Source organism: Stenotrophomonas sp. SMYL86 (assembly GCF_036320025.1).
Taxonomy (GTDB): domain Bacteria; phylum Pseudomonadota; class Gammaproteobacteria; order Xanthomonadales; family Xanthomonadaceae; genus Stenotrophomonas; species Stenotrophomonas maltophilia_A.
Genome location: NZ_JAWIRU010000004.1, coordinates 30,486 through 138,937 on the forward strand (window position 1 = coordinate 30,486; position 108,452 = coordinate 138,937).

119 protein-coding genes, 8 tRNA genes, 3 pseudogenes and 1 riboswitch (1 of these 131 only partly in view) are annotated in these 108,452 nt (G+C 65.3%); of the genes and pseudogenes, 32 read left to right on the top strand and 98 right to left on the bottom strand.

Translation table 11 applies throughout. From position 1 onward, the window contains the following. Positions 1-100 precede the first annotated feature (100 nt). The 34 genes from V3B64_RS06285 to V3B64_RS06450 form a co-directional block, all read right to left on the bottom strand. Positions 101-562, bottom strand: coding sequence for a GNAT family N-acetyltransferase (locus V3B64_RS06285; protein ID WP_329913819.1), 462 nt, complete (start codon positions 560-562; stop codon positions 101-103). Positions 563-722: 160 nt separating this feature from the next. Next, positions 723-2,345 carry an FMN-binding glutamate synthase family protein gene (locus V3B64_RS06290; protein WP_329913820.1) on the bottom strand — a complete coding sequence of 541 codons (1,623 nt, stop codon included), beginning with the start codon at positions 2,343-2,345 and terminating at the stop codon, positions 723-725. A gap of 55 nt (positions 2,346-2,400) precedes the next feature. Beyond that, complete coding sequence (locus V3B64_RS06295; protein WP_329913821.1) at positions 2,401-3,687, bottom strand: nucleotide sugar dehydrogenase; 1,287 nt, start codon at positions 3,685-3,687, stop codon at positions 2,401-2,403. Positions 3,688-3,829: 142 nt separating this feature from the next. After that, positions 3,830-4,264 carry a BLUF domain-containing protein gene (locus V3B64_RS06300; RefSeq protein WP_032128935.1) on the bottom strand — a complete coding sequence of 145 codons (435 nt, stop codon included), beginning with the start codon at positions 4,262-4,264 and terminating at the stop codon, positions 3,830-3,832. A 671-nt stretch (positions 4,265-4,935) separates the two neighbouring features. Then, positions 4,936-5,178: a DUF2274 domain-containing protein gene (locus V3B64_RS06305; protein WP_073665898.1), complete on the bottom strand. Its 243-nt coding sequence runs from the start codon at positions 5,176-5,178 to the stop codon at positions 4,936-4,938. Beyond that, a complete protein-coding gene (locus V3B64_RS06310) occupies positions 5,175-6,434 on the bottom strand; it encodes a TrbI/VirB10 family protein (protein WP_073665899.1) in 1,260 nt (419 codons plus the stop codon). The genes V3B64_RS06305 and V3B64_RS06310 overlap by 4 nt, the downstream gene beginning before the upstream one ends. A gap of 1 nt (position 6,435) precedes the next feature. After that, the gene (trbG, locus tag V3B64_RS06315) at positions 6,436-7,437 is read right to left on the bottom strand and encodes a P-type conjugative transfer protein TrbG (protein WP_073665900.1); all 1,002 of its coding nucleotides are present in this window, start codon (positions 7,435-7,437) and stop codon (positions 6,436-6,438) included. Continuing rightward, complete coding sequence (trbF, locus tag V3B64_RS06320) at positions 7,434-8,138, bottom strand: conjugal transfer protein TrbF (RefSeq protein ID WP_073665901.1); 705 nt, start codon at positions 8,136-8,138, stop codon at positions 7,434-7,436. The genes trbG and trbF overlap by 4 nt, the downstream gene beginning before the upstream one ends. Before the next feature lie 12 nt (positions 8,139-8,150). Further along, the gene (trbL, locus tag V3B64_RS06325) at positions 8,151-9,551 is read right to left on the bottom strand and encodes a P-type conjugative transfer protein TrbL (RefSeq protein WP_073665902.1); all 1,401 of its coding nucleotides are present in this window, start codon (positions 9,549-9,551) and stop codon (positions 8,151-8,153) included. After that, positions 9,548-9,880 carry a hypothetical protein gene (locus tag V3B64_RS06330; protein ID WP_073665903.1) on the bottom strand — a complete coding sequence of 111 codons (333 nt, stop codon included), beginning with the start codon at positions 9,878-9,880 and terminating at the stop codon, positions 9,548-9,550. The genes trbL and V3B64_RS06330 overlap by 4 nt, the downstream gene beginning before the upstream one ends. 12 nt (positions 9,881-9,892) lie before the next feature. Beyond that, positions 9,893-10,618, bottom strand: a complete 726-nt coding sequence (trbJ, locus tag V3B64_RS06335; protein ID WP_073665904.1) for a P-type conjugative transfer protein TrbJ — start codon at positions 10,616-10,618, stop codon at positions 9,893-9,895. After that, positions 10,615-13,068 carry a conjugal transfer protein TrbE gene (gene trbE / locus V3B64_RS06340; RefSeq protein ID WP_073665905.1) on the bottom strand — a complete coding sequence of 818 codons (2,454 nt, stop codon included), beginning with the start codon at positions 13,066-13,068 and terminating at the stop codon, positions 10,615-10,617. Before trbE ends, trbJ begins: the two co-directional genes overlap by 4 nt. A 9-nt stretch (positions 13,069-13,077) precedes the next feature. Beyond that, complete coding sequence (locus tag V3B64_RS06345) at positions 13,078-13,350, bottom strand: VirB3 family type IV secretion system protein (protein WP_043108268.1); 273 nt, start codon at positions 13,348-13,350, stop codon at positions 13,078-13,080. Beyond that, positions 13,347-13,730: a TrbC/VirB2 family protein gene (locus V3B64_RS06350; RefSeq protein ID WP_003291753.1), complete on the bottom strand. Its 384-nt coding sequence runs from the start codon at positions 13,728-13,730 to the stop codon at positions 13,347-13,349. The genes V3B64_RS06345 and V3B64_RS06350 overlap by 4 nt, the downstream gene beginning before the upstream one ends. After that, positions 13,727-14,791, bottom strand: coding sequence for a P-type conjugative transfer ATPase TrbB (gene trbB, locus V3B64_RS06355; RefSeq protein ID WP_073665917.1), 1,065 nt, complete (start codon positions 14,789-14,791; stop codon positions 13,727-13,729). Before trbB ends, V3B64_RS06350 begins: the two co-directional genes overlap by 4 nt. Before the next feature lie 8 nt (positions 14,792-14,799). Further along, positions 14,800-15,264: a ribbon-helix-helix protein, CopG family gene (locus V3B64_RS06360; RefSeq protein WP_073665906.1), complete on the bottom strand. Its 465-nt coding sequence runs from the start codon at positions 15,262-15,264 to the stop codon at positions 14,800-14,802. Continuing rightward, positions 15,261-17,258, bottom strand: coding sequence for a conjugal transfer protein TraG (locus V3B64_RS06365; protein ID WP_033946874.1), 1,998 nt, complete (start codon positions 17,256-17,258; stop codon positions 15,261-15,263). The genes V3B64_RS06360 and V3B64_RS06365 overlap by 4 nt, the downstream gene beginning before the upstream one ends. 228 nt (positions 17,259-17,486) lie before the next feature. After that, positions 17,487-17,750, bottom strand: a complete 264-nt coding sequence (locus V3B64_RS06370; protein WP_033946873.1) for an EexN family lipoprotein — start codon at positions 17,748-17,750, stop codon at positions 17,487-17,489. After that, positions 17,747-18,691 (bottom strand): LysR substrate-binding domain-containing protein, encoded by a 945-nt coding sequence (locus V3B64_RS06375; protein ID WP_033946871.1) that lies wholly within the window; start codon positions 18,689-18,691, stop codon positions 17,747-17,749. The genes V3B64_RS06370 and V3B64_RS06375 overlap by 4 nt, the downstream gene beginning before the upstream one ends. A gap of 6 nt (positions 18,692-18,697) precedes the next feature. After that, positions 18,698-19,372 carry an aquaporin gene (locus V3B64_RS06380; protein WP_033946870.1) on the bottom strand — a complete coding sequence of 225 codons (675 nt, stop codon included), beginning with the start codon at positions 19,370-19,372 and terminating at the stop codon, positions 18,698-18,700. Between the two features lie 150 nt (positions 19,373-19,522). Continuing rightward, positions 19,523-20,608 (bottom strand): methyltransferase domain-containing protein, encoded by a 1,086-nt coding sequence (locus V3B64_RS06385; RefSeq protein ID WP_033946869.1) that lies wholly within the window; start codon positions 20,606-20,608, stop codon positions 19,523-19,525. A gap of 33 nt (positions 20,609-20,641) precedes the next feature. Next, positions 20,642-20,824, bottom strand: coding sequence for a hypothetical protein (locus V3B64_RS06390; protein WP_033946867.1), 183 nt, complete (start codon positions 20,822-20,824; stop codon positions 20,642-20,644). A gap of 96 nt (positions 20,825-20,920) precedes the next feature. Then, positions 20,921-21,118, bottom strand: coding sequence for a hypothetical protein (locus V3B64_RS06395; protein WP_033946866.1), 198 nt, complete (start codon positions 21,116-21,118; stop codon positions 20,921-20,923). Between the two features lie 12 nt (positions 21,119-21,130). After that, positions 21,131-22,024, bottom strand: coding sequence for a permease (locus V3B64_RS06400; RefSeq protein ID WP_069955515.1), 894 nt, complete (start codon positions 22,022-22,024; stop codon positions 21,131-21,133). Positions 22,025-22,081: 57 nt separating this feature from the next. Next, complete coding sequence (locus V3B64_RS06405) at positions 22,082-22,414, bottom strand: helix-turn-helix transcriptional regulator (RefSeq protein WP_196643640.1); 333 nt, start codon at positions 22,412-22,414, stop codon at positions 22,082-22,084. A 198-nt stretch (positions 22,415-22,612) separates the two neighbouring features. Continuing rightward, the gene (locus V3B64_RS06410; protein ID WP_073665907.1) at positions 22,613-24,595 is read right to left on the bottom strand and encodes a relaxase/mobilization nuclease and DUF3363 domain-containing protein; all 1,983 of its coding nucleotides are present in this window, start codon (positions 24,593-24,595) and stop codon (positions 22,613-22,615) included. Positions 24,596-25,043: 448 nt separating this feature from the next. After that, positions 25,044-25,631 carry a S26 family signal peptidase gene (locus tag V3B64_RS06415; protein WP_073665908.1) on the bottom strand — a complete coding sequence of 196 codons (588 nt, stop codon included), beginning with the start codon at positions 25,629-25,631 and terminating at the stop codon, positions 25,044-25,046. Then, the gene (locus V3B64_RS06420; RefSeq protein WP_073665909.1) at positions 25,628-26,161 is read right to left on the bottom strand and encodes a DUF2840 domain-containing protein; all 534 of its coding nucleotides are present in this window, start codon (positions 26,159-26,161) and stop codon (positions 25,628-25,630) included. The genes V3B64_RS06415 and V3B64_RS06420 overlap by 4 nt, the downstream gene beginning before the upstream one ends. Then, a complete protein-coding gene (locus V3B64_RS06425) occupies positions 26,158-26,430 on the bottom strand; it encodes a hypothetical protein (protein ID WP_003107114.1) in 273 nt (90 codons plus the stop codon). The genes V3B64_RS06420 and V3B64_RS06425 overlap by 4 nt, the downstream gene beginning before the upstream one ends. After that, a complete protein-coding gene (parA, locus tag V3B64_RS06430) occupies positions 26,427-27,065 on the bottom strand; it encodes a ParA family partition ATPase (RefSeq protein ID WP_073665910.1) in 639 nt (212 codons plus the stop codon). Before parA ends, V3B64_RS06425 begins: the two co-directional genes overlap by 4 nt. 253 nt (positions 27,066-27,318) lie before the next feature. Continuing rightward, a complete protein-coding gene (locus V3B64_RS06435) occupies positions 27,319-28,176 on the bottom strand; it encodes a replication initiator protein A (RefSeq protein ID WP_073665912.1) in 858 nt (285 codons plus the stop codon). Between the two features lie 26 nt (positions 28,177-28,202). Continuing rightward, positions 28,203-28,484 carry a helix-turn-helix domain-containing protein gene (locus V3B64_RS06440; RefSeq protein WP_003107109.1) on the bottom strand — a complete coding sequence of 94 codons (282 nt, stop codon included), beginning with the start codon at positions 28,482-28,484 and terminating at the stop codon, positions 28,203-28,205. A gap of 84 nt (positions 28,485-28,568) precedes the next feature. Continuing rightward, on the bottom strand, positions 28,569-29,339 hold the full coding sequence (locus V3B64_RS06445) for a DUF2285 domain-containing protein (protein ID WP_021249534.1): 771 nt from the start codon (positions 29,337-29,339) through the stop codon (positions 28,569-28,571). 308 nt (positions 29,340-29,647) lie between these two features. After that, positions 29,648-29,998 (bottom strand): DUF2958 domain-containing protein, encoded by a 351-nt coding sequence (locus V3B64_RS06450; RefSeq protein ID WP_031346926.1) that lies wholly within the window; start codon positions 29,996-29,998, stop codon positions 29,648-29,650. 240 nt (positions 29,999-30,238) lie between these two features. Here V3B64_RS06450 and V3B64_RS06455 point away from each other — a divergent pair, with 240 nt between their 5' ends. Next, positions 30,239-30,544: a helix-turn-helix transcriptional regulator gene (locus tag V3B64_RS06455; protein ID WP_023127565.1), complete on the top strand. Its 306-nt coding sequence runs from the start codon at positions 30,239-30,241 to the stop codon at positions 30,542-30,544. A gap of 63 nt (positions 30,545-30,607) precedes the next feature. Here V3B64_RS06455 and V3B64_RS06460 read toward each other — a convergent pair whose 3' ends face one another. Further along, a complete protein-coding gene (locus V3B64_RS06460; protein ID WP_021249531.1) occupies positions 30,608-30,922 on the bottom strand; it encodes a DUF736 domain-containing protein in 315 nt (104 codons plus the stop codon). A gap of 816 nt (positions 30,923-31,738) precedes the next feature. Between V3B64_RS06460 and V3B64_RS06465 the strand changes: the two genes are divergently transcribed. Continuing rightward, positions 31,739-32,257 carry an N-acetyltransferase gene (locus V3B64_RS06465; RefSeq protein ID WP_073665913.1) on the top strand — a complete coding sequence of 173 codons (519 nt, stop codon included), beginning with the start codon at positions 31,739-31,741 and terminating at the stop codon, positions 32,255-32,257. Positions 32,258-32,451: 194 nt separating this feature from the next. On the opposite strand, the gene V3B64_RS06470 is transcribed toward V3B64_RS06465, so the two are convergent. From V3B64_RS06470 to radC, 4 genes are all read right to left on the bottom strand, one after another. After that, positions 32,452-34,503, bottom strand: a complete 2,052-nt coding sequence (locus tag V3B64_RS06470) for a ParB/RepB/Spo0J family partition protein (protein ID WP_073665914.1) — start codon at positions 34,501-34,503, stop codon at positions 32,452-32,454. An 80-nt stretch (positions 34,504-34,583) separates the two neighbouring features. Beyond that, complete coding sequence (locus V3B64_RS06475) at positions 34,584-35,408, bottom strand: DUF932 domain-containing protein (RefSeq protein ID WP_073665915.1); 825 nt, start codon at positions 35,406-35,408, stop codon at positions 34,584-34,586. 775 nt (positions 35,409-36,183) lie between these two features. Further along, the gene (locus tag V3B64_RS06480) at positions 36,184-36,576 is read right to left on the bottom strand and encodes a hypothetical protein (protein ID WP_003296366.1); all 393 of its coding nucleotides are present in this window, start codon (positions 36,574-36,576) and stop codon (positions 36,184-36,186) included. A gap of 277 nt (positions 36,577-36,853) precedes the next feature. Continuing rightward, a complete protein-coding gene (gene radC, locus V3B64_RS06485) occupies positions 36,854-37,363 on the bottom strand; it encodes a DNA repair protein RadC (RefSeq protein WP_024162205.1) in 510 nt (169 codons plus the stop codon). Positions 37,364-37,778: 415 nt separating this feature from the next. Between radC and V3B64_RS06490 the strand changes: the two genes are divergently transcribed. From V3B64_RS06490 to arsN2, 6 genes and pseudogenes are all read left to right on the top strand, one after another. Continuing rightward, complete coding sequence (locus V3B64_RS06490) at positions 37,779-38,108, top strand: helix-turn-helix domain-containing protein (RefSeq protein ID WP_043567001.1); 330 nt, start codon at positions 37,779-37,781, stop codon at positions 38,106-38,108. 11 nt (positions 38,109-38,119) lie between these two features. Beyond that, positions 38,120-38,584: an ArsI/CadI family heavy metal resistance metalloenzyme gene (locus tag V3B64_RS06495; RefSeq protein ID WP_073665938.1), complete on the top strand. Its 465-nt coding sequence runs from the start codon at positions 38,120-38,122 to the stop codon at positions 38,582-38,584. A 12-nt stretch (positions 38,585-38,596) separates the two neighbouring features. Then, complete coding sequence (locus tag V3B64_RS06500) at positions 38,597-39,094, top strand: arsenate reductase ArsC (RefSeq protein ID WP_073665939.1); 498 nt, start codon at positions 38,597-38,599, stop codon at positions 39,092-39,094. A 10-nt stretch (positions 39,095-39,104) separates the two neighbouring features. Next, a complete protein-coding gene (gene arsB, locus V3B64_RS06505; protein ID WP_043567054.1) occupies positions 39,105-40,199 on the top strand; it encodes an ACR3 family arsenite efflux transporter in 1,095 nt (364 codons plus the stop codon). After that, a pseudogene (arsC, locus tag V3B64_RS06510) lies at positions 40,196-40,603 on the top strand (arsenate reductase (glutaredoxin)); the annotation flags it as partial. The gene arsB and the pseudogene arsC, both read left to right, overlap by 4 nt. Positions 40,604-40,633: 30 nt before the next feature. Further along, positions 40,634-41,026, top strand: a pseudogene (gene arsN2 / locus V3B64_RS06515) (arsenic resistance N-acetyltransferase ArsN2); the annotation flags it as partial. Here arsN2 and V3B64_RS06520 read toward each other — a convergent pair. Further along, positions 40,949-41,269, bottom strand: a complete 321-nt coding sequence (locus tag V3B64_RS06520) for a DUF1016 N-terminal domain-containing protein (protein WP_254814198.1) — start codon at positions 41,267-41,269, stop codon at positions 40,949-40,951. The pseudogene arsN2 and the gene V3B64_RS06520 overlap by 78 nt on opposite strands. A gap of 105 nt (positions 41,270-41,374) precedes the next feature. After that, a pseudogene (locus tag V3B64_RS06525) lies at positions 41,375-41,616 on the bottom strand (tyrosine-type recombinase/integrase); the annotation flags it as partial. A 426-nt stretch (positions 41,617-42,042) separates the two neighbouring features. On the opposite strand from V3B64_RS06525, the gene V3B64_RS06530 reads away from it, so the two are divergent. The 3 genes from V3B64_RS06530 to V3B64_RS06540 are packed head-to-tail and all read left to right on the top strand — an operon-like array spanning position 42,043 to position 44,307. Continuing rightward, positions 42,043-43,185 (top strand): toll/interleukin-1 receptor domain-containing protein, encoded by a 1,143-nt coding sequence (locus tag V3B64_RS06530; protein ID WP_015912904.1) that lies wholly within the window; start codon positions 42,043-42,045, stop codon positions 43,183-43,185. 2 nt (positions 43,186-43,187) lie between these two features. Next, positions 43,188-43,769: a hypothetical protein gene (locus V3B64_RS06535; protein ID WP_073665941.1), complete on the top strand. Its 582-nt coding sequence runs from the start codon at positions 43,188-43,190 to the stop codon at positions 43,767-43,769. Between the two features lie 52 nt (positions 43,770-43,821). Then, on the top strand, positions 43,822-44,307 hold the full coding sequence (locus tag V3B64_RS06540; RefSeq protein WP_073665942.1) for a TIR domain-containing protein: 486 nt from the start codon (positions 43,822-43,824) through the stop codon (positions 44,305-44,307). Positions 44,308-44,323: 16 nt separating this feature from the next. Here the strand turns inward: V3B64_RS06540 and V3B64_RS06545 are convergent, their stop codons facing one another. The 9 genes from V3B64_RS06545 to V3B64_RS06585 form a co-directional block, all read right to left on the bottom strand. Further along, complete coding sequence (locus V3B64_RS06545) at positions 44,324-44,986, bottom strand: uracil-DNA glycosylase (protein WP_073665943.1); 663 nt, start codon at positions 44,984-44,986, stop codon at positions 44,324-44,326. Continuing rightward, the gene (locus tag V3B64_RS06550; protein WP_015912900.1) at positions 44,983-46,119 is read right to left on the bottom strand and encodes a nucleoside triphosphate pyrophosphohydrolase family protein; all 1,137 of its coding nucleotides are present in this window, start codon (positions 46,117-46,119) and stop codon (positions 44,983-44,985) included. The genes V3B64_RS06545 and V3B64_RS06550 overlap by 4 nt, the downstream gene beginning before the upstream one ends. 3 nt (positions 46,120-46,122) lie before the next feature. Then, entirely contained in the window at positions 46,123-46,749 is a 627-nt protein-coding gene (locus V3B64_RS06555; protein WP_015912899.1) for a hypothetical protein, read from the bottom strand. Continuing rightward, entirely contained in the window at positions 46,749-47,216 is a 468-nt protein-coding gene (locus V3B64_RS06560; protein ID WP_043567025.1) for a TIR domain-containing protein, read from the bottom strand. Before V3B64_RS06560 ends, V3B64_RS06555 begins: the two co-directional genes overlap by 1 nt. An 86-nt stretch (positions 47,217-47,302) precedes the next feature. Further along, positions 47,303-47,605 (bottom strand): DNA-binding transcriptional regulator, encoded by a 303-nt coding sequence (locus V3B64_RS06565; protein ID WP_043567027.1) that lies wholly within the window; start codon positions 47,603-47,605, stop codon positions 47,303-47,305. Further along, on the bottom strand, positions 47,589-47,972 hold the full coding sequence (locus V3B64_RS06570) for a type II toxin-antitoxin system RelE/ParE family toxin (protein ID WP_043567059.1): 384 nt from the start codon (positions 47,970-47,972) through the stop codon (positions 47,589-47,591). The genes V3B64_RS06565 and V3B64_RS06570 overlap by 17 nt, the downstream gene beginning before the upstream one ends. Before the next feature lie 139 nt (positions 47,973-48,111). Continuing rightward, a complete protein-coding gene (locus V3B64_RS06575) occupies positions 48,112-49,314 on the bottom strand; it encodes a site-specific integrase (RefSeq protein WP_073665944.1) in 1,203 nt (400 codons plus the stop codon). Positions 49,315-49,568: 254 nt separating this feature from the next. Continuing rightward, positions 49,569-50,978, bottom strand: coding sequence for an oxygen-independent coproporphyrinogen III oxidase (gene hemN / locus V3B64_RS06580; RefSeq protein WP_329913824.1), 1,410 nt, complete (start codon positions 50,976-50,978; stop codon positions 49,569-49,571). A gap of 44 nt (positions 50,979-51,022) precedes the next feature. Further along, complete coding sequence (locus tag V3B64_RS06585; RefSeq protein ID WP_032128934.1) at positions 51,023-51,463, bottom strand: group III truncated hemoglobin; 441 nt, start codon at positions 51,461-51,463, stop codon at positions 51,023-51,025. A 179-nt stretch (positions 51,464-51,642) separates the two neighbouring features. Here V3B64_RS06585 and V3B64_RS06590 point away from each other — a divergent pair, with 179 nt between their 5' ends. Both V3B64_RS06590 and V3B64_RS06595 read left to right on the top strand, forming a co-directional pair. Further along, entirely contained in the window at positions 51,643-51,930 is a 288-nt protein-coding gene (locus tag V3B64_RS06590) for a hypothetical protein (RefSeq protein ID WP_010486039.1), read from the top strand. Beyond that, the gene (locus tag V3B64_RS06595; RefSeq protein ID WP_329913825.1) at positions 51,927-52,976 is read left to right on the top strand and encodes a 4Fe-4S dicluster domain-containing protein; all 1,050 of its coding nucleotides are present in this window, start codon (positions 51,927-51,929) and stop codon (positions 52,974-52,976) included. The genes V3B64_RS06590 and V3B64_RS06595 overlap by 4 nt, the downstream gene beginning before the upstream one ends. A gap of 1 nt (position 52,977) precedes the next feature. Here V3B64_RS06595 and V3B64_RS06600 read toward each other — a convergent pair whose 3' ends face one another. Together V3B64_RS06600 and V3B64_RS06605 are read right to left on the bottom strand one after the other, a co-directional pair. After that, on the bottom strand, positions 52,978-53,214 hold the full coding sequence (locus V3B64_RS06600) for a hypothetical protein (protein WP_032128931.1): 237 nt from the start codon (positions 53,212-53,214) through the stop codon (positions 52,978-52,980). A 353-nt stretch (positions 53,215-53,567) separates the two neighbouring features. Next, positions 53,568-53,777 carry a hypothetical protein gene (locus V3B64_RS06605; protein WP_032128930.1) on the bottom strand — a complete coding sequence of 70 codons (210 nt, stop codon included), beginning with the start codon at positions 53,775-53,777 and terminating at the stop codon, positions 53,568-53,570. Between the two features lie 111 nt (positions 53,778-53,888). Here V3B64_RS06605 and V3B64_RS06610 point away from each other — a divergent pair, with 111 nt between their 5' ends. After that, the gene (locus V3B64_RS06610; protein WP_010486043.1) at positions 53,889-54,290 is read left to right on the top strand and encodes a transcriptional regulator; all 402 of its coding nucleotides are present in this window, start codon (positions 53,889-53,891) and stop codon (positions 54,288-54,290) included. 22 nt (positions 54,291-54,312) lie between these two features. Next, positions 54,313-54,376, top strand: a riboswitch (Fluoride riboswitch). An 82-nt stretch (positions 54,377-54,458) separates the two neighbouring features. Continuing rightward, entirely contained in the window at positions 54,459-54,851 is a 393-nt protein-coding gene (gene crcB, locus V3B64_RS06615) for a fluoride efflux transporter CrcB (protein WP_032128929.1), read from the top strand. A gap of 3 nt (positions 54,852-54,854) precedes the next feature. On the opposite strand, the gene V3B64_RS06620 is transcribed toward crcB, so the two are convergent. Together V3B64_RS06620 and V3B64_RS06625 are read right to left on the bottom strand one after the other, a co-directional pair. Next, the gene (locus V3B64_RS06620) at positions 54,855-55,688 is read right to left on the bottom strand and encodes an AraC family transcriptional regulator (protein ID WP_032128928.1); all 834 of its coding nucleotides are present in this window, start codon (positions 55,686-55,688) and stop codon (positions 54,855-54,857) included. Between the two features lie 96 nt (positions 55,689-55,784). Beyond that, a complete protein-coding gene (locus V3B64_RS06625) occupies positions 55,785-56,297 on the bottom strand; it encodes an ATP-binding protein (RefSeq protein ID WP_329913826.1) in 513 nt (170 codons plus the stop codon). Positions 56,298-56,558: 261 nt separating this feature from the next. On the opposite strand from V3B64_RS06625, the gene V3B64_RS06630 reads away from it, so the two are divergent. The 3 genes from V3B64_RS06630 to V3B64_RS06640 all read left to right on the top strand — a co-directional run bounded on the left by V3B64_RS06630 (position 56,559) and on the right by V3B64_RS06640 (position 58,807). Then, positions 56,559-57,635, top strand: a complete 1,077-nt coding sequence (locus V3B64_RS06630) for a hypothetical protein (RefSeq protein WP_329913827.1) — start codon at positions 56,559-56,561, stop codon at positions 57,633-57,635. An 88-nt stretch (positions 57,636-57,723) separates the two neighbouring features. Continuing rightward, on the top strand, positions 57,724-57,924 hold the full coding sequence (locus V3B64_RS06635; RefSeq protein ID WP_032128925.1) for a hypothetical protein: 201 nt from the start codon (positions 57,724-57,726) through the stop codon (positions 57,922-57,924). A 118-nt stretch (positions 57,925-58,042) separates the two neighbouring features. After that, the gene (locus tag V3B64_RS06640) at positions 58,043-58,807 is read left to right on the top strand and encodes a thioesterase family protein (RefSeq protein WP_329913828.1); all 765 of its coding nucleotides are present in this window, start codon (positions 58,043-58,045) and stop codon (positions 58,805-58,807) included. A 15-nt stretch (positions 58,808-58,822) separates the two neighbouring features. Here V3B64_RS06640 and V3B64_RS06645 read toward each other — a convergent pair whose 3' ends face one another. Beyond that, complete coding sequence (locus V3B64_RS06645; RefSeq protein ID WP_032128923.1) at positions 58,823-59,092, bottom strand: hypothetical protein; 270 nt, start codon at positions 59,090-59,092, stop codon at positions 58,823-58,825. 123 nt (positions 59,093-59,215) lie between these two features. Beyond that, a complete protein-coding gene (locus tag V3B64_RS06650; protein ID WP_049399948.1) occupies positions 59,216-59,920 on the bottom strand; it encodes a winged helix-turn-helix domain-containing protein in 705 nt (234 codons plus the stop codon). A 105-nt stretch (positions 59,921-60,025) separates the two neighbouring features. On the opposite strand from V3B64_RS06650, the gene V3B64_RS06655 reads away from it, so the two are divergent. Beyond that, positions 60,026-60,667: a flavin reductase gene (locus V3B64_RS06655; RefSeq protein WP_329913829.1), complete on the top strand. Its 642-nt coding sequence runs from the start codon at positions 60,026-60,028 to the stop codon at positions 60,665-60,667. A gap of 10 nt (positions 60,668-60,677) precedes the next feature. On the opposite strand, the gene V3B64_RS06660 is transcribed toward V3B64_RS06655, so the two are convergent. Beyond that, positions 60,678-61,199, bottom strand: a complete 522-nt coding sequence (locus V3B64_RS06660; protein ID WP_329913830.1) for a GNAT family N-acetyltransferase — start codon at positions 61,197-61,199, stop codon at positions 60,678-60,680. Between the two features lie 107 nt (positions 61,200-61,306). On the opposite strand from V3B64_RS06660, the gene V3B64_RS06665 reads away from it, so the two are divergent. Continuing rightward, entirely contained in the window at positions 61,307-61,711 is a 405-nt protein-coding gene (locus V3B64_RS06665; protein WP_032128919.1) for an NUDIX domain-containing protein, read from the top strand. 77 nt (positions 61,712-61,788) lie between these two features. On the opposite strand, the gene V3B64_RS06670 is transcribed toward V3B64_RS06665, so the two are convergent. The 3 genes from V3B64_RS06670 to V3B64_RS06680 form a co-directional block, all read right to left on the bottom strand. Further along, positions 61,789-61,862: transfer RNA gene (locus tag V3B64_RS06670), tRNA-Cys, on the bottom strand. Positions 61,863-61,928: 66 nt separating this feature from the next. Continuing rightward, positions 61,929-62,004, bottom strand: a tRNA-Gly gene (locus V3B64_RS06675). Between the two features lie 142 nt (positions 62,005-62,146). Further along, a tRNA-Gly gene (locus V3B64_RS06680) sits at positions 62,147-62,222 on the bottom strand. Between the two features lie 130 nt (positions 62,223-62,352). On the opposite strand from V3B64_RS06680, the gene V3B64_RS06685 reads away from it, so the two are divergent. Together V3B64_RS06685 and V3B64_RS06690 are read left to right on the top strand one after the other, a co-directional pair. Beyond that, positions 62,353-62,754, top strand: a complete 402-nt coding sequence (locus tag V3B64_RS06685) for a hypothetical protein (protein WP_049399945.1) — start codon at positions 62,353-62,355, stop codon at positions 62,752-62,754. Then, positions 62,747-63,196, top strand: a complete 450-nt coding sequence (locus V3B64_RS06690) for a hypothetical protein (protein WP_329913831.1) — start codon at positions 62,747-62,749, stop codon at positions 63,194-63,196. Before V3B64_RS06685 ends, V3B64_RS06690 begins: the two co-directional genes overlap by 8 nt. 2 nt (positions 63,197-63,198) lie before the next feature. On the opposite strand, the gene V3B64_RS06695 is transcribed toward V3B64_RS06690, so the two are convergent. From V3B64_RS06695 to V3B64_RS06710, 4 genes are read right to left on the bottom strand one after another with little or no spacing between them, the layout of a single operon-like run. After that, positions 63,199-64,113, bottom strand: a complete 915-nt coding sequence (locus V3B64_RS06695) for an HlyD family efflux transporter periplasmic adaptor subunit (RefSeq protein WP_329913832.1) — start codon at positions 64,111-64,113, stop codon at positions 63,199-63,201. Then, positions 64,110-64,838: an ABC transporter ATP-binding protein gene (locus V3B64_RS06700; protein ID WP_004152366.1), complete on the bottom strand. Its 729-nt coding sequence runs from the start codon at positions 64,836-64,838 to the stop codon at positions 64,110-64,112. The genes V3B64_RS06695 and V3B64_RS06700 overlap by 4 nt, the downstream gene beginning before the upstream one ends. 10 nt (positions 64,839-64,848) lie before the next feature. Continuing rightward, complete coding sequence (locus V3B64_RS06705) at positions 64,849-65,988, bottom strand: ABC transporter permease (RefSeq protein WP_329913833.1); 1,140 nt, start codon at positions 65,986-65,988, stop codon at positions 64,849-64,851. Then, positions 65,985-67,448: an efflux transporter outer membrane subunit gene (locus V3B64_RS06710; protein ID WP_329913834.1), complete on the bottom strand. Its 1,464-nt coding sequence runs from the start codon at positions 67,446-67,448 to the stop codon at positions 65,985-65,987. Before V3B64_RS06710 ends, V3B64_RS06705 begins: the two co-directional genes overlap by 4 nt. Before the next feature lie 190 nt (positions 67,449-67,638). Between V3B64_RS06710 and V3B64_RS06715 the strand changes: the two genes are divergently transcribed. Next, the gene (locus V3B64_RS06715) at positions 67,639-67,986 is read left to right on the top strand and encodes a hypothetical protein (protein ID WP_329913835.1); all 348 of its coding nucleotides are present in this window, start codon (positions 67,639-67,641) and stop codon (positions 67,984-67,986) included. Positions 67,987-68,053: 67 nt separating this feature from the next. Here the strand turns inward: V3B64_RS06715 and V3B64_RS06720 are convergent. The 15 genes from V3B64_RS06720 to V3B64_RS06790 form a co-directional block, all read right to left on the bottom strand. Further along, positions 68,054-68,129, bottom strand: a tRNA-Gly gene (locus V3B64_RS06720). Positions 68,130-68,244: 115 nt separating this feature from the next. Next, positions 68,245-69,351, bottom strand: a complete 1,107-nt coding sequence (locus V3B64_RS06725) for an NAD(P)/FAD-dependent oxidoreductase (protein WP_329913836.1) — start codon at positions 69,349-69,351, stop codon at positions 68,245-68,247. 137 nt (positions 69,352-69,488) lie between these two features. Continuing rightward, positions 69,489-69,564 (bottom strand) — tRNA-Gly (locus V3B64_RS06730). 236 nt (positions 69,565-69,800) lie between these two features. Continuing rightward, positions 69,801-70,427: a CDP-diacylglycerol--glycerol-3-phosphate 3-phosphatidyltransferase gene (gene pgsA, locus V3B64_RS06735; protein WP_012510614.1), complete on the bottom strand. Its 627-nt coding sequence runs from the start codon at positions 70,425-70,427 to the stop codon at positions 69,801-69,803. A gap of 18 nt (positions 70,428-70,445) precedes the next feature. Further along, entirely contained in the window at positions 70,446-72,290 is a 1,845-nt protein-coding gene (gene uvrC, locus V3B64_RS06740; RefSeq protein ID WP_329913837.1) for an excinuclease ABC subunit UvrC, read from the bottom strand. After that, positions 72,287-73,699 carry a hypothetical protein gene (locus V3B64_RS06745; protein ID WP_182267553.1) on the bottom strand — a complete coding sequence of 471 codons (1,413 nt, stop codon included), beginning with the start codon at positions 73,697-73,699 and terminating at the stop codon, positions 72,287-72,289. The genes uvrC and V3B64_RS06745 overlap by 4 nt, the downstream gene beginning before the upstream one ends. Then, positions 73,696-74,184, bottom strand: coding sequence for a low molecular weight protein-tyrosine-phosphatase (locus V3B64_RS06750; RefSeq protein WP_032128907.1), 489 nt, complete (start codon positions 74,182-74,184; stop codon positions 73,696-73,698). The genes V3B64_RS06745 and V3B64_RS06750 overlap by 4 nt, the downstream gene beginning before the upstream one ends. Next, entirely contained in the window at positions 74,181-74,954 is a 774-nt protein-coding gene (gene kdsB, locus V3B64_RS06755; RefSeq protein WP_329810173.1) for a 3-deoxy-manno-octulosonate cytidylyltransferase, read from the bottom strand. The genes V3B64_RS06750 and kdsB overlap by 4 nt, the downstream gene beginning before the upstream one ends. 74 nt (positions 74,955-75,028) lie before the next feature. After that, a complete protein-coding gene (lpxK, locus tag V3B64_RS06760) occupies positions 75,029-76,048 on the bottom strand; it encodes a tetraacyldisaccharide 4'-kinase (RefSeq protein ID WP_285302845.1) in 1,020 nt (339 codons plus the stop codon). After that, entirely contained in the window at positions 76,048-77,796 is a 1,749-nt protein-coding gene (msbA, locus tag V3B64_RS06765) for a lipid A export permease/ATP-binding protein MsbA (protein ID WP_032128904.1), read from the bottom strand. Before msbA ends, lpxK begins: the two co-directional genes overlap by 1 nt. Then, positions 77,793-78,215 carry a biopolymer transporter ExbD gene (locus V3B64_RS06770; RefSeq protein ID WP_032128903.1) on the bottom strand — a complete coding sequence of 141 codons (423 nt, stop codon included), beginning with the start codon at positions 78,213-78,215 and terminating at the stop codon, positions 77,793-77,795. Before V3B64_RS06770 ends, msbA begins: the two co-directional genes overlap by 4 nt. Before the next feature lie 3 nt (positions 78,216-78,218). Beyond that, positions 78,219-78,881, bottom strand: a complete 663-nt coding sequence (locus tag V3B64_RS06775; RefSeq protein ID WP_019337175.1) for a MotA/TolQ/ExbB proton channel family protein — start codon at positions 78,879-78,881, stop codon at positions 78,219-78,221. Between the two features lie 3 nt (positions 78,882-78,884). After that, positions 78,885-81,284: a DNA internalization-related competence protein ComEC/Rec2 gene (locus tag V3B64_RS06780; RefSeq protein ID WP_329913838.1), complete on the bottom strand. Its 2,400-nt coding sequence runs from the start codon at positions 81,282-81,284 to the stop codon at positions 78,885-78,887. Between the two features lie 59 nt (positions 81,285-81,343). Continuing rightward, the gene (locus tag V3B64_RS06785) at positions 81,344-82,696 is read right to left on the bottom strand and encodes a HAMP domain-containing sensor histidine kinase (protein WP_049399928.1); all 1,353 of its coding nucleotides are present in this window, start codon (positions 82,694-82,696) and stop codon (positions 81,344-81,346) included. 1 nt (position 82,697) lies between these two features. Further along, complete coding sequence (locus tag V3B64_RS06790) at positions 82,698-83,369, bottom strand: response regulator transcription factor (RefSeq protein ID WP_329913839.1); 672 nt, start codon at positions 83,367-83,369, stop codon at positions 82,698-82,700. Between the two features lie 145 nt (positions 83,370-83,514). Between V3B64_RS06790 and V3B64_RS06795 the strand changes: the two genes are divergently transcribed. Continuing rightward, on the top strand, positions 83,515-84,282 hold the full coding sequence (locus tag V3B64_RS06795) for a MipA/OmpV family protein (RefSeq protein WP_329913840.1): 768 nt from the start codon (positions 83,515-83,517) through the stop codon (positions 84,280-84,282). A 30-nt stretch (positions 84,283-84,312) separates the two neighbouring features. Beyond that, entirely contained in the window at positions 84,313-84,597 is a 285-nt protein-coding gene (locus tag V3B64_RS06800) for a hypothetical protein (protein WP_032128898.1), read from the top strand. Between the two features lie 44 nt (positions 84,598-84,641). On the opposite strand, the gene V3B64_RS06805 is transcribed toward V3B64_RS06800, so the two are convergent. Further along, complete coding sequence (locus tag V3B64_RS06805) at positions 84,642-84,782, bottom strand: hypothetical protein (protein ID WP_165929929.1); 141 nt, start codon at positions 84,780-84,782, stop codon at positions 84,642-84,644. Between the two features lie 182 nt (positions 84,783-84,964). On the opposite strand from V3B64_RS06805, the gene V3B64_RS06810 reads away from it, so the two are divergent. Continuing rightward, positions 84,965-85,297, top strand: a complete 333-nt coding sequence (locus V3B64_RS06810; RefSeq protein WP_125893534.1) for a hypothetical protein — start codon at positions 84,965-84,967, stop codon at positions 85,295-85,297. Positions 85,298-85,395: 98 nt separating this feature from the next. Here V3B64_RS06810 and V3B64_RS06815 read toward each other — a convergent pair. The 3 genes from V3B64_RS06815 to uvrB all read right to left on the bottom strand — a co-directional run bounded on the left by V3B64_RS06815 (position 85,396) and on the right by uvrB (position 87,775). Further along, positions 85,396-85,470, bottom strand: a tRNA-Val gene (locus V3B64_RS06815). A 98-nt stretch (positions 85,471-85,568) separates the two neighbouring features. Then, positions 85,569-85,643 (bottom strand) — tRNA-Val (locus V3B64_RS06820). Positions 85,644-85,750: 107 nt separating this feature from the next. Then, positions 85,751-87,775 carry an excinuclease ABC subunit UvrB gene (gene uvrB, locus V3B64_RS06825; RefSeq protein WP_329913841.1) on the bottom strand — a complete coding sequence of 675 codons (2,025 nt, stop codon included), beginning with the start codon at positions 87,773-87,775 and terminating at the stop codon, positions 85,751-85,753. A 128-nt stretch (positions 87,776-87,903) separates the two neighbouring features. Here uvrB and V3B64_RS06830 point away from each other — a divergent pair, with 128 nt between their 5' ends. Beyond that, positions 87,904-88,428 (top strand): GspH/FimT family pseudopilin, encoded by a 525-nt coding sequence (locus V3B64_RS06830; protein WP_329913842.1) that lies wholly within the window; start codon positions 87,904-87,906, stop codon positions 88,426-88,428. Positions 88,429-88,488: 60 nt separating this feature from the next. Here V3B64_RS06830 and V3B64_RS06835 read toward each other — a convergent pair. The 11 genes from V3B64_RS06835 to grxD all read right to left on the bottom strand — a co-directional run bounded on the left by V3B64_RS06835 (position 88,489) and on the right by grxD (position 102,684). Next, positions 88,489-88,565 (bottom strand) — tRNA-Asn (locus V3B64_RS06835). Positions 88,566-88,633: 68 nt separating this feature from the next. Next, positions 88,634-89,047 carry a type IV pilin protein gene (locus tag V3B64_RS06840; protein ID WP_197617153.1) on the bottom strand — a complete coding sequence of 138 codons (414 nt, stop codon included), beginning with the start codon at positions 89,045-89,047 and terminating at the stop codon, positions 88,634-88,636. Positions 89,048-89,070: 23 nt separating this feature from the next. Beyond that, positions 89,071-93,645: a PilC/PilY family type IV pilus protein gene (locus tag V3B64_RS06845; RefSeq protein WP_329913843.1), complete on the bottom strand. Its 4,575-nt coding sequence runs from the start codon at positions 93,643-93,645 to the stop codon at positions 89,071-89,073. Beyond that, complete coding sequence (locus V3B64_RS06850; RefSeq protein ID WP_197617149.1) at positions 93,642-94,130, bottom strand: PilX N-terminal domain-containing pilus assembly protein; 489 nt, start codon at positions 94,128-94,130, stop codon at positions 93,642-93,644. The genes V3B64_RS06845 and V3B64_RS06850 overlap by 4 nt, the downstream gene beginning before the upstream one ends. Before the next feature lie 7 nt (positions 94,131-94,137). After that, on the bottom strand, positions 94,138-95,325 hold the full coding sequence (locus V3B64_RS06855; protein ID WP_236494410.1) for a PilW family protein: 1,188 nt from the start codon (positions 95,323-95,325) through the stop codon (positions 94,138-94,140). Next, positions 95,325-95,792, bottom strand: a complete 468-nt coding sequence (gene pilV / locus V3B64_RS06860) for a type IV pilus modification protein PilV (RefSeq protein ID WP_197617147.1) — start codon at positions 95,790-95,792, stop codon at positions 95,325-95,327. Before pilV ends, V3B64_RS06855 begins: the two co-directional genes overlap by 1 nt. Beyond that, entirely contained in the window at positions 95,789-96,307 is a 519-nt protein-coding gene (locus tag V3B64_RS06865; protein ID WP_197617145.1) for a Tfp pilus assembly protein FimT/FimU, read from the bottom strand. The genes pilV and V3B64_RS06865 overlap by 4 nt, the downstream gene beginning before the upstream one ends. A 161-nt stretch (positions 96,308-96,468) precedes the next feature. Beyond that, positions 96,469-97,857, bottom strand: coding sequence for a nucleotide 5'-monophosphate nucleosidase PpnN (gene ppnN / locus V3B64_RS06870; RefSeq protein ID WP_010486098.1), 1,389 nt, complete (start codon positions 97,855-97,857; stop codon positions 96,469-96,471). A gap of 252 nt (positions 97,858-98,109) precedes the next feature. After that, positions 98,110-101,358, bottom strand: coding sequence for a TonB-dependent receptor (locus V3B64_RS06875; protein ID WP_329913844.1), 3,249 nt, complete (start codon positions 101,356-101,358; stop codon positions 98,110-98,112). 232 nt (positions 101,359-101,590) lie between these two features. After that, positions 101,591-102,367: an SDR family NAD(P)-dependent oxidoreductase gene (locus V3B64_RS06880; RefSeq protein WP_049399918.1), complete on the bottom strand. Its 777-nt coding sequence runs from the start codon at positions 102,365-102,367 to the stop codon at positions 101,591-101,593. Further along, positions 102,364-102,684 (bottom strand): Grx4 family monothiol glutaredoxin, encoded by a 321-nt coding sequence (gene grxD / locus V3B64_RS06885; RefSeq protein WP_005408852.1) that lies wholly within the window; start codon positions 102,682-102,684, stop codon positions 102,364-102,366. The genes V3B64_RS06880 and grxD overlap by 4 nt, the downstream gene beginning before the upstream one ends. A gap of 120 nt (positions 102,685-102,804) precedes the next feature. Between grxD and V3B64_RS06890 the strand changes: the two genes are divergently transcribed. Beyond that, positions 102,805-103,383 (top strand): superoxide dismutase, encoded by a 579-nt coding sequence (locus V3B64_RS06890; protein WP_121503800.1) that lies wholly within the window; start codon positions 102,805-102,807, stop codon positions 103,381-103,383. Between the two features lie 114 nt (positions 103,384-103,497). Here the strand turns inward: V3B64_RS06890 and V3B64_RS06895 are convergent, their stop codons facing one another. The 3 genes from V3B64_RS06895 to purE form a co-directional block, all read right to left on the bottom strand. After that, positions 103,498-103,839 carry a carboxymuconolactone decarboxylase family protein gene (locus V3B64_RS06895; protein ID WP_004152082.1) on the bottom strand — a complete coding sequence of 114 codons (342 nt, stop codon included), beginning with the start codon at positions 103,837-103,839 and terminating at the stop codon, positions 103,498-103,500. Positions 103,840-103,951: 112 nt separating this feature from the next. Next, positions 103,952-105,100, bottom strand: coding sequence for a 5-(carboxyamino)imidazole ribonucleotide synthase (locus V3B64_RS06900; RefSeq protein ID WP_121503801.1), 1,149 nt, complete (start codon positions 105,098-105,100; stop codon positions 103,952-103,954). Continuing rightward, positions 105,097-105,600 (bottom strand): 5-(carboxyamino)imidazole ribonucleotide mutase, encoded by a 504-nt coding sequence (purE, locus tag V3B64_RS06905; RefSeq protein ID WP_005412808.1) that lies wholly within the window; start codon positions 105,598-105,600, stop codon positions 105,097-105,099. The genes V3B64_RS06900 and purE overlap by 4 nt, the downstream gene beginning before the upstream one ends. Before the next feature lie 58 nt (positions 105,601-105,658). Here purE and V3B64_RS06910 point away from each other — a divergent pair, with 58 nt between their 5' ends. From V3B64_RS06910 to V3B64_RS06925, 4 genes are all read left to right on the top strand, one after another. After that, positions 105,659-105,928, top strand: coding sequence for a Trm112 family protein (locus V3B64_RS06910; RefSeq protein WP_032128883.1), 270 nt, complete (start codon positions 105,659-105,661; stop codon positions 105,926-105,928). After that, entirely contained in the window at positions 105,925-106,776 is an 852-nt protein-coding gene (nadC, locus tag V3B64_RS06915) for a carboxylating nicotinate-nucleotide diphosphorylase (RefSeq protein ID WP_049463565.1), read from the top strand. The genes V3B64_RS06910 and nadC overlap by 4 nt, the downstream gene beginning before the upstream one ends. Before the next feature lie 75 nt (positions 106,777-106,851). Next, positions 106,852-107,853, top strand: coding sequence for a DUF2272 domain-containing protein (locus V3B64_RS06920; RefSeq protein WP_032128881.1), 1,002 nt, complete (start codon positions 106,852-106,854; stop codon positions 107,851-107,853). Between the two features lie 67 nt (positions 107,854-107,920). Beyond that, positions 107,921-108,271 (top strand): DUF3301 domain-containing protein, encoded by a 351-nt coding sequence (locus V3B64_RS06925; protein ID WP_049423257.1) that lies wholly within the window; start codon positions 107,921-107,923, stop codon positions 108,269-108,271. Positions 108,272-108,356: 85 nt separating this feature from the next. Here V3B64_RS06925 and V3B64_RS06930 read toward each other — a convergent pair whose 3' ends face one another. Beyond that, on the bottom strand, positions 108,357-108,452 hold the 3' portion of the coding sequence (locus tag V3B64_RS06930; protein ID WP_019659028.1) for a ClpXP protease specificity-enhancing factor. Its footprint extends 357 nt past the window's final position; the window shows 96 of its 453 coding nt (coding positions 358-453); its start codon lies beyond the right edge, outside the window — the gene reads right to left on this strand; the stop codon is at positions 108,357-108,359.

Here is a 108,452-nt window from a genome sequence, read left to right on the forward strand (position 1 = left end):
CTGTAGAGTCGAGCCATGCTCGACTGCTTTTGATTCAGGCGATAGAGCAGTCGAGCATGGCTCGACTCTACAAAAACCATCGAGCAAACTCGACGCTACATCACCACGGCCGGCGCATGCTCACTGACGCCAACGCGACGCCACTGGGATGCAGATAGGTCTCTTCGCGCACGCTGATGAACCCGTGCCGTTGATAGAACGGCACGGCGTTGAGCGAGGCCGACAGCACTACCTCACGATCACGATCGGCCATCGCCAGCAGGCGCCGTATCAGCGCCTGGCCGATGCCCTTGCCGCCGTGATCCGGATCGACGAACAACGCATCAACCTCGTTGGCATCGGTATCAAACACGCCGAACCCGAGCAGGACACCCTGCCCGTCCTCGGCCACCACGCAGCCCCCCTGCGACAACAGCCGCGCGTACTGCGACGGTGGCGGCGAGGCAGACCAGGGCGCGATGACCTCGGGAGGGTAATGGCTGCTGCAGGTCTCGCGCACACAGCGCGTGCGCAGGGCCCACAGCCTGGCCACATCATCCATGGTGCCGGTCCTGAACTGCATGACGCCTCCTTGTAGAGCCGAGCCCATGCTCGGCTGTTCTTCGTTCCAACATCGCGATGTCTGATTGAAAGGCAGTCGAGCAAGACTCGACTCTACAGAATCGTTAATCTCGACGCCTGATCGAAAGGCAATCGAGCATGGCTCGACGCTACAGCAACGGTTACCGCGACTTGCTGGCGCGCAGCGCCTGGATCTTCGGCGGCGGCTGGAACGAGTCGCTGCGTGCATCGGCCCAGAACGCATGGAACACCGCATGGTCGGGCACCTTGTGCAGCAGTTCGCCTGGTTCCAGGTAGCGGTACAGCGAGGCCAGCGAACGGATTTCCACCGGTGAGACGCGGCGCAGGATGTGCTCCGGCCCCAGCTCGGCAGGATCGTTCAGGCCCGCCGCACACAGCAGCTCCTTCAGGGCGTGCAGCGTGTGCTCGTGGTAACTGTACACACGGGTGGCCTTGTCCGGTGCATCCAGATGCTTCCAGCGTGCCGGGTCCTGGGTCGCGATGCCGGTCGGGCACTTGTCGGTATGGCAGCTCAGTGATTGGATGCAGCCCAGCGCGAACATGAAGCCTCGGCCGGCATTGCACCAGTCAGCCCCCAGCGCGATGGTCCGCGCGATGTCGAACGCGCTGGTGATCTTGCCGGCCGCACCGATGCGGATGCGATCGCGCAGATCCAGGCCGACCAGGGTGTTGTGCACCAACAGCAGCGCTTCGTGCATCGGCACGCCGACATGGTCGACGAACTCCGCCGGTGCCGCACCCGTGCCACCCTCGGCGCCGTCGACCACGATGAAGTCCGGCAGCAGCCCGGTTTCCTGCATCGCCTTGGCAATGCCGAACCACTCCCATGGATGGCCGATGGCCAGCTTGAAACCGACCGGCTTGCCACCGGACAGCTCGCGCAGGCGTGCAACGAACTGCAGCAGCTCGACCGGCGTCGAGAACGCCGAGTGACGCGACGGCGACACGCAGTCCACACCCATCGGCACGCCACGCGTCACCGAGATCTCGGCGGTCACCTTCGGCGCCGGCAGCACGCCACCGTGGCCGGGCTTGGCGCCCTGCGACAGCTTGATCTCGATCATCTTGACCTGATCATGGGTGGCATTGGCAACGAAGCGTTCCTCGCTGAAACCGCCCTTCTCGTCACGGCAACCGAAGTAGCCCGAGCCGATCTCCCACACCAGGTCGCCGCCCATCTCGCGGTGGTAGGGCGAGATCGAACCTTCGCCGGTGTCATGATAGAAGCCACCGCGGCGTGCGCCTTCGTTCAGCGCGCGGATGGCATTGGCCGACAGCGAACCGAAGCTCATCGCCGAGATGTTGAACACGCTGGCCGAATAAGGCTTGGCACAGTTCGGGCCGATCAACACACGGAAGTCATGCTTGGCGATGGCAGTCGGTGCCAGCGAATGGTTGATCCACTCGTAATCCACCGCATAGGTGCTGCGCAGGGTGCCGAACGGCACCGTGTCCATCTCGTTCTTGGCGCGCTGGTAGATCAGTGCACGCTGCTGGCGCGAGAACGGCACGTCTTCCAGGTCGCTCTGCACGAAGTACTGGCGGATCTCCGGGCCGATCGATTCCAGCCCGTAGCGGAAGTGCGCCATCACCGGATAGTTGCGGCGCAGCGTGCTGCGCTTCTGCAGCAGGTCCCAGGTCCCCAGCGCCACCATCGCGGCAGTCAGGCCGACGCCCCAATACCAGGTCGGCCAGATCGTGGCCAGCCACAGGCATATCGGGAACATCAGGATGGCGAGCAGGTAGACGATATACCGGTGCATGGCTTTCCTCGGTTGCAACTGCCCCCGAGTCTACCGCGCCACCCGCTGCCAAGGCTTACAAGCGATCGTCAACCACGTTGCGCGGCCAGGCCGATTTCACGTCGTAGACCAGGCCTCCCGGCGCCAGCAGGCCCCGGATTGCGGATTCATCCATCGCCTTGAAACGGGCGTGGGCCACCGCCAGCACCACCGCGTCATAACACCCCGCCCCGGGATCGGCCAGCCAATCCAGGCCCTCGCCGGTCAGCGCCGCCGGGCCGACCCAGGGGTCGCTGACCTCCACCTGCGCACCGGCATCGCGCAGGCGTTGCGCCAGCTCCAGCGCGCGGCTGTTGCGCAGGTCCGGGCAATCCTCCTTGAAGGTCACGCCCAGTACCAGGATGCGTGCGTCCGCCGGCGCACGGCCACGCTCGGCCAGCATCGCCAGCACCCGCGCCGCCACGTGCTCGCCGACGCGGTTGTTGACCTGTCGTGCGGTGTGGATCAGGTCCGGGTGATAGCCCACGCTCTCGGACTTGTGCAGCAGATAGTACGGGTCCACGCCGATGCAGTGGCCGCCGACCAGCCCCGGCCGGAACGGCAGGAAATTCCACTTGCTGCCGGCGGCGTCCAGTACGTCCTGGGTATCGATGCCCAGCCTGTCGAAGATCAGGGCCAGCTCGTTGACCAGCGCAATGTTGACGTCGCGCTGGATGTTCTCGACCACCTTGGCCGCTTCGGCCACCCGCATCGACGGTGCCGGGAAGGTACCGGCGGCGATGATGCGCTGGTACAGACCATCAATCACCGCAGCAACTTCCGGTGTCGAGCCGGAAGTGATCTTGCGGATGTCGGCCAGGCGCCGCTGGCGGTCGCCGGGGCTGACCCGTTCCGGGCTGTAGCCGCAATAGAAATCTTCGTTGAAGCACAGGCCGGAGCCCTGCTCCAGCAGCGGCACGCACACTTCCTCGGTGGTACCGGGGTAGACCGTGGACTCGTAGATCACCAGGTCGCCGGCGCGAAGATGACTGGCAATCAGCCGTGTCGCCGAACGCAGGGGCTCCAGGTCGGGCTGCTCGTAAGCATCGATCGGGGTCGGCACGGTGACGATGTAGACGTTGCAGGCATCGAGCAGTGCCGGATCGCTGCCGTACTGCAGCAGCTGCGCACTGGCCAGCTCGTCGGATTCCATTTCCAGCGTGTGGTCCTGGCCGTTGCGCAGCTCGGCGATGCGACCGGCATCGATATCGAAACCCAACGTCGGCCACTGCCGGCCAAACGCCACCGCCAACGGCAGGCCGACGTAGCCCAGGCCGATCACCGCAAACAGGGGTGCGCTGGCCGCCGCTACCGGCGCACTCATCGGCACATCCCGCGCAACGGATGCGATCGCACATACGCTGCCATGGCCTCGGCCAACACACTCATCTGCTGCACCACTCCGGAAAACCTGCGCCAGAAAGGCTACAGCCTACCGGCCCCGGCGCCCTGCCGCCAAGGCGGGCTCAGGACCCCAACGCCACCGCGGCCGGTTCCAGTTCGCCGTCGGCGCCGGTCCAGGCCTGCAGCAGGCGCTCGAATCCACCGCTGCCAAGCAGGAAGCCGGGCCACGCGGCGTCGACGATCTGTGCCAGCAGCTCCGGTTCGATCCGCCGCGTGCCCATCGACCAGCGCGGAAATGCGCGCTGCACTACGGGGGCACGGCACAACACTTTCAGCTGCCCGTGGCTGCGCGCATTGAGGATGCGCTGGAACACCGAATCGATGCCGTCCTCCGGGCCCTCGAGATACTGCAGGAAGCGCGCTCCGTCGAACATCAGCACACCGGTGACACCGGCTACACGATTGAATGCCGTGGCGTCGGCCAGCAGGCGGTCAAGATCGGTTGTCTGCAGATCGGCGCGGGCCTCACTGGCATAGGCAATCGCGTGCAGCGACATCAGGTGGCTCCCCCCCTGGGAACGATGGCAGGGACTATGACATGAATGCGATCGACAGTTAAGCACGCCGCGGCCATGATGCAATCCGGTTGCGGAACCGCAGGTGGGCTACAATCGGCCCCGCGCTGCAGGCCCGGATGGCGAAACTGGTAGACGCATCGGACTTAAAATCTGTTTTGTCAAGTCCTTTCTGCTTGAACTACCGGGCCAGAAGGTCAATAGTGACAACGGTTTGCGAGCATCCAAGATGTCGCTTCATAGCTTGGCTTGACGGTCAGGAGCCAACTAGGCGCCAGTAGATGGAGGTAGGTGTTTCCAGCGCATCGCGCGCTACGCCCGAGTGGTGAAATCGGTAGACACAAGGGACTTGAACAATTTGAGCCTTCGGGGGGAAACGCCCGAAGTGAAGCCCGTCAAATTCGGCGAAAGCCCTGGATGCTTCGGCATCCGAGCCAACGCCGAGCCAAGCCCAAGCTATGCGCTTGGGAAGGTGTAGAGAGCAGACGGCGGGCACCTACGGCTGTAAGGCTATGGTGAAGGCGTGCTCCAGACCACGAACGCCCTGTGTGAGCAGGACGGCGGCGAAAGCCGAAGTGGTAAGAAAATCCCTCGACCTCACGGTCATGCCGGTTCGATTCCGGCCTCGGGCACCAATCCAGAGCCGCCCCTGCTCACGCAGGGGCGGCTTTTCCGTTCTTGGGCTGTGTGCGCTTGAAGCCACGATCCCCGGCCATGAAGGCTTCCAGCATGTGCGGGATCAGCGTCATGGCATCGACCGCCTCGCCATACGCCTGCGCGTGCAACGCGGCGTAGCGGTCGAGGTCGGCTTTCAGGCTGGCCGGGCAGGCAAAGGTCAGCTTGACGCTCTCGGTCTTGGGCAGCGGCCCGAGCCGCAGCTTCTTGGTCGCGCTCATTGCGAAACTCCCCGATTGAAGAACAGCGGCTGGTACGGCCGCAGCACCAGATCCCGGTTGACGATGATGCGAACCGGCAGGCCCGGCCGCGTCGTCAGCGTCGGCTGGATGTTCATGTTGCGCCGGGTCATCTCCTGGCCGACCTGATTGATGCTGTCCTGTGCGCTGTCGCGTCCGGCAATGACGATGCGGTTGCCGTCCTGCCGGTTCTCCGGCGCAGCCAACTCAGCGCCGACGCCCAGCAGCGTCGTCAGCACCGCGCCCGCGATGATGCGATTCCAATGCCAGTCCACGTCGTCCTCCAGGCCGGCGTAGCCGGCCGGGTCGGTGCCGACAAGGTTGTCGAGCGCCAGCGAGGACGTGTCGGGCAGGATGACCCGGTTCCACACCACCTGCACGCGACTCTGCCCGTAGCTGACCTGGCTGTTGTAGCGCCCGAGGATGCGCGATCCTTGCGGGATCAGCAGGAACTTGCCCGTGGCCGAGTCATAGACCGGCTCCGTCACCGTGGCGATCACGTCGCCCGGCAAGTCCGACTTGATACCCGTCACCAGCGCACCGGCGATCACCGTTCCCGCCATCACCTGATACGGCGACGCCGGCAACGCCAGGTTGCCGGAATTGCGGGTTTCCGTAGAACCGGCTTTCAGGAATGCCTCTTTCTGATCTTGCCGGTTCTGCACGGCGGTCGGGTCGGCGGGCTGGGCCGCTGTCGAAGCCGGCCCGGCAGCGAGCGGGTCGAAGGCCGCGAGCGTGCTTGCTGCACCCGGCGCCGCCTGCGCCACCATGGCGGCGGCTTGGCCGCCCGAGCGGAAGAACACCGACGAAGCCGCAGCGGCTTCCGCCTCCTTGCGCAAGGCGTCATTCGGGTCGTGGCCGGGCGCCGAGTAGGCGGCCACGGCCGGCTGCTGCGAGGCCACGATGGCCGGGCCGAGGTCGCCCGGTAGCGGCGGCCCCAGCTCGGGCACCTTCGGCGTCAGCTTCGAGTAGTCGGCCGGCAGGCCATCCAGCCCTTCGGACTTGGACACGCGATCGACGTTGTAAAGCTCGGTCTGCTCGTTGGCCCCGCGCCGCTGCGGCTGCAGCGACCAGATCGTGGCCCCGAGCACGGCGACCGACAGGCCGCCGACGAGGATGGCCAGCGTGCGCCGGTTCAGGCGCGTGACCGGACGCGGCTGGGCGCGCAGCGCCACCGCCTCGGGCGCCATCTTGCCCGCCTGCGGCGTGGCAAGGTCGGGGGTGTCGTCCTGGCCCATGTCAGTTCCTCCGCGTGCCATCCGTGCGCTCGATCCGCACCATGTCGCCCTTGTCGCCACCCAAGCGCAACTCGGCGGCGCCGAAAAGACGATCGACGATGTAGTACGGTGAACGGAAACGGTAATTGACCAGTTGCCCGTCGCCTTGCGCACCGATGACGAACAGCGGCGGCAGCTCGCCTTGTGCGATGCCCGGCGGGAACTGGATATAGACCTTCTCGCCGTCATCGAAGGCGCGCAGTGGTTTCCACGGCGGACTGCTGCCGCTGATCGCGTAGCGGAAGCGCAGGTTCTCCAGCGACAGCCCGGTATCGACAGGCGCGGCGGCGCTGGCCGCCTGCGCCTGGCGCTGCAAGGCCAGCATCCGGTCGCGCGGGTACTCCCAGGACACCGACGCCATCCACGTCTTCTCGGTCGAGGTCAGCTCCAGCAGGTACGTCCGGCGGCTGGTGGTGATGACCAGATTCGTCTTGAGACCCGAGCGGATCGGCTTGACCAGCACGTTCACGCGCAGGTCGGCGCCGTTGCCGCTGGACGTGTCGCCCACGATCCAGCGCACGGTATCGCCAGCGGCCACCGTCACCAGTTCCTCGCCCGGCTGGAGTGCAATCACGGTCACTCGGCCCACGGCCGCATAGACCTGATACAGCGCGCCATCGGTGAAGGGCCACACCTGAATCGCGTTGACATAGCCCTCGCGCGTGGGCGCGATGCGTGCCTCGGCGTTGGCACGCGAGACGCGCACCTTCTCGTCGGCCGGTTCCGGCGCAGGCTTGGCTTCCTCGCCCTCGGGCACTGGCTTCAACTGCGCCGGCATCGGCAACACCTCGGGCACGGTCACAACTTCCACTGGCTGAGGCGGTTCGGGCAGTGGCTGCGCCTGCACCGGCTCATCGAGCGAAATCACCGGCGGCGGCTTGCCCTGCGTGGCGCAGCCTGTGAACAAGATGGTTGATGCAAGCAGGATCACCGGCAAAGCGGATCTACGGAAAAGTGCATTCATGGCTTGGCTCCTTCGGAAGAATCCAGTTCGCGGCTCCACGACAGGCCGTTGACGTAGATGCCCAGGGGGTTCTTGCGCAGGCGTTCTTCGGTGCGCGGCGGCTGGAGCACGATGGACACCACGGCCGTCCACCGCTCCAGCCCAGCCGCGGCGCCATTGACGTAGCGGCGTTCCGTCCAGCGCACGTTGAAAGACGTGTCGCTGGCGCGCACGACGCTGGTGATCTGCACCGTTACCGACTCTTTGCCGATGCGCGCGAACGGATCGTTCACGCGCGCGTAGTCGTTGAGCACGGCCGCGCCCTTGTCGGTGGTGTGGTCGTAGGCGTCCAGCCAGTTCTGCCGCACCACGATCGGGTCGATGGACAGCGACCGAACCAGCGTGACGAAACGCGCGATGTGGTGCGCCGTCTGCGCATCGCTGGGCCGGTACGGCGTAGCGGCTTCGCCCACGGCGCGCACCTGGCCCGCGTTGTCCACCTCCACCACATAGGGCGTGACGATGGACTGCGCCGAGCGCCAGACCAGGCCGCCCGCCATCAGCAGCGCAAGCGCGAGGCAGCCGAAGGCCATGAGGCGCCAGTTTTTCGCCTGCACGCGGGACGAGCCAATGCGCTCGTCCCACACCTGGCCGGCAGCTTGGTACGGAGTGGCAGGCTGCGGCGTGTCGGCGTAGCGCACCTGCGGTCGTTTGAATCGCATGGTCAGTTCTCCTTATGAATCGGAATCGCGCAGGCTCGGCCCCTGGCCGGAGCCGCCGCCATCGCCACCGCGCAGCGCGTGGGCGGTGGTGGTCGCGGCATGAGTGAGTTGCTGGCGGCGGTGCAGCCGCTTGGCCCAAGCGGGCTGTTCTTGCTTCTGCGCGTTGGCGCCGCCCGCTGCGGCTTCGCCTGTGGAGGCCTGGCTGGATGCTCCGGCTCCACCGGATGCCGCACCCGCACCGTCGTCAGTCGGGCCGTTCCACCCGGCACGGAAGGAGCTGGTCATCTTCTGGCCGAAGGCGGATGCGCGGGACGCTGCACCCCGTCCGGCAGACTGCGCGCCGGTCTTGGCGACATTTCCCAAGCCGGCCATCGCGCCTTTCGCGCCACCGCCTGCGGCGGCGGAACCGGCCTGGAACGCCGAGCGTGCGCTGCTGGCCGTCGAGGTGGCAGCACGCGCACCACTGCCGGCGAGCTTGGCCGCGGCAGGCGCCATGCGCGCCCCGGCCATGACCGCGCCGCCTACGCCCGTCGCGGCGGCACCGACAGCAACAGCGGCTCCGGCAGCACCCACCGCAGCGCCGGCCATCGCGCCCGCGCCGAGCTGGGGCGCACCGGAGACGAGGCCCGTGGCGATGCCAGGGCCGAAGATCCCTAGCGCCAGCAAGGTGAGCGAGGCCAGCATGATGACCAGTGCGTGGTCGATGGACGGCTCGGCGGGATGGACTTGGAACTGAGCGAACAGGCCCGAGCCGATGCCCACGATCACGGCCAGCACCAGCACCTTGATGCCGGCGGAAACGACATTGCCCAGCACCTTCTCTGCCAGGAACGAGGTCTTGTTCCACAACGCGAACGGCACCAGCACGAACCCGGCGAGCGTGGTCAGCTTGAACTCAATCAGGGTGATGAAAAGCTGGATCGCCAGCACGAAAAAGCACAGCACCACGACCAGCCACGCGAGGAACATCACCGTGATGGCATCGAGGTTCACGAACACCTCGGGGAAGCCGGCCATCTCGCCGACTTGCTCCAGAATCGGCGCCCCGGCGTCGATGCCGGTCTTGGCGAGCCGGCCCGGCTGCAAGAAGTTTTCCATGGTGATCGCCGAGCCGGTGGCCGTCAGGCCCAGCCCGGCGAAGGATCGGAACACGATGCCGGCCAGCCAGTTGAAGTTGCCGATGATGTAGGCGAAGGCACCGACGTAGAGCACCTTGCGCAGCAGCTTGGCGATCACGTCCTCGCCCTGGCCGGTGGCGTGGCTCATCGCCCAATACAGTCCGGCGATCGTCATGTCGATGACGATCAGCGTGGCGGTGAGGAAGGCCACTTCGCCCTGCAACAGCCCGAAACCCGAGTCGATGTAGGCGGAGAAGATATTGAGGAACTGGTCGATGATGGTCACGTCATTCATGGCGTGCCCTCCGGTTCGGCCGGCGATGCCGGCGCCGTGCCATCGCCCGGTTCATCGAAGCTCGGCGGGATCGGCGGCAGGTCGGCCAGCGTCTGGTATTCATCCGGCCCGGTCTGACCGGAGAAGAAGCGCCGTCGGAAGGCTTCGGCGGCGGCGCGGCAAGCGTCCTCGCCCGTGGCCTGGCGGTCGGCCGCGCATTGCGCGCGCAATGCCTTGAGCCGCACGGGATCGGTGGCCAGGGCATCGGCAAGGTTGTCGGCCGGCTGGTCGCTGCACGCGGCCACCAGTGCCATAAGCAGCGAAACCGACAGGGCGAGGACGCATCGCATGGCGGCCTCCCGTCAGTTACCGTAGAAATCCACGCGCTGCGGCGTGTACGGCGTGCCATCGCCCAGGAAACGCCGCCGCACTTCGCGGGCGCGCTCCGTGGCCGCCGCCTGCCGCGCCAGCTCCAGCGAAGTGGCCCGGTCTTGCGTGATCTGAAGCCGCTGCGACTGGATCGACTGCTTGGCCTGCAAGGCCAGCAACTGGTTCATGGCCTGCATCGCCTGCAGCGCGCCTTCGGCCGACTGGCTCTTGCCCACAAGATCGGCCAGCACGCTTTCGTCTTCGCCCAGGTTCTGCGACACCTGCGCCTGCATCTGCATCGTGGTCTGCAAGCCGTTGAGCGTGTTCCGCCAACGCTCCTGCGCGTCGCGGTACATCTGGTCGCCGCTGACGGTGGCGGCGTACTGCTCGGGATACAGGCGCGCGAACTCCCGATCCAGATTCGTCACGTCATAGGCCAAGCCTCGGGCCTGGGCGATCAGCCGCTCGGTCGTCGCCAGGTTGGCGCGCAACTGGTTCACCACGCTGGACGGCAGGCTGGCGAGGTTGCGCGCCTGGTTCATCAGCATCTGCGCTTCGTTCTGAAGCTGCTGGATCTGGTTGTTGATCTGCTCCAGCGTGCGGATCGCGGTCAGCGTGTTCTGCACGAGGTTCGTGGGATCGACCACGACCCATTGCGCATGGGCGGTGGCGGTGCAAAGCATGGTCGCGATGGCGGCGGCGACAAAACGCTTTTTCATGGCAGGTTCTCCAGGGGTTGGTCAGCGAGGGAACCCGGCGCGAGGCCGGGGAACGAGGGCAGCAGGTCGGCCGCCCAATCGAGGCCGCGATGGCGCAGCCAGGCGCCCGCGAAGCCGGGCACGCCGGCGTCCAGCAGCACGCGGTCTATGTCGCGCTGGTCTTGCGGCGTAGAAGCGCCCGCAAACGCCAGCGTCGCCGGCCCCAGGTCGAGGTCGAACACGCGATTGCCGAGGCGGGACTGGTAGTAGTAGTCGCGTTTGGGCTGCGCGGTGGCGACAATTTCGATCTGCCGGCTGTTGAGGCCGAAGCCCTCGTAGATCGTGCGAATCTGCGGCTCGGTAGCCTGCGGGTTTGGCAGGAAGATGCGGCTAGCGCAGCTTTCGATGATCGCGGGCGCGATGCTCGAATCCTTGATGTCGGCCAGCGACTGCGTGGCGAAGATGACGCTGACGTTCTTCTTGCGCAGCGTCTTGAGCCACTGGCGGATGCGCGCGGCAAACACCGGGTCATCGAGGAACAGCCACGCTTCATCGAGGATCAGCAGCGTGGGAGCGCCATCAAAGCGTTCGTCGAAGCGCGCAAAGAGGTAATGCAGCACGGCCATGACGGCGGCCTTGCTGTGCATCAGCTCCTCCATCTCGAAGCACTGCACGTCGGCCATGCCCAATCGGTCATGGTCGGCGTCCAGCAGCTTGCCGTGCGCGCCGCCCAGCACATAGGGCGCGAGCGCTTGGCGCAGCGCGTTCGATTGCAGCAGCACGGAAAGCCCCGTCATCGTGCGCTGCTCCACCGGCGCGCCTGCGAGGCTTCCCAGCGCCGACCAAATAGCGGCCTTCTCGTCGGGGCCGACTGCGACGCCTTCGTGTAGCAAGCGGCCCTCGATCCATTCGGCCGCCCAGGTGCGGTAGCTCTCGCGGTCGATGCGGGCCAAGGGTTGGAAGGCGATTTCGCCATCCGTGCCAAGGTCGTAATGCTCGCCGCCCAGGCCGAGAATGGTGGCGCGCATCGAGCGGCCCATATCGAACGCGAAGATGCGCGAGCCGCGATAGCGGCGGAACTGCATCGCCAGCGTGGCGAGCAAGACCGACTTGCCCATACCAGTCGGCCCCGCGACCAGCGTGTGGCCCACGTCGCCGATGTGCGTGACCAGCCGGAACGGCGTTGCGCCTTCGGTGCGGGTGACAATCAGGGGCGGCCCGCCCAGGTGGTCGTTCTTCTCCGGTCCGGCCCATACCGCCGACACCGGCATCATGTGCGCCAGGTTCAGCGTCGAGACGATGGGCTGCCGGACATTTGCATAGGCGTTGCCGGGAACGGACGACAGCCACGCATCCACGGCGTTGAGGGTTTCGGGGATGGTGACGAAGCCGCGTCCCTGGATGACGCGCTCCACCATGCGCAGTTTCTCGTCGGCCACCGCAGGGTCGGCATCGAGCACCGTCACCGTGGCGGTGAGGTAGCCGAAGGCGACTTGATCGCTGCCCAGCTCCTGCAGGGCGGCGTCCGCGTCCGCCGCCTTGTTGCTCGCGTCGGTATCGACCAGTGGGCTTTCCTGCTGGAAGATGGTTTCGCGCAGCAGCGCGATCACGTTCTTGCGCTTGGCGAACCACTGGCGGCGCAGGCGTCCCAATTCCCGTTCCGCCTCGGCTTTGTCGAGGCACAGAAACCGCGTACTCCAGCGATACGCAAAGCCCAGGCGGTTGAGGTCGTCCAGAATCCCCGGCCAGGTCGAGGTCGGGAAGCCCCGCACCGACATCACCCGCAGGTGCTGTTCGCCCAGCATGGGCGCCAGGCCACCGACCAGTGCGCAGTCGGTCAGCAGCGCGTCGATGTGGAACGGCACCTCGGGCATGCCGACGCGGTAGCGCCGCGTCGAGATGGTCGCGTGCAGGTAGGTCAGCGTCTGCCCGTCGTCCAGCCACGCGATTTCCGGCATCACGCCATCGAGAAGGTCGAAGACACGATCCGTTTCCGCCATGAAGGCCGCCAGGCGCTCGCGCCAGTCCACGCCTTCGGTGGGCCGGTTCTCGTACAGCATCCCGGCCGCTCGGGCGCGGGATTCCTCGGGAGGCAGGTACACCAGCGTCAGGTGATAGCTGCTCTCGAAGTGGTTGCCCGATTCCTCGAAGGTGGCGCGGCGTTCCTCGTCCACCAGCCACGACAGCGGCTCGGGAAACGCCGAGTGCGGATAGTCAGCAGCGGCCCGGCGCTCGGCTTCGATGAACAGCGCCCAGCCCGATCCCATGCGACGCAGCGCATTGTTCAAGCGCGCCGACGTGGCGATCAGCTCGCCCTGCGTGGCGCTGTCGAGGTCAGGCCCGCGAAAGCGCGTCGTGCGCTGGAAACTGCCGTCCTTGTTCAAGACGACGCCTGGCGCGACCAGCCCGGCCCACGGTAGCCAGTCCGCAAGCAAGGCCGGGCGCTGGCGATATTCGGCAAGGTTCAGCATGGCATCACCTCACACGTCCAGCAGCGGCTTGTGCTTGATGTGCCGCGCGAACACGGCCATGAACTGCGGATCGACGCGCGCACCCCACACCGCCAGCGAATGGCCGACGATCCAGAGCACGACACCGGGAATCCACAGTTGCAGGCCCAGCCCGACAGCGGCGGCGAGCGTGCCGTTCGCAATGGCGACCGTTCGCGGTGCGCCGCCCAGCAGGATCGGCTCGGTGAGCGAGCGATGCAGCGGCACCTCGAAGCCGGCCGCGAAGGTATCCGGGGCACTCATACGACGGCCCCGCCCGAGAAGCTGAAGAACGACAGGAAGAACGAGGACGCGGCGAACGCGATGGACAGGCCAAAGACGATCTGGATCAGCTTGCGGAATCCGCCCGACGTGTCGCCGAACGCTAGCGCGAGGCCTGTGGCAATGATGATGATGACTGCGACGATGCGCGCCACCGGCCCTTGAATCGACTCCAAGATCGACTGCAAGGGGCCTTCCCACGGCATCGAGGAACCGGCGGCCTGCGCGGTTCCGGTCAGGAACAACAGCAGCGCGGCCAGCAGCAGCCCTTGCCCCGCAGGGCGGGCCAGGCAGCGCAGCCGCGCAAGACGCAATGCCGGATTTGCAGAAAAACGGAAAGCAGGAAAAGTCATCTGCGTCATGGCAGTTCTCCAAGTGAGTCAGGGGTTGGGGAAGTCGCCGCAGCGGATGCGGCATCGGGGTTTGGCGACAACTCGGGAAACAGCGTGTCCAGCGCGTCCGCCTCCCAATTCGCCAATCGGTAGCCCACGCCGTCGAAGCCGACGACGCGGGCAATGCTCTCGATGCGGCGTTTGCGCCCACGCCCGGCGATGTGGATCACCACGTTGACCGCCTCGGCGATCAGCGCACGCGGCGGGTTCACGGCCACTTCGAGAATCAGTTGCTCCAGGCGCAGCAGCGCGCCCAGCGCGGAACCTGCGTGGATCGTGGCGATGCCGCCGGGGTGTCCCGTGCCCCACACCTTGATGAGATCCAGCGCCTCGGCGCCGCGCACCTCGCCGACGACTACGCGATCAGGCCGCAGGCGCATGGACGAGCGCACCAGCTCGGTCATGGACACCACGCCTGCGCGCGTGCGCAGCGGAACGTGGTCGCGGGCCGCGCATTGCAGTTCCACCGTGTCTTCGAGCACCAGCACGCGGTCGCCGGTGGCGGCGATTTCGGCGAGCAAAGCATTGGCGAGCGTGGTCTTGCCGCTGCTGGTGGCGCCGGCGATCAGCACGTTCTGCCGCTCGCGCACGGCGCGAACGAGAAAGCCCGCCTGCGCGCTGGTCATCATCCCGTCAATGACGTACCGCTCCAACGGGATCACGCCGATGGCACGCTTGCGCAGCGCAAAGGCCGGCCCCGGCGCTGCCGGCGGCAAGATGCCCTCGAAGCGTTCGCCCGTTTCGGGCAACTCGGCGGACAGCAGCGGCTGGCCGCGATGGACTTCTGCGCCGACGTGGGCCGCGACCAGGCGGATGATTCGCTCGCCGTCCGCCTCGGGCAGTTCCACGCCCATCGGCGCGCGCCCACTGGAAAGCCGATCCACCCAAAGGGTGCGATCAGGATTCAGCATCACCTCCACCACGTCCGGGTCTTCGAGCGCGACGGCGATCAGCGGCCCCATCGCCGTGCGCAGCATCTGGATACGCCGGTCGAGCGATGTGGCGGTCATGGACTGCCCTTCAGTGGAAATGCGGGCGCTCATGACGCACGCTCCCGCGCTTGCGCGGCCGCCGCCGCGTCGTCCATCCGTATCGGGTCGGGGTGCAGTTCCTCCACTACGTCACGCACCAAGCTGCGGCCACGCAGCAGGTGGCGGCCAAGCTGCTCCACGAATTGCTCGAAACGCGCTTTGCCCTGGGCGCGGGCCGCGTCCTGATGGGCTTCGGGAACCGGCGTGCTGACAGTCAGGAAGTAGCGGATGAACAGCGCCAGCGTTTCGATCTGGATGTTCTGGTCGCGCTCCAGGCGCTCGGCCTGCCGCGACAGGCGATCGAGCCGCTTGGCGATGGCTGCCTCGCGCTGGTCGCCAGCATCGGGCGACAGCCACGATGCGAGCGCCGCCGCGACGATGGACGACTTGGACACGCCTTTCTTGGCGGCCAGTTCTTCGAGGCGCTTGGCGTGCTCGGGCTGGATGAACAGGTTGAGGCGGTAGTGGCTCATAGGTCGATTCCGTCGTTGGGGTCGAGGGAAGCCAGCCGGGCCGTGCGCTGCATGGCCGGGTCGAGCTGGCCGGGAAGCGGCAGGTCGTCGTCGTCATCGAGCAGCGCCAGGTCGTTTCCGGCGGGCTGCGGTTCGGGGCTGTATTCGGTGACTTCGGATAGCTCCGGCTGGCGGCGCGGGCCGCCGTCGTCGGCGGTGCAGCCCAAGCCTTCGGCGACGGCACTGGTGGCCACTGCGGGGACAGAGGGGATCGCCAGGCCGCTCCAGTCGTCAGGCCGGGCCGGTGGCACATCGGCGTACTGCCCGGCCGCAAGCGCGGGCGGCGGCAATACGCGGCTCTTGAAATTCGCGTCAGCGTAATAGCGCAGCTTCTTCGCCTTGATCGGTGCCACGCTGGACACCATGACCACTGATTCGTCGGTCGGAAGCTGCATGACTTCGCCCGGTGTCAGCAGCGGGCGGGCCGTTTCCTGCCGCGACACCATCAGATGCCCGAGCCACGGCGCGAGCCGGTGGCCGGCATAGTTGCGCTGCGCGCGCAGTTCGGTGGCGGTGCCCAGCGTTTCGGAGATCCGTTTGGCCGTGCGTTCGTCGTTGGTCGCAAACGTCACGCGGACATGGCAGTTGTCCAGAATTGAATGGTTCTGGCCGTAGGCTTTGTCGATCTGATTCAGGCTCTGCGCGATGAGGAAGCTGCGAATGCCGTAGCCAGCCATGAAGGCAAGCGCCGTCTCGAAGAAGTCCAGGCGGCCCAGCGCCGGGAACTCGTCGAGCATCAGCAGCAGCTTGTGGCGGCGCTCGATGCCGTCGCTGCCGTCGAGCGACTCGGTAAGCCGTCGCCCGATCTGGTTGAGGATCAGGCGAATGAGCGGTTTGGTGCGGGAAATGTCCGAGGGCGGCACTACCAGATACAGCGAGACGGGATGCTCGGATGCGATCAGGTCGGCGATGCGCCAGTCGCAGCGCGAGGTGACTTCGGCCACCGTGGGGTCGCGGTACAGGCCGAGGAACGACATGGCGGTGCTCAACACGCCCGAACGCTCGTTGTCCGACTTGTTCAGCACTTCGCGGGCAGCGGACGCGACAACCGGGTGCGGTGCATCGGCCAGGTGCTTCGTCGTCATCATCTGGTGCAAGGTCAGCTCGAACGGGCTGGCTGGGTCGGAGAGGAAGTTGGCAACGCCGCGCAGCGTCTTGTCCTCGCCCGCATAGAGCACATGCAGAATGGCTCCGACCAGCAGCGCGTGGCTGGTCTTCTCCCAGTGGTTGCGCTTCTCCAGCGCCCCTTCGGGGTCAACGAGAATGTCCGCGATGTTCTGCACGTCGCGCACTTCATGCGCGCCGCGCCGTACTTCCAGCAGCGGGTTGTAGGCTGCCGACTTTGCATCGGTCGGGTTGAACAGCAGGCAATGTGAGAAACGCGAGCGCCAGCCGGCGGTGATCTGCCAGTTCTCGCCTTTAATGTCGTGAATGACGGCGGATGCGGGCCACGAAAGCAGCGTGGGCACCACCAGGCCGACGCCTTTGCCCGAGCGCGTGGGCGCGAAGGTCAGGACGTGTTCCGGGCCTTCGTGGCGCAGGTACTCGTTGCGGTACTTGCCCAGGAACACGCCAACCGGTTGCGTCAGCCCGGCCTTGCGAACGTCATCCGCTTCGGCCCAGCGTGCCGAGCCGTATGTGGTGACAAGGCGCGATTGCCGGGAGCGCCACACCGACATGGCGATGGCGACCACCACCGCCACCAAGCCGCTACCGCCCGCGATGGCCCCGCCAATATCGAAGACATGCGGCGCGTAGGCATCGAAGAAAAACCACCACTCGAACAGCCGCCAGGGGTGATAGACCGGCGTGCCGAAGAAATCAAACCAGGGCGAGCCAAGGCGTAGTTGATAGCCCAGGGCGGCTGCTGTCCATTGCGTTGCACCCCATACGCCGGCGATCACGATGCCGAAGACGGCGGCGATCTGCCCGAACAGCACGCCCTGAGCTTGCATGACTGACCTCCGATTCCTGCGCTATTCCTCGTTCAAGAGCGGCACAAGGACGTGCCGCATAGCGTGAGAATCGGTGCCGGGTCAGTGCCGGTCAAAGACCGTTATCGGAAGCAAGATGATGCAAAAAGCATTGTTTCAGGCTGCAAAGAAACCAGTAAAAACACCGCAGGCGCGAGCGCGCTGCGGCGTGTTGGCAAAGAAGACAGGATTTTTTGCGAAAGACTGCGATCAGAACTTCGGTGGCGTTTCCAATGGCGTGTAGGGTGTCTTGCCGTCGCCATAGAACCGCTTGCGCGTAGCTTCGGCCACACGGTTGCACAACACGTCGCCAAGCGTCGCGCGGTCGGTTTTGCATTGCTGGCGTAGTTCCTTCAACCGTGCCGGGTCGGCAGCCAGTTCCTCCACGGTCGGTACGTTGGCCTGCTTGGGTGTCTCCGACGGGCCGCAGGCCGTTAGCACGGCTACCACAAGCATAGGTGTTATTCGCTTCATAGCTCGAATTCCTCCTGTGATTCGGACTGAGGTGGCGGCACGGGCCTCACACCTTCGGGCAAGTCGATCGCCTGCACCCGTTCGATGAATCGGGACAACACTTCCGAACGCTCGTCTTCGCGTCGCAACAAGTAGGTTGTCAGCATTGGCGAGCGGCCCGCCAAGGGCCGGGCCACAACGCCAGGTTCCCGGTTGGACACGATATGCGGAGCACCAGCCAGCCCCAGGGCGAAGCCGGCCGATACGACCACCATCATCAAGTCGAATGAGGCAACACGTTCGACGATCAGAGGCTCCCGGTCAGAGCGGCGCAGCACACGTTCAACCTGTCGCGCGTAGCCCTCACATGCTTGCGGGTCGCAGAGAACCAGCGGAAAGTGCAGCACTTCGTCCAGCGGGATGCGTCGGTGCTTGAGCAAATGATGGCGTGCTGGCACCGCCACCATCAGCGGGTCATTCCACACGGCTTCGGCGGCGATACCTTCGCCTACTTCATCCGATTGCGCGAAGCCCACGTCGTACAAGTCGTCTTGCAGCCCCTTGATTTGCTGCGACAAGGGCACCTGAAACAGCCGGATATCGACTTCTGGTTCCTCCTGCCGGCAAAGTGCGAGCAAGGTCGGTAGGCGCGGCGGCGTGATGCCATCGGACAGGGCAATACGCAACTGGCCGTGGAAGCCATTGGCCGCAGCCTTCACGCTGTCGCGGGCCTGCTGCAAGGCAGCGAACACGCGCGGAACATGCTCCAAAAACAGCTTGCCAGCCCGCGTCAGGCGCGTGCTGCGGCTGGTTCGGACAAACAACTGTTCGCCCAAGTCTTCCTCCAACTCCTTGATAGTGCGCGACAGCGGTGACTGCTCGATATGCAGTCTCTCGGCCGCGCGGGCGAAGTGGAGTTCTTCAGCGACTGCAATGAAGTAACGCAGATGTCGTAGTTGCATGGCCGCTCACGATTTCTTCGATTCTGCATCGCTGCATTTCGGCAGCGTGGCGGGTTTGTCCATCAAGACGAAAACCAAGACAGCGAGCAGCGCCCCGGATAACGGTGCCAACCAATAGATCCAGTGGTTTTCCCAGTGATGGCTGAATAGCGCAGGCCCAAAACTTCGCGCCGGATTCATGCCTGCGCCTGTGATGTATCCACCGACCAGTGCGCCCAAGAACACCACCGAACCAATGATCAGTGCACTGGTTGTTCGCAGCACGGTCAAAACCAGGAAAAAAGTCAGAATTATCTCCACCGTGAAACCGTTCGCCAGGCTGACGCCGGTGCCGATTCGGGTGGTGCCCGCTTCGATCCGTTGCCCGAAGAGGGCGAACAAAGCGGCCGACGCCAGACAGGCGCCAATGATTTGCGCGATGGTGTAATAGAGCAGGCATCTATACGAACACCTACCAGTAGCGCAGAGCGAAAGTGTCACCACGGGGTTAAGGTGGGCGCCGCTTGACGTCGAAATACCGCCAATGATGCAGGTTACGCTGACCCCAAATGCAAGCGCAACGCCGAGATAACTGACCGCGTCACCTTGCTTGCTCAGTATCGCTGCGCCTGCCCCGATAAAAATCAGCGCGAAAACCCCAATCAATTCGGACAGAAAATATTTCCACTGTGTAGGAAGCATACGAACTCCTCCGTGGACTACCCGTTCTTGTTCAATGCAGCGCCCCTTTTACGCAGCATTCCTATCCTCTTTCGCTTGAAAACGCCGAGATCAGGAAGGCATGATCGGTCGTCCTGATCTCACTTCGTGTTGCCCGCAAAATGGGGGTTCCTAGCATCCGCACCCAGCGGGGCCGCAAACGCCCACATCGGCCAGCGTTGGCACTGACTCGATCAGCGGCGTACCACACTGGAAAAGGCCATAGTGTCGGCGGCCGTCGCCAATCACATCGAACAAGATGCGATAACGACTCTTGCTGATCATGTCGGCCGTATTGCGACATACCGGTACCGCCCGACCGGTATCGAAAGCATGGCCGTTGTCCAGCACGAATCGGTCGGGGGCTTCCGGCAGGTTGCCTTTGTAGATGGCAACCTGCCCGTAATCCTCGCAACGGTCTTCCAAATCCATCTTGAACAGGCGCAAGGTGATCGAGTACAACTTGGCGCCCCCGAGCTTTGCTTCGATGGCGGGATTGGCGATGGTTTTCAGGCTCTTGGCGGTAACTCGCACATCAAGGAAGCCGGCAGCCTGTGCCAAGCGCACGAAGTCCTCGAAATACAGCGCATCACCGATGCACTCGCCGACGATAAGCGGATCGTCTTTCAACTCAGGGGCTAGCCTGCGATCTGAGAAGATATCGGCGAAGTAGATTTCGCCGCCAGGCTTGAGCAGTTTGGCCATGCCTGCCAACACATCGGCCTTGGTCATCGACAGGTTGATCACGCAATTGGAAACGATGACATCTATGCTCTCCGGCAGCAGGTCGAGCTGATCCAAGGCTTCGATATTGCCTTGCAGAAAGCGGACGTTGCTTTCGGTGTGGCCGAAGACCTTGCGGTGGTGCTCCACATAGCTCTGCGCGAAAGCGATCTGTTCGGCTGTGGCGTCCACACCGATGACCTTGCCTCGCTCGCCCACCAGGCTAGACAGCACGAAGCAGTCGCGTCCGCCGCCGCAGCCCAGGTCCAGCACGGTTGCGCCCTCCAGCAGCGGGGGGAAGGGCGCACCACAACCGTAGAAGCGCATCTGCACATCGTCGTGTATTTGCGTCAGGATGGCTTTGATGGCGTCTGACGGCGGCTCGTCCGCTGTGCAGACATTGGTCGCCAAATCTTGCTTATCCGTCAAGGTGTCCCCGTAGTAGTGCTGAACTTCCTCGATCCGCCGTTCCAGGCTTGGAGCTTGATTGTTCATGGACTGTCTTCCTTTGAGTTGAAGGGTTTAAGGTCAGTGGGCAGCCATGCGGCCCAACAAGTCGATGCCGACAGGCTCCTGCGCCTGCAACGGAATCATGGCGAAGCGATGGGCATGCTGGCCGCGCACGTCGGCAATCAGCGGCAGTTCGCGGCTGGCGCGCGTCACCAGGAATGGCGATGCCGGACGAGCGGCTGTCAAGCTGTTGTTGATCACCCTGGCTCAAGGCTCGATCTACGCGCGGTGCATGTCGTGTTGTAGGCTCACCGTTTCCAGCACCAGCGTGGTTTCCGCCTTGATAGGTCGATTGGGCTACCGGGTGGCAGGTGGCGGCTGAGTGGCATCATCGTCCTTGACCTCCTCAATGCGCACCGCGCAACATGCGGACTTCTTGGCGACGGGCATTTGGGTCACTTCCGTCTTGGGCACTTCTTCGATGCGCACCGCGCAGCAAGCCGAGTCCTCCTGCTTGTCAAACAAACGCGCTATAAAGCCTTTTTTCTCGGACATGGTCTTTCTCCTTCAAATGAACAGCAGATTGGCGACGTAACCCACGCTGATGGCAACCGTGAAGATGGTCAGCACGAACACTGCCACCAGTCGGGGCCGGAAGATCGTGTTGAGCAGCGTGACTTCGGGAATGCTGGCACCTGCGCCAGCGATGATCAGCGCCGCTACCGCGCCGATGCTCATGCCTTGGGACTGCAAGGCCATGCCAATCGGAATCAGGGTTTCAGCGCGGATGTATAACGGCACACCGATAGCGGCAGCCACGGGAATCGCGAACGGATTGTCGGCACCTGCCATAGTGGCGATCCACTCACCGGGTACCACGCCATAAATCAGCGCGCCAATGCCCGCGCCGATCAGCAGGTAGGGCAAGGAAGTCTTGAACAAAGCAAAGGCCGCGCTGCCAGCTCGGCGCAGGCGCGATTTGAAGTCGGTCGGCCCTGCAATTTCGCTCTCGCCGACCACACGCACCTTCTTTACGTCGCGCTCCAGGCCAAAGAGTTGCCAGACCGCGCCCACTGCCACCGCCAGCACAAAGGATGCCGCGCCATAGAAGACGGTGAACTTCCAGCCGAACAACGTAACCAGTAAGCCCAGGATCACCGGGTTGAGGATGGGCGAGGAAACTAGAAAGGACATGGTGGCGCCAAATGGCGCACCGGCGTTGAGCAAGCCGACCGTGACCGGAATAGTCGAGCAGGAGCAAAACGGCGTGACTGCCCCCAGCCCGGCACCGACGATGTTGCCACGCAGGCCTCGCCCGGTCAGTAAGCGTTGCACCGTGCTGGCTGGTACATACTCCTGCATCATCGCCACCATGAAACTGACGACGAAGAACAGCGCGATCAACTCGGCGCTGGTCATGGCGAAGAACTGCAGGGTTTCGGTGAGTGTGTTCAGGTTCATCATATATTCCTGTTCAATGCATAGATGATCAATGTTTGTATTCAAAAAAAACCGCCATTACTGACGGGTGATGTACGCAGCCACCTCCATCCAAGCATCTACCGCCACCGTGAAGGCTTCGCGGCCCCTGTCGGTCAACGTGTAGACCTTGCGTCCACGGCCCGCAACCGTTTCGGTATGCGCGGTGACATAGCCGCCCTGCTCGAACTCGCGCAACACCGGGTAGATAGTGCCTTCGGTGGGTGCGCAACAACCTTGGGTCGAGCACTCCACTTCACGTGCGATCTCATAGCCGTGCATGGGCCGCTTTTGCAGCACGCTCAGGATGAAGAACTTGGACAGGCTCATCTTGATGATGCCGCTCCAATACAACCGGTCGGTATAGTCCACCGGTGTGCGCTCTACGGTCTTGAGGGAAGTCGTCGATTTAACCATGAGCGTAACTATATACCTTGTTCATCAAGGTATCAAGCGGCAACCGAAAAATCCCCTCCTGGGGCGGTGCCTGGCCGGATGGAGGGCGCTCGCATGAGTCTGCGACCACAAGTGAAGCATCACGAGCCACGGCACACATGACAAATTCAGTCTTTAGCCTACAGATGGGCCGCGCTGGCGACCGAGTTCCCAGGAGACATGCCCGCCGCGGACTGTGGCAGCCAGGGATTGGCCCAGTCGCTGTTCGATGACGGGCTTCCAAGGCACGAGCGTGAAACCTAAGCCGTCGTCCAACATGGCGAAGCGCCCGCTGGCGAACATGATGGAGCGCCGGTAGATGCCAGCCACACGCTGCCCGTCGGCTACCGGGCGATGCTCCAGGCCAGTTTCCGCTGCTATGTCCTTGGCGGCCTGCGCCAGTTCTCGGTTGCGCAGCGTGCCCAGCAGGTCGCGGGCGAGGATGACGCGCTGGCCGCGTCGTTGGGCCAGCCCCTGTTCTTCGAGGAAGTCGGCACGCTGCTGTATGGCCTGCTTGGCGTCGCCGCCAAAGCCCAGGTCGCCCAGGCCCGAGCCACCGCCGATCAACTGTTGGTCGAGCCAGGTGGCCCCGATCACGCGGGCCTGCCGCTCGATGGGCAGGTGAGATTTCAGCTCCACGGCCACGCCGCCCAGGCGCTGCGCGTCGTACTGGCGGCCACGCTCGGCCAGGTCGTCCGGCACCTTCCATAGCCCTTCGGCGACGCGCTCCACGATGCCGGTCCGGCGCAGGGCTTCCAGCCGCCGGACATGCGCCGCGACAACTTCCTGCGGGTCGCGCCCGTCCTTGGCACGGCCCTGTTCGATTGCCAGGTGGTGATCGGCGCGGTACAGGCCATCGCTCGCCAGCGCGGCGATGTTTTTGTCGGCTGCACGCACGTCGGCCGAACCCTTCACTTCCACCACCGCGCCTGTGGGATAGTTCGCCAGCTCGTCGCGGACATTCAGCGCGACGTAGTGGGCCTTGCCGTCCGTGCCGTCGATGACCAGATAGCCCCGGTCGTGCAGTTCGTCGGCCAGCCCCTTCGCGGCCACGCGGCCAAGGATGGTTCTGCCATCGTCGCCCGGCTCGAACACTGCCAGCTCGCGCGGCTGCCCGCTCATGGCTCGCTGCATCGTGCGGATAATGTCGCCACGCTCGCCCAGGGCACGCAGGGTCTTTTCCGCATCGGCATGAATGGCCCAGGTGCCGGGCTGCGTCTCGTCGGCCAGGCCCAGACGCTGCAAGCGTTGCAGGCGGCCGATCAGCAGCAGGCGTTGGCGTTGCAAGTTCGGCTCCCTGAAGCGTTCGATCTGCACCCGGCCATCCTCGCCGGATTCGCGCTGCAAGGTGCGATCCAGGCTTGTCCACCGCGCCTGTTCCACCTCGCGCCCCAAGGTCTGCTGGATCTCCAACTCGGTGCGCGGCCCCAGCCATTCGGTCGCCAACTCGGCGGCACGATGGCGGAAACCGTGGGCGATGTAGTCGCCCGCGATGATGAGGTCTTTGCCGGTGTCATCGCGCCCGCGCACGACGATGTGCGTGTGCGGGTTGTCGGTGTTCCAGTGGTTGACGGCCACCCAATCGAGGCCCGTGCCCAGATCGGCCTCCATGCGGCCCATGAGGTGCCGCGTGTAGGTGCGCAGGTCTTCCAACTCGGCGCCGTCCTCCGGCGAGAGGATGAAGCGGAAATGGTGCCGGTCGTCGGCGCAGCGTTCATTGAAGGTGTCGAGGTCGGCGGCATCGGTCTGCGGCCCGTAGGCCCGGCCCGGCTCGCCATCGCGGCCCACGCCATCGCGCTCGATGTAGCGCAGGTGCTTGGCAAGCGACTGCGGGCTGGCCTGGCGCTGGTTGACCAGCAGCGTCTTGGTGGTCACGCGCCGCGACATTGGCGTCAGCTTCGCCCCGGCGAAGCGCGCCGCCGTGTGGCCGCGGCCCAGGCGCGAGCCGGGCCGATGCCCGGTTCCTGCGCCCTTGCCAGCTCCCCCAGGACGGCGCACCGAGGACTTGCCGCTACTGGCCTTGCCCGCCTGTTTGAGCACCTTGGAAACGAAGCCCTGACCCCGGTTCTTCGGGGCGCTGGGACGGATGCGGAAGTCATCGTCGCGGCGGTCGCTCATGGTTGTCTCCCCGGAAAGCTACGGCGTGTCCGGTCGTGCGAAGCACGCGGACATGCCAACATCGTTGCGGGCATCGCGTCGCAAGCGGCACGGCGGCGAAGCCGTTGCGTGCCGCGCCACCCCCATGTGCAGACTGGCTTTGCGGGCCGATAGGTGCCGCACCCTTTTGTCTTGCCTTCCGCCTTTGCCCCTCGCTGACGCTCCGGGCAGCGGCGGCCCCGCGGCGCTGCTGCGCGAGCAGCCAGCGCGCCGGCGAACGCGGGCACGGCCGCAGGCCGGGCGCGTTCGAGGCAAGACGCCTGCACGTTGGACGGCTGCGCCGAAGGCAGCGCGAAGTGCGGTGCGAATGCGCCCGCGCTGCACGCGCGACGACACGGCGGCAGCAGCCGGAACGACATGCCCGATGGCACGATGAGAGGCACGGCGACGTGCAGCGAATCGGCGGCCATCATGGGCGTGTCTCCATCCACACCGGATGCGCGACGCCGATCACGGCGGACGCGCTGACCGGGCCGAAATAGCGGCTGTCGAACGAGGCCGGATTCGTCACGCTCAACAGGAACAGCTCGCCCGGTTCGAGGCGGCGGCAAAGCAGCAAGGATGGCAGCGGCCGGCCCAGCCGGTCGGCAGGCAGCGCGGCGGCCACCGGCACGCCGTCGATGCGTACCTGCCCGGCGACGATGCAAACGTGTTGCGGCGCGACCGCGCCTACACGTTTGAGCAACGGCACGCGGGCCGGCAGGTAGCCGCGCTGCGCAGCGAGCGCGGCAGCGTCGGCAGGCAATCGGGTCAGGACGATGCTGTCCACGGACAAAGGACGTGGCAGCGAGGCCGCCCGATGGTCGAGCGGCTGCACGCGATACCAGCCGACCGCCACGCTGTCGGACGGGTTGTAGATCAGGCGCGGCAGCGGCTGCACGAACGCCGCCCAGGCCAAAGCAGCGAGGCCGGCGGCGGTGAAGCCCGCCAGCACGATGCGAGCGCGCAGGCGCGAGCGAGGATGCGGCGCGGGGCCGGTCGTGGAAATCGCGGTCATGGGAATGTCCTCCCGGCCAGCCAGGCGGCGTGCCGTTCTGCGGTGTATTCGGGCAGCGGCAGGCGCGCCGCGAGCCGGTTGGCGAGCGTGCGCCAATACGCGGGCGACACGTCGATGGCGGCGATGCTCTGTGCGTCGATGCCGTCGATGCGTTTCAGCACGGCACGCACCGCGTTTTCGCCTTCGGCGTGCAGCAGCAGGCGTGCGCCCGGCTGCACGCCGGGGATGCGCTGCGCCGCGTCGAGCGGCGTGCAAGCCTGCATCACCATGAGCTGCCAGCGGATCGTGCCGTAGTCGTTGGCCTCCCACCGGATGCGGCACAACATGGCACCCGGCAGGAACACGGCGCAGCGCCGCCAGCGGTTGAGCTGGTGCGTGCGCGCAGGTTCGCCGAAGCGCAGGTAGAGCTTGAAGCGTGGTTCGATGTAGGCCAGCGCCACGCGCGTCAGCGGCGCGCTGGCAGGATGGCCGGAAGGTGCTGCGAGCGCAGCCGTGGCCGCGCCAGCGGCAGGCGAAGCGGATGCGGTCATGGGGTGTTCTCCCTGCGGTGCTCTGGAAACTCACGCTCCAGCAGGCCGCGCAGCAGATCGGCCACGGTCACGCCCTGCGTGAAGGCCGACACCTTGATGCGCGCGCGCAGCGCGGGCGTGATGTCGAGGGTCAGGCGGGCGGTGTAGAGGTCGCCCTTGCCCAGCGCATCGGCGTCGCCTTGGCGAATCCACGCCTCGGCGTGCGGATTCGCGGGCGGACGCGCGCCGATGCCGACGCGCTTTGCGCGTATCGGTGGCTTCGCTGTCATGTCGGCCACCGCAGCAGTTCGTCCACCAAGGCGGTGATTTCACGCGCGGCGGCGCTGTCCGGCGCCGTCTCGCGTGCAAGCCGGCCAGCGGCCACGCTGTCGGCGAACACGATGCGTTGATGCACTTCAGAGCGCAGCGCAGGAAGCGGTTGGTCGGCCAGCGCCTGGCGCGCTTCGCGCCCGATGACGGTGGTACTGATGCGCCGATTGATGATGAAGGCCGCACGCAGCGCAGGCCGAAACACCTGCGCTTCGCGGATCAGCGCCACCATCTCGGCGCTGGCCCACAGGTCGTAGGGGCTGGGTTGCACGGGGATCAGCACGCGCTCGGCCGCCAGCAGCGCGGAGCGCGCCAGTGCCGCGATGCGTGGCGGGCCGTCGATGACGACGTGATCGGCCCGCCTGGCGAGTTCTGGTGCTTCCTGATGCAGCGTTTCGCGTGCCAGGCCCACGGCGCTGAACAACCTTGGCAAACCCTGCTGGCTTCTGCGCTGCGTCCAGTCCAGCGATGAACCCTGCGGGTCGGCGTCCAGCAGGACGACGTGCTGGCCGCGCATCGCAAGCTCGCCGGCGATGTGCGTGGCGAGCGTGGTCTTGCCCACGCCGCCTTTCTGGTTGAGCAGAGCGACGATCATGGCGCGGCCCTCCGTGTTGGAAAGCCGGGCTGTTGCTGCTGCGCTTGTGGCCGCGTGGTGGTTGTCCACCGCAGCAGCGTTTCCCTACTAAAAGTTAGAGAATTTAAGTTAGGGAAGTTAGAGGGACGCGAAACCCAATGCTGGCGCGGGTTTGCGGCCGATCGGCACGCCTGATAGCACGATAGTCTCACGCCTGATAGCACGATACCCCGCACGCCTGATAGCACGACACCATTCACAAGTTTTCCCGGAGTTATCCCCGTGCCGTCTGCGGCACGGGTCGAAAGGTCAGCAACTCCATGCCGTTGTCCGGCATCCGCTCGATGCCCAGGATGTAGCCGGGCAGCGACTGCCGCGCGACCAGCGCGCGCAGGTCGCAGGCGAAGTCGTAGGGCTTGGCGGTGCTGCCGGATTTCTGGTGCAGGTAGCGAAAGTCGAACTGCCAGCCGTATGCCTGCTTGCCACCGTGCTTGCGCACCAGGCGGTACAGCCACCGCTCGATGCCGCCAGTGAGCCGGAAGTACGCCGGGTCGATGGTCAGCACCAGGGCGGCGTCGAGTACGCCCGCATAGAACCAGTCCGGCAGGATCAGCTCGATGCCCAGCGGCGTGCCGCTGGCATCGGCCAGTTCCTTCCATTCGTTGATCCATGAGAAGCGATGCAGGCGCCGGCCTGTCGTCTCGCGGATGGACGTGGCCACCGTGGTCGATTGCAGGCGATCCAGCGCGGCCTTGAGGCGCTGGTAGTCGCGCAGCGACTTGCCGCGCCCGATGTAGCGCAGGATCTCGTAAGGCGTGGCGCGCATCAGCCGCGACGGCCGCAGGCCCGCGTCCTTCGCTTCCACGATCTGCGAGGCCGCCCATATCAGCACGTCCGCATCCCAAATCGTGGCGATGCCGTGCTCGGCTGTTCCCTCCACGCGGATCGTCACGTTGCCCGCACGGAAGTCGATGGGCTTGACCCGCTTGGACTTGGCGAGCGAGAAGAACGGATAGGCCATCAAGTCCTGGCTGTCGCGCGGCGCCATGTCGCCGGGCAAGGCGCGGAACAGGTCGAGCTGTTCGCGCTCCTGCAACGGCCGCTGCCGGGACGGCAGCGCAGTGCTGGACATGGCGATGGCCTGCCGCGCGCCGCCGATCAGCGCGCACGGCTGTCGGCCGAGTGGTGCTCGGCGTATTCGGGATCGGAAGTCGTCTCGAAACTGCGGTCGGCAGCCCAGGCATCGAGGTCGGCCACGGCGTACATGACGCGACGGCCGAACTTGCGAAAGCGCGGGCCGCCGCCGATCACGCGCTGCTTTTCCAGCGTGCGCGGCGACAGGCGCAGGTACTCGGCGGCTTCGTCGTTGGTGAGATAGCGTTGGGGCTGCGCAGCAGCGGTCGAGACAGTGGCGGCAGGCCGCAAGGGAGCGGGACGCATGGTGTGAACCTCCATCGGTTGAAAACGCCGGCTGCACCAGCGCAACCGGGATGGAGGCAGTCTCAGAAAACGAAGCTCTCCTGCTCAGGGTCGTTTTTCTTGGTCTTCAAAACGACCCTTCTCAAGCGGCGGAAGCTGTGCTAGGTGGCGGTAGCCGCCGCGCATCAGCGCATCGCCGCGACGCACCAGGCGGCGCACCTTGGAGCGCAGCCCGCCATCGCTGTACCAATCGGCTGCGGCATCCACGCCGAACAGTCCTTCCGCGACTTCACGCAAGGACGCGCCCGCCAGGGTCGCGTCGAGCGCCTGCAAGCTGTGCAGTTCCAGCAGCGCGGTAGGTGTTGGCCTGGGTTTGGCATCGGCCAGAGCGGCGCCGGGCACCTGTCCGCGTGCAGGCGCGGCAGCGCCGCCGCGATAGGCATAGGCGACAGCCATGCCGTCCTCCAGGCCGGCCGCGAGCGCGAAGCGCAGGCAGTGGCCTGGGCTGCGCGCGATCAGCGCCAGCCCTTTGCCGTCATGCAGCAGTTGCTTGTGGCCGGGGATACGCCAGAACGCGAACGTCGCCGCGTCCAGCGGCGGATCGGCATCTGGGTAGAGCTGCACCACGGCGGCATGGCCGGGCAGCCAGGCCGGATGCGCGTCGCGCGCATCCAGGGCCGGGTCTTCCAGCAGGCGCAAGCCCCAGTGATGCGCCGCCTGCTGGGCTGCTTGTGGCCGACGATGACGGCGCAGCCAGTCGAGCCGGTAGTCGGGATGCCGGCGCAGGTATTCCCAGGCAAGCGCAAGGCCGTCCAGATGCAGCACGTACAGATACGCGGCAGTCGGATACCAAGGCTCGGCGCTGTGATCGACCATGACGCCTCCTCCTGCGAACAGGACTCGCCACCACGGAAGAACTACGCGCTACATCGCCATCGTCAAAAGGTTATGGGTCAAAAAGATGGATCGGGTTGTCAAGACCGATTGGCTCCGATGCGTTGCGGTATTCGTCTCAATGCTGCGGCGGCAGCGCCCCGAGTTGGAGTGCTGCACAGGCCAGCCTGCCGCAGCCCGCGCCAGCCATCATGTCTATTTGGATCAGACTGGTGGGGCTACGCTGCAAGAATGCCGATTGAGACCTGCCCGGCATGACATCAGACTGAAAAAGTCACAGTAGGCTGTGTTCAGTCCGGGATGGCGCCGTCACGCTCGGCCGCGCGGGTGTACTCCGACAGCGTGCGCGTGGGACGGAAATAGAGGTCGCGCATCACGGGCTGCTGGCGCGGCCCAACGATGCCGGCCAGCTCGGACAGCTTGACGGTGCCCTGTGCCGGCATCCCGATCCCCAGGTCGATGAGGCCCCAGGCCGTGTCGCCATCGGCCGGATCGAGTGCGGCCAGCAGCCAGGTCACGTGCGCGTCCGGGGTGAACAGCCGCACCACGGGCACCGGGTCGATGGCCCGGCCAGCGGCGCGGGCCTCGCCGTTGGCGAGCAATTGCGCGCGCTCCGGGGCGGTGGCGAATGGCTGGGGCATGGTCGGCAATCCCACAAATCCAATGATGCACGAATGCGGTTTCACGTCGAAGCGCAGAACCACGAAACCGGATTTGCGCCTTCGTGCGCAAGCACGGATGCGGTTCTATGGCTTTGCCGGAATCCGCCGATACGGATTTCCGTAGAGGCACAAAAACGGAGAGCACCAAATGAACACTATAGATTGTAGCCCTATAGGGCGCAATGGGATGTCATCTTGGTTTTTGAGAGGAAACCATAGGTGGCGGCTGGGAACTCATTGGCGAAGGCGTTGAAGACAGTCAGAAAGGCGCGTGGCTTGAGCCAGGAAGCCTTCTCTGACGTGTCCAGCCGCACCTATATGAGTACCCTCGAACGCGACCTGAAAAGCCCCACCTTGAACAAGCTGGCCGAGCTGTGCGAGGTGATGGAGATCCATCCGCTCACGCTGCTGACGCTGGCCTACGCGGGCGACAGCCCGCGCAAGGCCGACGAGCTGCTGGCGCAGGTGCGCCAAGAGCTGGAGGCGGTGTTGAGCGAACGCGACGCGGCGGAGCCGCGCGCGTGATGCGGTGATGTGCTGCTATTAGCAGCACAGCGCCCCGCCGCGATGGGCGGGGCGCTGCGGCGGTCACGCCGCCTGGGGCTTGCTGCGCGACCAGATCAGGTCGTGCGTGCCGTCCTCACCTTCGATCAGGCGGGCATAGACCGCTGCCGGGAACGAAGGGTCATCGAGGGTCACGGACAGGTACTCGCGCCCAGCCTCGCTGGTCTTCTTCCACGCCGCGCCGATGTCGTGGCTGGCGGCCTGGAGGCGGAAATCGGGGGCGTTCTCGCTGCTGCCCTTGTCGTTGGGAACCAGCTTGACCTTGACGTTGAGCGTCAGGGTGCGAAGCGTGCCGGTGAAGCCGTCTTTGTCGGTGGTGAAGGTGCCGATGTTGGCCATGATGTTTTCTCCTTTCGGTTGAACAAGGTTCGCGCCCATCGCGTCCTTGTTGTGATCCGGCCGGCGGGGGACGGGCTGGCTGCACCGCTTGCGGTCGCAACGCAGTGGAGAGCCGGGAGGCGAAAAGAATTTGGCCCGCGAGGAATGCGCGCAGCGCAGGGGAAATTGTTTTCGCCGGACGGTTGCAGCCATGAAGCCCGAGGCGCAGCCGCGCCACCGCCAGGATTCACAACGAGACAAGGACGCCTTGGGCCGGACCGCTCCGAAAGGAGATGGGGCCGGCTCGGCATCCCCGCACGAAGGCTTCTCCGGCTCGCCCACTGACGCGGGCCAGGTCAACCACCCGACGACAGGCGAGAACGCCCCCGCCGCACCTTGCGGCGCCGCTCTTGAGGCGTGGCGTGGAAGCTCCATAGCGATGCCGGGCGGGTTGTCCGTGAACCGTCCTTCGTGACGTGATGGGCAGGAACCGCCAGCGTTGAGGACGGCACGCACCTGCACAACCTGCCGCAGCGAGCGCCAGCGTGTTCGCCAGCGCCCCGCCCATCGCGGCGGGGCGCTGGCCGGGCCGATCCGGCGCAGCCGGTTCGGCGTCATCGAGGGGCGCCAAGCATCGCGCGGCGGGGATAGCCCGCAGGACTTTCCCCTGGAGGCAAGCGAAGCGCGCAGCGCCGCAGGCGCGAAGGCGTGAGGGATTGAAGCCGAATGGCCGTGACGGCAAAGGCGGCACGGGGCGCAGCCCGAAAGCCCGGCGGCGCAGTGCGCCGACACGCCCAGGCTGTTCTATATTTTCAGGAAGCAATCGAAGACAAGCCCATGACCCTCCAGCTCCGACACGAAACCCCGGACGACATTGCCGCCATCGAGGCCGTGACCATCGCCGCGTTCGCTGATGCACCACACACCAGCCACACCGAGCAATTCATCGTGCGCGCCTTGCGTGCCGCCAACGAACTGACGCTTTCCATCGTGGCCGAAGAACATGGGCGCGTCGTCGGTCACGTCGCGCTGTCGCCAGTAACGATCACCCATGAGCACGGGCGAAAGACCGAGGGCTGGTATGGGTTGGGGCCGATCTCCGTCCTGCCGCCAAGGCAGGGGCAAGGCATCGGTTCGCGCCTGATGGAACAGGCGCTGTCTGAACTGCGGGCTATGCAGGCCGCAGGCTGCGTGCTGCTGGGCGATCCAACGTACTACACGCGCTTTGGCTTCCAGGCCCATGCGGGCTTGCAACTGCCGGGCGTGCTGCCCGGCTATTTCATGGCGCTGGCCCTGCATGGGACAGTGCCGGAAGGCATCGCGCACTACAGCGATGCCTTCAACGCCGCCGCCTGAGCCAGCGCGAAGGCGGCGGCGTTTTAATTCGGCTATTGGGCCTTGAACACCGGGCGCGGCCACTGTCGCACCCGGATTTCGCGTCCACCGCGCCCAGGGCGCGGTGCTGATCGCGGTTATTCCTTCGTCTCGGTGCGCCACCACACAAAGCGAAGCGCCCCGGTCGAGGCCGGGGCGCTTGCCTTCAGCGCGGGTCAAGCGGCCAGCGCCTCGGCGGGTTCATCCGCCATTGCTTCGGCATCCTCCGGGGCTTCCTGCTCCGAGCTTTCCTCCTGCGCGGCATCCTGCGGGCTTGCGGCCTTGAAGATAGCGGGCATCCAGCCCGTGCCATCGGCCAGCCGCTCGGCCTCGCTGGCAATGTCGGCCTTCTTGAGTTTCGCCAGCCGGGTGACGGATTCCGGTGCAAACGCGCCCACGGCATCCAGAATCACAGCCTTGGAAACGTGCTTGAAGTAGCCTTCTGCGGTCGGCTTCCACCATGCGGCCATGTCGAGGCCCACGGCCTGCGCCAGTTCCTCGCCGGGCTGGTGCGGCGTGGCACGGGGCGTCACCACGTCCACCGTGGAAGCCACGCACACGGCCAGCAGCCGCACCAGTTCGTCTTGCGACTTCGCCAGCAGCGCGGCGAACAGTTCGGCGCTGTCCTCCGGCAAGGCTTCGCCGGCTACCTGTTGCAGTTCGCGCAGCGCCACGGCGGCAGGCGATTCCGGCCAGTCCGGGGCCATGCCTTCCAGCCGGTCTTGCGCCGTGAGGCGCACGCCCAGCGGCAGGTCGTGGCCGTAGTGGCTGTCCTGCAAGACGGTCTGCACCATGCCATGCACCAGCGCGGCGAGCGCGACGTGCGGATGCCGGGCGACTTCGATTTGCAGCGCGGCGGTGCGGTGGGCGCTCAACCGCTGCGCCAGCCGGTCGGACAGGCTCGCGGCCTTGGGCTGCTCGGCGTCCTCGCCTTCGTCGTCGTTCCCGGCTTCGCCTTCTGCGCTGCCGAAACCCTGCCGCAAGCGCTCCAGCGTGCGCAGCGCCTTGGCTTCGGCTTCGCGCAGCAGCCCGCGATGAATCACGGCTTCTCCCTCACGGTCGAGCGTGACGATGGCACCGGCCACGGCGCGCACGTCCGGGGCGTAGCCCTGCAAGGCTTCCTCTACGGCTTGCAGTTCCCCGGCGACCTGTTCACGGCGCGGTTCCAGCGCTTCGGTCTTGTCCTCGTCCTCGGCGTCGTAGGCTTCTTCCAGTTCGGCGTCGATCTTGTCGAGGCGGCTTTGCAGCGAGGCAATGCGGCGGGCTTCGCGGGCGGTCGGTTCGCGGCGCTGGCGCGGCGCGTTCTGGAATGCCTGCCGCTCGGCGTAGCTCATGTGCGGCACGGCTTCCACCCACGCCCAACCCTCGGCGCGCACGTTCCCGGCCAGCGCATCCAGCTTGCCGCGCACCAGCGTTTCCAGCAGCGCTGCGTCGGTCAGGTAGGTTCCGGCATCGCCTTCCGCGAACAGGTCGCGGCGGATGCCGCCGCCCGCCGCCGTGTAGGCGTCCAGCCCGACGAAGCGCACCAGCGCGTGCGTGGCGTCGATTTCGCGCTCGGTCAGGCGCTCGCGCAGCTTGGACGGGCTGCGCTGCCATTCCGGCGCACCATAGAACGCGGCTTCCTGCGCGGCGTGGTCGTCGGTGATGGTCAAGGCCATCAACTGTTCCAGCGTCACGCCGCCGGCGCGATAGTCGGTCATCAGGCGCGGCGAGACGTTCGCCAGCTTCAAGCGGCGCTGCACCACCAGCGGGGTCACGCCGAAGTCGGCGGCAATGTCTTCCACCGGGCGACCTTCCTTGACCAGCGCGGCGAAGGCCGCGAACTGGTCGGCGGGGTGCATGGCCTCGCGCTGGACGTTCTCCGCGAGGCTGACGGTGCGGGCGGAAGCATCGGCCACCAGCAGGCACGGCACTTCGTAGTCGGCGGGGATGCGCTTCTTCTTCGCCAGCAGCTTCAAGGCGGTCAGGCGGCGGTCGCCTGCGACGACTTCGTATTGCTCGCCATCGGCGGACAGGATGACGATCAGGTTTTGCAGCAGGCCGATGCGGGCAATGCTCGCGGCCAGTTCGGGGATGGACTGGCGCGGGGTCGTCCGCACGTTGCGCTTGGAACGGCGCGGCAACAATTGCGAGAGGGGAACCAAGATCAGGTTCTTGGTCGGGTCGGCCACTTCCAGCGGCGCGGCGGCTTCGATGGCGACGGCTTCGGTTTTGAGTACGGCGTTCATGGTGATAACTCCTATCGGTTCAGGGATGCAGCAGCGAGAGAAGCGGCAAGGGCTGCTGCCTGCCCCTGCCGCGTGGGGATTCAGGCTTTCAACTGGCGCAGGCCATCGGCCAGCAGCCACAGGGCGCGATTCAGGCGCACGCTTTGGTCGATGCCCTGCACGGGCCGGGTGGTCTGGCGGCGGCCATTCGCGGCGCGGGCGGACAGGCCGCCTTTGGTCAAGTTCTCCTGCGTGCGGTTGAACACGCTCCACAGGTCGCGGCGGTCGTCGTCGCCACGGCGCGGCATCAGGATTTGCGATTCCGTGATGGGCGCGGGCTTGTCCTCGTCGTACTTCAACGCCAGCGCAGCGCGGGCGAACACTTCCGATTCCCCGGCGTTCAGCGTGATGGCGCGCATGGCATCGCGCGATTCCTGCGCCCGGTCGAAGCCATGCAGGACTTCGTAAGCGCCTTCGATGACGTGCCCGGCTACGTCGCCCTTGTGGGGCACGCGCACGTCGGCCACGGTGTCGCCGCAGACAAGGCCATTGCTGCAAACGAAGCGGAACATCCCGGCCAGCATCTGATAGCTGCTGGTGCCGTCATGGGAGTTCAGCAGGATGATTTCGTTGGCCTCGCGCCCGTTGATCTGGCTGGCGTGGCGCAGCCGGATCATGTGCTTGGTGTAGTCGCGGCGGTCGTCGTGGCGCACGCGGGTTTGCGTCACCATGAAAGGCTCGAAGCCTTCACCGCGCAGTTCCTGCAGCACGGTGGCGGTGGGGATGTAGCTGTACCGCTCGGAGCGGCTTTCGTGCGGGGCCTCGGCGAAGATGGACGGGGCCACCCTGCGGATTTGGTCGTCGGACAGCGGGTAATCGCTGCGCAGTGCCGGGGAACGGGAAGCGAAACGGGATGCGAGTTGCATGGTCTTTCTCCTGACAAAAAGAGGTTTGCTGTTCACACCGCACACCGGATTCCTAGATTCGGAGCCCAGCCTTTCGGCTGTTCGGTGCGGTCGGCACGAGGAACCCGGTTGGCCCTGTTGCCACCGTCTTTCCTGAGTTCATCGCCCGCGACGGTCAGGAGCGCGCGGACGGGGGCCGTCAAGGAGGCAAGCGCAGGGTTGGTGCGGCCCGCAGGCGCAGCCGAGGACACGGCCCTGCGCGCCTTGACGGCACACGGCCGCGGGCTACAGTCGCGGACAAGGTGATGAAGTCAGGGGAGACGGCTGGACAAGGCAACGGCCATCCCACACGCCGACCGCACGGCAAGCGAAGCGCGCAGGCCCGAAGCTGGAAGCCGGGCCGGAGGCGTCAGCCGAGCGGAGCGAGGGAACGATGGAAGCCCGTCAGGGGCGAGACGCCGCAGGCGGCTCGATGCGCCACGCGCACGACAGCGCGACCGGCCATGCTTCTTGGCCGGGGACGCACAGCCTTCAAGGCTCGATGCACAAGCTCATGCGCCAGTCATCGGGAAACAGGTTCGACAGCGACTACTGTGGTCTGGCCGATCCGGCGCAGCCGGTTCGGCGGCATCGAGGGGCGCCAAGCATCGCGCGGCGGGGATAGCCCGCAGGGCTTTCCCCTGGAGGCAAGCGAAGCGCGCAGCGCACCAGGCGCGAAGGTATCGGCAACGGGCGCAGCAGAAAAAAAGGTGCGCCGCCCCCGCAGGAACGACGCACCGAAGGCAGCGCGGCGCGATCAGTTCGCCGCCGGCGCCGTCATCGACTGCAACTGGTCGATCACGCCAGGCTCAACGAACACGCAAGCCTGCTCGTCCGCGATCGGCACGTTGAACACCTGCGCGAACACCGTGCGCCGCAGATGGGCCAGGCGGCCCGTGCGATATGCCTGCTCGGGCTTCATGCGGCCACCGGCCTGCGAGCCGCTGCGCTGCGGATCGCATTCGACCAGCGCGACAAAGCCGTCGTCGGACAGTTTCTGATGCTCGGGGCAAAGCCCCCAGCCGGTTGCCGTATGGCGCTCCATGCTCGCGCGCAGGCGCTTGTCCAACAGGACGGCGCCGGTATCGAACGCTGTGCCGCAGACCAAGCAAACGTGCTGTTCGAGGGAAACGTGTGATTTGTCGTGCATGACTGTTCTCCGGTTGCACGGGCGGAATTGCCCGGAACCGTCGCCAGCACGGCGCAGCGCAGCAGTCAGGGGTCAAGGACGGCCACGGGCCGCAAGCGTGCTTGCACGCGCCGCCCTTGACGGCGAGAACGCCGTGATACGGTGAAGGGACACAGCAAGACCGCCCCCAACCCGACACCACCACACCTGTTTTTGGCAAGTGCGTAGCACGCGCAGGCCCGCGAGGGCCGGAGTTGCGCCGCCGGGCGCAGCAAAAAGGGGGCCGAAGCCCCCTCAGTCAAATCAGGCCGCGTTCGGCGAAGGACGTGGTGCTGCCGCCCGCCACGACGATGTGATCCAGCGTGCGGACGTCCACCAACGCCAGCGCCTCCTTGAGTCGCTGGGTCAGCACCTTGTCGGCGCCGCTCGGCTCGGGATTTCCGCTCGGGTGGTTGTGCGAAACGATGACCGCCGCCGCATTGAGCCGCAGCGCCTCCTTGACCAGCTCGCGCGGATACACCGATGCGCTGTCGATGGTGCCGCGGAACATCTCCGCGTACTCGATCAGGCGATGCTGCGTATCGAGGAACAGCACCGCGAACACTTCGTGCTCGAAGCCAGCCAGCTTGGCGCGCAGGTACTCCTTGACTGCCGCCGGCGAACTGAACGAGGCACCACGCTGCATCTTCTGCTCGATGGCGTGGCGCGCGGCCTCCAAAATCTGGTCTGCCGTCGCCAGCAGGTAGCGGCCCTGTGCGTCACGCACCATCAGCGAGGCATCGAACGAGGAAAAGGACAGTTGCGACATGATCGTGCTCCGGTTGCTCGGGCGGAATTGCCCGGAACCGTGGCCAGCACGGCGCAGCGCAAGCAGTCAGGGGTCGCAGACGGCCGCCAGGACGCAAGCGCGCACAAGCGCGCGCCGCCCTTGACGGCGAGAACGCCGTGATACGGTGAAGGGAACAGCAAGACCGCCCACACCCCGCCCACTGCACACAGTCGGCTTTTGGGGCAAGCGGAGCGCGCAGGCCCTCAAGGGCCGGAGGCGTCAGGGATCAAGCCGGATGGCCGCGATTCGGCACGAAGCGCGGGGCGCAGCCCGCGAGCCCGACGGCGGTACGCCGGTACGCCGGTACGCCGGTACGCCGGGACGCCGGGACGCCATGCAGTTCTGCCTACTGATGACTTGCACAATGATTCAATAAATGTTGTATTATCGAATAATGAACGAGACCCAAGCTGTTTCCGCCCTGAGTGCCTTGGCCCATGCCCAGCGTCTGCGCGTGTTCCGCGCCCTGGTCGTCGCCGGCCCCGAGGGTTTGACGCCCAGCATCCTGGCCGACCAGCTCGACGTGGCCCGCAACACCCTGTCCTTCCATCTGAAGGAGCTGGCGCACGCCGGCCTCGTCACGATCGAGCAGCAGGGCCGCAACCTGATCTACCGCGCCGAGTACAGCCGCATGAACGGCCTGATCGGCTACCTGACCGAGCACTGCTGCCAGGGCGGCGTGTGCGAGGTCAGCCCGTCTTCCGCCATCTGCACCACCTGCTGAAAGGACTTCCCATGAAACGCTTTCACGTCCACCTGCACGTCGATGACCTGAACCGCAGCATCGGCTTCTATTCCCAACTGTTCGCCGCGCAGCCAGCCCGTGTCGAAGGCGACTACGCAAAGTGGATGCTCGAAGACCCACCGGTGAACTTCGCCATCTCCACGCGCGGCAGCAAGCCGGGCATCGACCACCTGGGCATCCAGACCGACGACGCCGAGGAACTGGCCGCGCTGAAGGCCCGCGCGCAGGCTGCTGACATGGCGCTGCTCGACGAAGGCACTACGACCTGCTGCTACGCGCGCAGCGAGAAGCACTGGATCACCGACCCGCAGGGCGTGGCCTGGGAGCACTTCCACACGCTGGGCAACATCCCCGTCTTCAACGAAGCACCCCAGCCCGCGCCCGGCACCGTCGCGGCGTGCTGCGCGCCAAGCGATGGTCGCGCCGCAGCGAAGCCCGCTGCATCTTGCTGCTGACGCGAGGCTCGCATGACGACTGAAGTTACCTACAACGCGCTGTTCATCTGCACGGGCAATTCGGCGCGGTCGATCCTCGCCGAAGGCATCCTCAACGCATTGGGCCAGGGGCGCTTCCGCGCCTATTCGGCGGGCAGCCATCCGAAAGGCGAAGTGCATCCATTGGCGCTCGCCACGCTGGAGCGCCTGCACCTGTCGGCGACGGGCTACCGCAGCAAGAGCTGGGACGAGTTCGTGGCGCCGGGTGCGCCGGTGTTCGATTTCATCTTCACCGTCTGCGACAACGCCGCCGGTGAGGCGTGCCCGCTGTGGCCGGGCGAGCCGGTATCGGCCCATTGGGGCGTGCCCGACCCAGCGGCCGTCGAAGGCACGGAGGAACAGCAGCGCAAAGCGTTCACGGACGCCGCGATCACGCTGCGCCGGCGCATCGAGCTGTTCCTGTCGCTGCCCCTGAAAAGTCTCGATGCCATGTCCTTGCAGCGCGAGCTGCGCGACATTGGCCGCCAGTGAGGCCAGCACGATGACCGCAGGAGCCGATACCGCCGGCCGCGCGCCGGCGGCGCCCGCCATGAGCGTCTTCGAGCGCTACCTGACCGTGTGGGTGCTGCTGTGCATCGTCGCGGGCATCGCCCTGGGCCAGCTCGCGCCCGGCGCGTTCCAGGCCGTCGGCCGCATGGAAGTGGCCCAGGTCAATCTGCCGGTCGGCCTGCTGATCTGGATCATGGTGATCCCGATGTTGCTCAAGGTGGACTTCGGCGCACTCGGCCAGGTGCGCCAGCACTGGCGCGGCATCGGCGTGACGCTGTTCGTCAACTGGGCCGTCAAGCCGTTCTCGATGGCGCTGCTGGCCTGGCTGTTCATCCGCCAGGTCTTCGCCGACTGGCTTCCGGCCGACCAGCTCGACAGCTACGTCGCCGGCCTGATCCTGCTGGCCGCCGCACCTTGCACGGCGATGGTGTTCGTCTGGAGCCGGCTGACCGGCGGCGATCCGATGTTCACTCTGTCGCAGGTGGCGCTGAACGACACCATCATGGTCTTCGCCTTTGCGCCCCTCGTCGGGCTGCTGCTCGGGTTGTCGGCCATCATCGTGCCCTGGGACACGCTGCTGACCTCGGTGGTGCTCTACATCGTCATCCCGGTCATCATCGCGCAGGTGTGGCGCCGAGCGCTGCTGCGTCAGGGCCAGGCGGCGTTCGACCGCGCGCTGGCGCGCATCGGTCCACTGTCGATCGCGGCGCTGCTGCTGACGCTGGTGCTGCTGTTCGCCTTCCAGGGCCAAGCCATCCTGCAGCAGCCGCTGGTGATCGCCATGCTGGCGGTGCCGATCCTTATCCAGGTGTTCTTCAATTCCGGCCTGGCCTACTGGCTCAACCGCAAGGTGGGCGAGAAGCACAGCATTGCCGGCCCCTCGGCGCTGATCGGCGCGAGCAACTTCTTCGAGTTGGCCGTGGCAGCGGCCATCAGCCTGTTCGGCTTCCACTCCGGCGCTGCGCTGGCCACCGTGGTCGGCGTGCTGATCGAGGTGCCGGTGATGCTGCTGGTCGTGCGCCTGGTCAACCGATCTCGTGGCTGGTACGAACAGGCCCCGCGCAACGCAGCGAGACATCCGGCATGAGTATCGTCACGATCTATCACAACCCGGATTGCGGCACGTCGCGCAACACGCTGGCACTGATCCGTGCAAGCGGCATCGAGCCCACGATCATCGAGTACCTGAAAGCGCCGCCTGACCGGGAAATCCTGAAGGCACTGATCGCGCGGATGGGCATGCGCGTGCGGGATGTGCTGCGCGTCAAGGGCACGCCCTACAAGGAATTGGGCCTGGACGCCATGCATTGGAGCGACGACCAGTTGATCGACCAGATGCTGGCGCACCCGATCCTCATCAATCGGCCCATCGTGGTGTCTGCGCTGGGTGTGCGGCTGTGCCGTCCTTCGGACATTGTGGTCGAGCTGTTGCCGCAGCGGCAGGCAGGCGAGATCCGCAAAGAGGACGGCACGCTGCTCCTCATAGACGCGCCAATCGCCGGCGGCGATCCCGACCTTGCCCTGGCGCTGCAGGGGGCCGGGCTTCCCACGGATGACTTGACCGAGCCGGGACGCCGATTCTTCGCCTATGTCACGGTGTCAGGGGAGCGCGTGGGCTTTGGTGGCTTCGAGCGCATGGGCCAGAACGTGCTGGTGCGCTCCTTGGTGGTACTGCCGCAAGCGCGCCATCGCGGCATCGGCGGCGGCATGCTCGCGCTGCTGCTGCGCCGCGCCTTCGACGAAGGGGGGCGCGAAGCCTGGTTGCTGACCACGACGGCCGCGCCGTTCTTCGAGCGCGCGGGCTTCAAGCCGATGGAGCGTACAAGCGCACCGGCTTCAGTACTGGCGACGCGGCAGGCTGCGAACTTGTGTCCTGCCAGCGCGGCGTTGCTTAGGCGGTCGATCCATCTGTAGTGCAGAAGGGCGAATTTCCGAGGACACTGTCTCGGATTTCTCGGCGGGCAGCCCGTTCCCCGATTTCCGAGACAGTGCCTCGGAAATCACAGGCCGGGGGTATGCGGCGAAGAACCGCCGCATGTTCTCCAGATTGTCCGGGCTGAACCCGCGACCGAAGCGCACGGTCAGGTCGGCGGACAGCCGGGCAATCAACTGTTCGCCATATCCCGCGCGACGCTTGCCCTGTTGCTCGGCCTCCACGATGCGGCGGCCAATCTCTCAATAGCTGGCCGTCATGCCGTCGTGGATGCCGGCGTAGCCGGCAGGCAGGGGCGGCACCTTTTACTGCTTTGGGCATCCGGGCGCTCATGTCGTGGCCTCCTGGGGCTGGCGCTGCCGCGCCTTCGTGATGGTCTGGCGCCGGGGGTCGCCACCAGCTCGGCCGCCTGGCGCACAGGATTGTCCTCGGTGTGGACGTAGCGCATGAACATAGCCACGGTCTTGTGCGCTGTCAGCGCCATGCCGACCTTGAGCGGCACGCCCGAATTGGCAATGTCCGTCGCCGAGCGGTGGCGGATGCCGTGGGTGCCGACCTTCGGCACACCGGCACGGTCAAGGATGCGCCGCCACGCCTGATAGTAGGAGTGGAGGCTTAACGGCTTCTTGTGATCGAGGATCGCGGGGCAACCGGGCCCAGCACGGCGCAGCGCAAGCTGTCACAGGGTCGAAGACGGCCACGGCCGCAAGCGCCGAAGGCGCGAGGCCCTTGACGGCGAGAACGCCGTGGTACGGTGTAGGGACAGCAAGACCGTCTCCATGCGACGCATGAACTCTGGCAAGCGGAGCGCGCAGGCCTGTCCAGGCCGGAGGCGTCAGCGATGGACGCCCGTAGGGGCGAGACGCCAACGGTGGCTCGATGCGAAGTACGACAGCGCGGCCCATTCGGGGACGCCCCAAAATCGGGTATCTTTAGAAACAACAGATTCCCGTATTGGGTCTCGCTTGGTTAGAACACTGCCATTGCAAGGAACGGCATGCCAGCCCTATATCAACTTGCCCTGCTTGGAACACCAACTGCAGTTCAAATTTCCGAACTTGAAGAAGTCATCGGAAAGGCTGTCGGCATGTTCAATTTGCGGTTGGGGCATGAGATTGGATGGGAGGTTTGTCCCGATGAATTCAATCCAGACCAACAGCGATCGTCTGCTGCGGCATTTTTCGGAGGTCATGAGCCTCCTCTTGCCAATGTGGCAAGACTGCTGGCGCGAGGCATCCCATTGCTCCCGGTCGCCTCTGACGTCAATCGAGTCAGTGCAGAAATCCCCGCATTGCTGCAGCCGCTCAACTGCTTAGCATACGCCGCAGGTGGGCCGCAACGTGTCGCGTCTGCTTTGCTGGAGTGTGCTGGGCTCCTTCCTCGACAGCGCCGGGTGTTCGTAAGCTATCGTCGGGGCGAGGCTAGGGAAGCAGCCTTGCAGCTATTCGATGCGCTGTCTGCTCGGCTATTTGATGTATTTCTCGATACACATGGTATTCCACCTGCAGAAGATTTCCAGACAATGCTATGGCACCGGCTTTGTGACTCGGATGTCCTGCTGATGCTCGACACGCCAGGATATTTTGAAAGCCGTTGGACGAGTGCTGAGTTCGGACGCGCTTTGGCCAAAGGCATCAGCGTCTTGCGGGTCGGTTGGCCTGACACAACGCCTTCTGCGCGCACGGCAACGGCCAGTCGGGCGGAACTGTTACCTGAAGAAGTCGATCCGACGACCGGACGCATCGCAGACGGTGCGGTGGATCGCATTTGTCTTCAACTGGAGGAAGTTCGCAGCCAGAGTCACGCGGTTCGCTCTGTCAACCTCGTAAGCAATCTGCGCAATGCCATTCAAACAATCGGCGGCCAAGTCGTCGGAGTGGGCGCCAATAGAGCTGTATATGTCCAACTGCCCGATGGGCGAAATGTAGTTGTTTATCCAACGGTCGGTGTTCCCACGTCAACTACGCTGCACGATGCGTCTACGAACTCACCGGAACAATCCGTTGCCGTGGTCTACGATCACGTAGGTCTGCATCCCAGGTGGCTGGGCCATCTGGACTGGTTAGGACAGCACATTCACTCCGCTAGGTGGGTTAAAGCCAGCGAGGCGGGTTGGCAATTCGCGGACTGGGAGGCGTAGCCATGAGTGCAATCTTCCTCTCGGCCAGCGTGCCACTTGTAGGGCGTGGCACTTACCACGAAACCGCCGATCCATTTCTTATCCAATGTGCGGTGAGAGAACTGGTCATAGCAGTCATTCGCCAGCACAAGATCGTGTGGGGTGGGCATCCTGCGATTACCCCGATGATTTGGAGCATATGTGAAGACTTGGGGGTCGACTACTCGCAGTCTGTTGTCTTGTATCAGAGCACGTTCTTTGCAGAAATCTTCCCTGAAGAGAACAAGCATTTCCAAAATGTAGTCTTCACCGATGCAGTCCCTAATGACAGGGCGGCAAGCTTGCTTGTCATGCGCGAACAGATGCTCTCACGTGAGGACTTAAGCGCTGCTGTGTTTATTGGTGGAATGGATGGGGTAGAAGCTGAACATGAGCTTTTCAGGCGCTTCCATCCTGCAGCCAAGGTGCTCCCGGTGTCCTCGCCAGGCGGAGCGGCGCTGAATCTCGCCAAGGACCATAGCTATTTCACCGGGGAAGCGCTTGTCGATGTGGACTTTGCTCAGCTCTTCCATGAGCATCTGGCGGTGCCCTTGGCTGGCAAGTAGAGTCAGTTCGTTTCCCGATCCCGTGCTCTAAAAAATCAACCGAGGATTATTCATGCCACGGAAAGTTTTCTACAGCTTTCATTATCAACGCGACAGTTGGCGCGCATCCAAGATACGCAATATTGGGGTTGTAGAGGGTAACCCGTCAGCAAGCGATAATAAATGGGAAGAAGTGAAGCGAGGCGGTGATACCGCGATCAAGCGCTGGATTGACGATCAATTGCAAGGGCGGACATGCACAATTGTTTTGGTTGGTGCGGAAACGGCAAATCGCCCCTGGATTCGATATGAGATTGAGCAGTCATGGAACAGCGGAAAGGGACTCCTGGGGATACGTGTCCACAAGCTCTTGGACCACAACCAGCAACCATCAGTGGCAGGGGCCAATCCGTTCGACTCATTTACCTTGAACGACGGTAGAAAGCTATCCTCCGTCGTCCGCGTCTACGATCCGCCGGGAGGCACCAGTAGCGCGGTCTATACCTCCATCAGCGACAACCTGTCGAGTTGGATCGAAGCAGCGATCGCCGCTCGCTAGAAGTCAGAACATCTCGTCAAAACAACGATCCGGTACTCATTGGTTGCCCATAGAGTTCCGAGATTTGCGTCTGGAACTGTGTCTGTCCTCCGTAGCTAGGGTGCCTCACGCAAATTACCGGTACAGAATCCGTGATGCGATGGGCCGCAGCGGTGGCATCATTGCCGATGGCAACGATGCGAGAAGGCTTCAGCAAGACAATGAGTTGTTGGAGCAGTTCTTCGCCGGCGCGTCTTTCGTGCGCGTTGTGCTGGCGGTTGGTGAATGGATCTCCAGATTCATGCGGATGAAGGGGAAAGACATTCCAGAGGAAGATGCGAGCATCAATGTGTTCTAGCATGCCCCATATGACCGCCGCGGTTCGTTCAGCTACAGCACTTCCTATCGTCGGCCGCTCAGCGATCAGATCGAGATTCCAGCGCTTGGCGTGCTGGCTCATGTGAACGTCGTCAGTCAGGGCTAGCCCAGTGCGGCGCCCTCCGCGATATCCGAGGTCTCTCCCGATCCAGATCGCATCTACAGGCTCCTCTGTTGCACGACGCAACATGGCGGAAAGTGCTGCAGCACGGCGACGCGGCGCATCGCGCCGATCATGGACTTCACATCGATCCGAATACGGATTGAAGCAGTCTTCGAATTGCAGCGAAGCAACTGCCTCAACGAATGGGTGGATCTTCATTTTTCAGACTCAAGTGGCATGTATTTGATGGTGCGTTGTTCTCGGTTTCCAATGATCCAGCCGCCTTGATTTTCCTTAAGCTGTCGGAAGACCGCATACCCTTCCAAGATGGCCTTTTCCCAGAGCTTCAGTGGGCACTTCTCTACCTCGTAACCACTCACGAACTCGCCGATGGTCTTGAGAATTCCGAGTGAGACCTTTTCCTGGTTCTCGAAGAAATTCAATTCTTTGGCTCTTGAGAAAATCCAAGCTGCAACCCCTTCTTCAACGACGATGGCTCGACCGCTGTCCTGCTCTTCATCGAATTTCGGATTGCTCTTTCGTTTGTGTTTGATCAATGCCCGCATCACGGGTGACCAGTGCAGGATCGCCGCATTCGCAAAATGGAAGACGTCGTGGAACCGGTAACCATCGCGGTCGGCAATGTTGTCGGTTAAGGGATCTCCAATGAATACGCCATTCCATTGGAGATAACTCTTACCACTGCCTCGTTGATTGACTCGGATTCTGAATTCTCTGGGTAGCTGTTCCTCGATTCCAAATTTACTGTCGAAATCAAGGTCAACCAGATCATCTGCTTGTGGTTCCAAGAACGCGCCGCGCGCTTTCCGAAGGTTGGCGCGAGCCACTTCCGAAAATGCTAGTTCGGCCGCATGGATTGCATCCAGGTAAGCCCGCGCGAACGCGACCAAATCAGTGCGCGCAGGGGTGCTTCCCATTAGGGCTGCTGCTGACTGCCCCAAACGTGCCAGGGTGGCATCTAACGATGCAGTCGCCGCAATAGGCACTGCGATATAGGCCAATGCACCTTCAGCGATATCACTTGCAGCGCCAACATTCTTAAAATTTCCGTGGTTGGCGGCTTCCCCGAAGATATCCTCAAGAGGGATATTCAGGCGCCTGCAGATTGCAGCCAAGTACCAAAGAGTGTCGCCGAATTCTTCTTCCGCCGCTCTCTTGTAGCCAGGGTATGCTGATTTATCTCGAACGTGCTTTTTGGCCGTGGCCATTATTCCGCCAACTTCTCCATATAGCCCTTGGAGAACCGGATTGAAGTCGTTCGGATTGAGTACGTCTGTGGCTGCAATTCCCGCAGCGTAATCCGAGAGCAAGAGGGAGCCTTCCTTTTTCATCGGTCACCTGCGAAGAGTCAGCCATTCGAATGGGGCGCCTTGGTAGCCGCTCACTGCCAAGTTGCGAATCCATTGCTCAAGATTTCCAACTAATTGCGCATCGTCAAAGGCTGTGAGGCCTATTCCCGTTTTGCATAGAGGGCGACCTTGCTGATCTTGCAATTCATCAGGAAACGCAGGGCCCTCACCCCCGAAATATACGAAATCGTTGCTGATCAAAACCCTGTTGACGCCTGTATCACGGGCCACATGGTCAGGGTTGAGCGAGCCATCGGGGCGGGAGTGAAATGAGTCTCGCTGCTGCCAAGCAACCCCAGCCGCAGCCCTGAAGTAGATGTTGTCCCCGCAACTTTGCTTCCGGCTGCCATTGCGGTACGGCTTCTTGGATTCAAACCGCGGGTCTCGGCCATACTCGTCAAATGTCATTGCTTCGGTGACCCGCATCGCATACACGAGATGCCCACCGCGTCGGACACTTCGATCATTGCTTCCACTACCGACCACCCAATCGCCGATGTCAGCGCTTCTGCGGATACTGGGTTTGCAAGTCGCGAGCGTGCAGTAGCTATAGAAGGGGTTGGGTGCAAAACCACTGTCGTACCGCACTACATAGGAGTGAATACGTGTCATCAGCAGGGATGCCGCTTGAGTGGAACCGGGTCGCAGGCACCGCCGTCAGGCTTTTCCCACGAGTCCTTCCCGTTGATCGCGTCAATGATTGAATCACCGTTCCACCCAACCAAGGCGTCCGCATGTTCTTTCAGCGCATCTGGTAGGTCGCATTCCTTCTCACCATGCTCCCAAACACCAACAATGCGCTTGCCCTGTTTGGCCGCATATTCGATTTCCCAGTTCACCCAATCGCTGTTCTTGGTTTGGGGAGAGACATAGCAAATGAACACCCCAGCCCAATTGATGGCAGGCGCAAGGATCTGCGTCTTTATGTAGTGCTCATCAGTGGCATTGTTGAACTTTCCTGTATGGATCGAGGAATCCCGGACCTCCAGACCTTTCGGAGCCAACAAATCCTTGAGCTTCTGGAGCCCATGATCGTCCTTATGGACATGGCTGATGAATACATTCCTTTTGTCTGCCATCTGTCACCTCCATGGTTTTGCATGTTTTGAAGATCGTAACCGGGTTTGTGGCTGGTGCAGTAGGGGCTACTGGCCAGCTTGCTCGCTTAAAGAATTGCCTGTAGTCCCTTGTCGGCGATGACGTTGAGCAGCTTGAGGGTCGGCCCGGTGGGATGGGTTTCGCCTTGCTCCCACTTGCGCACGGTCGAGGCCGACGTGTGCAAATGAAGAGCAAACACCGGCTGGCTGAACTTCAAGGCTTCGCGCAGACGTTTGATGTCGGCAGCACTGAGTTGCCGCACCGGCGGCGGACAGATCGCGTCGAACTCGCGCATCGTCACCTTGCTGATCGCTCCCGCTTCGTGGAGCGCAGCCAAGTCGCCACGCAGGGATTCAATGATCTTGCTCACAATGCACCTCCAATAACGCGCCCGACCGCAACGCCTTCGACAAAGCCTCCGCGGACAGTTCCAGAAACACCTTACCGGCGAACTGCAGCGCCTTCTTCTCGTCTTGCGTGATGTTCGCCTTGTCGCTCTTGGGGAACCCATGCAGGAACACGTAGCGGCTACCGATCCGGGCCGACAGCAGCGTGCGGTAACCACCGCTCTTGCCGCTGCCGGGGCGTGCAACCCGCTTCTTATAGAGGAAGCCGCCCAAGTCCGCTTCAATCAGACCGCTTTCCATCTCCTGAACCGCTTTGCACAAGGCGGCATCAGGCAGCTTCTCGCTTGCCTGCCACCGCGCAAAGTCCTTTCGCTTGAGAACGCGCTTCATCTTGACCTCCAAACTATACCCGAAACGGGTACACTTTTCCAGACCCCCGCGCGATGCCCGGGCGGGGAGGGTCGCTGGGCAGATTGTCGTGACAGCGATACGACAATCTGGGCCGACAGGGCTGACCGCTGGCCACTGGTCATGTGGTCACCTCTTTCGGCTCCTGGCGCATGCCGATGACCGACTTGCGCCGGCTGGCCACCAATTCGGCCGCCTTACGCACCGGGTCGTCCTCGGTGTGGACGTAGCGCATGAACATCGCCACGGTCTTGTGCGCTGTCAGCGCCATGCCGACCTTGACCGGGATGCCGGAGTTGGCAATGTCGGTCGCTGAGCGGTGGCGGATGCCGTGGGTGCCGACCTTCGGTACGCCGGCGCGATCAAGGATGCGGCGCCATGCCTGGTAGTAGGAATGGGGGCCGAGTGGTTTGTCGTGATCGTTGATGGCTGGACAGATGTAGGGCGATTTGCCATAGCGAGGTGCGTTCGTCAGCAGCCGACGGGCTTCCTCGCTCAACGGCTTCGACATATCGCCCGTCTTGCTGTCCGGCCAGACAACCCGGCCATTGGGCAAGTCGAGCCAATCCCACTGCAACAGCAGGATTTCCGACATGCGGGCCGCGAACTCGAATTGCAGCCGGACAGCCAGCAGGTGGATCGGATGCTCCAGTTCCTCGGCCTCGGCCTTGTCCAGATAGGCGAACAGCTTGACCATCTGTTCGTCGGTGATGAGGCGGGTCGAGCCTTTCTCCGGGTACTTGGGCACGTGGCGGCAGGGATTCGAGCCGTCGGGCCGGTAGCCCCACAGCTCGGCCAGGTTGAACATCTTGCGGACAAGCGACAGCACGCGATTGGCCTGCGTCGGAGACTTCTCCATGCGCTTCATCAGCGCGGTGATGTCGTGGCGCGTGACCTCGTGAACCTTCTTGCTGCCGAAGGCCGGGATGACGAAGCTGTCGATCTGGTACTGGTAGCCGGCCTGCGTGCTGGGCTTGTTGTGCGGCCTGGAGTGGTCGTCCATGAACCGGCCGCACAGCTCCTTGACCGTCGGCGCCTTGCGGGCCTCGGCCTTGTCGAGTCCGGGGTCGCCGCCGCGCCGGACTTCGGCCAGCCAGTCTTGTGCCAGCGATCGGGCCTGTTCGACCGTCAGCTCGCCGAACTGGCCGAGGGCGGGCTTGCGCCGCACGCCGGAGTTCGTGCGGTACTGAACCATAAAGACCTTGCGGCCCGTTGGTGTTATCTTGCACAAGAAGCCCGGAACGAGCGTATCCCGGAGTTCCACGTCGCAGGTTTGCGCCTGCGCCGTGTCAACGACGGACTTGGTGAGTTTGATCTTTGCCATGAGGTGCTCCTGAAAGGCCCCGATTCCAGGGGCCGGCTAGGAGCCAGGCGGAGGGGAACCGGGGCGGTTTGCATCGCGCACCGGGATATGATCGAAGGCATTGGTCTGGCGGAAAACCTGCTACAGCAAGCCTCATCCAAGTCCAGCGTTAGCCCGGTGCGGATGCCATGCTCTGGCTTAAAATCCGCCGGGGGCAACCCCATGCCGGTTCGATTCCGGCTCCGGGCACCACACGCACGCAGCACGTCCCGCTTTCAGATCGCCCGCGAATAACGTGGTTGCTCGTGCGCGGCACGCAGATACGGGTCAAAGCACATCGCCAGCAGCCGCAGCAGCGGTCGCCCGGGTTCACTGGCACGCACCACGCCATCGCGGTATTCGGCCAGGCCGTCTTCCTGCAGCCGCTGTACCGAACGCAGGTCCTCGGCAAAGTACTGCTCGAAATCCAAGCCGTGACGCTGCCCCAGCAGCACGCCATCCACCTCGCCCTGGCACATCAGCTGCTGGATCAGTTCCGCGCGCAACTGGTCGTCGGCACTCAGTGCCACGCCGCGCCAGACCGGCAGCTGGCCCTGGTCCACCGCATCCTCCCACGACGGCAGGTCGCGCGGATTCTGGCTGTAGGTGGCACCGATGTGGCTGATCGCACTCACGCCCAGGCCGAGCAGATCGGTATCGGCGTGGGTGGTATAGCCCATGAAGTTGCGATGCAGCTGGCCGGCGCGTTGTGCGCGCGACAGATCCTCTTCCGGCAACGCAAAGTGATCCATGCCGATGTACTGGTAGCCCGCCGCGGAGAGCTTCTCCACCGCCAGGCCCAGCAGCGCCAGCTTGTCTTCCGGTGACGGCAAGCGGCTTTCGTCGATCTGCTTCTGCGCGCGGAACAGATGCGGCAGATGCGCGTAGCCGTAGACCGCCAGACGGTCCGGGCGCAGCGCCAGCACCAGCTCGAGGGTGCGACCGAAGCCTTCCAGGCTCTGTCCCGGCAACCCATAGATCAGATCGACGTTGACCGAACGCATGCCGCTGTCGCGGCAGGCACGCAGGATGTCCAGCGTCTGTTGCACGCCCTGCACGCGGTTGATCGATTCCTGCACCTGCGGATCGAAATCCTGCACGCCCAGGCTGGCCCGGTTGAACCCCAGCCGCGCCAGCATGGCGACGTCGCGGGTGTCGATGAAGCGCGGATCGAGTTCGATCGAGAAATCGCGCTGCGGCAAATCACTGAAATCGAAGCGCCGGCGCAACCCTTCCACCAGCGTGGTCATCGCTTCGGCATCGAGGAAGTTCGGCGTACCACCACCCAGGTGCAGCTGGATCACCTCGCGGCCGTCATCGAACTGCGGCGCCAGCAGGTCGGCCTCGGCCAGCACGCGTGAGACGTAGCTGTGGCCACGACCGCGATCACGGGTGATCACCCGGTTGCAGCCGCAGTAGAAGCAGGGACTGGAACAGAACGGCACATGCACGTACAGCGACAGCGCACGGGCCAGCTGGTTGCTGTCGGCGATCGCCTGGCGCAGCGCCGGCGCGTCGAAGCCATCATGGAAATGCGGCGCGGTCGGGTACGAGGTGTAGCGCGGGCCCGGCCGGTCGTGCCGGCGCAGAAGATCGGGGTCGAAGGTCCAGGCCAGGCCACCAGCGGCGGGAGAGAACGTGTCCATGCCGCCAGCATCGCGCCGGGCGGCCTGCGCCGCCTTGACCCAGATCAATCCTTGGCAGGGATGCCCAGCACCGGCAGGCCGACCTGCGGCCAGCGCAGCATCTGGTAGCGCTTCCAGAAGGTGTCACCGATGCGCGCGGCCACGTCGTTGGCCAGCTCCTGCATCGGCGGGTTGTTGCATTCGGCGGTGGTGATCCGGAACAGCACCAGCCAGCGGTCGAACAGGTCCTTGTCCAGCTCGATGGCCATGTGCTTGGACATCGGCGAGCCCTTGAACCGGCGGGTGCCGCGCAACATCGCCGACCAGAAGTCGACCAGCTGCGCCAGGTGCTCGGGCCAATCGTGGACGTGCGCGCCGAACACCGGCCCCAGCCGCTCTTCCTCGCGCACGCGCGCATAGAAGTCGTGAACCAGGCGGGTCACTTCCTGCTCGGTGCACAACTCGGGCGAGGCGACGGGGAGGACAGGCGGCGGTGTTGCGTTCATCGGGGTACCCAAAGCGTGCCGGCAGTGTGCCGCACCCGGCCATCACCACCGTTGATCCAGATCAATGTCGGCGCAGTCCGCTGCGCCTAGGCTGGCACGCTTGCAGGAAGCATGCCCTGCGGATGCGGCGCCGACCCTGGCGAAGTATACGCGCCGCCCACTTTTCGATCCGGGACAGCATGAACAGACCTTCTCCCAACCGCCGCCAGCGGCTGATCCAGCAGTGGGGCGCCATCCTCTGGCCCAGCTTCATCGCCGCCGGCGTGGCCAGCGTGGTGTTCTTCGCCTTCGTCGATCCATTGCGCCTGCAGGCCATCAGTTTCCCGGGCACCGCAATCAGCCGCGAACTGGGTTACACGGCGGGATTCTTCATGTTCTGGTCGGTGACGGCACTGTCCAGCGCGGTCACCTGGTACCTGCAGCGGCCCATGCCGAGCGATGACGACGACGAGCTGCCGCTGGGATGAGCACGTCATGTACCCGGACTCCCCGTCCCTGGCACTGGCGCGGCACGCTCAGCGCCGCCCTGCTGGCGCTGTTCTACGCACTGCCGTGGCTGCGCTGGGAGGGCCGCCAGGCGCTGCTGCTGGACATCAACGCGCGGCGATTCGACCTGTTCGGCTGGACCCTGTGGCCCGGCGACGTCGGCGTACTGATCGGCCTGCTGGCGGTGCTGGCCGTCGGCCTGGCGCTGCTTACCCACCTCGCCGGACGCATCTGGTGCGGCCATGCCTGCCCGCAGACGCTGTGGCGGCGCGCCTTCGACTGGATCGCCCGCAGCGCGGCCCGCATGCTGCCGGCACCTGCTGTACGCCCGGTCACCCAGCTGGCCTGGGGACTGCTGTCAGTGTGGACCGGCATTACCTTCGTCGGCCTGTTCAGCCCGATCACCGGCTTGCTGGCCGCCGCGCCAAACGCTGGCTGGAGCGGCTGGGAAACGTTCTGGGTACTGTTCTATGCCGCTGCCACCTGGGGAAACGCCGGTTTCCTGCGCGAGCAGGTCTGCCGTTCGCTGTGCCCGTTCGCACGCATGCAACCACTGCTGACCGATCCGCATACGCCGCGCATGCTGTACGACGCCCGTCGCGGTGAGCCGCGCGGGCCACGTCCATCCGGGCTCGGCGGGGTGCTGGGCCGTGGCCGCGGCCTGCTCGACCCGACCACTGCGCAGGACTACGTATTCCGCGCCGCGCATCCGCTGCTGGCTGGACCGATGCCGACCTTCAGCGCCGACCGTCTGGGTGATTGCACCGATTGCGCGGCCTGCGTCATTGCCTGCCCGATGCAACTGGACATCCGACAGGGACCGCAAGCCGATTGCCTGGCCTGCGGTGCCTGCCTGGAGGCCTGCGCACAACAGCAGCACCGGGCCGGTTTCGGTCCGGCGCTGGTGCGCCACTGCAGTCCGCAGGCAATGGCCGGACAACCGAAGCGTCTGTGGCGACCCCGGACGTTGGCGCTGCTGTCCTTGTTGCTGGCGCTGCTTGCCTGCGGCGCCTGGCGCCTGCTCTGAATCAACGCGACCCGCTGGCGTGCGGCGGCACAAGCTGCGCACGCCGGACGATGCCCAGCTGTTCGATGATCAGCGCCATTTCGTTGGTGACTTCGGTACGCTCGGTCCCCTGCGGGACCAGACGGTCCAGCACCTGCTGGTAGGTATCCCAGAACGCCGGACCGCATCCGTGTTTGTGGTAACTGGCTTCCAGTTCGCGGCGTACCCGTTCAGCCAAGCCATGCATGCCGTATTCCATACGACCTCCGTTGGACTTGTTCTGCATTGTTGACGGTCTACCGACTCACTTGCGTGCTACTGAAAGACTCCCAGGCTTCACGCTTGGTTGACTCCAATTAGTCATAGATTTCACGACAGGTCAATTACATGCGGCGACTTTAGCGATTGAAATTATTAATCGTTCACGAAACTACATACGGGACCCCGGGGCCCCCGGATGGGGTGAAGCCGACAGGCCGCGGAAACCATGGACCGATGACTCCAGTAGATGGCGCCGATTGTGACCCTCAGATCGATCGATCTTGCCTATTTCGCTAAGCATACTTAGCAAATTGCGCTTAGCGTGCTAAATGCGACAAAAGGCGGCGCAAGTCAGATGGATTCGCCCGCCGACGCTTCTGTCGTGGGGAACAGGTTCGGATAGCGCTGATGCAGGATGTACTGCCGCAGGGCCGGAATCGGGAAATCCTTCGGCCATTGCGACACTGCGGAACGGCTGATGCCAAAGAAGCGGGCCAGTTCGGCATCGGTCTGGAATCCCAGCCGGGTGCGCACCTGCCGCTTGCTCCAGAATTCGGTCACGGTCGGTCCTTCTGTTAACCAGACTGATTCTTGCGACAAGGCTTCTTCGCAATCCACGCGTTAAGCTGGCTTGCATAGATGAATACTCTCGGCCAACGACTCGCGGCAGCCATGAAGAAAGCCGGGCACCCACGCCCGGCCGATCTGGCACGCGCCGCCAAATCAACGACAGCAACCATCAGCAACTGGCTCAACGACCACGTGAGCGCCTCGCACGTGAAAGCCGAACAGCTGTTCCGCATCGCCGATGCGGCCAAGCTGGACGCACGCGAGCTGCTGTACGGGGTCAGCGGGCTCGGCGTCGGTGAGCCTGGCAGTGCCTACATCCCCAGCCAGGCCCATCTGGATGTCTGGCAGGACGCCTACGAGCTGGTCAGTCACCTGGTGGCCGAGAACGGGCTGGAGATCGACCATCGCCGCCATGCAGCGTTGGATCTGCTCGCGTTCGAACTGCTGATGGATGGCTTCAGCCGCAGCAAGGTCGCCCGCGTGCTGACGACCTCGATGACGTGAATGCACCGCCGCTGGTAGCATGGACCGCGATGGGGATGGGGCTCCCCCGATAACCGCCTGAGAAGGCTGATGGCTCCTGCCAGGACGAACCCGGTGTTCGTCGACGGCAGGTCGTGCCTGCCCTCGGCGTTCGCCATTGACCCTGCGAACCCGCATTCGAGGCACGCCATGCAAACACTGAACAATTATTTCCTGGTCTTCGTCGGAGGCGGCATCGGTGCCTGCCTGCGCCATGCCTGCAACCTGATCGGCGCGCGGGTGGCCGTCGGCAGTCCCTGGCCCTGGTCGACCTTCCTGATCAACGTCAGCGGCGCCCTGCTGATGGGCGTGGTGGTCGAGGTCTTCGCGATGCGCAATGGCGCCTCGCCGCAGCTGCGTCTGCTGCTGGCCACCGGCATCCTCGGCGGCTACACCACGTTTTCCACCTATGCGCTGGAGATCGGCCTGCTGCTGCAGCGTGGCCAGCATGGGCTGGCGGCTCTGTATGCCGGCGGCTCGGTGGCACTGGGCCTGGCCGGCCTGTTCGGTGGGATGAAGCTGGCCCGGCTGGTGCTCGGCTGACGCTCAGGCCGCACTGGCACGGGCCTGTCCCCGCCATTCCCGCGGCGACTGCCCGGTGTGCGCCTTGAACGCGCGCGACAGCGCCGCTTCGCTGCCGTACCCCACATCGTCGGCAATCCGCTTCAGCGGTCTGCCTTGGCGCAGTGCCTGCTGCGCCAGCCCCACCCGCCAGCCCTGCAGGTACTGGCCCGGCGTGGTGCCCATCGCCTCGCGGAAGCTGGCGGCGAACACGCTGCGTGACATGCCGGCCACTTCGGCCAGGTCTTCCAGCGTCCACGCCTGCGCCGGCGCTTCATGCATCGCCACCAGCGCCAACCGCAGCCGCGGATGACCCAGCCCGGCGAACAGGCCGCCACGCATCTCGCCGCCTTCCATCAGCTGGCGCAGCACCTGGATCATCACCACCTCGAACAGCCGGTTGACCATCGCCGCCCGCCCGCAACGCTGCTCGAACGCTTCTTCGAACAGCAGTTCCAGCGCCGCGTTGCCGCCATACAGATCGGCCAGCGGCAGGCAGATGAAATCAGGCAGCGCGGCACTGATCGGATTGAGCCGGCCGCCCTCGAAATGCAGGTTGGCGCAGGCCATGTCGGCGCCCTGCTGCGGGTCGGTGCTGAAGCGATGCGGCATCGGCCGCGGATACAGCAGCAGGCTCGGCACTTCGACCTGCACGGTCTGCTGCCCGTGGCTGACCTGCACCGGCCCGCGCCGCACCAGGTGCAGCTGACCCGCCTCGTCTTCGCCCTCCAGCGTGTTGATGCCGCACAGCGCGCCGGCATGGAATACCGAGGCGGTCACCGCAAAACGTTCAAGCAGTATGGCGAGACGGTCGACCATGACGGGACTCCGGGTCAAGCGAGGCGAGCTCAATGCGACAGATCGTATCGGAATCGCCACCGAGATGGTCGACTGAACGCCGCCCTCTCTGCGCCCTCAAGCCTCCTGTGAATGACGGATCACCACGAAGCCCTCCTCCTGCGCAGGTGCCACGAAGTGACGGGTGATCTGCTCGAAGGCTTCGTCGCTGGGCTGGAACGGGTGCTCACCGCGCGCGTTGCGGGCATGCAGCCGCGCCTTGCAGATGGCGTCGGCAACATCGAGAAAATGCAGCTGGTGGGCAACACCGGCCGACTCGAACAGTTCGCGGCCCCATGCACGGGCGGCCCGCGTATTGAACGGAACGTCGAGCACGACCGAAACGCCGGCCTGCAGGATCGCGCATACATGCCGCGTCAGCGCTCCGCGCAGCGCGGCCGCGCGCTGCAGGTAATCGGCAACGGAATGGATCTGGTCGGGATACAGCGCGGCCAGCCAGGCGTCCTCGCTGATCAGCACGTGACGTGGCTGCGCCGCCAGCTGCTGCGACAGGGTGGATTTGCCGGCACCGATCTTGCCGCACACCAGGTGCAGGGTCGGCGCATTGTCGGTCGATGAAAGGTGATGCATCTGCGTTCTCCTTGATGGATTCCAGTACCCGGGAGAGCGCCGCATGCAACCCGCCTTCCCGGGCGGGTTGCATGGCCGTGGCGACCGCGCGCTATCCCGCCTTCCCGTGGGGAATGCGGATAATCGACGCGGTGCTGTGCAGGACCATGCCGCCAGCGTAGAGCGCAGCCTGGCCGGCGGGCAATCCCCTGCGGCAGTGCAGCGCGCGCAAGGTTTTGCGGGGATCTATGCTCGGCGCCATTCCCGCATGGAATGACCACGATGCGACCCTTGCTTCGATGCGCCCTCGCCCTCGGCCTTCTGCTGCCTGCGGCATCGCTGCTGGCCGCGCCCCCCACGGCACCACGCATGCTCAGCGGCGAGCTGCAGGGCGCCCCCTGGCGACTGGACGTGCCGGCTGACTGGAACGGCGACCTGGTGATGCTGGCGCACGGCTACGAGCCGGTGGGCGTGCCACGCACTACGCCGATGACCGCCAATGACAGCACCGCAACGCTGCTGTCCGCAGGCTACGCCGTCGCGCAGAGTGCCTACGCCAGCCAGGGCTGGGCAGTGGCCGATGCGATCACCGACATGGAGCGCCTGCGCCAGCACGCGCTGGGCGAACTCAAGCGCGTGCGCCACACCTGGCTGCTCGGATTCTCGATGGGCGGCGCGGTGGCACTCGCCAGCCTCGAACGCTTCCCGCAGCACTACACCGGTGGCGTCTCGCTGTGCGGTGCCAATCTCAGTGGCGAACAGATCGCCGCAGATCTGCTGACCACGCTGGTCGCCTTCGATTACTTCTTCCCCAACGCTGCAGGCCTGCCGGCCACCGGACTGGCTTCGCATGAAGCGGCCGTGCTGCCGCAGGGAGTGCTCTATCAGGGCATCGCCGACGCGCTGCAACGGAATCCCCAGCATGCCGACGTGCTCGCCAAGCGACTGCAGGTCGCTCCGGATGCACTGGCCGGGACAATCAGCCTGCACACGCTGGTCCTGCATGAACTGGCCACGCGCAGCGGCGGCATGCCGGCCGGCAACCTAGGTGTGGTGTACAGCGGATTCGGTGACGACGCCGCGTTCAATGCCGGCGTGCAGCGCATCGCTCCCGTGCCTGCGGCACAGGCCGATGTCCGCGCGAAGCTGGCACTGAGCGGCGCGTTGAAGCGACCGCTGGCGGTCCAGTTCAACAACAACGATCCCACCATCGTGCCGCACATGCAGGCGGTGTATCCGCAGATGGCCGCACAGGCCGGCGCGCGACCATTGCCGCGCGTGCTGCCGCCGGTGGGCGAAGGGCATTGTGGCTTCTCTGAAGCACAGGTTGTCGACGCCTTGAAGGCAATCCAGCGTTGAGCTCAACGTGTCGCAGCGCATCAGGGGCGCGCCATAAGGACTGCTATGGTGGCCGGGCCCATTGACGGGCACACAAAGGACTGACGTGATGATCAAGACGACCTTGAAGACCGTGATGTTCCTTGGCATGGCCGTGACCGGGCTGGCCTTCGCCGCAGGCCCCTGTGAATTCTGCAGCCAGCAGTACGAATATTGTCTGCGCGCAACTTCAGGCCCACTGGCCAAGACACCCGCAGAATGCCTGGCCCAGTACAAGATGTGCCGCGAAATGGATTGCCAGTCCTCCTGACCGGCATCCGGCCGGCTCCTGCGGGAGCCGGCTCAGCCGGCCACGCTGCCAAACGCTTACGATGCAGGGACCCGCGCAGCATCTGCCGCCTCCCCTCCCTGCTGACACAACGCATACGATGGCCTTCTTCGAACGACTGAGCGACACCCGCTACCTGCCGACCGAACACACGGGCGGCGCCTGGAACATCCGCGAACAACACATCGCACCTGCGATCGGGCTGCTGGCGCACCACCTGGAACGCAACGCCGCAGCGCGTGGGCACGGTTTTCTGATCGCGCGCCTGTCCTACGACATCCTCGGCACCATTCCGATCGAAGCGATGGAGGCCGACGTACAGGTGCTGCGCGGTGGTCGCACCATCGAACTGGTCGAAGCCACGCTGCGCCATGACGATCGCCCGGCGCTGCGCGTGCGTGCATGGCTGATGCGCCCGAACGATACGCAGGCCATCGCCGGCACGCCGATCACCGGCATTGCTCCGCCGGAATCAATGCCCGCGTGGGACCCAGGTACGGTCTGGCCAGGCGGTTTCATCAAGAGCGTGGAGATCCGCCGACATGATCAGGGGCCCGGCCGTGCCACCTACTGGGCGCGCGCGAAGCACGCGCTGCTGGACGGCGAGCCGGTCAGTCCGCTGGCCCGTGCCGCCACCCTGTTCGATCTGTCCAATGGCATGGCCGTGCGCGCCGATCCGAAGGAGGTCGCCTTCCCCAACCTCGATCTGACCGCGCACCTGTTCGGCATGCCCGAAGGCGAGTGGCTGGGCTTCGACACGTCGGTGTCGTTTGGCCACCAGGGTCTCGGCTTGACCAGCACCGTGCTGCACGATGCGCGCGGTCCGATCGGCATGCTCGGCCAGGCACTGACCGTACGCCCGTGACCCCAAAGGGCGGCGTCAGCCGCCCAGCGTACCCATGGTAAACGTGTAGCCGGAGCTCATCAGGAATTCGCGCATGCGCATCTCCGCGCGCCGCGGTGAGGCCAGGTTGGCCGGTGCATACAGCGCGTAGACCACGCCCGCGCCTTCGATGGCTTCACGCCGCACGCCACAGTGGCGGGTCTCCGAAGCAATCACCCATCCATCCTTCAGCCGATCCGGTCCGATCGACTGGCCGTTCATCAGGCGGAACGTCAGCCAACGTACTTCCACAGAAGATTTGCTCATTGCCGGCATACCGCCAGCGTGCCGCGATCGTTCATGTCCTTGCTCGCCATTGCAGCTCCCTAAGACTTGGAACTCGACCATAGCGCCTTGCCATGTCGTGGGCGAATGAGACTGGAGGGGCCCTTATGTCGCCAGGCCGAACCGCGTCCACAGCGCTTCGCGCCCCGGCTGCGTCAGGCGCAGTTCGCGTCGACCCTCAACCCGCCGAAGCCAATCGTTCTTCACGAAGCTGTCCAGCATCGCCTCGCCGACCAGTCCAGCCAGATGCGGGCGCCGCTCGGTGCAGTCCAGGCATCCTCGGCAGTAGCGCGCAGGCTTGACCGTCACGGGAAGCCGCAGCAGCTCAGCCAGCGGCTGGCCGAGCTCCTGCAGGAACGCTGCGCCCTCCACACTCACTTGCCAATGCGCCTGGTGCGGGACCAGGTGTCCTGCCTGCAACAAGCGGTCGGTGATCGCCACCGCATGCACACCGGCCAGATGCCGGTAGCAGGAACGCGCCTGGCGCAACGCCGGCATGCTGCGTGATGCCTCAGCGGTGCAGGACGGCGTGCGGTCCGCAACGCGCAGGATGCCCTCCAGCATGTCGGCGACTTCGTGCGAGGCCAGCCGGTGATAGCGATGGCGCCCCTGCGCGACAGCGACCAGCAGGTCGCCCTCGACCAGCCTGCGCAGATGCGTGCTCGCCGTCTGCGGTGTTACCCCAGCCACGCGTGCCAGCTCCGTCGCGGTATACGCACGCCCATCCATCAACTGCAGCAGCATGGATGCGCGCGCCTGGTCGCCAACCAGGGCACCGACGCTGACAAGGGAACCGGAGGTGTGGACCATGCCCGCATTGTGGCACGCCGTTGCAGGCCGACAGTTCGATGCAGGCCGAAGCGTCGGCACCCGCTGCCACGGCACAGTGGCCACCCCGATAGTGCAAGGCCTGCCGTGAAAACCGCTCCGATTCCCCGCCGCCGCATCACCCCTTCGGTCCTGTACCCGGGCACGCCTGTGTTGCTGATGACCACGCTGAACGACGACGGCAGCAGCAACATCAGTCCGTTGTCTTCGTTCTGGGCCCTGGGCAACCGGGTGGTGCTGGGCCTCGGCGTGCAGGGTCAGGGCTATCGCAACCTGCAGCTGCGCAACGAGTGCGTACTGAACTTCCCATCCTCCGCGCAGGCCGCACAGGTCGAGGCCATCGCGCGCGCGACAGGCTGCGATCCGGTGCCCTCTGCCAAACAGGCGATGGGCTACGTGCACGTCCGCGACAAGTTCGCGCTGGGGGGCTTCAGTGCGGTCGCCTCGACACACGTCGCGCCAGAGGCGATTGCCGAGTGCCCGCTGCAGGTGGAAGTCAGCGTGATGGCGATGCACCCGCCCGCCGAAGATGACGGCCAGGGCTTCGTGATCGTCGAAGGACGGATCCGTTGCGTGCATGCGCACGAAGCGATCACCGTGGCTGGCACCCAGCACATCGATGTCGCCCACTGGAAACCGTTGATCTATCTGTTCCGCCACTACCTGAGCGTGGGTGAACCAGTCGGGCGCAACTTCCGCGCGCAGACGCCGGTCCACGATCCGGCGTAGAGCGGGTGATTCAAGGTGCCGGCGATGGTGGGTGGCTGGTCACTGAAATCCAGTACGACACCATGTCCACATAGCGGCCGTCGCGCTTCACCGCGCGCGGCTCGACGCCGGATTCGGTGAAACCCAGCGATTCATACAGCGCGCGCGCGGCGGCGTTGTCCGCCAGCACCGTGAGAGTGAGCGATTCGATGCCTTCCGCGCGCGCAGCCGCGAACGCGGCAAGAAGAAGCTGACGGGCGATACCCTGGCCTCGATGGCCAGCACCCACATGGACACTGTGCACTTCCGCCGTATGCCGTCGCGCCATCCGCACCGGGCGTACGTAACGCAGGAAACCCACCAGCATGCCGTCCACGAACGTGCCGAAGTAGCGCGTGCTGGGATCGCCAAGCTGGGCGCGCATCACGTCCGCCGAGTCATTCTGCGCCTCGGCCAGCGTGGACAGGAACGCCGCAGGCGACTCGCGAAGGGCCTGCAACCGTGCTTGCCAGAGAATATCGGCGTCGTCAGCGCCGAGTTGCCGGAGAAGCATGCGACACACCTGTGAGGTTGCTGATGCACAGGTGCCCAGCCTAGCGCGGGTTCGCCTGATACGGCGTGCATGCAAGAATGAAGACAGCTCCTTCTTCACTCTCCGCCATGACTGAACTTCAGATTCCCCGCGTTGGATGCGGCGCCGTCGTCCGTGATGCCGACGGCCGCATCCTGCTGATCCAGCGCGGACGCGATCCGGAGCGCGGGCACTGGGGCCTGCCCGGCGGCAAAGTCGACTGGATGGAAACGGTGGAGGCTGCCGTGGTCCGCGAAACTCGCGAGGAGACGGCGTTGGAAGTGACGCTGCTGCGCCTGCTGTGCGTGGCCGATCATTTCGAGCCGACACTTGCGCAGCACTGGGTTGCGCCGATCTTCGAGGCTCGGGCACCTGCCGGTGCCGAGGCCTCCATCCAGGAGCCGGGTGTGCAGACAGGGCTGGGCTGGTTCGCGCTGGATGCGCTGCCCCAGCCACTGACCCAGGCCACGGTGCAGGCGCTGGCAAGGCTGTAGCGGATATCGATCCGGACGCAGGTTAGCTGGCATCCAGACAAACAAAAAAGCCCTGACCGGAGTCAGGGCTTTTCAATTGGAGGCCTCAAGCGGAATCGAACCGCTGTAAACGGATTTGCAATCCGGTGCATAGCCACTCTGCCATGAGGCCAACGTACTGCGCGCCAGGAACGGAGCCCTGACAAGACAAAACCCCATGATGGGGCCTGTCGGAACATGGAGCGGGAAACGAGACTCGAACTCGCGACCTCAACCTTGGCAAGGTTGCGCTCTACCAACTGAGCTATTCCCGCGTAAGCCGCCATGGTACCGGAAATCCGGAACACACACCAGCGATTTCACTTTTCTGACTGCGCGTAAAGCCTTGTGGCCCAACGTGCCCCGCCTTGCCGTGGCGGGAGAAAAACAAGGCCCCTACCGGGGCCCTGTAGAATCTGGAGCGGGAAACGAGACTCGAACTCGCGACCTCAACCTTGGCAAGGTTGCGCTCTACCAACTGAGCTATTCCCGCAGATTCCGTTCGACCTGCGTCGAAGGAGCGCTATTGTGTCCAAATTCCTTCACGCCGTCAACAGTCTTCACACGATGCGGTCATGGGCGTCCGCACTGGGGTACGCTGCCCCGCCCAGCCCTGTGCGCCCATGTTCCTTCGCGGCAAGCCCCTGTTGATCGCCCTGCTGCTGCATCTGCTGGTGGCCCTGCTGTACTGGGCACTGATTCCGCTGGGAATGAACTGGTATCGCGACCATTTCGGCTTCACCTCCCATCGCGACATCAGCCTGGGCATCGCGCAGTTCTACCTGTTCTGGATGTTCCTTGGCGCCCAGCCAATGATCGCGGTGCTGCGGCCGCTGTTCGCCAAACTGTTGGTGCTGGCGGTTCCGCTGACGTTCGCGACCTGGACGCTGATGCACAACCACCCGCTGCGCCTGCTGTACTTCACTGTCGGACCTGGCCTGCTGGCGCTGGCCGCGATCGCCACATCGGTGTGCTATGCATCACGCAGCCGCCTGCCCGCCACCATGGACACCGCCGATGCCTAGACGTTACATCCGCCTGTTCTGGTTGCTGGTCGCGCTGACGTGGCTGGCGCTGATCGCCGCACTGGTCAATGCCGGCTTCACCCCGGACTACTGGTTGCTGCACCGCCTGGAAGGCGCCGAGCTGCCCTACCCGACCAGCACTGTCATCGTGTTCGCGTTGCTGGGCACGGTTGAACTGGTCGTGGCCGCCTTGATCGTGCGGCCATGGAAACTGAAGCGACTGTGGCTGCGCCTGTTGATTGCCTTCGTTCTGCTGCTGGCGTGGTCGGTACCGTGGATGCTGTCGGCCATGCATCAACCACCGGTGCACGCCATGCACCTGCTGTGGTTGCTGCTGCTGGACGTGGGACTGCTGCTGGCGCTGTGCGTCGTGTCAGCGGTGAGTGCATGGCGGGCGCTCAGGCGCCGAGGACGTGCGGAGGCGGCCCCACTGAAGCGCTAGGCCTACTTCCGGAACTCCACCCGCACATGCTGGCCGAACCGCGCCTTGGCCGCGCCGTCGAACTCCAGCACGCACTCCACCACCTTGGCCACGCCACGCCCGGCGTCTTCAGGCAGGCGCGCCTGCGCGAACACCGGACTGATGCGCACCACGCGCGCGGGTGGCAGCGTGCCGGTGTTTTCGGCGCCATCGCTGTCCGGCACGACGGTGGCCTTCATGCCCACCTGCACGGCATCGGCATAGGCGGCGCTCAGTTCTGCACGCACCTGCAGCGGACGCGCCGGCAGCAGCGAGATCGCCGGCTTGCCAGCCTGCACGAAGGCGCCGAGGCCCGGCACCTGGCCGACCACGGTGCCGGCTTCCGGCGCGCTCAGCGACATCTGCTGCAATTTCAGTCTGGCGTGCTCCAGCTTGTGCTGGGCCATGTCGACCTGCGCACCGGCCACATCGACATCGGCGCGCACACCTGCCAGCTGCTGCTTGGCCGCATCGGCCTGCTGGTTGGACGACACGCCTTCGCTGGCGCCGGTGGACAGACGGGTGGCGTTGCGCTCCAGTTCGCGCAACTGCGCCTGGCTGCCCTTCAGGCGGTCGTTGGCCAGGGCCAGATCGGCGGTGGCCATCGCCACTTCCTGCTGCAGCAGGGCGCCATCCAGCGACAGCAGCAACTGTCCCTTCTTCACCGTGGCACCCTCCTTCACCGGCGCGGCGGTGATCGAACCATCCACCGGCGGCGCCAGCGCGATCAGGCCACCCTCGACGTCGATGATGCCGCGCGCCACCGCGACCTTGCCGGCGGTGGCAGTGCCGGCTTTACCTGCAGGTGCTTGGGCAGGCGCGTCCTTGGAACAGGCGCCGAGCAGCAGCGCCGCGGACAGTACCAGGCTGAAGGGAAGCAGGTGCAACGTCTTGGTCATGGGGCGGACTCTACAGTTTCGTTCTGGCGGCGGTCATCACGGACCATGCCGTCTTCCATGGCGATCACCCGATCCGCATGCCGGATCAGGCGCGGATCGTGGCTCACGCACAGCACGGTGGCGCCATGCGCACGTGCGTAGCGATGCAGGATGTCGATCACGCGCTGGCCGTTCTCGGCGTCCAGCGCGCTGGTGGGTTCGTCGGCGAAGATCAGCGTCGGCGACTTGGCGAAGGCGCGCGCAACGGCCACGCGCTGCTTCTCACCACCGGACAGCTGCGCCGGTCGCATGTGGCTGCGGTGGCTGAGGCCCACCTCGTCCAATGCCTTGCGGGCCAGCGGTTCGCTTTCGCGATTGCTCATGCCGCGATAGCCCAGCGGCAGCTGCACCTGTTCCAGTGCGGTCAGTGCGGGGAACAGATTGAAGCCCTGGAACACGAAGCCGACATGGTGCAGGCGGAAGCGCTCCACTTCACTGCGCGTCATGTGGCCCACATCCTGCCCGAGCGCGTGCACGCGACCGCCATCGGGCGCAGACAACCCAGACAGCAACGACAGCAGCGTGCTCTTGCCGCAACCCGATGGGCCCGATACCAGGGTCAGTTCACCGGGATAGATGTCCAGTGACAGGCCACGCAGCACCGGCACCTGCACGTCGCCGGACATGAAACCCTTTTCCAGTGCGTCGGCCTGCAGGGTCGGGGCGACGGCGCGTGTAGAAGTCATCGGCCGGTCCTCAACGCAGCAGCAACGATGGATCGGAGCGGACGACACTGCGTACCGCCATGATGCTCGACAGCATGGCCATCACCGCGACCAGCGCCACGCAACCGATGATCACCATCGGTGTCAGCTGCACCGGCACGCGCTGGGTCTGTGCGATCAACAACACCACGGTGCTGAACGCCGCCGCCAGCAACATGCCCACGCCGCCGATCAGCAGCGCCTGCTCGAACACCACCCGCGCCAGCGCATAGCGACCGGCACCGAGTGCATTGAGCGTGGCGTACTCGCGTACCGAACCGGCCACCACCGAAGCAAACGACTGGTTGGTGATCACCGCGCCGACAAAGCAGACGATGACGGCCATGAACAACACTGCGATGCCGGCACCGGTATCGAACAGCCAGTATTGCTGCGAGCGGCTGGCGAACTCCGGTGCCGTCCAGAACTCGACCGGCGTGGCCTGCCCCATCGACGTGGCCAGGCGGTCGCGCACACGGTCGGCCAGGTCCGGCGAACGCAGGCCCGCCACGAAATAGGTGCTGCCCTCGTGCGGATCGGTACCCGCGATGGCGCGCGCGGTATCCAGCGAGGCCAGCACGTTGACGCCACCAAGGCCACGCAGGCCCGGTTGTGCCGCGACCACGCGCACCGCCTTGCCATTGATCCACGCACGGTTGTTCTGCAGGTCCACGCCCAGCGTATCCAGATCGGCGCTATCGACGATCACCGCACCGGGTTCGCGCAGCTGCGCGCGCAGGTCGGCGGGCAGGATGCGCGCGAACATCATCGCGTCGTCCTGGGTGGAGATGCCGGACAGATACACAGACACGTTGCCGGTACCCTGCGCGCTGGAACGCCATTCGCCATCGACCCATTCGTAGGGTTCGACGCGGGTGACCTCGGGGTCCATGCGCAGGTGGCTTTCCACATCCGCGCTGATTGCATGGCCGTAGTTCACGCTCTGGGTGCCGGGAAAGCCGGCCCAGATATCGGAGGATGACGCCTTCACGTAGATCGCGGCGGTACCGAAGATGCCCAGCACCAGCGCCGCCTGCACGATCAACAGCACGCCAGCGAAACACATCGCCAGCACTACCGGCAGGAACCGGCGCCACTCATAGGCCAGGGTCTTTCGGGCCAGCGCAATCATTGCGACGCGTCCTCGGCTTCGACCGGCAGCGGTGCGCCACCGAGGGCGCGGTACAGCGAAGCAAACGCGAGCACGCGTGCGCCCTGCGCACCGATCAGATCAGCCTGCGAGGCGAGCGCGGCACGCTGCGTGTCCAGTCCATCGAACTCGCTGGACAAACCCAGCTGTACCTGACGTGCCTGTCGCTTGACCTGCTGGCCGGCAACATCATTGGCCGCACGCAGCGACTGGATGATGCTGTCCTGGCGCGCCAGGCTGCCCAGCGCGCCCTCCACTTCGCTCACGCCTTCCAGTACCGCCTTGCGGTAACCGAGCAGTGCAGCATCCAGCTGCTTTTCGTCGGCATGGAAACGTGCACGGCGCTGGCCCCAATCCCACAGCGGGATATCGACGTACGGGCCGATCGACGGACTGGAATCGGAGTTGGAGCGGGCGTTCTGGGTGAGGTTGTAGGCGTACAGGATCGAGCCACCAAGACTGACCCGCGGATACATCGCGGCACGTGCGGAGCCCTTGCTGGCCGCGGCCTGCATCACTTCAGATTCGGCCAGCAGAATCTGCGGGCGGTGGCGCAGCAGATCGGCCGGTACCTGCTGCAGCGAGAACGTGCCCAGCTTCGGCGGCGAGCGATAGGCGCGCCAAGCCGGATCCGGGCCATCACGGCCCAGCAACAATGCCAGCGCACGGGCGGCGTTGTCGGCGTTTTCCCGGGCTTGTGCGATGGCGGCGTGGGTGGCGGCCTGGCGTGCACGCAGGCGATCAAGTTCGCCGGGCTCATCCAGGCGCAGGCGCTGGCGGACCAGGGCCAGGTGCTCGCCGCGGTCATCCACCGATTGCTGGCGGGCCAGCAGGTCCTGCTGGGCCTGTGCAACGGTCAGGTCCAGATAGCTGCGCACCACGTCGGCAATCACCGCCACCTGCGCGGCATTGCGCAGCGCCTCGGCATTGCCGGCCGAAGCCTGCGCGCTCAACTGCGCGCTCTCGGCGGCACCGAACAGGCCCAGGTCCCAGATCGCTTCGATGCCGGCATGGAAGTAGGTATCGACGGCGGCGGCGTCCTGCACCTGCTTGGCGCTGGCCGAGATTTCCGGCAGGAAACGCGAGTCGGAAGTGCCGGCGACGATCCGAACGGCCTGCAGGCGCAGCGTAGCCTGCTGCAGGTCCAGATTGCCGGCGATGGCCTGGTCGACCAGGCCATCCAGTGCCGGGTCGGACAGCACTTTCCACCACTGTCTGGCATCCACTGCCACGCCCTGGCCCTGCGGCACCTGGGTCCAGGTGCTGGGCGTGCGGTCAGGCAGGTCCGGAACAGGCACCGACATGCAACCGGCCAGGGCCAGGCTTGCCAACAACGCACCAGGGCGCAGCACTGCATGCAGGGAGAGTCGGTGCCCGGCCTTGGGCACTGCCACTGAAGTGATACGCCTGACCACCAGCCCGCCAACGTGTAGAAGGAGCATGAAGGCTACCGTGCGATTGTGGAGCGAACATGGAGAAATCGTCCAAAAAAGGTCACAGCACGCGTGCGGTTCAGGCAACGCCGACCCAGTCTTTCACTACGCTTTCAATGCGTTCCCGGCACGGAACACTGGACGACTTTCACAGCGTATTGCACATTGCGGCATTGTCTTGCTTCGATGCTGCCCGACCGTGAAACGCCCCCGCCGCTGGCTGCTGATTGGCTCGATCACGACAGCGACTGTCGGTGTGATCGTGCTCGTCCTGACCACCCCACTGGTCTCGAACGCCACGCTGCTACTGATGGAGCGCAGCAACTTCATTCCCGCCGAATCCTCGATCTTCACGTTCGAGCCGTATGCCATCAACCAGGGCTCGTCGAACTACTGGTTGTACGGGAAGGACCGGACCTACTACTACCACTTCACCTACGAAGATGACGCTCCCTACGTCTACTTCCCGCAGGACAACCGCTGCCCCGGTTTCCACCGGCAGGATGCCCGGACCTGGTGCAGCGCCCTGCCCGGCAAGGCACGCTAGCGCGGCGGTGGTGCAACCGGTGTGACAAACGAAAAACGCCCCCTTGCGGGAGCGTTTTTCTTGAATCTGGAGCGGGAAACGAGACTCGAACTCGCGACCTCAACCTTGGCAAGGTTGCGCTCTACCAACTGAGCTATTCCCGCAGATTTCGTTCGACCTGCGTCGAAGGAGCGCTATTGTGTCGATATTGCTGCACGGCGTCAACAGGAATTTTCGCGTGCATTGTGGGGCGGCGTTCAGGCCCCCAGGACCGATACCTCAGGTTCGCAGGCCACGGCGATGGAAGTAGACCTGCTCGGCGATGCGCCGCGTGGTCGCCGTGTGCAGCAGTGCGTTGAGCGGCCAGTCGGCCTGCAGATGATCCATCGCCCAGCGCAGCAGGCGCTTGCCATGGAATGCCGGCGCCACCTGCCGCGCCACCCGTTCCGCTTCCGGCCCCTGGCCACGCAGATGACGGGCAATCGCCTCGCCGACCGCCCAGCCGTGCCGCCACGAGGAGTGGATGCCCCCGGCGGACAATGGCGAGACGATGCCCGCCGCGTCGCCGGTCAGGATCAGCCGTTGGCCAGTGATCGGCCCATCCGGCCGGCCGCAAGGCACCAGGCCGGCACGGGTAGCCGAGGGGCGCGCCGAAGGCGGAATGCCGACCACATCGCGCACGTGCTCAAGGAAGCCATCAATATCAGGCGGGCGTACCTGATTCGGGTCATGGCGCAGCGCCAATCCCACCTGCAGGCCGGTAGGATTCTGCACGACCCAGCCGATGTAGCCCGGTGCAAAGCGCTTGCTGACGAAGCAATGCAATGCATCGCCCTGCGGTAGTTGCAGGCCGGCGAACTCGCGTTCGACACCGTAGAGATTGTCGCGCACCTGGCCGAGGCCAGTGCGCCGGGCAACGCGTGAGCGCGCGCCATCGGCGCCGACCAGGTAGGCGCACCGCCCTCCCCCTTCCACCAGCCAGCCGTCACCACTGCGATGTGCGTCGGTGAAGGACTGCTGCAGGCGAAGGTCGACACCGTTCGCGCGCAGCTCGCTGACCAGCCAGCGCATCAGGTTCGGCGTATCGGTGGTGAGGAAGTAATAGCCCGGTGCTGCCAGCAGCACGCTCCTCAGGTTCGGCGCATACAGACGCACATTGGCAACGCGTTGCACCAGGTATTCGGGCATGCGCCCCAGCCAGGTCTGCTCCATCGCTTCCTTCACCACGATGCCGGTGGTGTGCAGGCGTTCGCCGGGGTCGGCCCTGCGTTCGAGTACGCACACGCGCAGTCCATATTGGACAGCAGCCAACGCGCAGGCGGCACCGGCGAAACTGGCGCCGACGATGACCACGTCGTGGTCGTAGGCGGAGGATTGATGAGGCATCGCGGCGTCACCCTTGGAACGAAGGATGCAGCATCCAACCTTCATGTGGTGGGGCGATGGGGCGACGGTGAAGTGGCAATGAAGCGCGTTGGACGCAAACGAAAAACGCCCCCTTTCGGGAGCGTTTTTCTTGAATCTGGAGCGGGAAACGAGACTCGAACTCGCGACCTCAACCTTGGCAAGGTTGCGCTCTACCAACTGAGCTATTCCCGCTTGGGAGGCGAAATTTTACCTATTCCAAGGATGGCGTCAAGCGCTTTTTCAGGGTCTGCGAGGCACCTTGCATTGCGTATCCACGCATGGCGTGGATCTACTATGGCATCCCCGCAAACCGATGGATCCGCATCATCCGTGGATGCGGCATTTCCAGTTGATCCACGCCATGCGCGGATAGACGCACCGATGGGGTCAGAGCCCTTTCCTGCGGAAAGGGATCCGACCCCGGGGGCTCAGTTGCCCAGCTTCTTCTGCCGCGCACGCTCGCGCGCCGCGCGCTCGTCATCACGCAGGCTCGGCCAGGCGGCGTGCAGGTACTGCAGGCCCGACCACAGGGTCAGCACCGCGGCGATCGCCAGGGTCCAGTCGCCGATGTGGAACACCGGCCAGCCCATCCAGATGTCTTCCACCGGCACGTTCGGTGCCACCGAATACAGCAGGCAGAGCAGCGCGACCATCTGCGCGGTGGTCTTGACCTTGCCGATCATCGCCACGCGCACCTTGGCGCGCTGGCCGAGTTCGGCCATCCATTCGCGCAGCGCCGATACCGCAATTTCACGGCCGACGATGACTGCCGCCCAGAACGCCATCCACGGCGTCGGGTGACCCTGCACGATCAGGAACAGCGCCACCGCCACCATCAGCTTGTCCGCGACCGGGTCGAGGAAGGCGCCGAAGGCCGATTCCAGCTGGTAGCGGCGTGCGATCCAGCCATCGAGCCAGTCGGTGATCGCGGCCAGGCCGAAGATCGCCGCCGAAGCGAAGTTGGTCCAGGTGTAGGGCAGGTAGAACACCAGCACCAGCACCGGGATCATCACGATCCGCAACAACGTCAGCCAGGTGGGCAGGGTCAACTTCATGCTTGCGTGCTTCTCTCTCTACTCGGCCGCATCAGGCGTGGCCAACCCGTGCAGGTTAGCGTAGATACGTGCCGCGAGGGCGTCATTGATGCCTTCCACCTTGGCGATTTCCGCTTCGCCAGCGGCTTTCAGGCCCACCAGGCCGCCGAAATGCTTGAGCAGGCTGGCGCGGCGGCGCGGCCCGATACCAGGGATGTCCTCCAGCTTGCTGGTCATCCGCGCCTTCTGGCGGCGGCCGCGGTGGCCGGTGATGGCGAAGCGGTGCGCCTCATCGCGCACCTGCTGGATGAACTGCAGCGCCGGATTGGCCGCGCCCGGGCGCAGCTCGCGGCCATCGGGCATCACCAGCGCTTCGTGGCCGGCGCGGCGTTCCACGCCCTTGGCCACGCCCACCAGCAACACGCCTTCCACGCCCAGGTCGGCCAGCGCGGCCTGGGCCTGGGCCAACTGGCCGGCGCCGCCGTCGATCAGCAGCACGTCCGGCAGCACGCCCTGCTCTTCCACTGCACGGCGGAAGCGGCGATCGATGGCCTGGCGCATGGCGGCGTAGTCGTCGCCCGGCTCGATGCCGCTGATATTGAAGCGGCGGTACTGCGCGCGCACCGGACCGGCGGCGTCGAACACCACGCATGAGGCCACGGTGGCCTCACCCATGGTATGGCTGATATCGAAACATTCAACACGCTTGACCGGCTCGGCCAGGCCCAGCATGTCGCGCAGCGCGTCGCTGCGCGCGTGCTGCGCGTTGCGGCTGTTGAGTTCGGTCGCCAGGGTCAGCTGCGCGTTGCGGCTGGCCAGTTCCACATAGCCGGCGCGTTCGCCGCGCACGTTCCACTTCAGCTGCACCTTGCGCTCGGCCGAGGCCGACAGCGCGGCCACCAGCAGGTCGGCATCGGGAATCTCGCGATCCAGCAGGATCTCGCGCGGCGGCTCGAATTCGATGTAGTACTGCGAGACGAACGCGGCCAGCACTTCCTCCGGGCTATCTTCACCGTTGGTGCGTGGGAAGAACGGGCGGGTACCGAGGTTGCGGCCATCGCGGAAAGCCAACAGCAGCACGCAGGCCTGCGAACCCTGCATGGCCACCGCCAGCACGTCCAGATCGGCGGCACGGCCATCCACGTACTGGCGGGTCTGCATGCTGCGCAGCGAGGAGATCAGGTCGCGCAGGCGCGCGGCCTGCTCGAACTCCAGTGCCTCGCTGGCGGCCTGCATCTGCTCGCCCAGTTCGCGGGTCAGCTCGTCGCTCTTGCCTTCCAGGAACAGTGCGGCGCGACGCACCGATTCGGCGTAGTCCGGCGCCGGCACCAGCTCCACGCAGGGCGCGCTGCAGCGACCGATCTGGTACTGCAGGCACGGCCGCGAGCGGTTGCGGAACACGCTGTCCTCGCAGCTGCGCAGCTTGAACAGCTTGTGCATCAGGTTCAGCGTTTCGCGCACGGCGGTAACGCCGGGATACGGCCCGAAGTAGCGGCCGGGAATGGCGCGCGGACCGCGATGCAGCGCGATGCGCGGCCAGTTCTCTCGGGTCAGCAGCACGTGCGGATAGGTCTTGTCGTCGCGCAACGAGACGTTGTAACGCGGCGACAGTGATTTGATCAGCTGGTTTTCCAGCAGCAGCGCCTCGGCTTCCGAGCGCGTCACGGTCACGTCCATGCGCGCGATCTGCGAGATCATCGACATGATCCGCGCGTTCTTCGGGCTGCCGTTGAAATAGCTGCCGACACGGTTGCGCAGCGCGCGCGCCTTGCCCACGTACAGCAACGTGTCGTCGGCGGCGTACATGCGGTACACGCCAGGGGCGGTACTGAGCTGGGCCGCGAAGGCCTTGCCGTCGAAGGCCGGGGCGGGAACGTCTGTCATTCGCTGATCGGGACTTCGCTGAGCACGCCGCTATCCGGGTCGAATCGCAGCACGGCATGGGCGTCGGTCTCGGCGATCCACACCGCACCGGCGCCTACCGCCAACCCCGCCGGGCCATGCAGGCGTCGTGGCAACGGCTGGGTGGTCAGTTCGCCACCGCCCAGGCGCAGCGTGCGCAGGCGGCCGTTGCCGGTATCGGCAATCCACAACAGCGGCGCATCCGGGCTGAGCGCGATCGCCTGTGGGAACTGCAGGCTGGCGTCCGAACGCGGACCGTCTTCGCTGCCGAAGCGCCACGGCCCCTGCCCGACCAGGGTCTGCACCAGGTCGCCGCGCAGCTGCAGTGCACGCACTGAAGATCCCAACGCATCAGCCACGTACAGCACCTGCTGCACCACGGCCAACGCGGTGGGTTGGGCGAAGGCGGCCAGATGCCCGCTGCCATCACGCTCGTCGATGGAACCACTGCCCGCGCGCCATTGCAGGCTGCGCTGGCCCAGGTGGTAGCTCCAGATGCGGTTGTCGCCGGCCATGGCGATGTGCAGCTGATTGTCGGCGATGGCCAGGCCGACCGGATGGTCCAGCGCAACCTGCCGCGCCTGCGCGACCGGCCCTTCCATCGGTGCACCGGGACGACCGTTGCCGCACAGCGTGTCGACGATCCCGGTCAGCAGGTTGATACGACGCACCGCGTGGTTGCCTGTGTCGGCGACGTACAGCGAATCGCGCTCCAGCACCAGCGCCTGCGGGCGGTGGAACGCGGCTTCGGCGAGGTTGCCGTCCATGAAATCGGCGGTGCCCAGCCCGAACTGGCGAAGGATGCGACCACCATGGCTGCATTCGAGGATGCGGTGATGGCCGCTGTCGGCGATGTACAGGCGTTCGGTACTGACTGCCAGGCCCAGCGGGAAGCGCAGCGCCTGGCGGGGTTCCGGGTGCAGTTCGCTGCCGCCACGCGGCGGCGCCGACGGTGCGCCTTCGCACAGCGCGTTCAAGGCACGCTCCAGCTCACCGGGTGCCCCCTGCCCGACCAACCGTTGTTGCTCGCGCCCCTGCGCATCCAGCAGCACCAGGGTCGGCCAGGCGGTGATGCCGAAGCGGCGCCAGCCATCCCAGTCGGCATCGAGCAGGACCGGCATTGTCAGGCCCTGGCGACGCAGCAGCTTCAATGCGGCGCCGGCCTCGCGTTCGAAATCGAAGCGCGGCACCTGCAGCACCAGCGGCTGCAGCTTGCCGGGGTGGCGCGACAGCCATTGGCCGAACTCGGCCAGGCGTTGCGCGCTCCAGGCGGAAGCGGCGTTGACGAACAACAGCGCCACCGGCCGACCGCGCAGTTCGGTCAGGGTGCAGGGGGTGGCGTTGAGCCAGGTGGCGAACTCGGGCAGGTCCGGGACGGGCTGGACGTTCATGGCCCGATTATGCCGGAGTCGGCGTCATGCAACAGTCGTGCCACGGCACGTTTTGCAGCATCGTCGACCAATGTCCAGACCTGTTCGAAATGCTCACTGCCGCCGGTGTACGGGTCCGGGATCGCACCCCTGCCCTGCCCGCCGGACCACGGCAGGTACAGCGCCAGGCGTTCGCGCTGGGCGGGTGTGGCCAGGCGACCCGCATCGCGCAGGTTGGCCTCATCGGCGCACAGGATCCAGTCGAAGCGGTCGAAATCCGCGACCTGCAGCTGGCGCGCGCGCAGGCCGCCGATGTCCACGCCATGCCCGGCCGCGCAGGCGATCGCTCGCCGGTCCGGTGGCTCGCCCACATGCCAGTCGCCGGTGCCGGCCGAATCGACCTGCACCCGACCAGCCAGCGGCGAGGCGTCCAGGCGCGCGCGCAGCGCACCTTCGGCCATCGGCGAACGGCAGATGTTGCCGAGGCAGACGACCAGCAGCTTCATCGGGCAGCCAGCGTCTGCAGCAATGCTTCGGCGCGTTCCAGGTCCTCGGGCGTGTCGATGCCCGGCGGGAACGGTTCGGGCGAGATCGCCACGCTGATCGGGAAACCCGCTTCCAGCACGCGCAGCTGTTCCAGCGATTCGATCTGCTCCAGCTGGCCCGGCGGCAACGCCGCAAACTGCTGCAGGAAACCGGCGCGATAGCCGTAGATGCCGATGTGGCGCAGCCAGTTGTGACCGGCCGGCAGCGTGTCACGGCTGCGTGCAAAGCCATCGCGGTGCCAGGCGATCGGGGCGCGGCTGAAGTACATCGCCTCGTTGCGCACGTTGCGCACGAGCTTCACCACGTTCGGGTCGAACAGGGTATGCGCGTCTTCGACGGTCGTGGCGAGGGTCGACATCGGCGCATTGCCTTCAACCAGTGCCTGGGCCACCGCGCGGATACCCGCCGCCGGCGCGAACGGCTCGTCGCCCTGCAGGTTGACCACGACAGTGTCATCGGCCCAGCCGGCGATGCGCGCGCACTCGGCCAGGCGGTCGGTACCGGAGGCATGCGAGGTGGCGGTCATCGCCACCTTCACTTCGGCCAGCCCGGACAGTGCGTCGGCAATGCGTTGATCGTCGGTAGCGACCCAGACCTCGCCGGCACCGGCCTGCAGCGCGCGACGCGCCACGTGCAGCACCAGCGGCTCACCGCCCAGCGGGCGCAGCGGCTTGCCCGGCAGCCGCGAGGCGGCATAGCGGGCCGGGATGGCGACGACGAATTCGGTCATGGGGCGGTACTCGGCAGGCTCGTTACAACGGGAATGCGGCCGGCGGCGCATGAATGCAAGCGCCGCCGCGCCACTCAGTTCGGTCGCAGCTTGTCCAGGCGGTCGGTCAGCGCCACCCAGAATGCGGCAGGCAGCTCGGCGCGCAGCGGGACCGCGTAGTGCCAGTCATTGCCGAACGCGCGGCATTTCACCGCGTCCTTCTCGGTCATCAGCACCGGCAGCTGGCTGCCAAAGGACAGGTCCTGCGGCTGATAGGCCTGATGGTCAGCGAAGGCGTGCGGCACGACGCCGATGCCACGCGCGCGCAGCATGTCGAAGAAGCGCTGCGGGTGGGCGATGCCGGCCACGGCGTGCACGCGCTGGCCCTTGAAATACGACAGCGGACGGGCACGGCCACCGGCCAGCGGTTGTGCGCTGTCGATGTGCAGGGCCATCGGCCACTGGCCGAAGCCACAGGCCTGCGTCGCGGTCTCTTCGTCGGCCTGACCCAGATTCACTACACGGAAGTCGCATTCGCTGGCACGGCTGACCGGTTCGCGCAGCGGCCCGGCCGGGATCATCCGGCCATTGCCGTAGCGGCGCTGCGCATCGACCACCTCGATCTCGATGTCGCGTGCCAGCCGGTAGTGCTGCAGGCCGTCGTCGCAGACGATCACATCGCAGCCGGCCTCGATCAGCGCCTTGCCGGCTGCAACACGATCACTGTCCACGCGCACCGGCACGCCGGTCTTCCAGGCAATCAGCACCGGCTCGTCACCGCCCTTGGCGGTCGGCGTATCGGCCTTGACCCACAGCGGCTTGTCGGCATCTTCGCGGCCGTAGCCACGACTGGCCACGCCCGGCTTCCAACCGGCGGCACGCAGGCGCTCCACCAGCGCGATGGTCAGCGGCGTCTTGCCAGTTCCACCGGCGGTGATGTTGCCAACCACGATGACCGGCACCGGCAGCGTGTAGCGCTTGCGCCAGCCACGCCGATAGGCGCGCCGGCGCAGCGCGGTGACGCCGGCATACAGCGGCGCCAGCAGGCGCATCGCCCACGGAACCGGGGTGCCGTCGTACCAGTACGGCGGGGTCTGGGTACCCTTGCCGGCCATCAGTCCTGCCTTTCGCGGAACTGCATGCTGTGCAGATGCTGGTACAGGCCACCCATGGTGAGCAGCTCCTTGTGGGTACCGCGCTCGACGATGCGACCGTGGTCCATCACCAGCACCTGGTCTGCATGCTCGATGGTCGACAGGCGATGCGCGATGACCAGCGTGGTGCGCTCGGGCATCAATCGTTGCAGCGCGTCCTGCACCAGGCGCTCCGATTCGTTGTCCAGCGCTGCGGTGGCTTCATCGAGGATCAGGATCGGCGCGTCGCGCAGGATCGCACGGGCGATCGCCAGGCGCTGGCGCTGGCCACCGGACAGCAGCGCGCCGTTCTCGCCCACCGGGGTCTGCAGCTGCTGCGGCATGCGTGCGATGAACTCCCAGGCATTCGCGGCTTCAGCTGCCGCTCGGATCTGTTCATCCGTCGCGTCCATGCCATAGGCGATGTTGGCGCCGATGGTGTCGTCGAACAACATGACCTTCTGCCCGACCATCGCCACCTGGCGACGCAGGTCGGCCAGCGGATAGTCGTCCAGTGCCACCCCGTCGAGGGTGATGCGCCCGCCGCTGGGTTCGTAGAAGCGCGGCACCAGCCGGATCAGGCTGGTCTTGCCGCTGCCGGATCGACCAACGATGGCGGTGACCGTACCCGGCTTGGCCACGAAGCTGATGTCGTCCAGGGCGATGCCACTGTCTTCGCGGTAACGCAGCATGACGTGCTCGAAGGCCAGTTCGCCACGCACGCGCTGCACCGTGTTGCGGCCTTCGTCGCGCTCGACCGGCATGTCGAGGATGTCGAACAGGCGCTCGGCGGCGGACACACCGCGGGAGATCGAGGACTGCACGCTGGTCAGGCGGCGCAGTGACGGGATGATCGCCGTCATCGAGATCATCAGGCCCATGAACTGGCCGGCATTGAGGCGCCCTGCCAGTGCTTCGCGGGTCGACACCCAGACGATCACCGCCAGCGCCAGCGCGGCCAGGAACTGGACCACGCTGGAGGCACCGGCACGGGTGATTTCCACCTTCATGTTCAGCGCCAGCATGCGGTTGGCCAGGCGCGAGTAGCGCGACATCTCATGCTGCTGGGTGCCGTGCACCTTCACTTCCTGCTGGGCCGCCAGTGACTGCTCGGCGGTCTGCGCCATCGTGCCCATGCCGTCCTGGATACCGCGGCTGATGCGCCGGTAGCGCTTGCCCACGTAAGACACGATCACGCCGATCATCGGCACCACCACCAGCATGGCCACGGTCACCTTGACGCTCATCTGCAGCATCACCGCCAGCATGGCGATGATGGTCAGGGTGTCGGCAACCACGGTCTTGAGCGCATCGGCGCTGGCCTGGGTAACCTGCTCGGTATCGAAGTTGAGGCGGCTGACCATCACCGGTGTCGATTCGGTATCGAAATGCGAGGACGGCAGGTGCAGGTACTTGGCCAGCACCTGTTCACGCAGGTCGCGCACCACGCTGCGACCGGTCTTGGCCAGCGCGTAGTCGCTCACCCAGGTGGCGGCGCTGCGCATCAGGAACAGGCCAAGGATGGTCAGCGGCAGGATCACCGCCATTTTCGGTTCGGGATTGACGAAGCCACGGTTGACCAGCGGCTCCATCAGCTTGGTGAAGTGGTAGCCGGCTACCGACTCCACCGCCATGGCGATGACGGCGGCGACCATCATGCCCCAGTAGGCACGGGTGTATCCCAGCAGACGTTTGTAGATCGGCCACACCGGCGCGTGTTTGGAACTCATGGACGCACCTCGGGTGCTGTTGCAATGGCAATACGGCGGAAGCCGAGCTGACCCAGCGCATCCTGCGCGGTCACCACGGCCTGATAGGGCGTGCGGGCATCGGCACGCAACAGCACCGGCTGGGTACGGTCGCTGCCGGCAACGGCCGCGATGGTCTGCTTGACCGACTCGACGTCGCTGCGCAGCACTTCCTGGTCATTGATGAAGTAGCGGCCTTCGGCGTTGATCAGCACGCTCAACGAGCGCGGCGGCTCATTGCTGGGCTGCTGGCTGGCCGTAGGCAGCTCCACCTGGAGTGTCGAGCGCGCATCGAAGGTGGTGGTGACCACGAAGAAGATGATCAGCACCAGGATGACGTCGATCAGTGGCACCAGGTCGATATGCGGCTCATCCTGGGATCGGTCGTTGCCGATACGCATCGATCAGGCCTTCGCCGTGGCCGCGCCGGCCGGGCGCGTGGCAGCGGCAGGGTTCATCACGCCGGGGCGGCCATCCAGCGTATCCAGCAGCGCGCTGGCTTCCTGCTCCATCTCTACCACATAACCATGGATGCGGCCCTTGAAGTAGCGGTGGAACATCAGTGCTGGAATGGCAACGATCATGCCGGTGGCGGTGCACACCAGCGCCTTGCCGATACCACCGGCCAGCTGGTTCACATCACCCACGCCATGGTCGAGGATGCCCAGGAACATCTGGATCATGCCGATCACCGTGCCCAGCAGGCCCAGCAGCGGCCCGGCCGATGCGATGGTGCCCAGCGCGTTGAGGAAACGCTCCATGCGGTGCACCAGGTGGCGGCCGGTGTCTTCGATGCGCTCGCGGATCTGGTCGCGCGGGCGGTTGCGTGCTTCCAGCGCTGCGGCCAGCAGCGCGCCCAGCGGCGAGTTCGCGCGCAGGGTCTGCAGGTGGGCCGGGTCGAGCTTGCCGCGTGCCGCCCAGTTGCGCACTTCCTGGCCGAGGCCGGGCGGCAGCACTTCAGTACGTCGCAGGGACCAGAAACGCTCCAGGATGATCGCCAAAGCCAGTACGCCCAACAGCAGCAGCGGCACCATCGGCCAGCCACCGGCCTTGACCAGTTCCCACACGTTTCAACCCTCCGGCCCAACGGCCGCTTGTTCGATCGGCGATAGGATAGCAGCCGACCGCGCCCGCCCAGCGGCATCCCACCACCGGGATGCGTGGATGCGCTGTTCACGCAGCTGCAGCCCTTGTGCGCCAAGCCATATGCGGATCGCCCCGGAATCGGCCGTGGCCAGCACCTCGGCCCCTTGCGCCTGCCAGCGCTGGACCACGTCCTGGCGGGGGTGCCCGAAGCGGTTGCGGTGCCCGGCCGAGACCACCGCCAGCCGTGGCGCCACGGCCTCGACCCACGGCGCGCTGGAACTGCCGCCGCTGCCATGGTGCGGCACCAGCACCACATCCGCCTTCAGCGCTGCCGGGTATGCCTTCAGCAGCGCCTGCTCGGCCGGGCGGCCGATATCGCCAGGCAGCAGGACCACGCCGTGACGGCTGGCGACGCGCAGCACGCAGCTGTCTTCATTCTCGGCCTGGCGGCTGCCCGGCGCCGGGTGCAGGACCTGGAAATCAACCCCGTCCCACTGCCAGCGCATCCCCTGCTGGCAGGGCGCGGCGCCGGCGATGGTGCTGCCCGGTGGCGCCAGCAGCTGCAGCCCGGGCAGCTGCCTTCGCAGGCTCGGCAGGCTGCCGGTGTGATCAAGATGGTCATGGCTGAGCATCGCCTGCTGCGGCGGCCCCTGTCCGAGCGCGCGCAGGGCCGGGACCAGAATGCGTTCGTTGCCGTCGCCGCCGGTCGGCGGCCCCACGTCGTACCAGAGTGCGTGCCTCGCCGTACGCACCAGCACCGCGGTGCCCTGCCCTACGTCGTGCACCAGCAGCTCCAGTTCGCCTTCAGCCGGTGCATGCCGGGCGGGCCACAGAAGCGGCAGGCACAGCAGCAGGCCTGCCAGGCCACCGCCAGCGCCGCGTGGCAGCAGCCACCAGAACACCCCCGCCACTGCCGCCGGCACCGCCCAGCGCGGTGCCTCGGCCAGCCACCATATCGCCTGCGGGTGCAGCGCCAGTGGCTGCAGGGCCTGCCAGCTGAGCTCGAACAGCCAGGCGGCGGCGCGCCATGCCCAGCGCCCGGCGCCATCATGCAACGCGTGCAGGCCGGTACCCAGCAGCGACAACGGCACCACCAGCAGGGTCCACCACGGAATGATCGGCAGATTGACCAGCGGCCCCAAGCGCGCGGTGCCGCCGAACAGGGCTACGCACAGCGGCAACAGGCCGAGGCTGGCCACGCCCTGGGCGGCCAGAAAGCCGCGCAGGCCCCCACCGACGCCGTCCGGCCCGGTTCGTGGCAGGCACCACAGCAGCCACAGCACGCCCCCGAAACTGAGCCAGAAGCCGGCCGACAGCACCGACAGCGGCGCCGGCAGCAGCATCACCATCGCGGCCAGGGCCAGTCCCTGCCCCGCACCCACCGGGCGACGCCCGGCACGGGCCAGTGCCACCAGCCCGATCATCAGCGCCGCACGCACTGTTGGAAGCGCGCCGCCGGCGGCCACGGCATAGACGGCTGCGGCCAGCGCCGCACCCCATGCCGCCGCCTGCGGCCGAGGCCAGAACCGTCCCAGCACCGGGCACAGCCACCACGACACGCGGCACAGCAGTACGCCAAAGCCAGCCACCACGCCAACGTGGAAACCGGAAATGGCGACCAGATGGGTCAGGCCCAGCGCGCGCAGGTGCTCCCAGTCGGCATCGGACAGGCCGCGCGTGTCGCCCAGTGCCAGGGCCTGCACGAACCGCGCGGCAGGATGTGCCACCTGCGTTGCGATGGCGTCACTGCTGCGCTCGCGCCAGGCCGGCAGGCCCTGTGCAGGCGCGCGCTCACGCGCAGCGCCGGGGTCGCGCACCGTGCCATTGCCGGAAATACCGCGCAGCAATGCATGGCGTTCGCCGTCGAAGCCGCCAGGATTGATCCGCGAGCGTGGCGCGCGCACGCGCAACGACAACTGCCAATGTGATCCCGCACGAACCGCGTGGCGCCCGCCCTCCGCCTGGTGCGCTGGCGATCCGCGCCACGGGTCGTTCCAGGTGACCTGCAGGCGCTTGCCACGCAGCACTGGCAGCGCATCGGCCTCATCCACGTGCAGCACGAAACGCGTGTAGCCGGGCCCTCTCCGTGGAAGATCGGCCACCCGCCCCCGCACCTGCACATCCTGCGGCGGCGCACCGGGTGGAAGCTGGCCGTGCAGGGCCCACTGCCCGTGCACTGTTGCCCATGCCAGGCCGAGCAGGACTGCAGCCCACGCGCGGCCGCGCCAGCGCAGCAGCCAGCCCGCGACGCCGGCAACGGCCATCGGCGCGCTCAGCCACAACGGCAGCAGTGCCGGCATCTGCACGCAGGCCAGCGCGCCCAGCACCAGGCCGGCGGCGCAGCCGGGGCCAAACAGTGCCGGAGCGGATCGTTCGGGAACCATTCCAGCAGCCTGCCGAGGGACGTAGCAGGTTGCCTATCGGGGATTTCCCCGCGTGGCTGTCAGCGCCGGACGGTGCCGCGATGGAAGTTGACCCGGAAGCTGGCACCACCGCCGGCAGCTTCGCCGACACTGACTGAACCGCCGTGATGCTGCACGATTTCCTTCACCAGATGCAGGCCCAGGCCACTACCGCTACCCGCTGCGCGCAGACGATGGAACGGCTCGAAGATCGCTTCACGGTCGCCCACCGGAATACCGGCGCCCTGGTCGCTGACCTCCAGCAGGCCACGTGCATCCAGGCGCACGCAGATGGTGCCGCGTCCGCCGCCGTGGACGATGGCGTTGTGCACCAGGTTGGCGATCACCCGCCCCAGCGCCAGGCTGTCGCCATGGATCCACACTGGCATCTCGGGCGCATCCACTTCGAAGCCGTAACCGGCCCCCACCACCAGCGGCGCCAGATCGGCGGCCGCTTCGCGCACCAGCAACGCCAGATCCAGCCGCTGCAGTGCGCCGACATTACGATCAAGTCGCTGCAGGTCAAGCAGGTGCTCGGCAACGTTACCGAGCCGCGCCACGTCGGTCAGCAGCTGCGACTTCAGCTCGCCCTGCGGCAACTGCGACAGGCGCGCCTGCACCACTGCAATCGGCACCCGCAGTTCGTGCGCGGCATCGGCGAGGAACTTGTCACGCGCGGCATACCCCTGCTGCACCTTGTCGATCGCGTCGTTGAAGGCTTCCACCAGCGGTGCGACCTCGGTCGACACCAGCTGCGCATCCAGACGCGCCCCCGGCTGGCCGATATCCAGCTCCTTGGCCTGTTGTGCGGAGCGGCGCACGCCGCGCATCGCGCGGTGGATCACGGTCGGCATGACCAGCAGCGTGATCACGATCAGCGGCAGGAAAAACCACAGCCCGATCAGGCGCAGCACCATCAGCGCACCGTCCAGCAACCCGCCCTTCGGCGCCCCACCCACCATCACCGTGATGCGGCGACCATCTTCCTTGCGGATCATCACCCGCGCCACGTCCAGGTACGGCGGCACCAGCGAGCCGAGTTCGGTGGCACCCAGCGTCGGCAGGCGCGCGAGCAGCGGGGCGTGGATCGCCGGAATCGTGCCGCGCTCCAGCCAGACACCCTTGTCGTCGACCGCCGCGAACCAGAGGTTGCCCCCGGCTTCGGCGTCGAGCTTGTTCCAGCGCGCCTGGTCCAGCACCAACCGCCCGCCTTCACTATGCACGGCCTTGGCCACGGCTTCAGCCATGAACATGTCCATGCCCCAGGTGTCCTTGTCGCCCCAGGTCAGGATCAGCGCAACAACGGCGAACAGCACGGTGAAGGCCTGCGCCAGGAACAACCGCCAGGCCAACCCCAGCGTGATGGAACGGATCGGACGTGTCGGACGCGCCATCTCAGGCCTCCGCCAGCAGGTAGCCGACGCCCCGGATCACATGGATTTCAACGCCCGCCCCGGCCTGCTGCAGCGCCTTGCGCAGCTTGGAAATGTGCGCATCGAGCGCATTGGACTGGATCTCATCGTCGAAGCCGTACACCGCGGCCTCCAGTGCCGTGCGGGTGACCGTGCGCCCCTGGCGCATCGCCAGTGCCTGCAGTACCAGCACCTGGCGCCGCGGCAGCGCCAGCGGTTGGCCCTCCACCTGTGCCTGCAGCGATTCGAAGTCGAATTCCAGCCGGCCCAGATGCAGGCTCGGTGTCACCATGGCAGAGGGCCGCCGCGAGACAGCACGGATCCGCGCCATCAGCTCCTCGATCGCCACCGGCTTCACCAGGTAGTCGTCGGCACCGACGTCCAGCCCCTCGACCTTGTCCGACAGCGTGCCCTTGGCGGTCAGCATGATCACCGCCAGGTTGGGGCGCAGCGCCCGCGCAGTGGCAACGAAACCAGCGCCATCGCCATCGGGCAGCTGCCGGTCGAGCAGCATCAACTGGTGCACCGGTTCGCGCAGTGCGATGGCCGCCTCCGCCAGGCTGCCGACCACATCGGCCACCACGCCCTGCCGCTCCAGCCCCGATTGCAGGGCACGGGACAGATCAGGATCGTCTTCGACCAGGAGGATGCGCATCAGAGGCTCGGCTACCGGAAACGGTGCCGATCATAGTGCCTGGCGCCAGGTTTGGGCGTCTTCGTGTGCCAGTTGCGAAGGCGCAATGTTCTGACAATGTTGTGCCCGCACCATGCACAGCCATCCCCCGCAAAGTGGTTGATCGATGCCGTCGCTGTCCCCGACCCTGCTGCGCCCGTTGCTGTTCTCCGCTGCCATCGGCCTGCCGTTGATCACCCACGCCGCCGACCGGAACCCGGGCGTGCAGGCCGGTATCAGTGCCGGCGCGACCTCGGGGGCGTACGCCCACTACGACGTCAAGCCGCTGGTCGTACCGTCCATTGCCTGGCAGGGCGAGCGCTTCTTCGCCAGCCCGGGCTCGATGGGCATGTACCTGTACAAGCGCGAGGGCCTGCGCCTTTCGGCGGCAGTCACGCCCTACACGCTGCGCTTCAAGACCGACGACGTGAACGACCCGCAGCTGCGCCGCCTGCACAGCCGGCAGATGTCGGCCATGGCTGGCATCAACGGTGAGTACAGCGCCGACTGGGGCATCGTCGAGGCCAGCGTGATGCGCGAGGTCACCGGGCACGGAGGTGGCATGGAGTCGCGCCTGCACTACAGCTATCCGATCCAGGCCGGTCGCTTCACCTGGGTGCCCAAGGTCGGCGTGGTGCACTCCAGTGCGCGCCTGCTCGACTACTACTACGGCATCACCGACGAAGAAGCGCTGCGCTCGGGACTTGCCGCCTACAACCCGGGCAGCGCGACATCACCGAGCCTGCAGATCGCAGTCAGCACGCCCTTGGGCACGAAGTGGCGCGCGACCGGCGTCGTCGCCAACCAGTGGTTCGGCGATGCAGTAAAGGACAGCCCGATGGCCCGTCGCGGTACGCAGACGTCGGCCTTCGTTTCCCTGATGCGCTCGTTCTGATCGAGCGCCCGCAACGGACAAGGACCCCCCATGGCCTCCGTCTCCCCTGCTGCTGAAGCGCACGCGATCCTGCGTGCCCCCGACCTGGACAGCGCCGAGCGCGTCTACCTGGGGCTGCTGCCCGACCTGGAACACGTGAACGCGCTGACGCGCCGCGCACTGGGCCTTTCGCGTGCTGCCGATGCGGCACGCGGCTACGCGTTGTCGATGACGCTGGTGGGATTGCGCCTGCAGGAACTGGAGATGGGCGAAGCGACCGCAAAGGAACATCGCCAGGCCACGCTGCGCAGCCTGCGCCAGGCCTTCAGCGCCTGAGCGCAGGCCTGCGACGCCGCCGGTGCCGCAGGCAGCGGGAAGACTCAGCGGAACGTGGTCCACGCCAGCACTGCCGCCAGCAGGGCCACCCAGATCACCGCCTTGAAGGTACCCTCCAGCATGTTGCCGCCGAACAGCAGTTCGATGATGGGATTGGGCCGGGAAACCGGAACGTGATCACTCATGCGGCAGCTCCTTGCAGTGACGGCGCGATTGCGCGGTAGACCGGAGTCTACGCCTGCACGGCCCGGATTCATCGCCCCCCGGCCGTCTTTGGCGGTTCAATTCCGGCCTTCGTCGCAGGCCGGCTGCAGCACCCCACATGTCATGCCAGCCTGCGTGCACTTTCCCGCTGGAGCACCGTGCCATGCCGATGCTTGCCCTGATGCTGCTGCTCTCCAGCCTGTTCGGCGCTGGCAACGGGCCCACTGAAGAGGCCCTTCGCAGCCAGATCCTGCTTGCCGAAACCCAGCAGCCGGACGTCGTACGACAGGATTGCGGTTCGCCCTCCCTGCTGCTTTACCGGCTGCGCCAGGACCGGGTCCTGAGGCTGGCCAACCAGCCCCTGCAACACGAACCCGGCGTTGCCCAGCCCACGCGTGGTGCGACGGTTCGCGTCGCCCAGCTCTGGGAGCGCGTGGACGGTCACTGGAAGCTGCAGCGGATGATCAGCGTCGAAGACCTGGTCGTGCAACGCTGACCATGTGGAACCGTGATCGATGCCTGAAACGAGAAAAGCCGGCACAAGGCCGGCTTCCGTCGTGATCCACCGCTGCACCGGCAATGCCGGGAGCCAGGTGGTGGGCGGTACAGGGTTCGAACCTGTGACCCCTACCATGTCAAGGTAGTGCTCTACCGCTGAGCTAACCGCCCATCTTGTTCTTGCCGCCCGAAAGCTGGCCTTGCTACGTAAAAACCCGGCGCCAGGGCCGGGCTTTGCAGTTCACGACAGCCCCCTTCCAGGGACTTCGTGGTGGGCGGTACAGGGTTCGAACCTGTGACCCCTACCATGTCAAGGTAGTGCTCTACCGCTGAGCTAACCGCCCGATTTTGCTTCTGAACGTCCGCGATTGCGTCGGTGCAGGCCGCGTATATTACGGATGCCGGCCGTGAAGCGCAACACTTTTGTGAAGAAGATGCTGCACTGCCGCGTTCAGCCCAGACTCGCTTCCTTCAGCTGCCGGATCTGGTCACGCACGCGGGCGGCATCCTCGAATTCCAGGTTCTTGGCGTGCTGGTACATCTGCTGCTCCAGCGCCTTGAGACGGGACGCCAGCTGGGCCGGGCTGAGGGATCGATAGTCACTCCCCTCCTCGGCAACGCCGGGCCTGCCCTTGCCCTTGCCCTTCTTTGCTTCCTTCTCGGCCGCATCGGAGCGCGCGCCTTCCAGCACGTCGGTGATCGGACGCGCCACCGAGCGCGGCACGATGCCGTGCTGCTCGTTGTACTCGACCTGCTTGGCGCGACGGCGGTCGGTCTCGTCGATCGCCGCCTGCATCGAGCGGGTGATCTTGTCCGCATACAGGATCGCCTTGCCACGCACGTTGCGGGCGGCACGGCCGATGGTCTGGATCAGCGAGCCGGTCGAGCGCAGGAAGCCCTCCTTGTCGGCATCCAGGATCGCCACCAGAGACACCTCGGGCATGTCCAGGCCCTCGCGCAGCAGGTTGATGCCCACCAGCACATCGAACTTGCCCAGGCGCAGGTCGCGGATGATCTCCACGCGCTCGACCGTGTCCACGTCCGAGTGCAGGTAACGCACGCGGATGCCGTGCTCGGTCAGGTACTCGGTGAGATTCTCGGCCATGCGCTTGGTCAGCGTCGTGACCAGCACACGGTCACCGGCCTTGATGCGCGCGTTGGCCTCGCTCATCAGGTCGTCAACCTGGGTGCCGACCGGGCGGATCTCCACCACCGGGTCGATCAGCCCGGTGGGGCGTACGACCAGTTCGGTGATCTCGTCACCGGCCTCGCGGTACTCATAGGGGCCTGGCGTGGCCGACACATAGATGCTGCGGGGGCAGCGCTCTTCCCACTCCTCGAAGCGCAGCGGCCGGTTGTCCAGCGCCGAGGGCAGCCGGAACCCGAACTCGACCAGCGTCTCCTTGCGCGAACGGTCGCCCTTGAACATGGCACCGATCTGCGGAATGGTCACGTGCGATTCGTCGATCACCAGCAGCGCGTCGGCCGGCAGGTAGTCGAACAACGTCGGCGGCGGTTCGCCGACGTTCTTGCCGGTCAGGTGCCGGGAGTAGTTCTCGATGCCGTTGCAGTAGCCGACCTCGGCCATCATTTCCAGATCGAACTGGGTGCGCTGCGCCAGGCGCTGCGCCTCCACCAGCTTGTTCTGCGCGTACAGCTGCTCCAGGCGCTCCTTCAGCTCGACCTTGATCGTCTCGATCGCCGCCAGCACACGCTCGCGCGTGGTGGCGTAATGGGTCTTCGGGTAGACCGTGAAGCGCTGCATGTTGCGCAGCGTCTCGCCGGTGAGCGGATCGAACAACGTGATCTTCTCGACCTCGCCATCAAACAGCTCCAGGCGCAGCGCCTCGCTGTCCGACTCGGCCGGGAACACGTCGATGACTTCACCACGCACGCGGAAGGTACCGCGCTGCAGCTCGTACTCGTTGCGCGTGTACTGCAGCTGGGTGAGGTGGTTGATCAGGTCGCGCTGGTCGATGCGCTCGCCCTTGGACAGGATCAGGCGCAGCGACAGGTAGTCTTCCGGCGCGCCCAGGCCGTAGATCGCCGACACTGTCGCCACCACGATCGCGTCCGGGCGCGACAGCAGGGTCTTGGTCGCCGCCAGCCGCATCTGCTCGATGTGCTCGTTGATCGAACTGTCCTTCTCGATGAAGGTGTCCGACGATGGCACGTAGGCTTCCGGCTGGTAGTAGTCGTAGTAGCTGACGAAGTACTCCACCGCGTTGTGCGGGAAGAACGCCTTGAACTCACCATACAGCTGCGCCGCCAGCGTCTTGTTCGGCGCCATGATCAGCGTCGGCTTCTGCACGTTTTGGATGACGTTGGCGATGGTGTAGGTCTTGCCCGAGCCGGTCACGCCCAGCAGCGTCTGCTTGGCGATGCCCGCTTCGAAGTTGCTGGTCAGCTTCGCGATGGCATCAGGCTGGTCGCCCGCCGGCGAATACGGCGAGACGAGTTCAAAACGGTCGCTCATGGTGGTGCCAGTTCCCGGGAGTGGTGAGTATACGGGGCATGGAGTGACGGCCCGCTGAGGGGTTTCCGGGCAGGTGAGCGCGGCGGTGCCTGATGGTGAATGCCCCGGCGTACGTCGAGGCTGGAGGCATGTCCCATCGTCTTCGCCCTGCCCGGCTCCACCGCGGGCTCCATCTGATCGAGCTGCTGGTCGCCGTCATGGTGCTGTCGGTCCTGCTGGCGTTGGCCTGGGGCCCTTGGCAACGCACGCTGCGGCACTTCCAGGCGGAAGCGCTGCGCGCCGAACTGGTCGCCAGCCTGTCGATGGCGCGCAGCGCCGCCATCACCGAACGCCGCCGCGTGACGGTCTGCGGATCGTCGGACGGCATGATGTGTGACCAGGCATGGAGCCAGGGCTGGCGGGTGCAGGTCGAACCGGCCAACAGCGCGACCGCCGCCGCAAGGGAACTGCGCGTGCACGGGACACGCCAGCGTCTTGTCGACCTGCGCACCAGCGATCATCGGCCCGACGTGCGGTTCCGGCCCGACGGCCGCAATGCCGGTACCAACCAGTCCATCGTGTTGTGCGTGGATGGACAGGAGCACAGCCGCGTCATCATCAGCGTCCCCGGACGGGTCAGGAGCCAGCGCCCGCGCAGGTCCACCCCCTGCTGATACCTGCAATGCCATCGTGGAAACGAAAAAAGCCGCGATTTCTCGCGGCTTTTTCGAATCTGGCGCCCGAAGTTGGACTCGAACCAACGACCCCCTGATTAACAGTCAAGTGCTCTAACCGGCTGAGCTATTCGGGCGGGGTGCGCATTTTAGCCAGCGTTTGCAGGGGAGTGCAAGCCCTTTTTCCACGTGCGATGCCCAACCGTTACCAGCACTCCGCATTGGTCTTCTTGTCCGGCGTCTTGCGTCCGGCCTGATCCAGTGTCAGCGTGCCGCACACATCCTTGTCCTGGCCGGTTTCCGGCACCGCCTGCAGCGTGTAGGTGCTGGCCGTGGCCTTGCCGTTCAGGGACAGCGTGTAGCGCTTGTTGCCCTGTCGCGGTGACTGGTTGAACGGCAGCGAGAAACCGTCATAGCTGTTCTGCACCGTATGGTAGCGCTCGAGCAACTGTGCGATCTCGACCAGATCGGCCTTGGCCAGGGCCCGGTTCGTCTTCAGCACGTGCCGCTGATAGGACGGCAGGGCCACGGCCGCCAGGACGGCGATCACCGCCACGGTGATCATCAGCTCGATCAGGGTGAAACCAGCTGCAAAACGACGGGTTGAGGATGCGTGCATGGGCGATCTCATGTTCATGGTCATCAGCGGATCTGGCGCCAGGACTGGCGACCGCAGGCCCGCTGGCCGTATGCAGTATCCGCGCCCGGAGTGTTCAGCGCCACGATGCACCGGTCAATCGAACCATCGACCGAGCACTTCGGGTCGCTGGGATCGCAGCCCTTCAATGTCGTACTGTTGACGTTGGTGCCCAGTACGGGCGCCCCGGAAGCAACGTCACCACCACGGGTCAGCGCGCCGGCACCACAGTTCGCGCCGCACAGCGCATTGCCACCAACCTCATCGGTAAGGCCCCCCATCGCCGGCTGTCCTGTCAGCATGTTCAGTCGGTAGCGCCAGTTGACACCACCGCCCGTACCGCAGACCGCCTGCCCGGGCACGTAGGTTGTGAACATCACATTGCCGCCCTGCAGGGTCGGATAGCCGAAGAAGCGCTCACCTTCCACGCCTGTACCGACCACCAGGTCCACATACCAGCCTCGCTTGGACGCGTAGTCCACGGCGTAGCCGGAGATGTCACGGAAGCCGGTTCCGTTGGCACTGATGGTTTGTCCGACCAGCACGTCGCGGCCGCTGATCGCACTGGAAAGATCGTCCCATATGCCGTACAGCGTCTGCACCGGCGAATTGCGGGTGACCGCGTTGTCGTCGGCAGTGAAGTAGCGGCCGGTACCAAAGAACAGGCTGACGCCACCGCCCGGGCCGGCCGACACTTCGATCGATCCGGTGATCGGCTGCGCGACGGCGCTGCGAACAGCGGTGAACAATGGTGTTCCACTGAGCGAGACATTCCAAGCGGCGGGATCGCCACCGGTCAGATCGAAGCGCCAGATGTTGCCCTGCATGTCACCACCATACACCGTGTCGGCCAGTCCACTGCTGTTGTGCAATGCCACGGCGGTGACGTGATTGAGGCCGTTGGCAATCGCGTACTTGGTGCCGGTCGGATAAAGCCGCTTGAGCACCTGGCCGTTCTGGATGTCGACCACGTACAGCACTGGCCGACCGGTACTGGAATTGACTCCATTGCCGAACAGGGCGACAAATCGCGGCGGGCCGTCCGGATCAGTGCCAGCGACAGGCACCACGACTGGCTTGCCGAAGGCAAAACCCATGTCCGATTCGGTCTTGCCGGATATCTCCCATAACACCTTGCTGGTATCGAAGCTGGTGGGCGTGCCGATATCCAGACCGAACACCGAACCATTGCCGACCGAGGTCGCCGAAGGGCCGCGCGAGGCACCACCGCCGCCGGTCGAACCAACCAGCACGGTATGCCATGCATCACCGTAGTAGACGTCAGACGAAGTTAGCCCGCCATCCACATAGTAGCGATGCCCATACGTGGGGTTGGCCAGTTCAGCCATGTGCTGCAGCGATGCCGACGGAATGAAGGCGAACTGCTCACTGCCAGCTGCCGTACCCGTACTGGCGTTGAAGCCATGTAGCATTCCGTCATTGGCGCCGACATAGACCATCGAAGGCATGCCTCCTGAGGCCGTCTTCGCGGTCAGATACGCGCGATAACGCGTACCCAGGGTGGTCTTCCAGCCCACTCCACCCTGCGCCTGCCACGCGGTGTAGCCGTAATCGTCCTTATTGGAGACAATCTCGACACCTGAGTTGACGATGTCACCGAGCAGTACGCTGCGGGGACGGAAACCGCTGACCGGGGACCCACGCAGGTAGCTGACCAGGTCGGCCACTGTGTGCGAGCCGAACCAGTTGGGGATGGTGTTGAGCCCCAGGTTGCCCAGCTTCTCGGCGCGATCCCTCCCCGGCACGTTGTCAGCGGTGAAATCGGCTGCCGCAGCGGCCACCAACTGGTTGGATTTGTTCACGTAGGTCGGTGCGGTCGACATCACGATCGTCCGCCCGGAGGCGCTCATCTTGCTTGACGCGCGCCACAGCTCCGCGCCGATGCCACCCGTTGCGGTGACCTGACTTGCAATGAGGTCACCTGTCCAGTCATTGGAGCCCGATGGCACGGTGTAGTGCGCGGCGACAGTGAAGGATCCCGCGTTCACTCGCGCGCCGGTCGCGCTGCCGCCCACCGGCGCCTCGCCTGCAGCGGCACTGTCGAAGATTGATTCCAGTGCCGACTTGAGCTTGGCCGGATTACGCGCCAGGAAATAATTGTCCGGCACGCCAGGCACCTTGCTGTCCCACTTCTTGCCAGCAGGCACGCCGTACTTGGCGGCGTACCACAACGGGCTTTCCAACTGATTGGCCTGGCCACTCCCCAGGCGGTAACGCAAGACAATGGCGCCTGTCCATTCTGCCGGCGGAGCGGAACTGGTCGTCAGTACCGAACCGTTCTTATCGCCAGGCCGCAGCACCAGACGTTGCACGTTGTCGGCCGCATTCGAACCCACGATCGTGTAACCGGTCAGCATCGCGTTGCCGGCATAGGCGGAGAGATTCTCAATGCGGACCAGCACCTCATCGCTGCCCACCGTATTGCGTACGGCATTGTTGCTGCACTCTGCACTGCTGGAACGCCAGCAGATGTTGCGGAAGTTGGTGTTGTCGCCGTCGCTGCAGGTAGCGCCCACGCAGTAGCTGAGCATGGAGACCACGTCGTTGTCGTGGTCATTGCCCCACAACGAGTCCTCCCATACCAGCGAGAAACTGCCAGCCTTGCCGTCTGCACGGTAAGTACGTCCGTAGACGAAATTCGGCGAGACCGTCGACTGTTTGGTGCCGATGCCGACAGAACCGAGGAAGCAACTGCGCCAGCCATTGCTGGTGATTTTTGCCGAACCGGTGTTGTTGGCCTGGCACAGTGGGGCCAGGGTGATCTTGCCGTTGCCCACCGGAATCTCAAACTTGGGCAGGCTCTCAGCCATCGCCACGGTATAGGTGGTCGCCGTGAGCTTGTAGGTATCCGGCTTGTCCTGCACACGCGGACGCAGATCCGTCTCGGCAGCGGCCTTGGCCAGGCCGGCCATCAGGTAGCTGCCTTCTGTGGACGGGACATCCGGACAGATGCCGCGCACCAGCGACAGGCCCGTAACCTTGGCCGCACGGCAGATATCCTCGTGGGTATTGATCGAAGCATAGCGCTCGGTCAGGCCAACACGACCGGCCATGTAACTGCCGCCAGTGATGCCCTCAAGGTTGCCGATCGCATCCGTTGCCGACGTCGCAGTCGCCAGGCCATTAATCGACCCGATGTTGTCGCTATCGAACGACGGCAGGCCTGAGGACATCACCAGGATGTTACAGGTGGCGCAGTATGAATTGCCGCCATCGTTCGGGGAACGGTAAGGGTCCTTCCAGGCAACCGAATTGGGCAGACCGCTCAGGTCTCCGGACGCACTGTAGATGCCCTTGGTTTCACCCTTGATGTAGCGCACAGCTTCGGCATACATCTCAGCCAGAGGATTGCCCCACGCACTGCATTTCTTCGAAGCATTGCCCGGATCGGTCAGATTGCCTCTGTCACCGAAGCCCTGTCGGTTGAGGATGCTGTAGTCGTTACAGTCATTCCAGTTATTGCTCCAGTTCCACTGGTCGATACGGAAGTTGGAGATGGTGTTGATGATGCCTTCCGCACCACCGGACAAGCTGTTGCAGAACTGACCGTTGGACAGGTTGATTTCGTCGCCGGCCGCACAGAAGCCGGTGCCGTTACCTGCGATCTTTCCGATGTTCCGCCGCACTACGCCACCATCGCGCGGATTGACATAGGTGCCCGTGACCAGACCGAAGCGAAGACGGCCGCTTTCGCCATACGACTGCAGCAGGCCAGCCGGTTTCAGGTAGTCCCTGGTGCCATCGTTGTACTTGCGGCAGAACGCCTCCGGGAAAGCTCCGCTGCCACTGGCGCAGACCTCAACCCGGACATTGAAGTTGGTGGCAGAGCCAGGTGAATCGGCCTTGCCTTCATCGCTTCGGCCAGTGATGCACTGGCGGCTGGCGGTGGCCGCCCACTCGCCCCAGTTGCCCGACGCAGCGCGCATCAGCGGTGCACCACCGGATTCGATGGTAGCGTTGCAGAAGGACATGGTGGTCTTGTACGGGGTGAAACTGTTGATATCGCTACCGCTGTAAACCTTCACCCACGCGTGCAGATCATTGGGGATCTGCGCGCGCTCCAGCACGGTGCTGGCGGCGCTGTCGGTGATGCGATGACCGCCGTACAGCACGTAGCGCATCACGTCCAGGCGGCTCATCGTTGCCCAGTTCAGGAAATTGCCGGACCAGTTTCCACCGCAGCTGTGCTTCCAGGTGCCGCTGGCCTGTGCACTGGCCTTGAACTGGCCGCTGGCATAGGTGTAGCAGAGGTTGGAATCGAAGTAGCCGGAGTAATCGAACTTGTCCTGGTAAGTGGTGTCGAGGGTGCCATCCTCGTCCAGGTCGCTGTAATCGCTGTAAGCCTTGTTGAACAGCTGCTCGTCGCGCGACATCACCATCATCATCAGCGGCGGCTGGGTCTTCTTGCTATACAGCGGCTCCTGCGCGATGTCGTAGTCACCGAGCGCAGCAAACAGCGGGTAGACCAACGCACCCACGCCAGCCAGCACGGCAACAGCAGCGCCCGCGCGCAGCCAGGGAGTCGAGACGATGCGGGAGAAGCGGCGCGAAGTGTTCATGGAATGAAGATCGTGTCGATGACAGCGCTGGAAGAAGGATTGGCCGGATCATCACTGGCCAGGACGGTGATCTGGTAGATGTTCTCGGTCTCTTCGTTCTTGCGGCGCCCGAGCCCCAAAGGTCCGACCGGCACGCATTTATCCAGACGACGGGTGTTGATCGCCGTTGCCGCGGTCTTGCCATCGGCCCAGGTTGCCGGATCGAACACCGGGCTGCACTCCTCCTGGTTGGCCTCGAAGATCTTGCCGCTGTTGATGGCGGCCTGGATCGCCGCTTCCTGCACACGCACATCGGATTCGGCGTTCTGGAAGGCCTGATTGGAGCGCAGGTAGTTGGCCGCCATGCGCTCCTGCATGCTGGTGACCTGCATGCCTGCAATACCGATCAGCGCCAGCAGGATCAACATGATCAAGGCGACGTACAGCACGGCTCCGTGCTGGTGGCGGGACGATGCGAACGAAGGAATGCGTCGACGAGGATGCATGGTGGCCTCAGTTGCCAAAGAGGCGGTTGCGAAGGGCGATGGTGGTTTGATAGACGGCGCGCATGCGGCCGTCCGTGGGTGCGGTGTACGTCACACCCATCGACGTCAGAACGGCCTTCTGGTCAGCCTGAGGGGCCGCCGACGGGTCGGGACTCACCATCACCAGCCCCATCTGCACCGCCCCCACGCGACGCCAAGCGTTTGCGGCAGGATTGGCCGACGCCTCCACTGTTTCCGCGGTGCCTTGACGATCGATAAAACCGGTCGGATACACGCTGGTCAGTCCGCGATCCTGGCCATACAACAGCTGCATGTTCTCCACACCCTCGACCAGCGCCTCCGGCGCGCCAGCAACCAGTGCGCCGTTGGGGACCGCACTGAAGCGGACACGATACAACGAGGAGCGGGCGCTAGCCGCATCGTAGCCGACGTAGTAGAGCGCACTCTCGGCACGGTGCAGCATTGCCTGGCCAGCAGTGACCGGCCGGGTGAAGTTGCCGGTGTTGTTCGGCGCGGCTCCGAAGGTGATGGTGCCAGCAGCTTTGTCCACAGCGCGCGCCTGGAAGATGGTGGCGCTCGCACAGTCGGCTGCACCGTACAGGCCCGGATCAGAGAGGCCGCTCTGCAGTACGGCCAGCCGCGCCTTGTCGAAGCTGAAGACCGGCTGCCCGGTAGTGCCTGCGCTGGCGGTGACCGGCACGCCATCCGGCATCAGGTAGCGCAACGCAACGATGTCGCTGCCATTGACACGATTGGTCATCGCCGCCGCGAATTCAGCGGGGAGTGCCGGTTTGTAGTCTGTACCCCCGGTTGCTGGTGTGGCGGTCAAGGTCAGCGCGTCACCCGGCGCAGTCGCAGTAGCCTCGTAGCCTTGGATGGAGGTCTGGAAGTCCAGTGCCGGATGCGGTGCGGCGGCGAACGTGGTGAACAGAGAGGCGTTGTCGGGCGAGTTCCGCGCCTGATCGTTGACACAACCAAAATGTCCGGCCATGCGCAGCTCGCGTTGCAACATATCCATCGCGAAACGGCTGTTTTCCTGTACCCGCGCCAGCCCGTCGGACAACTGGTAGGCCGCACGTGACGCGGCAAACACCTGGACCACACCAAGCATGACGATCACGCCAATGGTCAGCGCGATCATCAGTTCGACCATGGACAAGCCGGCCATGTACCGGCCAGAAGACGGTGCGCGCATCAGAGGCCACTCCTGGCAGTGAACGTGGTGTCGCCAGCATCCGCATTCCAGCGCTCATCCCCCCAGCTCACACTGACCGAGTACTGGTTGCCGTTGCGCGCCACCTTGCCGGTAGCTCCCTCCCCGAGCGCTTTGCCGAGACGACAGCGCCAATCCAGGGTGAAGGCATCCCTGCTGATATCCTTGCCGGTAGGAGGAACGCAGTTCTTGGCCGCCGTCGTTGCTGTGTAGTCACCGACGTAAGCCGGAGCCATTGATCTGTTCACCCGCAGCTGATCCAGCATCTCGTAGGTCAGATTGGTCGCCTGGGTACGGTAGTTGGCACTCTGGACGAAGCGTACGTTCATGGTCTGCATCAGCGCGAAACCGAGCAGGCCAACGCCAAGCACGAGAATGGCGATCAGCACTTCGATCAGGCTGAAGCCCCCTTGCACGCCGCGCGGGGAACGGGATCGGGACGCACTCACTTGCAATCCTCCTTCAACAGCCGGACCTGTCCGGTCGGCGAAATGCGTAACGTTCGTTGCAGCGGTTGCTTGCCGCAGGTGTCCGGGCGCAGGGTCAGGTCCAGCGACGCATTGGCGCGGTTGCGGCCACGCGGGTCAAAACCCACGGACAGATCCGGCGTCCCGATCGTAGTCAGCCCAGGTCGGCCGGCGCTGTAGCGGAGCACGGTCTCCCCAGCGCTCAGCGCACCATCCCCATTGGTGTCCGCCCAGACCAGCCAGCCGTCAGCCCAGCTTTTGCCATCACATGTACTGCCCGCAGACGACGCACAGACACCCGCACCACGACGATTCTTTACCGCCTCGCTGCGAGCCAATGCCAGTGAAGCGATCAACTCGTTGCTCGCGGTAGCGATGCGATTGGATCGCAGGGTGCTCTGGAAACTGGGAAAGGCGATCGTGGCGAGCACGGCCAGGACCATGATCGTGACCATCAACTCAACCAGCGTAAAGCCGTTTTGCCGGCGCAAAGACATTGGACGCTCCCCAGCGTGTTGATGGCCACGATGGGCCATCGCCCTGCCACCGGCAAGCGGCGGCAGGATGAACGGTCAATCCAGGGCGACGGGCGTCAACGCCTTGACGGCCCGCCCTCCCCTGCCTGTCCCGGCGCGATCCCCATCGCGCCGGCGCAGGCTCAGGCCAGCACCTGGTAGCAGGGCTGGTATTCGCCGGAGATCTTCATCCGGCGCTGTTCGACGAAGGCGCGCAGCAGCGCGTCCAGGGCCTGCATCATGTCCGGGTCACCGTGGATCTGGAACGGCCCGAACTGCTCGATGCGGCGCATGCCGTCTTCCTTCACGTTGCCGGCAACGATGCCCGAGAACGCCCGGCGCAGGTCGGCCGCCAGCGCGTGCGGGGCACGTCCGTGGTGCAGGTCCAGCGCGGCCATTGCCTCGTGGGTCGGCACGAACGGCTGCTGGTACTCCCACGGAATCTCGATCGACCAGTTGAAGAAGAACGAGTCCTTCTGTGCCAGGCGGTGCTCACGCACGCGCTTGATGCCGTTGGCCATCTTCTTTGCCACCGCCACCGGGTCGCCGATGACGATCTCGTAGCGCTCGGCGGCTGCATCGCCCAGGGTCAGGCGGATGAAGCGATCGATCTGCTCGAAGTACGGCGCTGCCACCGTCGGGCCGGTCAGGATCAGCGGGAACGGCAGGTCCTTGTTTTCCTCGCGCAGCAGGATGCCGAGCAGGTACAGGATTTCCTCGGCGGTGCCGACGCCACCGGCGAACACGATGATGCCGTGGCCGATGCGGACGAAGGCCTCAAGGCGCTTCTCGATGTCCGGCATGATCACAAGGTGGTTGACGATCGGGTTCGGCGACTCGGCCGCGATGATGCCCGGCTCGGTCAGGCCGATGTAGCGCGTCACGGTGCGGCGCTGCTTGGCGTGGGCAATGGTGGCGCCCTTCATCGGGCCCTTCATCGCGCCTGGACCGCAGCCGGTGCAGATGTCCAGGCCGCGCAGGCCCAGCTCATAACCCACCTGCTTGGTGTACAGGTACTCGTCGCGCGAGATCGAATGGCCACCCCAGCACACGACCAGGTTCGGGTCGCCCGGGTTGAGGATGCGCGCATTGCGCAGCAGGCCGAACACCGCGTTTGTGATGCCCTCGGACGACTCCAGCTCGGCCGCGTAGGCCGGGCCCATCTCGATGGCCATGTAGGCCAGGTCACGCACCACGGCGAACAGCAGTTCGGCGACGCCGCGGATGATCTCGCCATCGACGAAGGCCATCGCCGGTGCATTGACCAGGTCGATGCGCACGCCGCGATCCTGCTGCGCCACCTGGATGTCGAAATCGGGATACAGATCGCGCGCCGCGCGCGGATCGTCAGAGGCGCTTCCGCTGGTCAGCACGGCCAGCGCGCAGCGGCGCAGCAGCTCGTGCATACCGCCGGCAGACGCATCGCGCAGGCGGGCCACCTCGGCCCGCGACAGCACATCCAGCCCACCGCGCGGGTAGATCCGCGCATCCTGCACCGGCAGTGCACGGGCTGATTTTTCGTTCGTGGTCATGTCCAATTTTTCGCTTCCTTCAAGGTTTCCGACTGTACTGCCGCCCCCTTAAAAAGCAAAACGGCCGGGAAGCCCGACCGTTGGATGTGTGCTTCCCGCGTTCGCCTTTCCGGGACCGCATCGGCGGCGTTGGCACCGCGCACATTTCCGGATGCTACGCCGATGCCAGATGACCTGCAAGGACTTTCGCATGAACGGAAAACGGCCGGGTTTCCCCGGCCGTTTTCACTTACTGCTTCAGGCTCTGATGGATCAGAACTTGTACTTCACGGTCAGCTGCATCGACCAGCGCGACACGGCGGTGTTGCCCTTGTCGTTGTTGTTTTCCTGGACCGAGGAATCATCCGCACCGGTGAACGAGTACACGTACTTGCCGGTGGCCGGATCGATACCTGCGAAGTTGCCCACGCGACGGGTGGCGTAGAAGCCGTAGTCGTCGATCAGGCCCCACTTCTTGTTGAGCAGGTTGCCGACATTCATGATGTCCAGCGCGATTTCACCCTTGTGGGTCTTCGCGAAGCCCGGGAACTCCTGGCTGATGCGGACATCGAAGCTGTTGACCCACTTGGCGCGGTGCTGGTTGGCCGGCACCGTGCTGCCACGGTAAGCATCGAGTTCCGGATTCTGCGCCAGCCAGTCGAAGAACTTCTGCTCCATGGTTGCACCACCCACGAAGATCACGTCGCCCGGGCCCTTCGGCACGTAGAACAGGTCGTTGCCGATTGCGCTGTCGCCGTTGGCATCGTTGTAGAACACGTAGCTGTACGGACGGCCCGAACGGCCTTCATAGAACAGACCGACGCGGGTGGCGTTGTCACCGAAGAAGTTGTGCTTCCACTCCAGGGTACCGGTGATACGGTCCTTGATCGCATAGCGCGAGTTGTACGCGATGTTCTCGTTGGCGTTCAGGATCTGGGTGTTGTTCCAGTTCGAGGTGTTCTGCGAGCTGGTCAGCGGGCTCACTTCCTTCGACTGGGTGTAGGTGTAACCCAGCGACCAGCCCCAGTTCTCGGTCAGCGGCTTGGCCAGCGAGAAGGTCGCCTGGCTGCCACGACCCTTGTCGGTATTGCGCAGGAGCAGCACGTCGCCGATGTTGTTCGGGCGGTAGTTGCGGTTCAGCACGCCATTGGTGCCGTTCTCCATGCCCAGGTTGTCGCCGCTGCGGCTGTCGATCTTGCTGTTGGCCTGGTTCAGACCCTTGTCGTTCCAGTAGATCTCACGACCATCCTGTGCCGACACGTAGGTCGGGCCATTGCCCTTGCCATTGGTCAGGTCCAGGCGCTCGAAGTACAGGCCATCCTTGACCTTGGTGAACAGCAGTTCGGCCGACGCCACGATGCCATACCACGGCAGTTCGTGATCGAAGGCCAGGTTGGCCTTCCATACCGACGGCAGGCGGGTGCCCGGGTTGATGATGTCGACGTTCTGGCGGGCGATGATCTTCGACGGATCCGGGATGAACGGATTGTCGGCATCGACGCTGAAGCCACCCGGATTGCCGCTGACGTTGTACTCAACGTAGTTCAGGCCGGTGTTCTGGTACGCACCTGCCAGCCACACGTTCGGGGCTGCACCGCCGAACAGGCCTACGCCACCGCGCAGCTGGGTCGGGCGATCGCTGTCGAAGGTGTAGTTGAAGCCAACACGCGGCTGGATCAGGCTCTTGTCCACCAGCTTGGTGTTGTTGTAGCCATACAGCGCCTGGATATCGGTGTTGTACTTGGTCTGGCTGGTGAAGTCCGGGATGTCCACGCGGACACCGAACATCAGGCTCAGGTTGTAGTTGATCGCCCAGGTATCCTGGATGAACAGACCGGTGTTCTTCAGGTGGAACTTGGCCGGAATGTCATCCAGGCTACCGCCCGGACGCGGAACGCGCAGCTGGTAACCGTTCGCGGTGCCCTTCAGGAACGAGGCCAGGTCACGGAAGTCATACGCGCCGTACAGGTTGCGGCCGTAGAAGTTCATCAGATCGTTGTCGGTGTAATCGAAACCGAACTTGATGGTGTGGTCACCGACGTACCAGGTGCCGGCACCGAAGGCGCTCAGTTCCTTCGACTCGACCAGGTTGGTGTGGGTGTTCTGCTCGGTACCCAGGTACAGCGAGTTGCTGCCGAAGCGGACGCGCATCTGCGGCAGGTGCGAAGCCGCAACGCGGTTGGACGAGTAGTCCTTGTGCGAAACCTTGAACTCGGTCGAGAAGTTCTCGGACCAGTCGCTGAACAGTTCACCCATCCAGGTTTCGTATTCGGTCGGCTGGGTGTACCAGAAGTCGCTCAGCGACAGCGCGCTGCTGCTGACCTGCGGGAAGCGGACGACGTCCTGCTTCATCTTGTTGTAGCGCAGGGCTGCACGATGGTTCTCGTTGATGTTCCAGTCCAGCTTGACCGCGTACTCTTCGATCTCGGTCTTGTTGTTCAGGGCGCTGACGCTACCCACCGGATGACCCAGTTCCGCCATGCGCTTCTGCACGGCCGAGATGTCGGCGTCGCTGATGCCACCCTTCGCCGGATCCTTGTTGTACGGGCTTTCGCTCAGGCTGACGCCGCCACCGCTACGCTCGTACTTTTCGTAGTTGGTGAAGAAGAACAGCTTGTCCTTGACGATCGGGCCGCCGAAGGTCATGCCGTAGGTCTTCTCGTCCTTGAAGCCGTTGAAGTCCGTACGATCACCTTCCAGACGCGAACGGACCATGTCCTTGTCGCGGTACGAACCGTACACGGTGCCGTGGAATTCATTGGTACCCGACTTGGTCACGGCGTTGATCACCGCACCCGTACCACCAGCAATGGTGGTGTCGTAGTTGGCCAGGTCGATGTTGATTTCCTGGATGGCGTCCATCGACACCGGCTGACGCTCGGTCGGCAGGTTGTTGGAGCCCAGGCCGAACGGATCGGAGGCGCTGATGCCGTCGATGCGGATGGCGTTGTAGCGGGTGTTCTGGCCACCGGCCGAGATCGCACCGTCAGCCTTGCTGACCTGCGAGATGCGCGGGTCCAGGCGGATATAGTCCTGGATGTTGCGGTTGGCCGACGGCAGCGCGTCCATCGTTTCGCGGGTCACGTTGGTGCCGGTACCCATCTTGGTGGCGCTGAACAGGTCCAGGCCGCCGGCGGTGGCGACAACGTTCACGGCGTCCAGGTTGGTGGCGGCCAGGTCGCCGCCGAGGCTGGCGTTGACCGTGTTGACCTGGTTCAGGTTCAGGAAGACACCTTCTTCGGTCTTGGTGCCCTCACCGGACTTGGTGATGGTGATGGTGTACGGGCCACCCACGCGCAGGCCGCGCGCGTTGTAACGACCCGACGCGTCGGTGGTGGCACGCGAAACGGTGCCCGACTCGGTGTGGGTGATAGTGACTTCAGCGCCAGCGACAGGCTGGCCTGCAGAGGACATCACCTGGCCGCCGACACCGGCAGAGGTGCTCTGGGCGAAGGCGGGAGCGGCGGCGAGCGCAGCCACGAGACCAAGGGTGAGCTTGGACATCCGGAGTGGGTGGGTCATTTTTCGGTAGCCTCGATGCGAGTTGGCGATGGCGGAAAAAAAGCGCATCCAAACAGCCCTGCGGGTGGCTGGTCGGACATTTATCTGGGGTTCCCTACCGCTTGGCTGAAGGAAGCCACAACGGTTAACACTAGATTAACACGCTACGCCATCAATGTGACGGTTGTGCGACAAACGGCACCGGATCGCAACGCAATCGTGACGGGTTCTTCACTCCGCCTTTCCCCGGCGCTCACTCGGCCGGGGACGCCCCGCTGGCATCGAGAATCCGGCCGCGCCAGGTGGCGCCAGCACCGGACAACAGGGTCACGGCCGCAGCTGCGGCGGCCTCCGGGCCTTGGGCGGCCGGGTCCTGGTCTACGGAATACGCCCGGGCCCGCAGGGCTGTGCGCAGTGGGCCGGGGTACAGGCCACTGACCCGTACCGGGCTGCGGCCGAGTTCGTCGTGCAGGCTGGCGATCAGGCCACGCAGGCCATGCTGGGCCACACCGTAACCGCCCCAGTAAGCCTGCCCGACCCGGTCAGGGGCATCGACCGCAAACACCAGCGCCGCATCTTCGCGCTGCCGCAGCAGTGGCAGGCAGGCCTGGGCCAGCCAGGCCGGCGCGGTCAAGGTAACGTGCACCGCGCGGGCGAAACTGGCCGGGTCGGCCAGCTCGAACGGGGTCAGGCCCGGGAAGTGGGCGGCACAGACCAGCAGGCCGTCCAGCCGCCCCAGCTCGCGCTGCAGGGCCTGGGCCAGCTCGGCATAGTCGTCGGGGCCTGCGCCTTCCAGGTCCAACGGGTACAGCAGGGGTTCCGGGCCGACAGCCTGCACCTGGGCGTAGACACGGTCCAGGCGCCGCGGCTTGCGGCCCAGCAGGACCACGGTGGCCCCAGCGGCTGCAGCAGCCACTGCCGCAGCACTGCCCAGCCCACCACCGGCACCGGCGACCAGTACCACGCGATCCTGCAACGGGCGGCCATCGAGCGCCCCGTCGGTCGGTGACGTCGATGGCCAGGCACTCATCCCTGGGTCGCCTCTTCGACGATGCGCTTGAGCTCGCCGGCTTCGAACAGCTCCAGCACGATGTCACAGCCGCCAATCAACTCACCGTTGATGAACAGCTGCGGGAAGGTCGGCAGGTTGGAAAAGCGCGGCAGGTTGGCGCGGATCTCGGGCTCTTCCAGCACGTTGACGGTGCGCAGGGTGACCGCGCCGGCCGCCATCAATGCCTGTACGGCGCGGCTGGAGAAGCCGCACATCGGGTATTGCGGGGTGCCCTTCATGAACAGCACGAGCGGGTAACGATCGACCTCGGCCTGGATTTGCTGCATTACCGCCACAACCACACTCCTTGCTTCGCCGGACAAACCGACCGTGATGGTCGGCTAGACTGCCCACGGTAGCCGCCATTGTAAGCGGATGGAACCGGCTGCCGCCGCCCCCTGGCCACGAACCTGTCCATGCCTGTCGAATTGCCTGCCCTGCCCTACCTCTCCGGCTCCCTGCAGCCGCACCTATCCGCACAGACCGTGGAACTGCATCACGGCCGCCACCATCGCGCCTATGTGGATGCGGTCAATGCCGGCATCCTCGGCACCGAGTGGGAGGAAGCGTCGCTGGAGGAGATCGTCCGCCATGCCCAGGGCATGCTGTTCGATGCCGCCGCCCAGGCCTGGAACCATGGCTTCTACTGGCAGTGCCTGCGCCCGCGCGGCGGCGGTGAGCCGCAGGGGCGGCTGGGCGAACTGGTCAAGCGCCAGTTCGGCGACGTGCAGCGCCTGCGCGAGGAATTCAACCGCACCGCACTGGGCCTGTTCGGCTCGGGCTGGGTGTGGCTGGTGCAGCATCCGGGCGGGCAGCTGGGCCTGCAGGCCACCCGAAACGCCGGCACGCCATTGACCGGCGAAAGCACCCCACTGCTGTGCTGCGACGTCTGGGAGCACGCCTACTACACGGACTACCAGAATGATCGCGCGCGCTACCTGGACGCGTTCTGGCAGATGGTCAACTGGGAATTCGCCGAAAGCCAGCTGCGCTGAGGCAGCGGCTCCGCCACGGGGTAGTGCCGGCCGCTGGCCGGCATCCCCATACGCGCACGACCATACCCGATCCGCCCGCCAGCGGCCGGCACTACCGGGAAACAGTACGGAGCTTCACGCGCTCTCGTGCGCGGCCACCGCGTCCATCACCCGTGCCGAGTACACCAGCGCCGCGCCGGCATTGAGCGACACTGCCACGCCCAGCGCCTCGGCGATTTCCTCGCGGCTGGCGCCGTGCTTCAGCGCTGCATCCACATGCACGGTGATGCAGCCGTCGCAGCGGGTGGTCACTGCCACGGCCAGCGCGATCAGCTCGCGGGTCTTGGCATCCAGGTGGTTGGTCTGCGCGCCGGCATTGGCCAGGGTGGCATAGCCCTTGACCGTATCCGGCGAGAGCTTGCCGATCTCGCCGATGCGGCCCTTCAGTTCCTTGCGGTAGGCATTCCAGTCGAGCATGGTCGTGACTCCTGTGAAAGGAGCTCCACGCTATCACCGGGAATGTTGCGCCGATGCCTGCACCGGCGCGCCACATCGTTGCATTGCCGGCCAGCGGCCGGCGCTACCGGGTTCAGCGGTTGCGCAGCGCGTGTACCGCCGGCGACACCTGGGCCTGACGACCCAGCTCCAGACCCACCTGGTCCAGTGCATCGGCCAGTGCATCAGCAGCATCATCGCGCAGCGTGGCATGACCGACCTTGCGGCCCTCACGCGGCTCCTTGCCGTAGTCGTGCCAGTGGCCGCTGGCCTGGGCCAGCACCGGCGCCGGGTCCGGCATCGCGCCCAGCCAGTTCAGCATGCAGGCATGGCCGAGCATGCGGGTGCTGCCCAGCGGCAGGCCCAGCACAGCGCGCAGGTGATTCTCGAACTGCGAGGTCTCGCTGCCTTCGATGGTCCAGTGGCCGGAGTTGTGCACGCGCGGCGCCATCTCGTTGGCCAACAGCTCGCCATCGCGGCAGAACAGCTCCAGCGCGAACACGCCGACATACTGCAGGTGCTCGGCGACGCGACGGGCATAGCCGATCGCGGCCTCGTGCTCGGCGGCCGACAACACGGCCGGCGCCACGCTGGCCGACAGCACGCCGTCGACGTGCCAGTTGCCGGTGACCGGCCAGGCCTCGAAGCTGCCATCGCGGCCACGCACGGCAACCACGCTGACCTCCCGCTGGAAGGCCACGAAGCCTTCCAGGATCAGACCGGCACGCTCGACCTGCGCACCCAGCGCATCCCACGCAGCATCGATGTCGGCCTCGCTGCGCAGGCGGAACTGACCCTTGCCGTCGTAACCGAGGCGGCGGGTCTTGAGGATGCACGGCAGACCGAACTCGGCAGCCTTCGCGGCCAACTCGTCACGGCTGCGGATGTCAGCGAAGGCCGGCAGCGGAATGCCCAGCTGCTGGAACAAGGTCTTCTCGCTCAACCGGTCCTGGGCCACGGCCAGTGCGGCCGGCGGCGGGTAGACCGGCACGCGGTCGGCCAGGAACTGCGCGCTGTCGGCCGGCACGTTCTCGAAATCGAACGTGACCACGTCGACCTTGGCCGCGAAATCCGCCAGCGCCTGGCGGTCATCGAAGGCACCGACGGTGAGCGGCGCCAGCGGGCCGCTGCAGGCGTCGGCTGCGGGGTCGTACAGTTCGAAGCGCAATCCCAGCGGCGCACCGGCCAGTACCATCATGCGGGCGAGCTGGCCGCCACCCAGGATGCCTACGGTCAGGCTCATTGGCGCGGATCGTCGTGGGCCATCACGTCTTCGGTCTGGCGTGCGCGGAACGCGTCGAGCGCCTGGCCGATCGCCGGCTGGTCACTGGCCAGCATTGCGGCGGCGAACAGCGCGGCGTTGGAGGCGCCGGCATTGCCGATGGCGAAGGTGGCGACCGGGATGCCGGCTGGCATCTGCACGATCGACAGCAGCGAATCCATGCCGTTGAGGGCCTTGGACTGCACCGGCACGCCCAGCACCGGCACGGCGGTCTTGGCGGCGATCATGCCCGGCAGGTGCGCGGCCCCGCCGGCACCGGCGATGATCGCGCGCAGGCCACGCGGGCCCGCCTGCTCAGCGTAACTGAACAACACATCCGGCGTCCGATGCGCGGACACTACCTTCACTTCGAACGGAACACCCAGGGCTTCAAGCTTCTGGGCGGCGTGCTGCATGGTTTCCCAGTCGGAACGGGAACCCATGACGATGCCGACAAGCGGCGCGATCGGGTTGGGGGTCATTGGCCGTCACCTGCCTTAAAGACGTATTCTAGCCATCTTCCACGCAAGACGAAGAACCATGGATCGCAAGCTGCTCGACCTGCTGGTGTCACCGGACACCCGCCAGCCCCTGTCCCTGCTGGATGGCAAGGGCCTGGAAGCCCTCAACAAGGCCATTTCCACCGGCGCGGTGAACAAGGCCGATGGCAACCCGCTGGCGCAGCCGCTGCGCGAAGCGCTGGTCACCCGCGACCGCAAGCAGGTGTTCCGCGTTGACGACGGCATCCCGGTGCTGCTGGCCGAGGAAGCCATCCCGACCGCCCAGATCGCCGACTTCCCGGCCGCATGAGCGCGCTGCCGACGCCGGATGCGGCCGTTGTCGCCGCCGATGTCGCGCGTGCGCTGGCCGAGGACCTGGGCAGCGGCGACGTCACCGCCGCCCTGCTGCCCGACCAGGCCGACAGCGCCTACCTGCTGTGCAAGCAGGACGGGGTGATCGCCGGCCGCCCCTGGTTCGACGCCACCCACCGCGCGCTCGATCCGGACGTGCGCATCGAATGGCATGTCTCCGAGGGCGACACGGTCACCGCCGGCACCGTACTGGCGCTGCTGCACGGACGCAGCCGCAGCCTGGTGAGCGCCGAGCGCACTTCGCTGAACTTCCTGCAGACGCTGTCCGGCACCGCCACGACCACCGCGCGCTACGTGGCGGCCGTGGCCGGCACCGGCACGCGCATCCTCGACACCCGCAAGACCCTGCCCGGCCTGCGCCTGGCACAGAAGTACGCGGTGCGCTGCGGCGGTGGAGAGAACCATCGTTTCGGCCTGTACGACACGGTGATGCTGAAGGAAAACCACATCCGCGCTGCCGGTTCACTGGCCGCAGCCGTGGCTGCCGCACGCCGGCAATGGCCTGGGTTGCCGCTGGTGGTCGAGGTCGAGGATCTTGCGCAGCTGCGCCAGGCGCTGGAAGCTGGTTGCGAACGCATCCTGCTGGATGACTTCAGCCCCGACCTGCGCCGCGAGGCGGTGCGCATCACGGCGGGCCGCATTCCGCTGGAAGTGTCCGGCAGCGTGGGCCTGGGTGGCCTGCGTTCGATCGCCGAGGACGGCGTGGACTGCATCTCCATTGGCGGCCTGACAAAGCACGTGCAGGCGATTGATCTGTCGCTGAAGCTGGGCCCGCCGCCGGGCTGAGGCCTGACCCGGTTCTCACACCCGGCGTTCACGACAGCGCTGCGACGCTGCGGTCATCCCCCACAGGAGCCGCGCATGCGCCGGATGCTCTTGCCTGCCTGCCTGCTGCTGGCCGCAGCCCCCTTGTCCGCAGCGGCCGCCGAAGCCTGCGATGTGCCGCCCCGCTTCGGCCTGAGCCCGTTGGCGGTGGCCATCCGCAATACCGCCTGCAATGAACACCGGCTGTGGTTCCGGCCCTTCATTGATCGCGATGGCCGCGCCGCCAGCCTCAGTGTCACCGAGGCCGAAAGCGATCACTTGGCCGACAACGGCCTGATCGCTTGGCAGCGCGTGGCCGGCTACTGGCGCAACAGCGGCACGCTCAACGCAATGGGCAGCATCGCCGGCGCCAGCAGCTGCCTGGCACCGCTGGGCACGCGCTACACCGACAGCGACTGCCGCGCCTTCCTGGTCGACAACCCGTGGTCGGCCGCGTTCATTTCCTGGGTGATGGTGCAGTCCGGCGTTCCCGGCTTCAACACCTCGCCACGCCACATCGACTACATCCGTGCCGCGTACCAGGGCGGCCCCTCGGGCGTGCCGTACCGGTTGGTCGATCCCGCGACCGCAAAGCCCGCACCGGGCGACCTGCTGTGCTTCCTGCGCGACCGCAGCACCACGCTCAGCTACAGCGGGCTGGTGCAGGCACTGGGCAATGGCTCGGTGGGCCACTGGAAATCACATTGCGAAGTGGTGGTAGCGGCCAATCTTGGCGGCGACCAGACCCTGTACCTGGTCGGCGGCAACGTGATGAACACCGTGGCGATGCGGCTGCTGCCGCTGGACCGCACCGGGCTGATCAAGCTGCCGCCCGCGCGCGAACGCAACAGCACCGGCATCGACCCCAGCTGCACGCCGGGCCGCGAGGACGAATGCAGCTTCAACCGCCAGGACTGGGCAGCACTGCTGCAGTTGACCGCCACATCACCGCTGGTGATGCCCTCGCCCACTGCGACGCCGATGCAGCCCGCCCCGACACCGCAACCGGTCATCGTGCCCGCGCAACCGGTATCCAGCGAACCGCAGCCGCGGCGGTGAATCCAGCGCTTGATCCAGCGCCCGTTCGCCGCCATCTTTGCGGAATCGACCTCTGACGGCTGACGCCATGCCCACCCTGCTGCTGTTGCTGATTGCCGGCGGAATCATCTACTTCTTCTGGAACGCTGCGCGTTCGGCCGCCGAGCGCGCGGTCGAGCTGGGTCGCAATGCCTGCCGCGCAGCCGACGTGCAATGGCTGGACCAGGCGGTGCATGCCACCGGCCTGCGCCTGTCGCGCGGCGAGGATGGCCGGCTCGGTTTCGAGCGCACGTTCAAGTTCGAGTATTCCTACGATGGCATCGATCGCCACGTGGGCCGCATGGTGCTGCGCGGCGACCAGTTGATCTCGTTCACTGGCCCGGGCGCGGCGCGGATCAGCCAGATCCGGCCGGATGCGGAGGATGCCGAGGATGTCTAAGGGCTTTGAGTGCCGACCAACGGTCGGCACCCACCGGTAAATCCTGTAAAGGAAAACGCCGCCCATCGGGGCGGCGTCAGAGGGATTACTTGACCACGCGCAGGTTCGGGCGACCCTTGGGCGGCGGACTGGCCGGCGGGGTATCGTCCGGCGGCGTGCCTTCCTCGTGCAGCAGTTCGTC

Bases quoted from the DNA above. Each gene is read 5' to 3' on its own strand.
- V3B64_RS06285 (WP_329913819.1), bottom strand. From the start codon at position 562: ATGCAGTTCAGGACCGGCACCATGGATGATGTGGCCAGGCTGTGGGCC.
- V3B64_RS06290 (WP_329913820.1), bottom strand. From the start codon at position 2,345: ATGCACCGGTATATCGTCTACCTGCTCGCCATCCTGATGTTCCCGATA.
- V3B64_RS06295 (WP_329913821.1), bottom strand. From the start codon at position 3,687: ATGAGTGCGCCGGTAGCGGCGGCCAGCGCACCCCTGTTTGCGGTGATC.
- V3B64_RS06300 (WP_032128935.1), bottom strand. From the start codon at position 4,264: ATGTCGCTGCACGCGATTGCCTATGCCAGTGAGGCCCGCGCCGATCTG.
- V3B64_RS06305 (WP_073665898.1), bottom strand. From the start codon at position 5,178: ATGAGCGCGACCAAGAAGCTGCGGCTCGGGCCGCTGCCCAAGACCGAG.
- V3B64_RS06310 (WP_073665899.1), bottom strand. From the start codon at position 6,434: ATGGGCCAGGACGACACCCCCGACCTTGCCACGCCGCAGGCGGGCAAG.
- trbG (WP_073665900.1), bottom strand. From the start codon at position 7,437: ATGAATGCACTTTTCCGTAGATCCGCTTTGCCGGTGATCCTGCTTGCA.
- trbF (WP_073665901.1), bottom strand. From the start codon at position 8,138: ATGCGATTCAAACGACCGCAGGTGCGCTACGCCGACACGCCGCAGCCT.
- trbL (WP_073665902.1), bottom strand. From the start codon at position 9,551: ATGAATGACGTGACCATCATCGACCAGTTCCTCAATATCTTCTCCGCC.
- V3B64_RS06330 (WP_073665903.1), bottom strand. From the start codon at position 9,880: ATGCGATGCGTCCTCGCCCTGTCGGTTTCGCTGCTTATGGCACTGGTG.
- trbJ (WP_073665904.1), bottom strand. From the start codon at position 10,618: ATGAAAAAGCGTTTTGTCGCCGCCGCCATCGCGACCATGCTTTGCACC.
- trbE (WP_073665905.1), bottom strand. From the start codon at position 13,068: ATGCTGAACCTTGCCGAATATCGCCAGCGCCCGGCCTTGCTTGCGGAC.
- V3B64_RS06345 (WP_043108268.1), bottom strand. From the start codon at position 13,350: ATGAGTGCCCCGGATACCTTCGCGGCCGGCTTCGAGGTGCCGCTGCAT.
- V3B64_RS06350 (WP_003291753.1), bottom strand. From the start codon at position 13,730: ATGACGCAGATGACTTTTCCTGCTTTCCGTTTTTCTGCAAATCCGGCA.
- V3B64_RS06360 (WP_073665906.1), bottom strand. From the start codon at position 15,264: ATGAGCCACTACCGCCTCAACCTGTTCATCCAGCCCGAGCACGCCAAG.
- V3B64_RS06365 (WP_033946874.1), bottom strand. From the start codon at position 17,258: ATGCAAGCTCAGGGCGTGCTGTTCGGGCAGATCGCCGCCGTCTTCGGC.
- V3B64_RS06370 (WP_033946873.1), bottom strand. From the start codon at position 17,750: ATGAAGCGAATAACACCTATGCTTGTGGTAGCCGTGCTAACGGCCTGC.
- V3B64_RS06375 (WP_033946871.1), bottom strand. From the start codon at position 18,691: ATGCAACTACGACATCTGCGTTACTTCATTGCAGTCGCTGAAGAACTC.
- V3B64_RS06380 (WP_033946870.1), bottom strand. From the start codon at position 19,372: ATGCTTCCTACACAGTGGAAATATTTTCTGTCCGAATTGATTGGGGTT.
- V3B64_RS06385 (WP_033946869.1), bottom strand. From the start codon at position 20,608: ATGAACAATCAAGCTCCAAGCCTGGAACGGCGGATCGAGGAAGTTCAG.
- V3B64_RS06395 (WP_033946866.1), bottom strand. From the start codon at position 21,118: ATGTCCGAGAAAAAAGGCTTTATAGCGCGTTTGTTTGACAAGCAGGAG.
- V3B64_RS06400 (WP_069955515.1), bottom strand. From the start codon at position 22,024: ATGAACCTGAACACACTCACCGAAACCCTGCAGTTCTTCGCCATGACC.
- V3B64_RS06410 (WP_073665907.1), bottom strand. From the start codon at position 24,595: ATGAGCGACCGCCGCGACGATGACTTCCGCATCCGTCCCAGCGCCCCG.
- V3B64_RS06415 (WP_073665908.1), bottom strand. From the start codon at position 25,631: ATGACCGCGATTTCCACGACCGGCCCCGCGCCGCATCCTCGCTCGCGC.
- V3B64_RS06420 (WP_073665909.1), bottom strand. From the start codon at position 26,161: ATGACCGCATCCGCTTCGCCTGCCGCTGGCGCGGCCACGGCTGCGCTC.
- V3B64_RS06425 (WP_003107114.1), bottom strand. From the start codon at position 26,430: ATGACAGCGAAGCCACCGATACGCGCAAAGCGCGTCGGCATCGGCGCG.
- parA (WP_073665910.1), bottom strand. From the start codon at position 27,065: ATGATCGTCGCTCTGCTCAACCAGAAAGGCGGCGTGGGCAAGACCACG.
- V3B64_RS06435 (WP_073665912.1), bottom strand. From the start codon at position 28,176: ATGTCCAGCACTGCGCTGCCGTCCCGGCAGCGGCCGTTGCAGGAGCGC.
- V3B64_RS06440 (WP_003107109.1), bottom strand. From the start codon at position 28,484: ATGCGTCCCGCTCCCTTGCGGCCTGCCGCCACTGTCTCGACCGCTGCT.
- V3B64_RS06445 (WP_021249534.1), bottom strand. From the start codon at position 29,339: ATGGTCGATCACAGCGCCGAGCCTTGGTATCCGACTGCCGCGTATCTG.
- V3B64_RS06450 (WP_031346926.1), bottom strand. From the start codon at position 29,998: ATGCCCCAGCCATTCGCCACCGCCCCGGAGCGCGCGCAATTGCTCGCC.
- V3B64_RS06460 (WP_021249531.1), bottom strand. From the start codon at position 30,922: ATGGCCAACATCGGCACCTTCACCACCGACAAAGACGGCTTCACCGGC.
- V3B64_RS06465 (WP_073665913.1), top strand. From the start codon at position 31,739: ATGACCCTCCAGCTCCGACACGAAACCCCGGACGACATTGCCGCCATC.
- V3B64_RS06470 (WP_073665914.1), bottom strand. From the start codon at position 34,503: ATGAACGCCGTACTCAAAACCGAAGCCGTCGCCATCGAAGCCGCCGCG.
- V3B64_RS06475 (WP_073665915.1), bottom strand. From the start codon at position 35,408: ATGCAACTCGCATCCCGTTTCGCTTCCCGTTCCCCGGCACTGCGCAGC.
- V3B64_RS06480 (WP_003296366.1), bottom strand. From the start codon at position 36,576: ATGCACGACAAATCACACGTTTCCCTCGAACAGCACGTTTGCTTGGTC.
- radC (WP_024162205.1), bottom strand. From the start codon at position 37,363: ATGTCGCAACTGTCCTTTTCCTCGTTCGATGCCTCGCTGATGGTGCGT.
- V3B64_RS06490 (WP_043567001.1), top strand. From the start codon at position 37,779: ATGAACGAGACCCAAGCTGTTTCCGCCCTGAGTGCCTTGGCCCATGCC.
- V3B64_RS06495 (WP_073665938.1), top strand. From the start codon at position 38,120: ATGAAACGCTTTCACGTCCACCTGCACGTCGATGACCTGAACCGCAGC.
- V3B64_RS06500 (WP_073665939.1), top strand. From the start codon at position 38,597: ATGACGACTGAAGTTACCTACAACGCGCTGTTCATCTGCACGGGCAAT.
- arsB (WP_043567054.1), top strand. From the start codon at position 39,105: ATGACCGCAGGAGCCGATACCGCCGGCCGCGCGCCGGCGGCGCCCGCC.
- V3B64_RS06530 (WP_015912904.1), top strand. From the start codon at position 42,043: ATGCCAGCCCTATATCAACTTGCCCTGCTTGGAACACCAACTGCAGTT.
- V3B64_RS06535 (WP_073665941.1), top strand. From the start codon at position 43,188: ATGAGTGCAATCTTCCTCTCGGCCAGCGTGCCACTTGTAGGGCGTGGC.
- V3B64_RS06540 (WP_073665942.1), top strand. From the start codon at position 43,822: ATGCCACGGAAAGTTTTCTACAGCTTTCATTATCAACGCGACAGTTGG.
- V3B64_RS06545 (WP_073665943.1), bottom strand. From the start codon at position 44,986: ATGAAGATCCACCCATTCGTTGAGGCAGTTGCTTCGCTGCAATTCGAA.
- V3B64_RS06550 (WP_015912900.1), bottom strand. From the start codon at position 46,119: ATGAAAAAGGAAGGCTCCCTCTTGCTCTCGGATTACGCTGCGGGAATT.
- V3B64_RS06555 (WP_015912899.1), bottom strand. From the start codon at position 46,749: ATGACACGTATTCACTCCTATGTAGTGCGGTACGACAGTGGTTTTGCA.
- V3B64_RS06560 (WP_043567025.1), bottom strand. From the start codon at position 47,216: ATGGCAGACAAAAGGAATGTATTCATCAGCCATGTCCATAAGGACGAT.
- V3B64_RS06570 (WP_043567059.1), bottom strand. From the start codon at position 47,972: ATGAAGCGCGTTCTCAAGCGAAAGGACTTTGCGCGGTGGCAGGCAAGC.
- V3B64_RS06575 (WP_073665944.1), bottom strand. From the start codon at position 49,314: ATGGCAAAGATCAAACTCACCAAGTCCGTCGTTGACACGGCGCAGGCG.
- hemN (WP_329913824.1), bottom strand. From the start codon at position 50,978: ATGGACACGTTCTCTCCCGCCGCTGGTGGCCTGGCCTGGACCTTCGAC.
- V3B64_RS06585 (WP_032128934.1), bottom strand. From the start codon at position 51,463: ATGAACGCAACACCGCCGCCTGTCCTCCCCGTCGCCTCGCCCGAGTTG.
- V3B64_RS06590 (WP_010486039.1), top strand. From the start codon at position 51,643: ATGAACAGACCTTCTCCCAACCGCCGCCAGCGGCTGATCCAGCAGTGG.
- V3B64_RS06595 (WP_329913825.1), top strand. From the start codon at position 51,927: ATGAGCACGTCATGTACCCGGACTCCCCGTCCCTGGCACTGGCGCGGC.
- V3B64_RS06600 (WP_032128931.1), bottom strand. From the start codon at position 53,214: ATGGAATACGGCATGCATGGCTTGGCTGAACGGGTACGCCGCGAACTG.
- V3B64_RS06610 (WP_010486043.1), top strand. From the start codon at position 53,889: ATGAAGAAAGCCGGGCACCCACGCCCGGCCGATCTGGCACGCGCCGCC.
- crcB (WP_032128929.1), top strand. From the start codon at position 54,459: ATGCAAACACTGAACAATTATTTCCTGGTCTTCGTCGGAGGCGGCATC.
- V3B64_RS06620 (WP_032128928.1), bottom strand. From the start codon at position 55,688: ATGGTCGACCGTCTCGCCATACTGCTTGAACGTTTTGCGGTGACCGCC.
- V3B64_RS06625 (WP_329913826.1), bottom strand. From the start codon at position 56,297: ATGCATCACCTTTCATCGACCGACAATGCGCCGACCCTGCACCTGGTG.
- V3B64_RS06630 (WP_329913827.1), top strand. From the start codon at position 56,559: ATGCGACCCTTGCTTCGATGCGCCCTCGCCCTCGGCCTTCTGCTGCCT.
- V3B64_RS06635 (WP_032128925.1), top strand. From the start codon at position 57,724: ATGATCAAGACGACCTTGAAGACCGTGATGTTCCTTGGCATGGCCGTG.
- V3B64_RS06640 (WP_329913828.1), top strand. From the start codon at position 58,043: ATGGCCTTCTTCGAACGACTGAGCGACACCCGCTACCTGCCGACCGAA.
- V3B64_RS06645 (WP_032128923.1), bottom strand. From the start codon at position 59,092: ATGAGCAAATCTTCTGTGGAAGTACGTTGGCTGACGTTCCGCCTGATG.
- V3B64_RS06650 (WP_049399948.1), bottom strand. From the start codon at position 59,920: ATGGTCCACACCTCCGGTTCCCTTGTCAGCGTCGGTGCCCTGGTTGGC.
- V3B64_RS06660 (WP_329913830.1), bottom strand. From the start codon at position 61,199: ATGCTTCTCCGGCAACTCGGCGCTGACGACGCCGATATTCTCTGGCAA.
- V3B64_RS06665 (WP_032128919.1), top strand. From the start codon at position 61,307: ATGACTGAACTTCAGATTCCCCGCGTTGGATGCGGCGCCGTCGTCCGT.
- V3B64_RS06685 (WP_049399945.1), top strand. From the start codon at position 62,353: ATGTTCCTTCGCGGCAAGCCCCTGTTGATCGCCCTGCTGCTGCATCTG.
- V3B64_RS06690 (WP_329913831.1), top strand. From the start codon at position 62,747: ATGCCTAGACGTTACATCCGCCTGTTCTGGTTGCTGGTCGCGCTGACG.
- V3B64_RS06695 (WP_329913832.1), bottom strand. From the start codon at position 64,113: ATGACCAAGACGTTGCACCTGCTTCCCTTCAGCCTGGTACTGTCCGCG.
- V3B64_RS06700 (WP_004152366.1), bottom strand. From the start codon at position 64,838: ATGACTTCTACACGCGCCGTCGCCCCGACCCTGCAGGCCGACGCACTG.
- V3B64_RS06705 (WP_329913833.1), bottom strand. From the start codon at position 65,988: ATGATTGCGCTGGCCCGAAAGACCCTGGCCTATGAGTGGCGCCGGTTC.
- V3B64_RS06710 (WP_329913834.1), bottom strand. From the start codon at position 67,448: ATGCTCCTTCTACACGTTGGCGGGCTGGTGGTCAGGCGTATCACTTCA.
- V3B64_RS06725 (WP_329913836.1), bottom strand. From the start codon at position 69,351: ATGCCTCATCAATCCTCCGCCTACGACCACGACGTGGTCATCGTCGGC.
- pgsA (WP_012510614.1), bottom strand. From the start codon at position 70,427: ATGAAGTTGACCCTGCCCACCTGGCTGACGTTGTTGCGGATCGTGATG.
- uvrC (WP_329913837.1), bottom strand. From the start codon at position 72,290: ATGACAGACGTTCCCGCCCCGGCCTTCGACGGCAAGGCCTTCGCGGCC.
- V3B64_RS06745 (WP_182267553.1), bottom strand. From the start codon at position 73,699: ATGAACGTCCAGCCCGTCCCGGACCTGCCCGAGTTCGCCACCTGGCTC.
- V3B64_RS06750 (WP_032128907.1), bottom strand. From the start codon at position 74,184: ATGAAGCTGCTGGTCGTCTGCCTCGGCAACATCTGCCGTTCGCCGATG.
- kdsB (WP_329810173.1), bottom strand. From the start codon at position 74,954: ATGACCGAATTCGTCGTCGCCATCCCGGCCCGCTATGCCGCCTCGCGG.
- lpxK (WP_285302845.1), bottom strand. From the start codon at position 76,048: ATGGCCGGCAAGGGTACCCAGACCCCGCCGTACTGGTACGACGGCACC.
- msbA (WP_032128904.1), bottom strand. From the start codon at position 77,796: ATGAGTTCCAAACACGCGCCGGTGTGGCCGATCTACAAACGTCTGCTG.
- V3B64_RS06770 (WP_032128903.1), bottom strand. From the start codon at position 78,215: ATGCGTATCGGCAACGACCGATCCCAGGATGAGCCGCATATCGACCTG.
- V3B64_RS06780 (WP_329913838.1), bottom strand. From the start codon at position 81,284: ATGGTTCCCGAACGATCCGCTCCGGCACTGTTTGGCCCCGGCTGCGCC.
- V3B64_RS06785 (WP_049399928.1), bottom strand. From the start codon at position 82,696: ATGGCGCGTCCGACACGTCCGATCCGTTCCATCACGCTGGGGTTGGCC.
- V3B64_RS06790 (WP_329913839.1), bottom strand. From the start codon at position 83,369: ATGCGCATCCTCCTGGTCGAAGACGATCCTGATCTGTCCCGTGCCCTG.
- V3B64_RS06795 (WP_329913840.1), top strand. From the start codon at position 83,515: ATGCCGTCGCTGTCCCCGACCCTGCTGCGCCCGTTGCTGTTCTCCGCT.
- V3B64_RS06800 (WP_032128898.1), top strand. From the start codon at position 84,313: ATGGCCTCCGTCTCCCCTGCTGCTGAAGCGCACGCGATCCTGCGTGCC.
- V3B64_RS06805 (WP_165929929.1), bottom strand. From the start codon at position 84,782: ATGAGTGATCACGTTCCGGTTTCCCGGCCCAATCCCATCATCGAACTG.
- V3B64_RS06810 (WP_125893534.1), top strand. From the start codon at position 84,965: ATGCCGATGCTTGCCCTGATGCTGCTGCTCTCCAGCCTGTTCGGCGCT.
- uvrB (WP_329913841.1), bottom strand. From the start codon at position 87,775: ATGAGCGACCGTTTTGAACTCGTCTCGCCGTATTCGCCGGCGGGCGAC.
- V3B64_RS06830 (WP_329913842.1), top strand. From the start codon at position 87,904: ATGTCCCATCGTCTTCGCCCTGCCCGGCTCCACCGCGGGCTCCATCTG.
- V3B64_RS06840 (WP_197617153.1), bottom strand. From the start codon at position 89,047: ATGCACGCATCCTCAACCCGTCGTTTTGCAGCTGGTTTCACCCTGATC.
- V3B64_RS06845 (WP_329913843.1), bottom strand. From the start codon at position 93,645: ATGAACACTTCGCGCCGCTTCTCCCGCATCGTCTCGACTCCCTGGCTG.
- V3B64_RS06850 (WP_197617149.1), bottom strand. From the start codon at position 94,130: ATGCATCCTCGTCGACGCATTCCTTCGTTCGCATCGTCCCGCCACCAG.
- V3B64_RS06855 (WP_236494410.1), bottom strand. From the start codon at position 95,325: ATGCGCGCACCGTCTTCTGGCCGGTACATGGCCGGCTTGTCCATGGTC.
- V3B64_RS06865 (WP_197617145.1), bottom strand. From the start codon at position 96,307: ATGTCTTTGCGCCGGCAAAACGGCTTTACGCTGGTTGAGTTGATGGTC.
- ppnN (WP_010486098.1), bottom strand. From the start codon at position 97,857: ATGACCACGAACGAAAAATCAGCCCGTGCACTGCCGGTGCAGGATGCG.
- V3B64_RS06875 (WP_329913844.1), bottom strand. From the start codon at position 101,358: ATGACCCACCCACTCCGGATGTCCAAGCTCACCCTTGGTCTCGTGGCT.
- V3B64_RS06880 (WP_049399918.1), bottom strand. From the start codon at position 102,367: ATGAGTGCCTGGCCATCGACGTCACCGACCGACGGGGCGCTCGATGGC.
- V3B64_RS06890 (WP_121503800.1), top strand. From the start codon at position 102,805: ATGCCTGTCGAATTGCCTGCCCTGCCCTACCTCTCCGGCTCCCTGCAG.
- V3B64_RS06895 (WP_004152082.1), bottom strand. From the start codon at position 103,839: ATGCTCGACTGGAATGCCTACCGCAAGGAACTGAAGGGCCGCATCGGC.
- V3B64_RS06900 (WP_121503801.1), bottom strand. From the start codon at position 105,100: ATGAGCCTGACCGTAGGCATCCTGGGTGGCGGCCAGCTCGCCCGCATG.
- purE (WP_005412808.1), bottom strand. From the start codon at position 105,600: ATGACCCCCAACCCGATCGCGCCGCTTGTCGGCATCGTCATGGGTTCC.
- V3B64_RS06910 (WP_032128883.1), top strand. From the start codon at position 105,659: ATGGATCGCAAGCTGCTCGACCTGCTGGTGTCACCGGACACCCGCCAG.
- nadC (WP_049463565.1), top strand. From the start codon at position 105,925: ATGAGCGCGCTGCCGACGCCGGATGCGGCCGTTGTCGCCGCCGATGTC.
- V3B64_RS06920 (WP_032128881.1), top strand. From the start codon at position 106,852: ATGCGCCGGATGCTCTTGCCTGCCTGCCTGCTGCTGGCCGCAGCCCCC.
- V3B64_RS06925 (WP_049423257.1), top strand. From the start codon at position 107,921: ATGCCCACCCTGCTGCTGTTGCTGATTGCCGGCGGAATCATCTACTTC.